Annotated in this window: 105 protein-coding genes and 2 tRNA genes (2 of these 107 only partly in view); 55 read left to right on the top strand and 52 right to left on the bottom strand. The window is 71.6% G+C overall.

Annotated elements, in window-relative coordinates; translation table 11 throughout:
• Positions 1-536 carry the 5' portion of a bacterial proteasome activator family protein gene (locus tag ACN27D_RS13075; RefSeq protein ID WP_120572567.1) on the bottom strand. 52 nt of this gene lie to the left of the window's left edge, so only the first 536 of its 588 coding nucleotides appear in the window; the start codon lies at positions 534-536; the stop codon falls past the left edge of the window.
• Between the two features lie 57 nt (positions 537-593).
• Here ACN27D_RS13075 and ACN27D_RS13080 point away from each other — a divergent pair, with 57 nt between their 5' ends.
• A complete protein-coding gene (locus ACN27D_RS13080; protein WP_421499181.1) occupies positions 594-1,421 on the top strand; it encodes an alpha/beta hydrolase family protein in 828 nt (275 codons plus the stop codon).
• A gap of 48 nt (positions 1,422-1,469) precedes the next feature.
• Positions 1,470-2,690: an ABC transporter substrate-binding protein gene (locus ACN27D_RS13085; protein WP_120572565.1), complete on the top strand. Its 1,221-nt coding sequence runs from the start codon at positions 1,470-1,472 to the stop codon at positions 2,688-2,690.
• 66 nt (positions 2,691-2,756) lie between these two features.
• Here the strand turns inward: ACN27D_RS13085 and ddaH are convergent, their stop codons facing one another.
• Positions 2,757-3,590: a dimethylargininase gene (gene ddaH / locus ACN27D_RS13090; protein WP_421499182.1), complete on the bottom strand. Its 834-nt coding sequence runs from the start codon at positions 3,588-3,590 to the stop codon at positions 2,757-2,759.
• A gap of 59 nt (positions 3,591-3,649) precedes the next feature.
• On the opposite strand from ddaH, the gene ACN27D_RS13095 reads away from it, so the two are divergent.
• Positions 3,650-4,108: an Lrp/AsnC family transcriptional regulator gene (locus ACN27D_RS13095; RefSeq protein WP_013289323.1), complete on the top strand. Its 459-nt coding sequence runs from the start codon at positions 3,650-3,652 to the stop codon at positions 4,106-4,108.
• A gap of 55 nt (positions 4,109-4,163) precedes the next feature.
• Entirely contained in the window at positions 4,164-5,120 is a 957-nt protein-coding gene (locus tag ACN27D_RS13100; protein WP_421499183.1) for a zinc-binding dehydrogenase, read from the top strand.
• 7 nt (positions 5,121-5,127) lie between these two features.
• Here the strand turns inward: ACN27D_RS13100 and ACN27D_RS13105 are convergent, their stop codons facing one another.
• From ACN27D_RS13105 to mobA, 3 genes are all read right to left on the bottom strand, one after another.
• Positions 5,128-6,282 carry a T3SS (YopN, CesT) and YbjN peptide-binding chaperone 1 gene (locus ACN27D_RS13105; protein WP_121683708.1) on the bottom strand — a complete coding sequence of 385 codons (1,155 nt, stop codon included), beginning with the start codon at positions 6,280-6,282 and terminating at the stop codon, positions 5,128-5,130.
• Between the two features lie 65 nt (positions 6,283-6,347).
• On the bottom strand, positions 6,348-6,605 hold the full coding sequence (locus ACN27D_RS13110; protein ID WP_091415945.1) for a DUF6457 domain-containing protein: 258 nt from the start codon (positions 6,603-6,605) through the stop codon (positions 6,348-6,350).
• Complete coding sequence (gene mobA / locus ACN27D_RS13115; RefSeq protein ID WP_421499184.1) at positions 6,602-7,366, bottom strand: molybdenum cofactor guanylyltransferase; 765 nt, start codon at positions 7,364-7,366, stop codon at positions 6,602-6,604. Before mobA ends, ACN27D_RS13110 begins: the two co-directional genes overlap by 4 nt.
• A gap of 266 nt (positions 7,367-7,632) precedes the next feature.
• Here mobA and fdhD point away from each other — a divergent pair, with 266 nt between their 5' ends.
• Positions 7,633-8,487, top strand: coding sequence for a formate dehydrogenase accessory sulfurtransferase FdhD (fdhD, locus tag ACN27D_RS13120; protein WP_358170564.1), 855 nt, complete (start codon positions 7,633-7,635; stop codon positions 8,485-8,487).
• Between the two features lie 77 nt (positions 8,488-8,564).
• Here the strand turns inward: fdhD and ACN27D_RS13125 are convergent, their stop codons facing one another.
• Positions 8,565-9,884: a DUF4192 domain-containing protein gene (locus ACN27D_RS13125; RefSeq protein ID WP_421499185.1), complete on the bottom strand. Its 1,320-nt coding sequence runs from the start codon at positions 9,882-9,884 to the stop codon at positions 8,565-8,567.
• A 152-nt stretch (positions 9,885-10,036) separates the two neighbouring features.
• Here ACN27D_RS13125 and ACN27D_RS13130 point away from each other — a divergent pair, with 152 nt between their 5' ends.
• The 5 genes from ACN27D_RS13130 (at position 10,037) to ACN27D_RS13150 (ending at position 16,772) form a co-directional block, all read left to right on the top strand.
• Positions 10,037-10,951, top strand: a complete 915-nt coding sequence (locus ACN27D_RS13130; protein WP_121683401.1) for a fructosamine kinase family protein — start codon at positions 10,037-10,039, stop codon at positions 10,949-10,951.
• Positions 10,948-11,961 (top strand): GTP 3',8-cyclase MoaA, encoded by a 1,014-nt coding sequence (gene moaA / locus ACN27D_RS13135; protein ID WP_121683402.1) that lies wholly within the window; start codon positions 10,948-10,950, stop codon positions 11,959-11,961. Before ACN27D_RS13130 ends, moaA begins: the two co-directional genes overlap by 4 nt.
• A gap of 2 nt (positions 11,962-11,963) precedes the next feature.
• Entirely contained in the window at positions 11,964-12,209 is a 246-nt protein-coding gene (locus ACN27D_RS13140) for a MoaD/ThiS family protein (RefSeq protein ID WP_013289332.1), read from the top strand.
• A gap of 20 nt (positions 12,210-12,229) precedes the next feature.
• Complete coding sequence (locus ACN27D_RS13145) at positions 12,230-13,492, top strand: metallophosphoesterase (protein ID WP_358170567.1); 1,263 nt, start codon at positions 12,230-12,232, stop codon at positions 13,490-13,492.
• A gap of 94 nt (positions 13,493-13,586) precedes the next feature.
• Positions 13,587-16,772 (top strand): UvrD-helicase domain-containing protein, encoded by a 3,186-nt coding sequence (locus ACN27D_RS13150; RefSeq protein ID WP_421499186.1) that lies wholly within the window; start codon positions 13,587-13,589, stop codon positions 16,770-16,772.
• Between the two features lie 9 nt (positions 16,773-16,781).
• On the opposite strand, the gene ACN27D_RS13155 is transcribed toward ACN27D_RS13150, so the two are convergent.
• Both ACN27D_RS13155 and ACN27D_RS13160 read right to left on the bottom strand, forming a co-directional pair.
• Positions 16,782-17,411, bottom strand: a complete 630-nt coding sequence (locus tag ACN27D_RS13155; RefSeq protein WP_421499187.1) for a prepilin peptidase — start codon at positions 17,409-17,411, stop codon at positions 16,782-16,784.
• Positions 17,412-17,422: 11 nt separating this feature from the next.
• Positions 17,423-18,430, bottom strand: coding sequence for an EamA family transporter (locus ACN27D_RS13160; protein ID WP_421499188.1), 1,008 nt, complete (start codon positions 18,428-18,430; stop codon positions 17,423-17,425).
• A gap of 85 nt (positions 18,431-18,515) precedes the next feature.
• On the opposite strand from ACN27D_RS13160, the gene ACN27D_RS13165 reads away from it, so the two are divergent.
• Both ACN27D_RS13165 and ACN27D_RS13170 read left to right on the top strand, forming a co-directional pair.
• A complete protein-coding gene (locus ACN27D_RS13165) occupies positions 18,516-19,352 on the top strand; it encodes an LppU/SCO3897 family protein (RefSeq protein WP_358170571.1) in 837 nt (278 codons plus the stop codon).
• A 167-nt stretch (positions 19,353-19,519) separates the two neighbouring features.
• Positions 19,520-20,755: an ATP-binding protein gene (locus ACN27D_RS13170; protein WP_120572553.1), complete on the top strand. Its 1,236-nt coding sequence runs from the start codon at positions 19,520-19,522 to the stop codon at positions 20,753-20,755.
• A 20-nt stretch (positions 20,756-20,775) separates the two neighbouring features.
• Here ACN27D_RS13170 and ACN27D_RS13175 read toward each other — a convergent pair whose 3' ends face one another.
• Positions 20,776-21,321: a GNAT family N-acetyltransferase gene (locus ACN27D_RS13175; RefSeq protein WP_357898500.1), complete on the bottom strand. Its 546-nt coding sequence runs from the start codon at positions 21,319-21,321 to the stop codon at positions 20,776-20,778.
• A 135-nt stretch (positions 21,322-21,456) separates the two neighbouring features.
• Between ACN27D_RS13175 and ACN27D_RS13180 the strand changes: the two genes are divergently transcribed.
• The gene (locus ACN27D_RS13180) at positions 21,457-22,002 is read left to right on the top strand and encodes a DoxX family protein (RefSeq protein WP_120572551.1); all 546 of its coding nucleotides are present in this window, start codon (positions 21,457-21,459) and stop codon (positions 22,000-22,002) included.
• Positions 22,003-22,208: 206 nt separating this feature from the next.
• A complete protein-coding gene (locus ACN27D_RS13185; protein ID WP_421499189.1) occupies positions 22,209-23,633 on the top strand; it encodes a glycosyltransferase 87 family protein in 1,425 nt (474 codons plus the stop codon).
• Between the two features lie 4 nt (positions 23,634-23,637).
• Here the strand turns inward: ACN27D_RS13185 and ACN27D_RS13190 are convergent, their stop codons facing one another.
• From ACN27D_RS13190 to ACN27D_RS13215, 6 genes are all read right to left on the bottom strand, one after another.
• Positions 23,638-24,063, bottom strand: a complete 426-nt coding sequence (locus ACN27D_RS13190; protein ID WP_358171351.1) for a molybdenum cofactor biosynthesis protein MoaE — start codon at positions 24,061-24,063, stop codon at positions 23,638-23,640.
• A 35-nt stretch (positions 24,064-24,098) separates the two neighbouring features.
• Positions 24,099-25,358, bottom strand: a complete 1,260-nt coding sequence (locus ACN27D_RS13195) for a molybdopterin molybdotransferase MoeA (RefSeq protein WP_421499190.1) — start codon at positions 25,356-25,358, stop codon at positions 24,099-24,101.
• Between the two features lie 37 nt (positions 25,359-25,395).
• Positions 25,396-25,866 (bottom strand): MogA/MoaB family molybdenum cofactor biosynthesis protein, encoded by a 471-nt coding sequence (locus ACN27D_RS13200; protein ID WP_013477514.1) that lies wholly within the window; start codon positions 25,864-25,866, stop codon positions 25,396-25,398.
• Positions 25,863-26,354 (bottom strand): cyclic pyranopterin monophosphate synthase MoaC, encoded by a 492-nt coding sequence (gene moaC, locus ACN27D_RS13205; RefSeq protein ID WP_252451841.1) that lies wholly within the window; start codon positions 26,352-26,354, stop codon positions 25,863-25,865. Before moaC ends, ACN27D_RS13200 begins: the two co-directional genes overlap by 4 nt.
• 235 nt (positions 26,355-26,589) lie before the next feature.
• Positions 26,590-29,220 (bottom strand): ATP-binding protein, encoded by a 2,631-nt coding sequence (locus tag ACN27D_RS13210; protein ID WP_421499191.1) that lies wholly within the window; start codon positions 29,218-29,220, stop codon positions 26,590-26,592.
• Positions 29,172-29,594: an AfsR/SARP family transcriptional regulator gene (locus ACN27D_RS13215; protein WP_421499192.1), complete on the bottom strand. Its 423-nt coding sequence runs from the start codon at positions 29,592-29,594 to the stop codon at positions 29,172-29,174. Before ACN27D_RS13215 ends, ACN27D_RS13210 begins: the two co-directional genes overlap by 49 nt.
• A 594-nt stretch (positions 29,595-30,188) precedes the next feature.
• Between ACN27D_RS13215 and ACN27D_RS13220 the strand changes: the two genes are divergently transcribed.
• The 5 genes from ACN27D_RS13220 (at position 30,189) to ACN27D_RS13240 (ending at position 35,921) form a co-directional block, all read left to right on the top strand.
• The gene (locus tag ACN27D_RS13220; RefSeq protein WP_421499193.1) at positions 30,189-32,717 is read left to right on the top strand and encodes a putative bifunctional diguanylate cyclase/phosphodiesterase; all 2,529 of its coding nucleotides are present in this window, start codon (positions 30,189-30,191) and stop codon (positions 32,715-32,717) included.
• 40 nt (positions 32,718-32,757) lie between these two features.
• Positions 32,758-34,101, top strand: coding sequence for a glycosyltransferase 87 family protein (locus tag ACN27D_RS13225; protein WP_421499194.1), 1,344 nt, complete (start codon positions 32,758-32,760; stop codon positions 34,099-34,101).
• Complete coding sequence (locus ACN27D_RS13230) at positions 34,098-34,730, top strand: phosphoribosyltransferase (protein WP_364807686.1); 633 nt, start codon at positions 34,098-34,100, stop codon at positions 34,728-34,730. The genes ACN27D_RS13225 and ACN27D_RS13230 overlap by 4 nt, the downstream gene beginning before the upstream one ends.
• Positions 34,731-34,753: 23 nt before the next feature.
• On the top strand, positions 34,754-35,146 hold the full coding sequence (locus ACN27D_RS13235) for a zf-TFIIB domain-containing protein (protein ID WP_120572543.1): 393 nt from the start codon (positions 34,754-34,756) through the stop codon (positions 35,144-35,146).
• Positions 35,147-35,240: 94 nt separating this feature from the next.
• Complete coding sequence (locus ACN27D_RS13240; RefSeq protein WP_421499195.1) at positions 35,241-35,921, top strand: maleylpyruvate isomerase N-terminal domain-containing protein; 681 nt, start codon at positions 35,241-35,243, stop codon at positions 35,919-35,921.
• Here the strand turns inward: ACN27D_RS13240 and ACN27D_RS13245 are convergent.
• Together ACN27D_RS13245 and dnaB are read right to left on the bottom strand one after the other, a co-directional pair.
• Positions 35,860-36,870: a hypothetical protein gene (locus ACN27D_RS13245; RefSeq protein ID WP_421499196.1), complete on the bottom strand. Its 1,011-nt coding sequence runs from the start codon at positions 36,868-36,870 to the stop codon at positions 35,860-35,862. The two genes, ACN27D_RS13240 and ACN27D_RS13245, sit on opposite strands and share 62 nt — an antisense overlap.
• Positions 36,867-39,686, bottom strand: a complete 2,820-nt coding sequence (dnaB, locus tag ACN27D_RS13250) for a replicative DNA helicase (RefSeq protein ID WP_421499197.1) — start codon at positions 39,684-39,686, stop codon at positions 36,867-36,869. The genes ACN27D_RS13245 and dnaB overlap by 4 nt, the downstream gene beginning before the upstream one ends.
• Before the next feature lie 397 nt (positions 39,687-40,083).
• Here dnaB and ACN27D_RS13255 point away from each other — a divergent pair, with 397 nt between their 5' ends.
• The gene (locus ACN27D_RS13255; RefSeq protein WP_421499198.1) at positions 40,084-41,769 is read left to right on the top strand and encodes a hypothetical protein; all 1,686 of its coding nucleotides are present in this window, start codon (positions 40,084-40,086) and stop codon (positions 41,767-41,769) included.
• A gap of 66 nt (positions 41,770-41,835) precedes the next feature.
• On the opposite strand, the gene rplI is transcribed toward ACN27D_RS13255, so the two are convergent.
• From rplI to rpsF, 4 genes are all read right to left on the bottom strand, one after another.
• Positions 41,836-42,282, bottom strand: coding sequence for a 50S ribosomal protein L9 (rplI, locus tag ACN27D_RS13260; protein ID WP_018788496.1), 447 nt, complete (start codon positions 42,280-42,282; stop codon positions 41,836-41,838).
• Positions 42,283-42,296: 14 nt separating this feature from the next.
• A complete protein-coding gene (rpsR, locus tag ACN27D_RS13265) occupies positions 42,297-42,536 on the bottom strand; it encodes a 30S ribosomal protein S18 (protein ID WP_013289355.1) in 240 nt (79 codons plus the stop codon).
• Between the two features lie 41 nt (positions 42,537-42,577).
• The gene (locus ACN27D_RS13270; protein ID WP_018788497.1) at positions 42,578-43,105 is read right to left on the bottom strand and encodes a single-stranded DNA-binding protein; all 528 of its coding nucleotides are present in this window, start codon (positions 43,103-43,105) and stop codon (positions 42,578-42,580) included.
• Between the two features lie 82 nt (positions 43,106-43,187).
• Positions 43,188-43,478: a 30S ribosomal protein S6 gene (rpsF, locus tag ACN27D_RS13275; RefSeq protein ID WP_013289357.1), complete on the bottom strand. Its 291-nt coding sequence runs from the start codon at positions 43,476-43,478 to the stop codon at positions 43,188-43,190.
• A gap of 634 nt (positions 43,479-44,112) precedes the next feature.
• On the opposite strand from rpsF, the gene ACN27D_RS13280 reads away from it, so the two are divergent.
• Together ACN27D_RS13280 and ACN27D_RS13285 are read left to right on the top strand one after the other, a co-directional pair.
• A complete protein-coding gene (locus ACN27D_RS13280) occupies positions 44,113-44,895 on the top strand; it encodes a deoxyribonuclease IV (protein WP_120572540.1) in 783 nt (260 codons plus the stop codon).
• Positions 44,892-47,018, top strand: a complete 2,127-nt coding sequence (locus ACN27D_RS13285) for a hypothetical protein (protein WP_421499199.1) — start codon at positions 44,892-44,894, stop codon at positions 47,016-47,018. The genes ACN27D_RS13280 and ACN27D_RS13285 overlap by 4 nt, the downstream gene beginning before the upstream one ends.
• 21 nt (positions 47,019-47,039) lie before the next feature.
• On the opposite strand, the gene ACN27D_RS13290 is transcribed toward ACN27D_RS13285, so the two are convergent.
• From ACN27D_RS13290 to ACN27D_RS13300, 3 genes are all read right to left on the bottom strand, one after another.
• Positions 47,040-48,596, bottom strand: coding sequence for a glycosyltransferase family 87 protein (locus ACN27D_RS13290; protein ID WP_421499200.1), 1,557 nt, complete (start codon positions 48,594-48,596; stop codon positions 47,040-47,042).
• 120 nt (positions 48,597-48,716) lie between these two features.
• On the bottom strand, positions 48,717-51,539 hold the full coding sequence (locus tag ACN27D_RS13295; protein WP_421499201.1) for a transglycosylase domain-containing protein: 2,823 nt from the start codon (positions 51,537-51,539) through the stop codon (positions 48,717-48,719).
• 194 nt (positions 51,540-51,733) lie between these two features.
• The gene (locus ACN27D_RS13300) at positions 51,734-52,180 is read right to left on the bottom strand and encodes a DUF5318 domain-containing protein (protein WP_013289362.1); all 447 of its coding nucleotides are present in this window, start codon (positions 52,178-52,180) and stop codon (positions 51,734-51,736) included.
• A 174-nt stretch (positions 52,181-52,354) separates the two neighbouring features.
• Here ACN27D_RS13300 and ACN27D_RS13305 point away from each other — a divergent pair, with 174 nt between their 5' ends.
• Together ACN27D_RS13305 and ACN27D_RS13310 are read left to right on the top strand one after the other, a co-directional pair.
• Positions 52,355-52,993: a PadR family transcriptional regulator gene (locus ACN27D_RS13305; protein ID WP_120572535.1), complete on the top strand. Its 639-nt coding sequence runs from the start codon at positions 52,355-52,357 to the stop codon at positions 52,991-52,993.
• Between the two features lie 23 nt (positions 52,994-53,016).
• Positions 53,017-54,096, top strand: coding sequence for an inositol-3-phosphate synthase (locus tag ACN27D_RS13310; protein ID WP_013289364.1), 1,080 nt, complete (start codon positions 53,017-53,019; stop codon positions 54,094-54,096).
• Positions 54,097-54,162: 66 nt separating this feature from the next.
• Here ACN27D_RS13310 and ACN27D_RS13315 read toward each other — a convergent pair whose 3' ends face one another.
• Positions 54,163-54,642, bottom strand: a complete 480-nt coding sequence (locus ACN27D_RS13315) for a methylated-DNA--[protein]-cysteine S-methyltransferase (RefSeq protein WP_047892731.1) — start codon at positions 54,640-54,642, stop codon at positions 54,163-54,165.
• 73 nt (positions 54,643-54,715) lie between these two features.
• Here ACN27D_RS13315 and ACN27D_RS13320 point away from each other — a divergent pair, with 73 nt between their 5' ends.
• Positions 54,716-55,258 carry a hypothetical protein gene (locus tag ACN27D_RS13320; protein ID WP_358170591.1) on the top strand — a complete coding sequence of 181 codons (543 nt, stop codon included), beginning with the start codon at positions 54,716-54,718 and terminating at the stop codon, positions 55,256-55,258.
• A gap of 27 nt (positions 55,259-55,285) precedes the next feature.
• Positions 55,286-56,794, top strand: coding sequence for a flotillin family protein (locus ACN27D_RS13325; RefSeq protein ID WP_121683690.1), 1,509 nt, complete (start codon positions 55,286-55,288; stop codon positions 56,792-56,794).
• Positions 56,795-56,852: 58 nt separating this feature from the next.
• Here the strand turns inward: ACN27D_RS13325 and ACN27D_RS13330 are convergent, their stop codons facing one another.
• Entirely contained in the window at positions 56,853-58,889 is a 2,037-nt protein-coding gene (locus ACN27D_RS13330) for a S8 family serine peptidase (protein WP_421499202.1), read from the bottom strand.
• Positions 58,890-59,065: 176 nt separating this feature from the next.
• Positions 59,066-60,526, bottom strand: coding sequence for a CCA tRNA nucleotidyltransferase (locus ACN27D_RS13335; protein WP_121683692.1), 1,461 nt, complete (start codon positions 60,524-60,526; stop codon positions 59,066-59,068).
• Positions 60,527-60,658: 132 nt separating this feature from the next.
• Here ACN27D_RS13335 and murJ point away from each other — a divergent pair, with 132 nt between their 5' ends.
• From murJ to ACN27D_RS13370, 7 genes are all read left to right on the top strand, one after another.
• Positions 60,659-62,407: a murein biosynthesis integral membrane protein MurJ gene (gene murJ, locus ACN27D_RS13340; protein ID WP_421499203.1), complete on the top strand. Its 1,749-nt coding sequence runs from the start codon at positions 60,659-60,661 to the stop codon at positions 62,405-62,407.
• Positions 62,408-62,816: 409 nt separating this feature from the next.
• Positions 62,817-64,427, top strand: coding sequence for a protein kinase family protein (locus ACN27D_RS13345; RefSeq protein WP_162959262.1), 1,611 nt, complete (start codon positions 62,817-62,819; stop codon positions 64,425-64,427).
• Between the two features lie 43 nt (positions 64,428-64,470).
• A complete protein-coding gene (gene sigM, locus ACN27D_RS13350) occupies positions 64,471-65,175 on the top strand; it encodes an RNA polymerase sigma factor SigM (RefSeq protein WP_421499204.1) in 705 nt (234 codons plus the stop codon).
• The gene (locus ACN27D_RS13355; protein WP_393156646.1) at positions 65,172-66,113 is read left to right on the top strand and encodes a hypothetical protein; all 942 of its coding nucleotides are present in this window, start codon (positions 65,172-65,174) and stop codon (positions 66,111-66,113) included. The genes sigM and ACN27D_RS13355 overlap by 4 nt, the downstream gene beginning before the upstream one ends.
• A gap of 177 nt (positions 66,114-66,290) precedes the next feature.
• The gene (gene trxB / locus ACN27D_RS13360) at positions 66,291-67,244 is read left to right on the top strand and encodes a thioredoxin-disulfide reductase (RefSeq protein ID WP_120572527.1); all 954 of its coding nucleotides are present in this window, start codon (positions 66,291-66,293) and stop codon (positions 67,242-67,244) included.
• A 38-nt stretch (positions 67,245-67,282) separates the two neighbouring features.
• A complete protein-coding gene (gene trxA / locus ACN27D_RS13365; protein ID WP_013289375.1) occupies positions 67,283-67,606 on the top strand; it encodes a thioredoxin in 324 nt (107 codons plus the stop codon).
• Between the two features lie 162 nt (positions 67,607-67,768).
• On the top strand, positions 67,769-68,929 hold the full coding sequence (locus ACN27D_RS13370) for an N-acetylmuramoyl-L-alanine amidase (protein ID WP_364774156.1): 1,161 nt from the start codon (positions 67,769-67,771) through the stop codon (positions 68,927-68,929).
• A gap of 8 nt (positions 68,930-68,937) precedes the next feature.
• Here ACN27D_RS13370 and ACN27D_RS13375 read toward each other — a convergent pair whose 3' ends face one another.
• Positions 68,938-69,603 (bottom strand): GNAT family N-acetyltransferase, encoded by a 666-nt coding sequence (locus ACN27D_RS13375; protein ID WP_120572526.1) that lies wholly within the window; start codon positions 69,601-69,603, stop codon positions 68,938-68,940.
• A gap of 282 nt (positions 69,604-69,885) precedes the next feature.
• Here ACN27D_RS13375 and ACN27D_RS13380 point away from each other — a divergent pair, with 282 nt between their 5' ends.
• Positions 69,886-71,199 (top strand): PLP-dependent aminotransferase family protein, encoded by a 1,314-nt coding sequence (locus ACN27D_RS13380; RefSeq protein ID WP_120572525.1) that lies wholly within the window; start codon positions 69,886-69,888, stop codon positions 71,197-71,199.
• 7 nt (positions 71,200-71,206) lie between these two features.
• Complete coding sequence (locus ACN27D_RS13385) at positions 71,207-72,199, top strand: D-alanine--D-alanine ligase family protein (RefSeq protein ID WP_120572524.1); 993 nt, start codon at positions 71,207-71,209, stop codon at positions 72,197-72,199.
• A gap of 2 nt (positions 72,200-72,201) precedes the next feature.
• Here the strand turns inward: ACN27D_RS13385 and ACN27D_RS13390 are convergent, their stop codons facing one another.
• From ACN27D_RS13390 to rpmH, 9 genes are all read right to left on the bottom strand, one after another.
• Positions 72,202-73,113, bottom strand: a complete 912-nt coding sequence (locus ACN27D_RS13390; RefSeq protein WP_421499205.1) for a hypothetical protein — start codon at positions 73,111-73,113, stop codon at positions 72,202-72,204.
• A gap of 2,143 nt (positions 73,114-75,256) precedes the next feature.
• Positions 75,257-76,297 carry a ParB/RepB/Spo0J family partition protein gene (locus ACN27D_RS13395; RefSeq protein ID WP_252451874.1) on the bottom strand — a complete coding sequence of 347 codons (1,041 nt, stop codon included), beginning with the start codon at positions 76,295-76,297 and terminating at the stop codon, positions 75,257-75,259.
• A 27-nt stretch (positions 76,298-76,324) separates the two neighbouring features.
• Positions 76,325-77,662, bottom strand: coding sequence for an AAA family ATPase (locus ACN27D_RS13400; RefSeq protein ID WP_421499206.1), 1,338 nt, complete (start codon positions 77,660-77,662; stop codon positions 76,325-76,327).
• Positions 77,663-77,907: 245 nt separating this feature from the next.
• Entirely contained in the window at positions 77,908-78,660 is a 753-nt protein-coding gene (rsmG, locus tag ACN27D_RS13405) for a 16S rRNA (guanine(527)-N(7))-methyltransferase RsmG (RefSeq protein WP_421501141.1), read from the bottom strand.
• Positions 78,661-79,001: 341 nt separating this feature from the next.
• The gene (locus ACN27D_RS13410; protein ID WP_120572519.1) at positions 79,002-79,592 is read right to left on the bottom strand and encodes a protein jag; all 591 of its coding nucleotides are present in this window, start codon (positions 79,590-79,592) and stop codon (positions 79,002-79,004) included.
• A gap of 210 nt (positions 79,593-79,802) precedes the next feature.
• A complete protein-coding gene (gene yidC, locus ACN27D_RS13415; protein WP_120572518.1) occupies positions 79,803-80,804 on the bottom strand; it encodes a membrane protein insertase YidC in 1,002 nt (333 codons plus the stop codon).
• The gene (gene yidD, locus ACN27D_RS13420) at positions 80,805-81,044 is read right to left on the bottom strand and encodes a membrane protein insertion efficiency factor YidD (RefSeq protein WP_421499207.1); all 240 of its coding nucleotides are present in this window, start codon (positions 81,042-81,044) and stop codon (positions 80,805-80,807) included.
• 44 nt (positions 81,045-81,088) lie between these two features.
• Positions 81,089-81,502, bottom strand: coding sequence for a ribonuclease P protein component (gene rnpA / locus ACN27D_RS13425; RefSeq protein ID WP_120572516.1), 414 nt, complete (start codon positions 81,500-81,502; stop codon positions 81,089-81,091).
• Positions 81,503-81,536: 34 nt separating this feature from the next.
• Positions 81,537-81,674 carry a 50S ribosomal protein L34 gene (rpmH, locus tag ACN27D_RS13430; RefSeq protein ID WP_013289388.1) on the bottom strand — a complete coding sequence of 46 codons (138 nt, stop codon included), beginning with the start codon at positions 81,672-81,674 and terminating at the stop codon, positions 81,537-81,539.
• A gap of 576 nt (positions 81,675-82,250) precedes the next feature.
• Here rpmH and dnaA point away from each other — a divergent pair.
• From dnaA to ACN27D_RS13455, 5 genes are all read left to right on the top strand, one after another.
• Positions 82,251-84,176 (top strand): chromosomal replication initiator protein DnaA, encoded by a 1,926-nt coding sequence (gene dnaA / locus ACN27D_RS13435; protein WP_121683700.1) that lies wholly within the window; start codon positions 82,251-82,253, stop codon positions 84,174-84,176.
• Positions 84,177-85,158: 982 nt separating this feature from the next.
• Positions 85,159-86,292, top strand: a complete 1,134-nt coding sequence (dnaN, locus tag ACN27D_RS13440) for a DNA polymerase III subunit beta (RefSeq protein WP_120572514.1) — start codon at positions 85,159-85,161, stop codon at positions 86,290-86,292.
• Between the two features lie 40 nt (positions 86,293-86,332).
• On the top strand, positions 86,333-87,205 hold the full coding sequence (gnd, locus tag ACN27D_RS13445; protein ID WP_421499208.1) for a phosphogluconate dehydrogenase (NAD(+)-dependent, decarboxylating): 873 nt from the start codon (positions 86,333-86,335) through the stop codon (positions 87,203-87,205).
• Positions 87,206-87,221: 16 nt separating this feature from the next.
• The gene (gene recF / locus ACN27D_RS13450) at positions 87,222-88,355 is read left to right on the top strand and encodes a DNA replication/repair protein RecF (RefSeq protein ID WP_121685450.1); all 1,134 of its coding nucleotides are present in this window, start codon (positions 87,222-87,224) and stop codon (positions 88,353-88,355) included.
• Positions 88,345-88,950, top strand: coding sequence for a DUF721 domain-containing protein (locus tag ACN27D_RS13455; RefSeq protein ID WP_421499209.1), 606 nt, complete (start codon positions 88,345-88,347; stop codon positions 88,948-88,950). Before recF ends, ACN27D_RS13455 begins: the two co-directional genes overlap by 11 nt.
• Here the strand turns inward: ACN27D_RS13455 and ACN27D_RS13460 are convergent.
• The gene (locus ACN27D_RS13460; RefSeq protein ID WP_013283216.1) at positions 88,941-89,180 is read right to left on the bottom strand and encodes a hypothetical protein; all 240 of its coding nucleotides are present in this window, start codon (positions 89,178-89,180) and stop codon (positions 88,941-88,943) included. The genes ACN27D_RS13455 and ACN27D_RS13460 overlap by 10 nt on opposite strands.
• An 84-nt stretch (positions 89,181-89,264) precedes the next feature.
• Between ACN27D_RS13460 and ACN27D_RS13465 the strand changes: the two genes are divergently transcribed.
• The gene (locus ACN27D_RS13465; RefSeq protein ID WP_120572510.1) at positions 89,265-89,753 is read left to right on the top strand and encodes a MarR family winged helix-turn-helix transcriptional regulator; all 489 of its coding nucleotides are present in this window, start codon (positions 89,265-89,267) and stop codon (positions 89,751-89,753) included.
• Here the strand turns inward: ACN27D_RS13465 and ACN27D_RS13470 are convergent.
• Positions 89,738-90,292, bottom strand: coding sequence for a hypothetical protein (locus tag ACN27D_RS13470; protein ID WP_120572509.1), 555 nt, complete (start codon positions 90,290-90,292; stop codon positions 89,738-89,740). The two genes, ACN27D_RS13465 and ACN27D_RS13470, sit on opposite strands and share 16 nt — an antisense overlap.
• A gap of 546 nt (positions 90,293-90,838) precedes the next feature.
• Here ACN27D_RS13470 and gyrB point away from each other — a divergent pair.
• The 6 genes from gyrB (at position 90,839) to ACN27D_RS13500 (ending at position 98,095) form a co-directional block, all read left to right on the top strand.
• The gene (gene gyrB, locus ACN27D_RS13475; RefSeq protein WP_151013228.1) at positions 90,839-92,785 is read left to right on the top strand and encodes a DNA topoisomerase (ATP-hydrolyzing) subunit B; all 1,947 of its coding nucleotides are present in this window, start codon (positions 90,839-90,841) and stop codon (positions 92,783-92,785) included.
• 131 nt (positions 92,786-92,916) lie between these two features.
• Positions 92,917-96,696: an intein-containing DNA gyrase subunit A gene (gene gyrA / locus ACN27D_RS13480; protein WP_421499210.1), complete on the top strand. Its 3,780-nt coding sequence runs from the start codon at positions 92,917-92,919 to the stop codon at positions 96,694-96,696.
• Positions 96,697-96,699: 3 nt separating this feature from the next.
• Positions 96,700-97,623 carry a DUF3566 domain-containing protein gene (locus ACN27D_RS13485; protein WP_121685447.1) on the top strand — a complete coding sequence of 308 codons (924 nt, stop codon included), beginning with the start codon at positions 96,700-96,702 and terminating at the stop codon, positions 97,621-97,623.
• Between the two features lie 143 nt (positions 97,624-97,766).
• Positions 97,767-97,840, top strand: a tRNA-Ile gene (locus ACN27D_RS13490).
• 43 nt (positions 97,841-97,883) lie between these two features.
• On the top strand, positions 97,884-98,012 hold the full coding sequence (locus tag ACN27D_RS13495; protein ID WP_013283222.1) for a DLW-39 family protein: 129 nt from the start codon (positions 97,884-97,886) through the stop codon (positions 98,010-98,012).
• Between the two features lie 10 nt (positions 98,013-98,022).
• A tRNA-Ala gene (locus ACN27D_RS13500) sits at positions 98,023-98,095 on the top strand.
• 32 nt (positions 98,096-98,127) lie between these two features.
• On the opposite strand, the gene ACN27D_RS13505 is transcribed toward ACN27D_RS13500, so the two are convergent.
• From ACN27D_RS13505 to ACN27D_RS13520, 4 genes are all read right to left on the bottom strand, one after another.
• Entirely contained in the window at positions 98,128-99,396 is a 1,269-nt protein-coding gene (locus tag ACN27D_RS13505) for a tyrosine-type recombinase/integrase (RefSeq protein ID WP_421499211.1), read from the bottom strand.
• Between the two features lie 289 nt (positions 99,397-99,685).
• Positions 99,686-100,027, bottom strand: coding sequence for a helix-turn-helix domain-containing protein (locus ACN27D_RS13510; RefSeq protein ID WP_421499212.1), 342 nt, complete (start codon positions 100,025-100,027; stop codon positions 99,686-99,688).
• 499 nt (positions 100,028-100,526) lie between these two features.
• The gene (locus ACN27D_RS13515; protein WP_421499213.1) at positions 100,527-101,759 is read right to left on the bottom strand and encodes an AAA family ATPase; all 1,233 of its coding nucleotides are present in this window, start codon (positions 101,757-101,759) and stop codon (positions 100,527-100,529) included.
• Positions 101,760-102,079: 320 nt separating this feature from the next.
• A complete protein-coding gene (locus tag ACN27D_RS13520; RefSeq protein WP_421499214.1) occupies positions 102,080-103,243 on the bottom strand; it encodes an RNA polymerase sigma factor in 1,164 nt (387 codons plus the stop codon).
• A gap of 152 nt (positions 103,244-103,395) precedes the next feature.
• On the opposite strand from ACN27D_RS13520, the gene ACN27D_RS13525 reads away from it, so the two are divergent.
• Together ACN27D_RS13525 and ACN27D_RS13530 are read left to right on the top strand one after the other, a co-directional pair.
• The gene (locus ACN27D_RS13525) at positions 103,396-103,593 is read left to right on the top strand and encodes a hypothetical protein (RefSeq protein WP_203149933.1); all 198 of its coding nucleotides are present in this window, start codon (positions 103,396-103,398) and stop codon (positions 103,591-103,593) included.
• A gap of 148 nt (positions 103,594-103,741) precedes the next feature.
• Positions 103,742-105,103: a hypothetical protein gene (locus ACN27D_RS13530; RefSeq protein ID WP_421499215.1), complete on the top strand. Its 1,362-nt coding sequence runs from the start codon at positions 103,742-103,744 to the stop codon at positions 105,101-105,103.
• Between the two features lie 272 nt (positions 105,104-105,375).
• Here ACN27D_RS13530 and ACN27D_RS13535 read toward each other — a convergent pair whose 3' ends face one another.
• The 4 genes from ACN27D_RS13535 to ACN27D_RS13550 all read right to left on the bottom strand — a co-directional run bounded on the left by ACN27D_RS13535 (position 105,376) and on the right by ACN27D_RS13550 (position 107,597).
• Positions 105,376-105,987, bottom strand: a complete 612-nt coding sequence (locus ACN27D_RS13535; RefSeq protein WP_421499216.1) for a mobilome CxxCx(11)CxxC protein — start codon at positions 105,985-105,987, stop codon at positions 105,376-105,378.
• 509 nt (positions 105,988-106,496) lie between these two features.
• Positions 106,497-106,694, bottom strand: coding sequence for a tyrosine-type recombinase/integrase (locus tag ACN27D_RS13540; RefSeq protein ID WP_421501142.1), 198 nt, complete (start codon positions 106,692-106,694; stop codon positions 106,497-106,499).
• Positions 106,695-106,851: 157 nt separating this feature from the next.
• On the bottom strand, positions 106,852-107,151 hold the full coding sequence (locus ACN27D_RS13545) for a hypothetical protein (protein ID WP_120572504.1): 300 nt from the start codon (positions 107,149-107,151) through the stop codon (positions 106,852-106,854).
• A 152-nt stretch (positions 107,152-107,303) separates the two neighbouring features.
• The gene (locus tag ACN27D_RS13550; protein ID WP_421499217.1) at positions 107,304-107,597 is read right to left on the bottom strand and encodes an ImmA/IrrE family metallo-endopeptidase; all 294 of its coding nucleotides are present in this window, start codon (positions 107,595-107,597) and stop codon (positions 107,304-107,306) included.
• Between the two features lie 501 nt (positions 107,598-108,098).
• On the opposite strand from ACN27D_RS13550, the gene ACN27D_RS13555 reads away from it, so the two are divergent.
• Positions 108,099-108,518, top strand: coding sequence for an ester cyclase (locus tag ACN27D_RS13555; protein ID WP_421499218.1), 420 nt, complete (start codon positions 108,099-108,101; stop codon positions 108,516-108,518).
• 65 nt (positions 108,519-108,583) lie between these two features.
• Here ACN27D_RS13555 and ACN27D_RS13560 read toward each other — a convergent pair whose 3' ends face one another.
• Positions 108,584-109,327: an LPXTG cell wall anchor domain-containing protein gene (locus ACN27D_RS13560; protein ID WP_357898451.1), complete on the bottom strand. Its 744-nt coding sequence runs from the start codon at positions 109,325-109,327 to the stop codon at positions 108,584-108,586.
• A 98-nt stretch (positions 109,328-109,425) separates the two neighbouring features.
• A complete protein-coding gene (locus tag ACN27D_RS13565; protein ID WP_421499219.1) occupies positions 109,426-109,962 on the bottom strand; it encodes an AAA family ATPase in 537 nt (178 codons plus the stop codon).
• A 51-nt stretch (positions 109,963-110,013) separates the two neighbouring features.
• Here ACN27D_RS13565 and ACN27D_RS13570 point away from each other — a divergent pair, with 51 nt between their 5' ends.
• Genes ACN27D_RS13570 through ACN27D_RS13580 form a run of 3 tightly spaced genes read left to right on the top strand, consistent with a single transcriptional unit; the run spans position 110,014 to position 111,445 of the window.
• Entirely contained in the window at positions 110,014-110,319 is a 306-nt protein-coding gene (locus tag ACN27D_RS13570) for an ArsR/SmtB family transcription factor (protein WP_091413576.1), read from the top strand.
• Positions 110,316-110,702, top strand: coding sequence for a VOC family protein (locus ACN27D_RS13575; RefSeq protein ID WP_421499220.1), 387 nt, complete (start codon positions 110,316-110,318; stop codon positions 110,700-110,702). The genes ACN27D_RS13570 and ACN27D_RS13575 overlap by 4 nt, the downstream gene beginning before the upstream one ends.
• Positions 110,703-110,755: 53 nt before the next feature.
• Positions 110,756-111,445: a PH domain-containing protein gene (locus ACN27D_RS13580; protein WP_421499221.1), complete on the top strand. Its 690-nt coding sequence runs from the start codon at positions 110,756-110,758 to the stop codon at positions 111,443-111,445.
• A gap of 3 nt (positions 111,446-111,448) precedes the next feature.
• On the opposite strand, the gene ACN27D_RS13585 is transcribed toward ACN27D_RS13580, so the two are convergent.
• Positions 111,449-112,039, bottom strand: coding sequence for a dienelactone hydrolase family protein (locus tag ACN27D_RS13585; protein ID WP_350814442.1), 591 nt, complete (start codon positions 112,037-112,039; stop codon positions 111,449-111,451).
• A gap of 65 nt (positions 112,040-112,104) precedes the next feature.
• On the opposite strand from ACN27D_RS13585, the gene ACN27D_RS13590 reads away from it, so the two are divergent.
• Together ACN27D_RS13590 and ACN27D_RS13595 are read left to right on the top strand one after the other, a co-directional pair.
• Entirely contained in the window at positions 112,105-112,695 is a 591-nt protein-coding gene (locus ACN27D_RS13590; RefSeq protein ID WP_120572495.1) for a winged helix-turn-helix domain-containing protein, read from the top strand.
• Between the two features lie 89 nt (positions 112,696-112,784).
• The gene (locus ACN27D_RS13595; RefSeq protein WP_421501143.1) at positions 112,785-113,732 is read left to right on the top strand and encodes an L-threonylcarbamoyladenylate synthase; all 948 of its coding nucleotides are present in this window, start codon (positions 112,785-112,787) and stop codon (positions 113,730-113,732) included.
• Between the two features lie 9 nt (positions 113,733-113,741).
• On the opposite strand, the gene ACN27D_RS13600 is transcribed toward ACN27D_RS13595, so the two are convergent.
• Together ACN27D_RS13600 and ACN27D_RS13605 are read right to left on the bottom strand one after the other, a co-directional pair.
• Entirely contained in the window at positions 113,742-114,530 is a 789-nt protein-coding gene (locus ACN27D_RS13600; RefSeq protein ID WP_421499222.1) for an MBL fold metallo-hydrolase, read from the bottom strand.
• Positions 114,520-114,835: the 3' portion of an HAD-IC family P-type ATPase gene (locus tag ACN27D_RS13605; protein WP_421499223.1), read on the bottom strand. Its footprint extends 4,199 nt past the window's final position; the window shows 316 of its 4,515 coding nt (coding positions 4,200-4,515); the start codon falls outside the window, past its right edge; its stop codon occupies positions 114,520-114,522. The genes ACN27D_RS13600 and ACN27D_RS13605 overlap by 11 nt, the downstream gene beginning before the upstream one ends.

Raw genomic sequence — 114,835 nt, forward strand, 5'->3', positions numbered from 1 at the left:
CCCGGAATCACGCCGCCCGGGCCGCTCGGCAGCGCCTGGCGGCCGGAGCGCATCTGCTCCAGCTGAACGCGGGCGGCCATCTGCTGGGCCACCAGCGCGGCCTGGATGCCGTGGAACAGCCCCTCCAGCCAGCCCACCAGCTGGGCGTGCGCGATGCGCAGCTCACCCTCGCTCGGCGCCTGCTGCTCGGTGAACGGCAGCGAGATCCGCTCCAGTTCCTCGCGCAGCTCGGGGGCGAGGCCCTCCTTCAGCTCGACGATCGAGCGCTCGTGGATCTCCCGCATCCGGTGCCGGCTCGCGTCGTCGAGCGGCGCCGCCTTCACCTCCTCCAGCAGCTGCTTGATCATGCTGCCGATCCGCATCACCTTGGCCGGCTGCTCGACCAGACGGGTCGGGTCCTCGCCCTTGCCCTCGTCGGTCTGCACCGTGCCGACCGGGCGGCCGTCCGGCCCGACCACCACCACGGTGCCGGGGATGCCATCGTTGCCCTGTTCGTCGTCGTGTCCGGCGGAATGCGCTTCGGTCATGGCACCCATCTTTACCCACGCCGACCGTGTGCACGCGGCCGGACCGGTGGACGCTACCGTCGCCGCATGCTCTCCGACCCGCGCGAGGTGCTGACCCGCCCGTCCCCGCCCCCGGATGCCACGGTCTCCTACGGCGACCACCCGGACCAGTGTGCCGACCTGCGCCTCCCGGCTGGCGACGGGCCGCCCCGGCCGCTCGTGGTCGTGGTGCACGGCGGCTTCTGGCGGGCGGAGTACGACCGGACCCACACCGGCCCGATGGCGGTGGCGCTCGCGGCGCTCGGCCACCCGGTCGCGCAGATCGAGTACCGGCGGACCGGCCGGCCGGGCGGAGGGTGGCCGCACACGCTCACCGACGTCCGCGCCGGGATCGCCGCGCTGCCGCAACTCGCCGCCGCCGCGCTGCCCGGCCGGGTGGCGCCCGTGCCGCCGATCCTGGTCGGTCATTCCGCGGGCGGGCACCTGGCCCTGTACGTGGCCGCGCACGCCCCGGAGACGGTCGGTGGGGTGCTCGCGCTGGCACCGGTGGCCGACCTCGCGCAGGCGTACCGGCTGGACCTGGACGAGGGGGCGGTGGCCGCGCTGCTCGGCGGCGGCCCGGAGGAAGTGCCGGACCGGTACGCGGCGGCCGATCCATCGGTATTGGTACCCGTCCGAGCACGTACAGTAGTCATTCACGGTGATCAAGATATGCAGGTTCCGATCGCGATCAGCCGGTCCTGGATTGCCGCAGATCAGGCCGCCGGAGGCTCGGCCACGCTCGTTGAGCTGCCCGAATGTGAGCATTTCGGGCTGATCGCACCAGGCTCCACCGCATGGCCCCGGGTCGTCGAGGCGTTGCGGTCGCTTCACGATGATCTTCAGGGCATTGACGCAGCGTCGTCGACCAGGTAGAACGCCGAAGGGGTGTGCACCATGGCCGCCCCGTCGGGAAGGAAGTCGGTGGCACAGATGAACCGCAGGCGGGCCCTGCAACTGCTGGCCGCGCTGGGCACCACCGGACTGGCGGCGGGGTGCGGCTCCGGAGACGACTCCGGGGAACAGGCCGGATCCGGCAGCCCGATCAAAGTCGGACTGATCGTGCCCGGGAGCGGGGCGAACAAGGCCATCGGCGACGAGATCACCAACGGCTTCCAGCTCTTCCTCAGCATGCGCGGTCAGCAGATCGCCGGCCACCCGGTCACGCTCGTGACCGCCGAGGAGGGCGACACCGCCGCCACCGGCAAGGCCGCCGTCGACCGGCTGCTCAAGGAGGGCGTGCTCGCGCTCACCGGCGTGGTCAGCCCGACCGTGATGACCGGCATCAAGGACGCGGTCGAGGAGGCCCGGGTGCCCCTGCTGGGCTCCAACGCCTCCCCGTCGACGCTCCAGGGCGTCGTCTACATCTGGCGCACGTCGTACGTGCTGACCGAGCCCGGCGAGGCGCTCGGCGAGTACCTGCGCCAGAAGCTGGACGCCTCCAGCCGGATCGCCATCTTCGGCACCCGCGGCCCCGGCAGCCAGGACGTCATCGAAGGGCTGCGGCGCGCGTACGAGCGGGGCCGCCGGCTCACCGAGGACCCGATCTTCACCGAGGACGACCCCAACCCCTCCCGGTCGCTCTACTCCGGGCCGATCCGCAAGGCGCTCGGGCGCAAGCCGGACGCGGTGTTCTGCCACTACTCCGGCGCCCAGGCGGTGCAGTTCGTCAAGCAGCTCTACGCCCAGGGCTACCGGGGGCCGATCTACGCCCCCGGCTTCCTCACCGAGGGCACCGCGCTCGACCAGCTCGACGACGGGGAGAAGGGCCGCGAGCGCAAGCTCATCGAGTCGTACGGCATCGAGACCGCGCTGAACTACTCGGCCGACCTCAACAACACCGCGAACCGGATCTTCGCCTCGGCCTACCGGAAGACGTTCAACTCGGCGCCCACCACGTACGCGATGGCCTCCTACGACGCCGCGCTGGTGCTGGACAAGGCGATCCGGCTGGCCGGCGGGAACCCCTCGCCGCAGCAGGTCAACCTGGCGCTCGGCAAGGTCGGCCAGGTGGACAGCCCGCGCGGCACCTGGCAGTTCAACCAGACCCGTACGCCCCAGCAGAAGTGGTACCTCCGCCGGGTGCAGACCGACGGCCGGCTGCTCTCCAACGTCGTGATCAACGAGCTGGCGACGCTGGGCTGACCGGCCCCCGTACACGCGCAAGGGCGGTCTCCCACCGGGAGGCCGCCCTTCGCGTCGAGGCGTGGCTCAGTGCCGCAGCTCGGCGATGCAGCACTTCACGCTGCCACCGCCCTTCTTCAGCTCGGCCAGCTCCACCGGGACCGGGTGGTAGCCGGCGGCCTTCAGCTTGCCGGCGAGCCGGGTCGCCTCGTTGTTCAGCACCACGTTGAGCCCGTCGCTGACCAGGTTCAGGCCGAACGCCAGCGCGTCCTCGTCGTCCGCGACGATCCCGTCCGGGAACAGCTGGGCCAGCACCTTCTGACTGGCGGCGGAGAAGGCCCCCGGGTAGTAGACGATGTTCTCGTCGTCGATCGAGGCCAGCGCGACGTCCAGGTGGTAGAAGCGCGGGTCGACCAGGTGCAGCGAGACCACCGGCCGCCCGAGCGCCTCCTGCGCCTCGGCGTGCGCGGCCGGCTCGGTCCGGAAGCCGTACCCGGCGAGGATCAGGCCGCCGTGCGCCTCCGGCAGGTACGCGAAGTCGCCCTCACCCTCGTTGGTCTCGCTCGGCGCGATGAACCGCCAGCCGTGCTGCTCGTAGAACGCCCGGTGCGCGGCGGCCTCGGCGGACCGCTGCTCGTGCTTGAACCGGGCGCCGTAGACGGTGCCGTCGACCACGAACGCGCCGTTGGCCGCGTAGACCATGTCCGGCAGGCCCGCCTCGGGAGTCAGCAGGTGCACCTCGTGGCCCAGCCCGACGAGCGTCTCGCGCAGCCGGTCCCACTGCTTGACCGCCAGGTCGGCGTCGACCGGCGTGGTCACGTCCATCCACGGGTTGATCGCGTACTCGACCGTGAAGTGCTCGGGCGAGCACATGAGATATGTCCGCTTTCGCGAGACTCGCTGCTGGTTCACGGTCACCAAGAGTAGGTACGGTACAACTTTGGTAACAGCCACAAGCATTGCTTCCCAGGAGCAGAACGTTGCAGATAGACGCGGTCGACCAGCGAATCATTGCGTTACTCGTCGCGGATGCCCGCGCCTCGTACGCGGACATCGGCAGCCGGGTGTCACTCTCCGCCCCCGCCGTCAAACGACGGGTCGACCGACTCCGATCCGCCGGGGTGATCCGCGGGTTCACCGCCGTCGTCGACCCGGCCGCCGTCGGCTGGACCACCGAGGCGTTCGTCGAGCTGTTCTGCGCCGGCCGGACCACCCCGGCACAGATCGGCGCCGCCGCCCGCCGGCACCCCGAGGTGGTCGGCGCGTACACCGTCTCCGGCGAGGCGGACGCGCTCGTGCACCTGCGCGCCGCGGACATCTCCCACCTGGAGGAGGCGCTGGAACGGCTACGCGCCGAATCGTTCGTCACCTCGTCCCGCAGCACCATCGTGCTCTCCCGGCTGGTCGAGTCCCCCGGCGTCGGACCGTCGACGCCTTGACCTCAACCTCGCTTCATGTCGTGCACTGGTGACCGGCTCGAAGCGAGGGGGCGGTATGCGTGCGGTGTGGCTGCGGGAGTTCGGCGGACCGGAGATGCTCGTGCCCGGGACGGCACCCGACCCGGCACCCGGACCGGGCCAGGTGCTCGTCGACGTGGCATACGCGAACATCACGTTCGTCGAGACCATGTTCCGGGCCAGCGGCTTCGGGCCGTTCGGCGCCGAACTCCCGGTGATCCCCGGTAACGGGGTCGGCGGCACGATCACCGCACTGGGACCGGACGTCGACCCGGCGCTCGCCGGCCGCGTCGTGGTCACCGCCACCGGCGGCACCGGCGCGTACGCCGAGCGCGTCGTGGTCGGCCAGGGCGCGCCTGTCCCCGTACCCCCGGGTTTGGCGCTCGACGCGGCGGTGGCGCTGATGGCCGACGGCCGGACCGCCCTGATGCTGGCCCGCGCGGCCGGGCTGCGGCCGGGCGACCGGGTCCTGGTCGAGGCGGCGGCCGGTGGCGTCGGATCGCTGCTCACACAGCTGGCAGCGGCGGCCGGTGCCACTGTGGTGGGCGCCGCCGGCGGCGACCGCAAGGTGGACGTGCTGCGCGCCGCCGGCCTCGACGTGGTCGTCGACTACCGGCGGGCCGGCTGGACCGGCCGGGTCCGGGACGCCGTCGGCGCCGTCGACCTGGTGTTCGACGGTGTGGGCGGGCCGCTCGCCCGGGAGGCGTTCGACCTGCTGGACCCCGGCGGACGGATGCTCAGCTTCGGGCTGGCCGGCGGCGCCTGGGCGGACATCCCGGCCGAGTCCGCCGCCGCACGCGGAGTGACGCTGCTGAGCCCCCGGCCCGGCCCGGACGAACTGCGCGCCCTCACCGAGGCGGCACTCGGCGAGGGCGCGGCCGGGCGGCTACGTCCGCTGATCGGGCAGCGCTTCCCGCTGGAACGGGCCGCCGCCGCGCACGCCGCGATCGAGGCCCGTCGGACGGTGGGCAAGACGCTGCTCGATGTACGGTGAGCCGCGTTCAGAGGTACATGCCGGTGCGGTGCTCCTCGGCCCGGGCCGGCTTGTCGCCCTCACCGAAGAAGCGCTTGCCGCCGAACTCGCCGTGCAGGCGGTCGTCCAGCTCGTCCGCGAGACCGGTCATCACCTGCACCGCGAGCATCAGGTGGGTGGGCTGGAAGTTGCGGCCGAACACCGGGATCGACGCCCACACCGTGTCGTCCGCGCAGTACAGCCGCCCGATCGGCATCCGGTTGGTCAGCTCGGAGAGCTTCACGTACAGGCGCTCGGTCGGCTCGACCTCGGTCAGCACCGGCGAGAACACGTCCACCAGCGGCGGGTTGTCGCGTACCCGGACGAAGACCATGGCCGAGCCGGCCCGGATGTTGATGTCGCCGTCGGAGTCGACCTGGAGCTGGTCGGACGCCGACTTCAGCATGGTCGACACGACGGTGCGGACCCGCTCCTCCAGCGCCAGCACGTCGTTCTCACCGGACTGCGCGGCGGCCGCCGCGGCCAGCGCCTCGTCCAGGTCGGCCTCGACGTCGCGGTCCGGGCCGAACTCGCTGCGGGCGGTACCGAGCGGCTCCACCGGCAGCGCCTCGCCCTCGGCGTCGTGCACCAGGTAGACGAGGAAGGCCGGATGCGGGGCGCCGTAGACGTCCCGCAGCGTCCGGGACAGCACGGCGGCCAGCCGGGTCGCCTCGTCGACGCCGCAGTCCAGCCCGAACTGCTCCCCGGAGCCCGGCACCACACCCGGCGGCGACCAGCCGAGCGCCACCATGTCGGCCACCGCGGCGCGGTCCAGCCGGTAGCCCTGCGGCAGCGTGGCGTTGCCCACCGCGCGGGCCGACAGACGCCCCTCCTCGCCCGCGTCCACGCTCACCGAGTAGACGGCGTCGCCGGTGCCCGAGGCGGTCGGGTCGAGCGTGACCTCCAGGTGCCCACCGGCGGGCAGCCCGCGCAGCCGGTCGGCGAGCGCCCGGGCGAACTCCCGCCAGGCCTCGGTGACCTTGGCCCGCAGATCAGCAGTGGTCGGCTCGTCGAGCAGGATCGACTCGTGGTGCTCCGGCGCGCCGCCGGTGGCGTGGTGCTCCGGCGTGCCGCCGGTGGGGTGGTGCTCCGGCGTGCCGCCGGCAGGCTCGTCGACCGGCGCCGAGGGGTGGTCTGCCGTCATGATCGCCTCCGTCCGTTCCCGCCACCCTACCCACGCGCGAAGGGGACCGAATCCCGCGCGAGGCGCTAATCCCCAGGTGTGGAACCGCCCAGGTCCACCGGCCAGGAACCGGCCAGGGCGCTGAGCCGCTCGGCCGCCGCGGCCGGGTCCGCGCCGCGCCCCACCGCCAGCCCCAGCAGGTACGCGGTGACCGGCGCGCCCGGCCGGACCACCTGGTGGGCCACGTCCCGGGCCACGTCGAGCACCGTCGGCACGGGCACCCCCGCCGGGTCCAGGTCCAGTTCGGCGCAGACCGCCGTGACCCAGTCGTCCAGCACCGTCATCTCGTCCACTCCTCCGCCCGGCGTACGTCCTCGTCAGTGTCGCAGTCGAACCAGGGCGGCGGCCCCGAGCCGGACCAGGACACCTCCCGTACGGCGACACCGGCCAGCAGCCCGCGTACCGGCGCCCCGTCGAGCGAGCCGCCCCGCGTCGCGGCGAGCCGGTCGAGGGCGGCCCGCAGGGCCGGCAACCGCCAGACCGCGCAGAGGTACTGGCGGCGGCCGTCCCCGTCCACGTAACAGGCGAGCGCGGCGTATCGACCGTCCAGGGTCTCCCGCCGGGCGGCGGCAGGTGCGTCTTCCGGCCCGGCGGCTGCGGCGTCGAGCGCAGGCGGGTCGTCGCGGGACTGACAGGCGGCGAGCGCGGGCGGGTCGTCGCGGGAGTGACAGGCGGCGAGCGCGGGCGGGTCGTCACGGGACTGACAGGCGGCGAGCGCGCGTCGCAGCTCGGCCACCGCTGCCGTGGTGAGTAGCGGCAGGTCGGCGGCGAGCACGGCGACTGTCGTCGTACCGGGGTCGAGCCACGCCAGCCCGGCTGCCGTAGCGGCCACCGGACCGCCCCCGGGCGGCTCTTCCCGGGCCGTCCGGACTCCCCTGGGCAGCGGGCCGGACGAGCCGACCACGATCCGCTGGTCCGCGTCGGCCACCGCGTCCAGCACCCGGTGCAGCATCGGCCGGCCGCCGACCGCCCGGGCCGGCTTGTCCACCCCGCCCATCCGCCGGGCCGCGCCACCGGCGAGCAGGACCGCCGCGTACCCCGTCACCGCCTCACAGTAGCCACAGCCACGACCGCCGCCTCCCGGCTCGTGTCGGCGCCCGGCGTTGTTCGGCGGTTTTCCGACGTTGATCCACTGCTTTTCGCCGGGGTGGTGGCATCCATGGGCCTCCGGCACCGCCACTTCGCCGAACTCGTGTCGATCATCGGGATTGGGGCGGCCGAGGCCGGCCGGGCGGGGTGGCCGGGGGCCGGGGTGGGTGGGAAGACCTGGGGCGAGGTGCGGGCGGCGGGGTGGCCGGGGAGGATGGCGGCATGGGACGGGCGACGGATCGGCGTGGTGTGCTGCGGATCGACCTCGACGCGGCCGGGGACGGCCGGGGGCGGATCCGGCGGCAGGACACCCTGGCCGTGGAGGAGCCGCTGGAGATCCGCGTCGGCGCGGCCGGCCCCGGCCGACGCCGGCCGCTGGCGGTGACTATGCGTACGCCCGGCGACGACCTGGACCTGGCCATCGGCTTCCTGCTCACCGAAGGGCTGATCCGGTCGGCGGAGGACGTGCACACCGCGCAGCTCTGCGCCGGGGCGGAGACCCCGAACACCTACAACGTGGTCGACGTGGTGCTCTCGCCCGGCGTGCCGGAACCCGTCACCGACCCTTCGCGCAACTTCTACACCACCAGCTCGTGCGGCGTGTGCGGCAAGGCGAGCATCGAGTCGGTGCGGACCCGCTCGCAGTTCGCGGTGCAGGACGACCCGTTGGTGGTCACCGCCGATCTGCTCGCGGGGCTGCCGGACCGGCTGCGCGCCGCGCAGCGTGCCTTCGACCGCACCGGCGGCCTGCACGCCGCCGGCCTCTTCACCGCCGACGGGGAACTGGTCGTGCTGCGCGAGGACGTCGGGCGGCACAACGCGGTGGACAAGGTGCTCGGCTGGGCCACCCGGGAAGGGCGGCTGCCGCTGGCCGGGCACGTGCTGCTGGTCTCCGGACGGGCCAGCTTCGAACTCACCCAGAAGGCGTGGATGGCGGGGGTGCCGCTGCTCGCGGCGGTGTCCGCACCGAGCACGCTCGCGGTCGAGCTGGCCGAGGAGGCGGGGATGACGCTGGTCGGCTTCCTGCGCGGGCCGACCATGAACGTCTACACCGGGGCGGCGCGCGTCGGCGGCTGACGGCCGGGCAGCACCGGACATCGGCGTGACGGGCGTCGGCGGCCCGGTGGGCGGCTGACCACCGGGCGGCTGACGGCTCACCGGCGTGGCCGGCGTCGGCGGCGCCGCAGCACCGCGCCGTCGTCGGGACCGGGCCACCCGTCCAGCGCGGACGGGGCGACTCCGCGCCGGAGCGCCTCGTCGAGCAGCACCGCGAGCGAGTAGCCGGGGTGGGCGGACAGCACCCGTTCCAGGGCGACAGCGGCCAGTGCCCCGTGCCCCGAGCGCCAGGCGGCGAACGCGAGCAGGCAGCCCGGCGCGGCGATCAGGTCCGGCTCGGCGCGTCGCAGCACGTCGGTCCAGAGGCTGATGTCCTCGTCCCGGCCGTCGGTGCGGGACCAGGCGTGGTCGCGTACCGCGACGTGGGTGAGGAGCACCGTCAGCCAGGCCACCTCGTCGTCGTCCAGCCGCTCGCCGCGCCGCTGCCGCCGGAAGGCGGCTCGCACGGCCGCCGTGCCCGCCGTCCGCACGGCCCGCGGCTCCCCACCCGATCCGGCACCGCCGTCCGCGACCGGCGACCGCCCATCCGACCCGGGACCGTCGGCCAGGACCAGCGGCTCCCCGCCCGACCCGGGACCGTCTGCCGAGACAAGCGGCTCCCCGCCCAGCCCGGGACCGTCCGCCGGGACCAGCGGCTCCCCGCTCAGCCTGGGACCGTCGGCCGAAACCGGGACGGCCTCGCCCAGCCCGGAGCCGTCGCCCGGAACCGGGGACTTCACGTGCGGCCCGGAGCCGTCGGCCGGTGGTCCGCTGACCGGGCTTTCCACCGACGATGAGGACGGCCGTCCGGTGAGCGCGGCCAGGCGGAGGCGTGCCTGCCCGGTGGCCCGGCGCATGGCGAGCCGGACCGGCCCGTCGAGCGGGGACACCTGCGCCGCGAGCGCGGCCCGGTCGGGCAGGGCCACCTGACCGGCGAACACCGCCGCCGCGCTGACCTGGCTGGCGGCCGGGTCGTACGGGGTGCCCTCGGACGGGCAGCAGGACGGCTCGGCGCACAGGTACGAGAACCAGCGGCCCTCGGTGACCCGCAGCGCGTCGAGCACCACCACCCCGGTGGCGGTCAGCGCGTCGCCGATCGCGTCCACGACGCCTGTCACCCGGGCGGCCGGACCGTAGCCGACGACAGTGGCGGCGTCGGCGTCCTGCCGGGCCACCACGTGCGCCAGGTGCCGGGCTGCCGGGCCGGGGTCGGCGCCCGGCGCGGGCAGGTCGCCGCGGGCGGCGAAGACGACGCGCCGGCCGCGTACGGCGACCACCACGACGCTGTCGGCGGGATGGAAGCCGAGCAGGTAGGGCACGGCCGCGACCATGTCGGCCGGCGAGCGGACGGAGAGGCGCGCTGGCTCGGTGGAGTTCATGCCGGGAGCGTGGGCGGTCGCGGGTCACCGCGTCCGCCCCTGTGGACGACACGCGGTCCGTCCACAGATACGGAGCGTATCGGTCCAGGTCAGCGGTGATCGACGGCGCTTCTCGGCACACGGATGTCCGGGGTAACCGCTACCTTGCGCTCATGGACCTGGCATACCTGCGGGCACACCCGGAGCACCTGCCGACCTTCCTGACCCACCAGCGGATCCGGGAGACCCCGGTCTCCGGCGGTGACATCTGCGCGGCCTCCCGGCTGACGCTCGACGACGGGCACTCGGTGTTCGCCAAGACCTGGCCGGAACGGGCGGCGCGTGCGCTGCCGGAGGGCTTCTTCGCCGCCGAGGCGGCCGGGCTGCGCTGGCTGCGCGAGGCCGGCTCGGTGCCCGTACCGGATGTGCTCGTCGCCCTGCCCGACCTGCTGGCGCTCGACTGGGTGGAGCCCGGCGAACCGACGCCGGAGGCCGCGGAGGCGTTCGGCCGCGACCTGGCCGGGCTGCACCGGGCCGGGGCACCCGCGTTCGGCGCGGACTGGCCCGGGTTCATCGGCGCGCTGCCGCAGGACAACACGCCCGGCCCCGGTCCCTGGCCGGACTGGTTCGCCCGGCACCGGCTCCTGCCCTACCTGCGCATGTCGGTCGACGGCGGCGCGCTCGACGACGCCGGGGCGGCGCTCGTCGAGCAGGTCGTCGACCGGATCGGCGAGTTCGGCGGTGACGAGCCGCCGGCCCGGCTGCACGGTGATCTCTGGCCCGGCAACCTGCTCTGGGGCGCCGACGGCCGGGTCTGGCTGGTCGACCCGGCCGCGCACGGCGGCCACCGCGAGACCGACCTGGCGCAGCTCGCCCTGTTCGGCGGCCCGCCGCACCTGGACCGGATCACGGCCGCCTACCGGGAGGCGTGGCCGCCGGCCGACGGATGGCGGGAACGGGTGCCGCTGCACCAGTTGCATCTGCTGCTCGTGCACACCGCGATCTTCGGCGCGGCGTACGCGGACGCGGTGCGCTCGACCGCCCGTGCCGCCCTCCGTGGGCCCGACCGCGCTACGGTCGACAGATGAGCGCCCCCGGGACGAGCGACGGCGTCCTCGCCGACCGGTACGGCCGTGTCGCGCGGGACCTGCGGGTCTCGCTGACCGACAAGTGCAACCTGCGCTGCACCTACTGCATGCCGGCCGAGGGTCTGCCCTGGCTGGCCGGTCCGCAACTGCTCACCGACGACGAGATCATCCGGCTGGTGGGTGTCGCGGTGTCGCGGCTCGGCATCACCGAGGTGCGCTTCACCGGCGGCGAGCCGCTCATCCGCCCGGGCCTGCCCGGCATCGTTGCGGCGGTCGCCGCGCTCACGCCCCGGCCGCGCATCTCGCTGACCACCAACGGCATCGGCCTGGCCCGGATGGCGCCGGCGCTGCGCGCGGCCGGGCTGGACCGCGTCAACGTCTCGCTGGACACGCTGGACCGCGACCGGTTCACCGCGCTGACCCGCCGTGACCGGCTCGCCGACGTGCTCGCCGGGCTGGCCGGCGCGGCGGAGGCCGGGCTGACCCCGGTGAAGATCAACTCGGTGCTCATGCGCGGCACGAACGACGACGAGGCGCCGGAGCTGCTGCGGTTCGCGCTCGCGCACGGCTACGAGCTGCGGTTCATCGAGCAGATGCCGCTCGACGCCCAGCACGGCTGGGACCGCTCGACCATGGTCACCGCCGACGAGATCCTGGCCTCGCTGCACGCCGCGTTCGCGCTGACGCCGGACCCGTCCGAGCGGGGCGCGGCACCGGCCGAGACGTGGCTGGTGGACGGCGGGCCGGCCCGCGTCGGGGTGATCGCCAGCGTGACCCGGCCGTTCTGCGGCGACTGCGACCGCACCCGGCTCACCGCCGACGGCCAGGTACGCAACTGCCTGTTCGCCACCGAGGAGTCGGACCTGCGCGGCGCGTTGCGCGACGGCGCCGACGACGAGGAACTGGCCCGCCGCTGGCGTGCCGCGATGTGGGCCAAGCGGGCCGGGCACGGCATCGACGACCCGGCGTTCCTCCAGCCCGCGCGCTCGATGTCGGCGATCGGAGGCTGAGGATGGAACTGACGGTCCGCTACTTCGCCGGCGCCCGCGCGGCCGCCGGACGATCCGAGGAGACCGCATCCGCCGGCCGGTCCCTGGACGAACTCCTCGATGACCTGGCCGCCCGGCACGGCGAACGCCTCGCGGTGGTGCTGAAGGCGGCGAGTTTCCTGGTCGACGGCGTGGCCTGTCATGATCGACGGGCACTGTTGCCGGCCGGGGTGACGGTGGACGTGCTGCCGCCCTTCGCAGGCGGCTGAGGGGGACACACGTGCTGGCCATGGCGACATTCCTGGGCTTCGTCGTGCTCGTGATCGGCCTGATCCACTTCTACCTGTGGAAGCGGCTGGTCCGGGACACCACACGCCCCGGGCGGTGGCGCCGGGCCGGTGGCGTGGCGATCGCGGCGCTGGCGGTGCTCGTACCGGTGACCATGGCCGGCACCCGCAACGGCTGGTACTGGCTGGCCTGGCCCGGCTACCTCTGGGTCGCGCTGATGTTCTACCTGCTGGTGCTGCTGCTGGTGCTGGAGGTGCCGACCGCGGTGGTCCGGCTGGTGCTGCGCCGCCGGGCCCGCTCGGCGGTCGCCGCCGGCCCGGAGCCCGAGCCCGCACTCGTGGGCGCGGCGACGGCGGAGGGCGCGACGCCGCCGCCGGTCGACCCCGCCGACGCGCCGCCGGCCGGTACCCACGCGCCGGACCACGACCCCTCCCGGCGACTGCTGCTCGCCCGTGGGGCGGCGATCTTCGCCGGGCTCACCGCCGCCGGAGTCACCGGGTACGGCGTCCGCACCGCGATGGGTCCGCCGCAGCTCGACCGGGTGCAGATCCCGCTGGCGAAGCTGCCCCGGAGCATGGACGGCCTGCGTATCGCCACCGTCTCCGACATCCACCTCGGGCCGTTGCGCGGCCGGGCGCACACCGAGCGGATCGTCGCGATGATCAACCGGATGGACGCCGACCTGGTCGCTGTGGTCGGTGACCTGGTCGACGGCACGGTGGCCGAGCTGGGCGAGGCCGCCGAGCCGCTGCGTGACCTGCAGTCCCGGTACGGCAGCTTCTTCGTCACCGGCAACCACGAGTACTACTCCGGCGTGGAGGAGTGGGTCCGCGAGGTGGACCGGCTCGGCCTGCGCGTGCTCCAGAACGAGCGGCAGGAGATCCAGGCCCGGGGCGGCGTGCTGGACCTCGCCGGGGTGAACGACGTGAGCGCCGCCGGCACCGGGGTGGCCGCACCCGCCGACTACGCCGCCGCCCTCGGCGACCGTGACCCGAGCCGGCCGGTGGTGCTGCTGGCGCACCAGCCGGTGGCCGCGCAGGAGGCCGCGAAGTTCGGCGTCGACCTCCAGCTCTCCGGGCACACGCACGGCGGCCAGATGGTGCCGTTCAACCTGGCGGTGAAGCTCGAACAGCCGGTGGTCTCCGGTCTCGGCGAGGTCGACGGCACGAAGGTCTACGTCACGAACGGCGCCGGTTTCTGGGGCCCGCCGGTGCGGGTGGGCGCGCCTCCCCAGGTGACGCTCGTCGAGCTGCGCGCTCAATAGCGTGCATGGGCCGCCGAGTCCAGCACCGCATTGCTCAGGTCACCCGTACGCGTGGCGACGGGCGGGCGGGGGACCGGACGTGACAGGATGCGGCGTGCCTCCGTTCAGCGCCGCACCCCCCGGTGGCCTCCCGCCGTACGTCGCGGATCTGCACATCCACTCGAAGTACTCCCGCGCGTGCAGCCGCGACCTGACCCTGCCGAACCTGGCCTGGTGGGCCCGGCGTAAGGGCATCGGCGTGCTCGGCACCGGCGACTTCACCCATCCCGCCTGGTACGACCACCTGCGCGAAACACTGCACCCGGCTGAGCCGGGCCTGTACCGGCTCTCGCCCGAGGCGGAGCGGGACGTCGCCCGGCGACTGCCGCCCCGGCTCGCCAGTGCGGCGGAGGCGGACCCGGTCCGGTACATGCTGAGCGTGGAGATCTCCACGATCTACAAGCGCGACGACCGTACGCGCAAGGTGCACCACCTGATCTACCTGCCGGACCTGGACGCGGTGGCCCGGTTCAACACCGCGCTGGGCCGGATCGGCAACCTCGGCTCGGACGGCCGGCCGATCCTCGGGCTGGACTCCCGCGACCTGCTGGAGATCACGCTGGAGGCGAGCCCGGACGGCTTCCTGGTGCCCGCGCACATCTGGACGCCCTGGTTCTCCGCGCTCGGCTCGAAGTCCGGCTTCGACGCGATCGCCGACTGTTACGCCGACCTGGCCGAGCACATCTTCGCGGTGGAGACGGGCCTGTCGTCCGACCCGGAGATGAACTGGCGGGTCGGCAGTCTGGACCGCTACCAGCTGGTGTCGAACTCGGACGCGCACTCGCCGCCCGCGCTGGCCCGGGAGGCAACCGTCCTCACCGCGGCCCGCGACTACTTCGCCATCCGCGAGGCGCTGCGTACCGGCGACGGGCTGGCGGGCACCGTGGAGTTCTTCCCGGAGGAGGGCAAGTACCACGCCGACGGGCACCGCCTGTGCGGCGTGAACTGGTCGCCGGAACGGACCCGCGAGGCCGGCGGACGCTGCCCGGAGTGCGGCAAGCCGCTGACTGTGGGCGTACTCAGCCGGATCGAGGAGCTGGCGGACCGGCCGGCCGGGCACCGTCCGGCGCACGCCCGCGAGGTGACCCATCTGGTGCCCCTGGCCGAGATCCTGGGCGAGCTGAACCGGGTCGGCGCGCGGTCGAAGAAGGTCGAGGGCAAGCTCAACGAGCTGATCGCCGCGCTCGGCCCGGAGCTGGAGATCCTGACGCGTACGCCGATCGAGGAGATCGGCCGCGTCGGCGGCGAGCTGCTCGCGGAGGGCATCGGCCGGCTGCGCCGCGGCGAGGTGCGCCGGGTGCCGGGCTACGACGGCGAGTACGGCGTGATCACGCTGTTCGACCCGGCGGAACTGGGCGCCTCGGGCGCCCGGGCCGGGCAGGAGACGCTGTTCGACGTACCGGTGCCCGCGCAGCGGCGGCCCGCGGAGCCGGCGCCCAAGCCGAAGGCCAAGCGCCCGGCGGCGGCCCGGCCCGAGCCGAAGCGGACGCCGCAGCCCGCGCCCCCGATCGCGCCGCCGCCGTCCCCGCACGAGCCGTTCGAGCCAATGCTCGCCGGCATGGAGGAGGTCGGCACCGGCCTGCTGGACCGGCTGGACGCGATGCAGCGGGTGGCCGCGTCGGCGCCGGGTGGCCCGCTGCTGATCGTGGCCGGTCCGGGCACCGGCAAGACCCGGACGCTCACCCACCGGATCGCGTACCTGTGTGCGGAGCTGAACGTCTTCCCGGACCAGTGCCTGGCGATCACGTTCACCCGGCGGGCGGCCGAGGAGCTGCGGCACCGGCTGGACGGGCTGCTCGGCCCGGTCGCCGAGGACGTCACTGTGGGCACGTTCCACTCGCTCGGCCTGACCGTGCTGCGGGAGAACGCGGCGGCGGCCGGGCTGCCGGCAGACTTCCGGATCGCCGACGACGCGGACCGGGCGGCGGCGCGCGCCGAGGCCGGTGACGACGACGAGCGGTACACGGCGCTGCTGCGCAAGCGGGACCTGGTCGACCTGGACGAGCTGCTGACGCTGCCGGTGGCGCTGCTGAAGGGCGACCGGAAGCTGGTCCGGGAGTACCGCGAGCGGTGGAAGTGGATCTTCGTCGACGAGTACCAGGACGTCGACGCGGTGCAGTACGACCTGCTGCGGCTGCTCAGCCCGCCGGACGGCAACCTGTGCGCGATCGGTGACCCGGACCAGGCGATCTACTCGTTCCGGGGCGCGGACGTGGGTTACTTCCTGCGCTTCTCGCAGGACTTCACCGACGCGCGGCTGGTCCGGCTGAACCGCAACTACCGCTCCTCCGCGCCGATCCTGGCCGCCGCCGTGCAGGCCATCGCGCCGTCGTCGCTGGTGCGCGGCCGGCGTCTCGACCCGGCCCGGCTCGACCCGGAGGCGCCGCTGGTCGGCCGGTACGCGGCGAGTTCCGCCCATGACGAGGCCGACTTCGTGGTCCGTACCGTGGACGAGCTGGTCGGCGGCCTGTCCCACCGCTCGCTCGACTCGGGGCGGATCGACGGGCGGGCCACCTCGCTGTCCTTCTCCGACATCGCGGTGCTCTACCGGACCGACGCGCAGGCCGCGCCGATCGTCGACGCGCTGGCCCGGGCGAACATCCCGGTGCAGAAGCGCTCGCACGACCGGCTGCGCGACCGTCCCGGCGTGCCGGCCATCGCCCGCGAGCTGCGCCACGCCGGTCTCGACGGCTCGCTCGCCGCCCGGGTACGCCAGGCCGGGCAGATCCTGGCTGAGCGCTTCGCGGTGCCCACGCTGGACGGCTCCGGCGCGGTACGTCCCGAGGACGTCCGCACGGCGGTGGACCTGCTCACCCCGCTGGCCCGGCGCTGCGGCGACGATCTGGAGCTGTTCCTCAACCAGCTCGCCACCGGCGCGGAGGTGGACGCGCTCGACCCTCGTGCCGAGGCCGTCACGCTGCTCACGCTGCACGCCGCGAAGGGCCTGGAGTTCCCGGTGGTGTTCCTGGTCGGCGCCGAGGACGGTCTGCTGCCGCTGCGCTGGCCCGGCTCCGAGCCGGACGACGACGCGGTGGCCGAGGAGCGGCGGCTGTTCTTCGTCGGGCTGACCCGGGCGCAGGACCGGCTCTACGTCAGCCACGCGGGCCGGCGCGCCCGGCACGGCGCGGAACGCGACTCCCGCCCGTCGCCGTTCCTCGACGTGATCGACCCGGCGCTGTTCGAGCGCCTGGACGCGACCGAACCCCGCCGCCCGAAGGACCACCAGCTCCGGCTGATCTGACGGCACCTCTCAGGTGAGGACGGCGGCGAGCCACGCGCCGCCGAGCAGCGCCGGGCCGAACGGCACCGGCGTGTCCCGGCGTACCCGGCCGGCGGCGAGCAGGACGAGCACCGCGAGGCCGGCGAGCACGTGCGGCAGGAGCAGCCCGAGTCGCAGCGCCGGCCAGCCGAGCCAGCCCAGCGGCAACCCGAGCGCGGCGGCGAGCTTCACGTCGCCGAAGCCGAGCCGGGCGCGGGGCAGCAGCGCCAGCAGCGCGTACCCGGTGAAGGAGAGCGCGGCCCCGGCCACCGCGACGGCCAGGCGGCGCGGTTCACCGGCGGTCGCCGTGGCAGCGGTCAGGCCGAGCCCGCCGCCGAGCGCGACCACGCCGACGAGCGGGTCGGGCAGCCGCAGCGCGGACACGTCGGTGACCGCGAGGACCAGCCCGGCGGCGGCGACCAGCAGCAACGCGGGTAGCGCCGGCTCGCCGCCCCGGGCGGCGGCGAGCCCGCCGAACACCACGGCGCCGGCCACGGCGAACGCGCCCCGGCGCCCAGCGCCGCCGGCGGGCACTGGGACGAACGACCGGCCGACCGGCACCGCCGCCCACCCGGCCGTCGCGCCGAGCAGCGCGACCCCCGTCACCAGCAGCGCCGACACGGACCGGGACGCTACCGCCGGGCAGGTTCTCCGGCTGCCCCGTCGACGGCTGGTGGCGGGGACCGGCGGGGTCGCTCGGTGCTCACCACCACCGCCACGCCGACCACGATGACCGCGCCGCCCATCAGCACCTGCGAGGTGATCGGTTCCGCGACGAACAACGCGCCGAGCGCCACCGCGACCACGGGGTTCACGTACGCGTACGTGGAGACCAGGGAGATCGGCGCGTGGGCGAGCAGCCAGACGTACGCGGTGAACGCGATGAGCGATCCGGCCACCATCAGGTAGGCCATCGCCGCCCAGGACCGTCCGGTCACGTCGGCGAAGGAGAAGCCGCGCAGCTCGCCCCGGGCCACGCCGACGAGCGCGAGCACCGCCGCGCCGGCCACCATCTCGTAGACGGTGGCCACGAACGGGTCGGCGGGCATCAGGATCTTCCCGGACAGGTACGAGCCGACCGACCAGCTCGCCGCCGCTGCCACCACTGTCAGCGCTCCGGCCACCGGCACGCCGTCCACCCCGTCGCGGGGCAGCACGAGCAGGACCAGGCCGGCGAAGCCGAGCGCCACCCCGAGGAACGTCCACGGTCGCGGCCGGTCCCCGCCTGCCGTGCGCAGCAGCACCACGAGCAGCGGCACCGTGGCGACGAGCAGCGCGGCGACACCGGAGGGTACGGCGGTCCCCGGCGGCCCGGACTCGGCGAGCACCACCAGACCGTTGCCGCCGGCCAGCAGCAGCACGCCGACGAGCGCGGCGGAGCCGACGCGGCGCGCGGGCACCCGCAGGGCGCCCGGTCCGCGCCGCAGGCGCAGCACCACGGCGAGCACCACCGCGGCGGCGGCGAACCGCATCGCCGCGGAGATGAGTGGCGGCAGGGACTCGACCGCGACCCGGATGCCCAGGTAGGTCGAGCCCCAGAGCAGGTAGACCAGCACGAGGGCGGTCCAGATCAGCGCGGTGCGGGCCGGCGGCGTCGCGGAATCGACGACGTTCGTCGCACTCGTGGGGCGTGAGCTCATCGTGGGACCACGCTACGGTGACCACGGCGTCGGCGTCCCCAGTTGGTGGCCGGCCTCTCAGCACTGGCGTACGCAGGAGGCGTTCATGTCGAACTTCGGTCCACCGGGCGGCGGCTCTCCCGAGCCCTGGGGGCGGCCCGACGACGGCTACGCCCCGCAGCCCGATCCCCGCTACGCGCCGCAGGGCGACCCGCGTTACGCCCCGCAGCCCGACCCGCAGTACGGCCCGCCGCCGGGCGCGCGGCCGTACGGTCCGCCGGCCGATCAGTACGGCCCGCCCGCCGACCAGTACGGGCCGCCCACGCAGCAGTACGGGCCCGCCGACCGGTACGGGCCGCCGGCGCAGCGTTACGAGCCCGGTCCGGCCTGGTCCCCCGGGCCGCCGCAGCAGGGCCATCCGGGCGACCCCTACGCCGGGCCGCAGTACGGCGGTGGCCAGCCGCCGTACGCCGAGCCGACGCCGCCGAAGCGCGGGAAGGGTCCGCTGCTGGTGGTCGTGATCGTGCTGGCCGTGCTGCTGCTGGGCGGCGCCGGGGCGTACTGGATGGTGGGCCGGGACGAGCAGACCCCGACCGGCGGTACGACCGCTGCCACCCCGCCGGCTGCGGATTCGAGCGAGGCGCCGCCGAGCGATCCGGCCGACACGACGCCCACGACGGCGGCCCCGGCCTCCTCCACCGATCCGCGCTTCGTCAAGGCGGGCCAGTGCGTCGCCAACGAGGGTGGCGGCGGCCAGCCGAAGCTGGTGATCGCCGACTGCGCCCCGAAGACGTACGAGGTGCTGCGCCGCATCGACGGCGCGACGAGCGGCAAGAAGGACGCGGAGGCGAAGTGCGGGAAGGTGGCCGGCTACACCGACTGGTACTTCTTCGACAGTGAGCTGGACACGCTCGACTTCGTGCTCTGCCTGAAGCGCCGCTGAGCGTCGGCAGCCCCGCCGGGCACGCCGCGGATCAGGGCCGGTAGCCAAAACTAGGGCTGTCTAGCATCCACGCTAGACAGCCCTAGTTTCATGTCGAGGCCGACACGCGGTAGCCGCCTCTACGCGCATCTAGCCTGGTCGCTAGAGAACCCGATACTGTGCGATTCGTGGATCCGGTCCGCAACCCGTACGCACCGGGCGCCGGCCAGCGCCCGCCCGAACTCGCCGGGCGGGGGCGGGAACTGGACGTCTTCGACGTGGTGCTGGAACGGATCGCCCGCGGTCGCCCCGAACGCAGCCTGATGCTCACCGGCCTGCGGGGAGTGGGCAAGACGGTCCTGCTCAACACGCTGCGCTCCGAGGCGATCAACCACCTCTGGGGCACCGGCAAGATCGAGGCCCGGCCGGACCAGTCGCTGCGCCGGCCGATCGCCGCCGCGCTGCACATGGCGGTCCGCGAACTGGCGCCCCGGCACCGCGCCCCGGACCGGATCGACGCGTTCCTCGGCGTACTCAAGGCGTTCGCGCAACGCTCCGCTCCCACCGGGCGCGGTGGCGCGGCGCCCAAGCTGCGCGACCGCTGGCAGCCCGGCATCGACGTGCCGGCCAGCAGCGGACGCGCCGACTCGGGCGACATCGAGATCGACCTGGTCGAGCTGCTCAGCGACGCGGCGGCGGTCGCCACCGACGTCGGCACCGGCATCGCCGTCTTCATCGACGAGATGCAGGACGTCGGCGCCGAGGACGTCTCCGCGCTCTGCGCCGCCTGCCACGAGCTGTCCCAGCTCGGCGCGCCGCTCATCGTCGTGGGCGCGGGACTGCCGCACCTGCCCGCAGTCCTCAGCGCCGCCAAGTCCTACTCCGAGCGGCTCTACCGCTACCAGCGCATCGACCGGCTCGACCGGATCGCCGCCGACCAGGCGCTCTGCGCGCCGGCCGAGCGGGAGGAGGTCGAGTACGAGCAGAAGGCCCTCGACCTGCTCTACGAGAAGTCCGGCGGCTATCCCTACTTCGTCCAGGCGTACGGCAAGGCCACCTGGGACCACGCGCCCCGCTCACCGATCACGGCGGCGGACGTCCGGGTCGCCGCGCCCGAGGCGGAGGCCGAGCTGGCGGTGGGATTCTTCGGCTCCCGGTTCGAACGGGCCACCCCCGCCGAACGCGAGTACATGCGTGCGATGGCCACGCTGGCGCTGGTGGACGGTGAGGAGGGCGGCCGGGACGACATGGACGCGGCGGTGCCGACCGCCGAGATCGCCCGCGCGCTCGGCCGCAAGCCGGCCAGCCTCTCCCCGGCCCGGGACGCGCTGATCAAGAAGGGGCTGATCTACTCCGGCGAGCGGGGAACCGTGGCGTTCACAGTGCCGCACTTCGGCCGCTACCTGCGCACCCAGCCCGCCTGACCGCTGCTTTCGAAACGGCCTCAGACCCGCGACCACGGCGGCGGGAAGACCACCTCGCCGGCCGGCGGTCGCGGCTCTCCGCTCGCCGACGGCGGCAGCACCAGCGCCTGCCACGGCTCCCCCAGCCCCGACCAGGGACTGGTCAGGCCCAGCCGGTCGGCCGGGCCGAACCCGAACCGCCGGTAGTAGGCCGGATCGCCCAGCACCACCACCAGCCGTTCGCCCAGCTCGGTCGCGGCGTCCAGCGCCGCCTGCACCGCCGCCGTGCCGTGCCCCAGCCGCTGCCGGTGCCGGGCCACCGCCACCGGACCCAGGGCCAGCGCCGGCCAGGTGCCACGTTCGGTGCGTACGCCGACGCGCGTGAGCAGCGCGTACGCCACCACCTCGCCGCCGTACTCGGCGACCATGGCCAGCTCCGGAATCCACGCCGGGCTGTGCCGCAACTCCTCGACCAGGCCGACCTCCGGTGGGGTGGCCACGTCGGGGCGGGCGAAGGCGGCGGCCAGCACCCGGGCCACCGGCGCCTCGTCGGCGGGGCCCTCCGGGCGCAGTCGCAGCGTCGTCACCCGCGCGACCTTACCGAACGCGACCGGTCCATCCGCGACGGTCGCTGAAATCGATACCGATCGGACGTCCACGTCGGCCGATACCTTTCGTGTGTTGCGGGGATGACGACGCCCCCGACGGGGTAAGACTGAGCCATGAAGCCCGTGCGCTCCCTCGCCCGAGTCATGTTGAGCGGCATCTTCGTGGTCAGCGGCGCCCGCAACCTGCGCAACCCGGAACGCCTGGTGCAGGCCGCGGAACCGGTCACCGGGAAGGTCGCCCCGCTGATCCAGAACGTGCACCCCCGCATCCCCACCGACACGGTCTCGCTGATCCGGGCCAACGCCGCCACCCAGCTCGTCGGCGGCCTGATGTTCGCCACCGGCCGGTTCACCCGTCCGGCCGCGCTGGTGCTCGCGGCCACGCTGATCCCGACCACCGCCGCCGGTCACGCCTTCTGGAACAACGACGACCCGGCCGCCCGCAACAACAACCAGATCCACTTCCTGAAGAACCTCGGCCTGCTCGGTGGCCTCCTCCTCGCCGCCGCCGACACCGAGGGCAAGCCGGGCCTGCGCTGGCGCGCCGGCCACCGGATCGACCACTCGCGCCGGTCGGTCAAGCGTGCGGTCCGCACCGCGCGACGCGAGGCGAAGATCGCCGTACGCTCCGCGTCGACCGCCCGCCGCATGCCCGGCTGACAAGCGTTTTCGTACGGCCGCCACCCCCCGCAAGGCCACCAATCACCTGAACCGTCCGAGACCCGTTAACGCGGTGGAAATGTCAAAAACACGTGTGGGATCGGACACGGTCGCGTAACGCGGGAGGCAGCAACGTGAGGCGCCGTTCTAGGCTCCGTTCTGGACCTGGACGGGTACGACGACCTTGGTACGGGGGTGGCCACGCCATGCCGACGACAGTCGGTAGACGGACCAACCGCCTCGCCCCGACCTCCCGCGTCGACCGCCGGATCGTCATGCGTCTCGGCGTCGTCGCCGCCGTGTCGTACGCCGCGTGGCTCGCCATCGGCGCCTTCGGACGGCCGTACAACTTCTTCGACATGAAGATCTACCACGGCGCCGTGCTGTGGTGGGCCGGCGGCAACGAGCTGTACGACTTCGTCGCGCCCTCGACCACGCTGGGTTTCACCTACCCGCCGTTCGCCGCCCTGGTCATGCTGCCGATGTCCTGGTTGCCGGTCGACGGCGCCGGTTTCGTCAACGCGCTCGCCAGCATCGGCGCGCTCGCTGTCGTCCTCGCCGCGCTGCTGCGCCCCATCGTGGACCGGCTCGGCTGGCCGCTCTGGTTCACCGTCGGCATCGTCACCCCGCTCGCGGTCGCCATCGAGCCGTCCCGGGAGACGCTCGGCTACGGGCAGGTCAACCTGCTGCTCTTCGTGCTGATCATGGCGGACATGGTGGGCCTGCGCTGGCGGGCCAAGCGGGGCACCCACTACGAGACGGCCGACTCGCCGCTGGCCCGGTTCGTCTACAGCGGCGCCTGGGCCGGTGTGGGCATCGGGCTCGCCACAGCGGTCAAGCTCACCCCGGCGTTGTTCGTGGCCTACCTGATGCTCAGCCGGCAGTGGCGGGCCGCGCTCACCGCCGTCGGCACCGCTGTCGGCGTGACCATCGCGACGTTCGGCGTACTCGGCGAGGAGTCCCGCGCGTACTTCACCGGCGTGCTGTGGCAGACCGAGCGGGTCGGCGCGGCGGACATGACCGCCAACCAGTCCCTCGCCGGTCTGCTGGCGCGGCTCTACGACTCGATCGAGACGCCCGGCCTGCTCTGGCTGGCGTTCTCGGTGCTGATCCTCGCGCTGGGCCTGTCCCGGGCGATGAGCGCCCGCGCCGACGGCGACGAGCTGACCGCGTTCACGCTGGTCGGGCTCACCGCCAACGTGATCAGTCCGATCTCCTGGTCGCACCACCTGATCTGGGTCATCCCGGCGATCATCGTGCTGGCCGACGCCGCGGTACGCCGCCGCGAAGCCAGCCGCGGCCTGCCGCCGCGCGGCACCGGCGGACCGTCGGCCAACGGCGTGCCGGCACTGCGCCCGCCGATCTGGTACCCGACGCTCACCGGGCTCCGCCACGGCGTCGGCGCGCTCGGGCTCTACCTGCTGTTCCTGATCTCACCGATCTGGCCGTACGAGCACCAGCTCCCCGAGGTGTCCCACTACCAGGACGGCCTGTTCGGCGCGTTGATGGAGAACTCCCTGGCCATCGCGCTGATCGTGCTCGTCGCGGCGCTGCCGTGGCGCCCCGGCGCCGAACCGGCGTTCTACCACGAGCGGCTGGGCCGCACCGCCGCGCTCGCCGCCCGGCGCTGAGCGTTCAGGGGCAGTTCACCCACTCCTCGGTGCCGTCGTCGAAGACCTGGCGCTTCCAGATCGGCAGCCGCGCCTTCACCTCGTCGACCAGGCGTGCGCAGGCGGCGAACGCGGCCGCCCGGTGGGCCGTGCTGACGGCCGCCACCAGTGCCACGTCCCCGATCTCCAGCGGGCCGATCCGGTGCGACACCGCAACCGCGTACACCTGCGGGTCGGCCGCGACCTCGGCCGCCACCTCGCGCAGCACCGCCTCGGCGGTGGGGTGGCCCTCGTACTCCAGCCGGGTGACCACCCGCCCGTGGTCGTGGTCGCGGACCACGCCCTGGAAGGACACCACCGCGCCGGCCCGGCGGTCGGCGACCGCCGCCTCGTGCGCGGCCAGGTCGAGCGGCCGGTCGGTCACCGCGCCGAGCACCACGCCTGCTTCCACTGTCACGACGTCTCCCGTCGGCTCGTTCGTCGCGCTCACCCGAATCGCTCCCCGGGGGTCAGTGGCAGCGGCACGAGCGGCACCCGGTCGCCGGCCGCGCCGCTGGTGCCGGGCCGGATGACCGCGAACCCGTCCGCGCCGGCCAGCCCTCGCAGCATCGCCGAGCCGACGTGCCGCACCGGGTACGCGGTGCCGGCGACGCGGTCCCAGCGGGCCAGCGCCAGATGGGTGTAGTCGCCACGCCCGGGAATCGGCTCGGCGAGCGTCACGTGCGGCAGCACCGGCATCGGCCGGCCGGTGAGACCGGCGAGCAGGGGCGCGACGAGCGACACGAGCGCCACCACCGCTGACTGCGGGTTGCCGGGCAGGCCGGCCACGAACCGCACCCGCCCGTCGCCGTCCACCAGCCGGGCGAGCAGCATCGGGAAACCGGGACGCACCGCCACGGTGTTCACCACGTAGTCGGCGCCGAGCGCCTCCAGCGTCGGGTGCAGGTGGTCGACCGGACCGTGCATGGTGCCGCCGGTGGTGCAGACCAGGTCGGCGTTGGCGAGCGCACCCCGCAGCGCCGCCACGTGCGCGGGCAGCGTGTCGGCGACCGGGCCGACCACGTCGGCCGCACGCACCTGGCAGCCGTAGCGGCGCAGCCAGGCCGGCACCGACGGACCGAGCGCGTCACGGACCCGGCCCGCACCGGGCGGACCGGAGGTGAGCAGTTCGTCGCCGAAGACCAGCAGCGCGGCCCGGGGTGGGCGGCGGACCCGCAGCGTGTCGAGCCCGCAGGAGGCGGCCAGGCCCATCACCGCCGGGTCCACGGGGGTGCCGGCGGGCAGCAGTTCCTCCCCGAGGCACGCCTCCTCGCCCGGCTCCCGCCACTCCGGCGCCGTGCGGGGTGTGCCGGACACCAGGCCGTCCGCCGTACGCGTCGACTCCTCGATCCGCAGGATCGCCGTCGTGCCCTCGGGAACCATCGCGCCGGTGGCGATCTCCACCGTGCTGCCGTCGGCCTCCAACGGAGGCGCGGTGTGCCCGGCGAGCACCCGCCCGACAACCCGCCACGGCCCCGGGCCGCGCACCGCCCAGCCGTCCACGCTGGAGGTCGGGAACGCGGGCAGGTCGGTACGTGTGGTCAGCGGCTCGGCCAGGGTGTGCCCGTCGGCCTCGGCCAGCGGACGGGCGACCGCGGGAAGCGCGGCGGACAGGCCCACCGCGTACACCCGGGAGCGGGCCTCCTCCCACCCGGCCGGGGGTGGCGTGCCCGCCTCGGCCGTGGCGGCTTCGGTTTCCGTGCTCATCCGGCGAGCCTAGCGCCGGGGCACGTGTCTCGCGGGTTCAGTGGTCGCCGCCGCGAAGCTGGTCGACGGCGTGCCGCAGGATCGGCCCGAGCACGGCCAGGCCGTCCCGGGCACCACCCCGCGAGCCGGGCAGGTTGACCACGAGCGTCCGGCCGGTCACCCCGGCCAGCCCTCGGGACAACGCCGCCGTCGGCACGGTGTCGCGGCTGTGCGCGCGGATCGCCTCGGCGATGCCGGGGATCTCGTAGTCGAGCAGCGCGCGCGTCACGTCGGGCGTGCGATCGGTCGGGGTGATGCCGGTGCCACCGCTGGTCAGCACCACGTCGACGCCGTCGGCGCGGGCCGCGCGCAGGGCGTCACCGACCGGTTCGCCGTCCGGCACGACCACCGGCGCGTCGACCTCGCACCCCAGCTCGCGCAGCCCGGTCACGAGCAGCGGGCCGCTGGTGTCCTCGTACACCCCGGCGGCGGCCCGGTTGGACGCCACGATCACCCGGGCCCGGATCACGGCCGGTCCTCCGGCCGGACCCACTCGCCGGTCTTGCCGCCCTCCTTGCGGAGCACCCGCACGGCGTCCACCGACGCGGCCGGGTCGACCGCCTTCACCATGTCGACCAGGGCGAGGCCGGCGACCGCCACCGCGGTCAGCGCCTCCATCTCGACGCCCGTGCGGTCGGCGGTCTTCGCCGTAGCCGTGATCTCCACCGTGTCGGCGGTGAGCTCCAGGTCGACGGTGACGCCGTGCAGCGCGATCGGGTGGCACAGCGGGATCAGGTCGGGCGTGCGCTTGGCCCCCATGATGCCGGCGAGCCGGCCGACGGCCAGCGCGTCGCCCTTGGGCAGGCCGTCGCGGCGCAGCAGGTCCACCACCTCGGCGGTGGTGCGGAGGCGGCCGGCGGCGACCGCGAGCCGGCCCGAGACCGGCTTGGCGGAGACGTCGACCATCCGGGCCGCACCGGCCGGGTCGACGTGGGTGAGCTGCGCGGGTTCGGTCACGGCCCGACCCTATCCGCCGGGTACGACGCCGCGGGTGCCCCGGCCTGCGGCGGGGAGGAGCGTCGTGTCGGGTGCCGGTGCACGACGCTCCTCCCTCACCTGCCCACCGCCGATTCGCTGGGGGGAACTGACGGTGGGGGCCTCGTTCGGCCGGGTCCGCTCGGACGGTGGACCCACCCCGTGGCCGATGCCAGGGACGCTAACGAACGCCGCGATAAGAAATCGATAAGCCGGTTCAGGCCGGCGTCTCGCCGAGCTGTCGGCGCAGATCGTGGCGCTCGGGCGCACCCATCCGCTCGAAGATCGCCAACGCGCGCTGCCGGTAGCGTCGCGCTTCGGTCGGTCTCTTCTCCACCAGATGTCCGGCTAGGCCGTCGAGGGCGCGGGCCTGCTCGTACGGGTGGCCGATCCGGGTGGCGATGGCGAGCGCTTCTTCGAAGACGAGAACGGCCTCGTCGGCCCTCCCCGTGACGCCCAGGGTGACGGCCAGCTCGTTACGTGCCTGCGCCTGGACATGCCGCTCCCCGGAGGCGGCGGCGGCCTCGATGGCCGCCTCGTGGTGCCGCAGCGCGTCCTCGTAGCGGCCGAGTTGCCGGTAGGTGCCGGCGAGGTCGCTGAGCGTCTCGGCGCGGGCGAAGCCGTTGCCGGTGCGGTCCCGGAGCGCGAGCGAGGCTCGGAGCAGGCGCTCCGCCGCCGCGTTCTGCCCCAGGCGGTATCTGACGCCACCGAGATGCCCCAGTGCGTTCGACATGTGGAACGGGTCGTGCTTGATACGGGCGACGAAGAGATGGAGCCGGTGAACCGCCATCGACTCCTCATGACGGCCGAGGTGGCGAAGCGTGAGGCCCAGGTTGGGCAGAACCGGAAGGGTTTCCCGCACACTGCTGCGCAGCGTCTCGCGGCTGGCTTCGAGCGACTGGTGGAGTCGCCCGGTCAGCCAGTGCACGGCACCGAGGTTGAACCGCGCCCGCTGTGCGCCCGGTTCGTCGCCGAGCCCGGTGAGGATCGACACGACCTCGTGCAGGTGCGCGGAGGCGTCCTGGTAGGCGCCGGTGCGTACGCACGCCGAGGCGAGGTAGTTGTGCATGAGGGCCACGGCGTGCCGGTCCCCGCACCGCTGCGCCGCGACGAGACCCACCCCGTTCGTGGCCGATATGTCGTCGAAGTAGCCGCGGATGTAGAAGAACCGCCAACTGGCGCGAGCCAGCCGCCACGCCATCGGTTCATGACCCTCGTCAGCCGCCTGACGGATGAACGCGTCCAGGTTCGGCCGCTGCTCCTCCAGCCAGTCCAGGTCGCGGTTGACGCGTCCCGCGAGCAGATCCGGTCGACGCGGTTCCGCGAGCCGTAGGTGCTGTGCGAGTACGCGGCCGTCCTCGATCGACGCCGACGCCCGCACCACCGAGTGCAGCACATGATCCAGCAGGTTCTCGACGGCTGATCGCCTGGCCGTCGACTCGCCCTCCTGGCGGGCCAGCTCGGCGGCGTAACGCCTCATCAGGTCGTGCAGGCGATAGCGGCCGGCCGAGGTCTCCTGCACGAGGTGGCGGTCCACCAGTTCGTCGAGAACGTCGGCCGCGTCCCGCAGAGGGAGATCGGTGAGGGCTGCCACCATCGCGGTGTCGAGGTGGTTTCCGGCCGCCAGGCCGAATGATCGGAAACCTTTCCGGCACGCCTCGTCGAGTGGCTCGTACGACTCGGCGAACGCCTCCATCAGGCTGCGCGCCTCGGCACGAAGACCAGGGAGGAACATCGACCTGTGGCTCAATCTGTCGACGAGGTCGGAGATCCGCCAGTCGGGGCGGTGCGCCAGCCGGGTGCCGGCCAGTCCGACAGCGAGAGGCAGGCAGCCGCAGATGCCGACCAGTCGGCGTGCGGCCTCCGGATCGGCCTCCACCCGCCCGCCCCCGATGAGGGTGTCGAGCAGTTCGAGCGCCTCGGCCTCGGAGAGGACGGTGAGAGACACCGGCGGTCGTTCGGTGAGCGCCAGTAGACGTCGCCGGCTGGTGACGAGCACCGCGGCCGATCCGGAGACGGGCAGCAGCGGTTCGACCTGCCGGCTGTCGGCGGCGTTGTCGAGCACCACAAGCACGGAACGCGTGGCCAGCTGGCGTCGCCACATCTCCTGCCGATCGGGCAGTTCCATGGGTATCCGGCCGGCCGGCACGCCCAGTTGGCGAAGCAACGTTTCCAGTGCCATCGCCGGACGCATCCGTGTTCGCGCGCTGTGTCCCCGCAGGTCGACGAAGAGCTGCCCGTCGGGGAAGCGCTCGGCCGACCGGGAGGCCACGTGCAGGGCGAGAGTCGTCTTGCCGCAGCCCGCCATGCCGTCGATCACGCGGATCGTCGGACCCTGCCCGGACGCCTCGCGCACTTCGCACAACAATCGATCGACCATTTCCTCCCGGCCGACGAAATTCATCACCGTTCGCGGCAACCAATTGCGCTTACGAGCACCACTCCCGATCGTCTCCACCTCGCGCGCCGATTCCGGAATCCGGCGTCGCGCACGGGTGGCCGCGTTTCGAAGTCGCTCCATCTCCTCGCTGGGTGGCATCCCCAGTTGATCGGTCAGTGCCTCGCGCGCGGCACGGTAGACGGCCAGCGCGCCCCCCGCGTCACCGGCCGCGAGGAGGGCACGCATCAGGAGGCACTGCGCTCGTTCCCACAGCGGCTCGTGCGAGACCTCGTCTCGCAGCAACGACACGGCCGATTCCGGGCGTCCCAGGCTGAGATGTGCCTCCGCCAGCAATTCCAGCGCTGCTCGGCGCTCCTGGCTCACGGACTCTCGCCGCGCGGTCAGCGCCGGCCCCAGCGTCAGTCCCGCGAGCAGCGGCGCCGCGTCGCGGACGACGTCCTCGAGCAACGGGATCGCCCGCGTGGTTCTCCCGCTCGCATCAGCCCTCGGGCGTGGCGCCAGCGCCCGGTGACCCGGTGCAGGTCGATCAGGCTCTCGTCGGTGAGAAGCCGGTAGCCACCTGGTTCACGGACGATCCTGAGCCTGTCGTCCGCGCACGAGTCGAGGCTCCGGCGCAGATTGGCGGCGTACGTCCGGACGTTGGCGATCGCGGAGCGGGGTGGACCGTCGGGCCACAGCTCGTCCACCAGGTCGTGCAGCGGGACCAGCTGGTTGGCCCGCACGACCAGGAGCGCCAGCACCAACTGCTGCTTGGGTGTTCCAAGCGACAGGTCGGCCGCGCCCAGCCGCACCGCCAGACCACCGACAACTTGGATTTGCATGCTGCTGTTCCAGCCTCAGTCGGCTCCTGTCCACGCCAGGCCGCAGCGTAATCGATTTGTCACAGAGCCGTTGCCCCGCCGTCAAGAGGCATTGCCGACCCTCGTCCGACTCGACTGGAGAAGCCGCCAGAAAGCACGGTTGTAATGTTCCGCCGCCGCGACGACGCTACAGGCGACGTAAGAATCCCAGCCCATTCCCATGGCGCTGAGCGACCACGCGGGTACATGAGGGAGATGATCGGCTCCGCTCCGCACACCGCTCGTGGACAGAACGTCATTTAACCGGCAATAGTTACTTATATTGCGCATACCGACATTAATGCTTTCTTATCTCCCTTCCAGCACTCTAACCTGCTCTTCCATGACAGGGGGCGCCACAAAGCGCCGAGAGAGATGTGCGAGGAGGGTCGTGACAATGCGCAGCACCGAATGGAACTGACGAACCCTTTGGTCATCGGCAACCACGACCCGCTCGATATCCGAGGAGGGACAACAAATGCGCAGCACCGAATGGAACTGAGAGTTCTCATATTCCCGGCGAAGGGGTAGGCTGCCGCTCATCGCATTCCGACGGTGAGCGGCGGGTGATGCCGGTTGAGCCGAACAGCGGACGGCCGACAAGCCGTCGAACCTCCGCTGCGCGCACTCGTGTACGCCTTGAGCGTCTGCGCGGCGTTCGTCGCGCTCGCCGCGCTGATCGCCGTCTGGAGGCAGCCACCGGACTCCGTTCGTGACCTCGTAACCGTCACGACCCTGGTAGTGACGGTCGCCCTGGCCACGATCATCAAGACCCCGGTGCGGATCCGGTCGACCACAGTGGCCTTCGCCTGGGTCGAGACGGTGATCGTCATCGGTCTCGCCGTCGCGCCGGCCTCCTGGCTGATTCTGGCAACCGGCATCGGCGTGGCCTGCGGATCAGTCACGCGACTCGCTCCCATCAAGACCGCATTCGGCGTCGCGAAGCACACGTTGGTCGCCGGGGGCAGCACTCTCGTCATCCTGCTGCTCGGCGAGGCGTGGCCGCCCCGCGAGCCGCTCCACATCGTGCTGCTGCTGGGAGTCGTCTACCTGGTGGCGGCGGTGCTCGACGACGTACTCGCGATTCCGGTCATCGCGCTGGCATCCGGAACACCCGTCATCCGCCAGTTCCACACCGACCTCGACCTGCGGGTCGCCGGCTTCGCGGTCCGATTCCTCGTCGCCGCGTGCACAGTGCTCATCCTCCGAGCCGACCCCCGATTGCTGCTCGCCGTGCCACCGCTCGTCCTCAGCCTGCACCTGGCCTACTCCGCCCGGATCCGTACCCGCACCGAACAGCAGGCATGGCAACGCCTGGCCCGCGCCACCGACGCCCTCAACGTCGTCGACCTCGACCAGGTGCTCACCACCGCGGTCACCGAGGCCAGCGAACTCTTCTCCGCCGACGAGGTCGAGATCGAGCTGCGCGACGGCGATCGCACCGTCCGGGGCAACGGCACCGACATCGCGTACGACGGAACAACCCCGCAGCCCAGCGCCGTCGACGGTCAGGTCATGCCGGTCCCGCTGGAGGGCCACAACCGCACCGACGACGTCGGCGTGCTGCGGCTCCGGTTCGCCGGCCCGGTCGAACTCTCCGAACGCGAGCAGTACACCCTGCGTACCTTCGCCTCCGCCCTCTGCACGGCGGTCCGCAACGCCCAGGCGTACGCCGAACTCGCCCGCATCGCCGAGGACCACGCCTACGCCGCCACCCACGACGCCCTCACCGGCCTGTCCAACCGACGGCACCTGCTCGACGAGGGCAGCGCCCAGCTCACCACCCGGCACGCCGACGGCGTCACCGCCCTGGTTCTGATCGACCTCAACCACTTCAAGGAGGTCAACGACACCCTCGGGCACGGCGCCGGTGACCGGGTGCTGATCCAGGTCGCCGAACGGCTGCGCGACGCGGCCCGCCCCGACGACCTGGTCGCCCGGCTCGGCGGCGACGAGTTCGCCGTACTCCTGCGCGGCCTGCCCGCCCCGGCCGTCGCCGCCCACCGCGCCGAGGCCCTGCTCGCCGCGCTGCACGACCCGCTGGACCTCGACGGCATGCGGATCAGCGTGGAGGCCAGCGGCGGCATCGCCGTCGCCCCCGCCACCGGCGGCATGGCGGAACTGCTGCGCCGCGCCGACGTGGCCATGTACCAGGCCAAACGCGCCGGCCAACGCGTCGCCACGTACGCGCCGGCCCGCGACACCGCCGACCTGAGCCGGCTCACCCTCGGCGGCGAACTGCCCCGCGCCGTCGCCGACCACGAGTTCACGGTCAACTTCCAGCCCATCGTCGACCTGGCCGGCGGCGAGGTGATCGGCGCCGAAGCCCTGGCCCGCTGGCACCACCCCACCCACGGGCTCATCGACCCACTGCGCTTCCTCGAAGCGGTGGAACGCTCCGGGCTGCTCCCCGCGTTCGCCGAGGCGATCCTCGACCAGGCGCTCATCGCCGCCGGCTCCTGGCGCGACGCCGGCTTCGACCTGCCCGTCTCGGTCAACGTGTCCCCACGCAGCCTGCTCGACGCTCGCTTCCCCGGCGCGGTGCTGGCCCGGCTGCGCGCCCACGACCTCCCGCCGGACCGGCTCGTGCTGGAACTGACCGAGACGCTCACGCTCAGCCAGCTCGACGTGGTCGACCGCGTACTCAGCCGCCTCCGTGACTCCGGCGTCCGGCTGGCACTCGACGACTTCGGCACCGGCTACTCGTCGCTCTCCCTGCTCTCCCGCATCCCCGTACACGAACTGAAGATCGACCGCAGCTTCGTCGGCGCCATGGAGACCGCACCCGAAGCCGCCGCCGTGATCCGCTCCACCCTCGACCTCGGCCGCAGCCTCGACCTCACGGTGGTCGCCGAGGGCGTGGAGAGCGAACCGCAACGCCGCGCGCTCTGGGAACTCGGCTGCGCCGCCGGGCAGGGCCACCTGTTCGCCCGCCCGCTGCCCGCCGCCGCGCTGCTCGCCGCCCTCCAGCGCGGCCACGGCGGCCGGACCGGCGCGCTCGCACCCGCGCTGCACGACGCCGGCGCCGTCATCCGCCTCCCCGGCCGCCGCACCGGACGCACCCGCCCGTCGCCCCCCGCCGCCACCGACGCCCGGCAACCCTGACCCGGCCGGGCCACCCCGCCGGTCTGCCACACTGGCCCGCGTGACCGCCCACGCCGACCCGGCAACCCCCGTCTCCCGCCGCTGGTCGGCACTCGACACCGCCGCCGGCGGCCTCGCCCTCGACCTGGGCCTCTACGCCGCCGCCACCGTCTTCGCCGCGATCACCGCCGCCACCTCCACACTCCCGCCGCACCGCGCCTGGGGCACAGTCGCCACCATCGGGTACGCGCTCGCCACACTCGCCGCGACCACCCAACTGCTCGCCCGCCGCCGCCACCCCGGCACACCCCTGGCCGGCCTGCCCGCACGGTGGACCGTCGCCGGTCTCACCTGGGCCGCCACCGCGCTGCTGCCGATCGTCACGCAGAGCGTCGAACGCGCCGGCGGACGCACCGACCGCGCCCAGGAGGAGGTGATCGTGGTCGAACACGCCGGCGCCCGCCTCGCCGAGCACGGCACCCCCTACCTCGGACCCGACGCCATCGCCGCCCTGCCCCCCGGCGAACAACTCCTCGGCTACACCCCCTACCAGCCCGGCATGGCGCTGTTCGGGCTGCCCCGAGCCGCCGTCGACGCCTGGTGGACCGACTCCCGCGTCTGGTTCGCCCTGGTCACCGCGCTCACCCTCGTCGCCCTCGTCGCCACCCTGCGCACAAGCGGCAGCCCGTCCGCGCCCCGCCGCGACGCCGCCGTACTGCGCGCCGTCCAGGCCGCCACCGTCCTGCCCGTCTGCGCGCTCACCCTCGCCACCGGCGGCGACGACCTGCCCGTACTCGCGCTCTGCCTGCTCGCCCTCGCGCTCGCCGCCGCCGGACGACCCGGCCGGGCCGGCCTCGCGGTCGGCGCCGCCGGCGCCCTCAAACTCTTCGCCTGGCCGGTCGCCGTCGTCCTGATCTTCTGGGCCGCCACCCGCCGGGCCGCACTCTGCACCGCCCTCGGCGCCATCGGCCTGCCCGTCCTCGCGCTGATCCCGGTGCTGCTCGTCGACCGCGACGCCCTCGTCGAGAACGTCCTGCGCTTCCCGCTCGGCCACGGCCTCGTCACCAGCCCCGCCCAGTCACCGTTCCCCGGGCATCTGATCGCCGAGACACTCCCGGCCGGCCGCGCCGTCGCCGCCGCGCTGCTCGTCGCCGCCGGAGGAGCCATCGCCGTCCGGCTGCTGCGCCGCCCGCCCCGCACCGCCGCCGCCACGGCCCTCATCTGCGGGTACGGGCTGCTCGCCGCGATCCTGCTGATGCCCTCCACCCGCTTCGGGTACCTGCTCTACCCGGCCGCCCTGCTCGTCCTCGCCCCCGCACTGGCGCTCACCCGACCGGACGACCCGGCGACATTCCCGGCAACCGCCCCGCGCGATCCCGCCGGAAGGCGTACACCTGAGGGATGACCACCTACCGCGACCGGGCCGAGGCGGGACGCGAACTCGCCGAACGACTCACCGACCTCGCCGGCCGGCCCGACGTCATCGTGCTCGGCCTGGTCCGCGGCGGCGTACCCGTCGCCCGGGTGGTCGCCGACCGGCTCGGCGCACCACTGGACGTGCTCGTCGTCCGCAAACTCGGCGTGCCCTGGGCACCCGAGGTCGCGTACGGCGCACTCGGCCCCGGCGGCGTCCAGGTCCTCAACGAGATGGTCGCCGGCCGGATCAGCGAGAACGACCGCGCCCAGGTCCGCCGCCGCGAACAGGCTGAACTGGAACGCCGCGAACAGCGCTACCGCGGCGGCCGCCCACCGCTGGACCTCACCGGCCGCACCGCCGTCATCGTGGACGACGGACTCGCCACCGGCGCCACCGCCCGCGCCGCCGTCCAGGTCGCCCGCCACCTCGGCGCCGCCCGCGTCCTGGTCGCCGTCCCGGTCGGCTCCGAGCAGGCGTACGACATGCTCGCCGCCGACGCCGACACGGTCGTGAGCTGCCAACTCCCGCACGACTTCGCCGCCGTCGGCGCGTACTACGAGGACTTCCACGAGGTCTCCGACGACGAGGTGACGCAGGCGCTGACCGCCGTCGCGTGAAAACACCCGGTACCGTCGTTGTCATGCAGATGACCTGTCCTAAATGCCGCGGAGAGATGCGCCAGTACGAGCGCAGCGGAGTAGTCATCGACCAGTGCGGCGAATGCCGGGGCATCTTCCTCGACCGCGGTGAGCTCGAGAAGCTGTTCGAGGCCGAGGCCAACTGGAACCGGCAGCACGGCGGCGCCCCGCAGCAGGCCGCGCCGGCCGGTGCCGGCTACCCGCCACCCCCGCCGCCCCCGCCCGCCGCGCCGCACCAGCCCGGCTACGGCGCCGTCCCCCCGCCCCCTCCGCCGCCGCCCGGCCACGGCTACGCGCAGCCCGCGTACGGCCACAGCCAGCAGCAGCACTACGGCTACCACGGCCACTACCGCCGGAAGAAGAAGCACGGCTTCCTCGGCGAACTGTTCGACTGACCGCCGACAACACGCACGCCGGGCCGGTGCACCGCATCGACCCGGCGCGCTCGTCGGCGTGCCGCACCTGCCACACCGTGGCAGGCTGCTCGGCATGAGCCCGATCCGGCAGCACGAGGCGCTGGCCCAGGCGTACGACGGCATCACCGCCGTGGTCACCCCGCTCGACGACGCCGGTCTGCAACGGCCCACCCGGTGCCGCGGCTGGCTGGTCGCCGACCTGCTCTTCCACGTGCTCTGCGACGCCCAGCGCGCGCTCGTCGCCCTGGCCAGCCCCGCACCCGGACCGGCGGACGTGGACGACGTCAGCTACTGGCGCGCGTTCACGCCCGGCGACGACGACGCGGTCGCCGGGCACGCCTGGTGGGCCCGCCGCTCCGCCGCCGCCTTCGACCGGCCCACCGGAGTGGTCCGCCTCTGGACCGACACCGCGCCCGCCGCCGTCCGCGCGGCCACCGCAGCCGACCCCGACGGGTACGTGACCACGCAGGGTCACGTGCTGCGCGTACTCCATCTGCTCGCCACCCTGACCACCGAGGCGGTCATCCACCACCTGGACCTGGTGGTGGACCTGCCGGACGCGCCGCGACCGGCGGCGGACCCGACGCGGGTCGCGGTGACCACGATGGACGGCCTGCTCAGCGACGACGCGGTACGGCCGGCCGGCTGGGACGACCACGACTACCTGCTGAAGGCCGCCGGGCGCGTGCCGCTCACCGACCGGGACCGGCTGGAGCTGGGCGAGGCAGCCGGATGGTTCCCGCTGCTCGGCTGACGCCGCTCAAGGCAGGCTGCTCCGCGCTGCGCGCGATCATGCGCGTGGCGATCTCCGCCTTACGGGCCAGAGCCGGTACGGCAGTCTCGTAGAGCAGCCGGGCTATCCGCTCGGCCGGCCCGCATGTGGTCCCCACGGTGAAGATGCTGCGGTGCGGTCGCACCGACAGTCCGTGGATGCCGTTGCGCTTCAGGAAAGCCACGAATGCTTCGAGCACGTGCTGGCGTCCCACCAACCTGAACTGGGTGAGCGAACGAGTGCTCGGGGCGGGGCGCTTGTAGATGCCGAGGGAGCCGTCACCGTCGACGACGCCCCGCCAGAAGTCGCGTGACCCGACGAGCCGCTCGTCGACGACCTGCTGATACCGGCCCAACTCGATGAGCCGGTCGGCCAGTCGCTGGGACCGCACGGAGAACTGACAGGAGCCGTGGGTCGGGCTGGTCGCCGAGATGCTGTTGTCACATCCCAGGAAGCTGCGGAGCGCGACCAGGTGTTCACGATCCCGCGCGGCGAGACCGACAGAAATCTGCGGGATGTGACGCGCCCGGTAGCTGACGCACCCGTCAGCGAACAGAAAGCCGATCCAGTAGCAGGTTTCCGGATCGAAGTTGTCGAAGGCGTCGTGTCGAAGACCGTGCGACACCGACCGGATCTCGATCCCTCTGCGGGCGAGCAGGCCACGTACCGCCGGTGCGGTGACACCGAACTCAGCGGCGATCTGACTGAGCGACGCTCCGCCGAGAAACCTGTGCAGAACCTGGTTGCGCTGGGCGTCCGTCAACGTGCCGGTACGGCGCGGAGGCACTCCGTTGCGGCGGAGCAGTGCCCGGATCGCCTGCCTCGTGACGCCGTAGCGCGCGCCGATTGCAGTGAGACTCTCGTCGGTGGCCGCACAGCTGATGATTTCCTCTTGCTCGGAGGGAGTCAGTCGGCGGCCACCAGTGATCATACGATCGCCATGTCCACGAAGCGCGACAGGTGCAACTGGGCCGCCACCGTCACCGTGTCAGTCGGGCCATTCCGGTGCTTGGCGATTATGAAGTCCGCCTCGCCCGCTCGCGGGGACTCCTTGTCGTAGTAGTCGTCGCGGTGCAGAAGGATGACAACGTCCGCATCTTGCTCAATCGACCCAGATTCACGCAGGTCGGACAATTGCGGCCGCTTGTCGGTACGCTGCTCGGGGCCACGGTTCAGCTGGCTCACCGCGATCACCGGGCACTCGACTTCCTTCGCCAACAGCTTCAGGCCACGGGACAGGTCCGCGACCTCCTGCTGCCGACTCTCGGTGCGTTTCGGTGAGGTCATCAGCTGGAGATAGTCGACGACGATCAGCTTCAGGTCGTGCTTCTGCTTGAGCCGCCGCGCCTTCGCCCGGATCTCCATCAGGTTCATGCTCGGCGTGTCGTCGACGAAGAGCGGCGCCTCGCTGATCTCGCCCATGCAGCGGGCCAGCTTGGTCCAGTCGTCGTCGGAGAGCTGCCCGCTGCGCAACACGTGCAGCGGCACGCGCGCCTCGGCCGAGAGGAGTCGCATGACGATCTCGACCTTGCTCATTTCCAGCGAGAAGATCGCCGACGCCTGGTTGGCGCGGATCGCTGCATTTCGGGCGAAGTCCATGCTCGCCGTGCTGTTGTGCGTCGGGATCATCGAACGGCCCGCCAGATACAGATGGTCGGGATTGTCGACAGTCACACAACGCACCGGAACGCTCGGCACCGGACGGACGTCCACGATGAACCGCGAGTGGGAGCGGACGTCCGAGGACGTCCGGCGTCGGGCCGCATGAGCGGTGCGCTTCCGGTCCAGCCGGAAGACCGTGTCCGGGGTGGAGAAGTTCAGCGTGTATGCGATCGACGATGCCTCGGTCCGGCCGCACACCTTGCGCTCGGTCATGGTGCACCGATGTCCCAGGCTGACGACGAGTTCCCGAACGCCGTCGATCAGGCGCCTCGAGGTGGATGTGTACTGCAGGTTCCCGGTCGGCGCCACCGTGCCGTCGGTGTCCATGAGACCGGCGAGCAACGCCCGGCGCTGTGTTTCGGAGGCGCGGAGGTAGTCCCGCGGAATGTGCTTGTCGTAGGCCACCCCGACTCGCCGGAGCAGGGCCAGGAAGGAGCCGTTCCGCTCGTGGCACTCGGCGCAGCGGCGGGTTCCGGGGTTCTCCCGCAGGGCACGGGTGGAGCCGCCGCAGTCGACGCAGGTGCGGTCCGGCGTCCTGGCCGGTGTGGGCAGATGCACGCTGTAGACCATGGGGCCGCTCGGGCGTACCAGGAAGCCGTCCTGGGCCACGAGGTCGAGCATCTCCGCGTCCGCGGTGGTGAAGCGGCTGGCCCCGGTGTGCCCGTCGCCGAGCCACACCCCAAGGGTGTACGGGGGGACGACCAGATCGCGTTCCGGAAGCCGGAGCGGCGCGCAGTTCCGCACGGCGTGGTTGAGACGGCGGTCGGCCGTCTCGGTACGCAGCGTGGCCGCGATCTGCGCCGTCGTGACGATCCCGTCGTGCTCGGCACGGCTGCCGGCGTTCACCGGTCGTTCCGCGCGTGCACGGAGGCCGGAGATCAACGCGCCCACCGGGTAGCCCGGAGCCGTCCAGTTGCGTGTCTTGCCGGCCCGGGTCACCGGTCGGGCGACCCGGCCGTTGGAACCCACCGTCTGCGCCACCGCGTGGAGCGCGTTGCGGAATTCCGGGCCGACCTGATCCAGGGTCTCCGCGAGAGTGACCAGCCGGTGCGGTTCGGTGGATGCGGCCGCCTCGGCTGCCCGTACCTTCGCCAGCGCCGGCTCGGCCCAGTGGTGCCGCCGGCGTGCCTCCGGCTGGCGCCGGCTGGCCCGTGTGGTGGTCTTCCACAGGTGCTCGGCGTCCGCCACGATGACGCTTCCGTCGGAGAACTCGACCTCGTAGCAGGGGCGGTCGTACATCACGTCGAAGACGTTGGTGATCGTCGTCGGAGTGCCGTCCGCGGCGAGGAGCTGCTCGCCGATGCGCACCTCACCCATGGTGGTCCAGCCCTGCGGGGTGGGCAGCGGCGTGTCGAGTGCGAGCGCCTTACCGAGACCGGGCCGGCCGGCCACGATAATAAGTTGGCCGGCGTGCAGGCCGTTGAGCAGGCGGTCGAGGTCGGTGAAGCCGGTCGGCACACCCGTCATCACCCCGCCCTGGGCGCCGACCGCCTCGATCTCGTCGAGCGTCGGCTGGAGCATGTCGGCCAGGACGGCGAAGTCCTCGCTGACGCGCTTCTCGGTGATCTCGTAGACGGCCTGCTGGGCGAGGTCGACGATGTCGTCGACGTCGCGGCTGCCGCTCGGGCCGGTGCCGTAGCCGAGCTGCACGATCCGGGTGCCGGCCTCGACCAGCCGGCGGAGCACCGCTCGTTCGCCGACGATGCGGGCGTAGTAGGCGGCGTTCGCGGCGGTGGGCACGCTGGCGATGAGCGTGTGCAGGTAGGGGGCGCCGCCGATGCGGGCGAGGTCGCCGGAGTCGGCGAGCGCTGCCGCCACGGTGATCGGGTCGGCGGGTTCGCCGCGCCCGTAGATGTCCAGGATCGCGTCGAAGATGGTGGCGTGGACCGGGCGGTAGAAGTCGTTGGTCTTCAGGATCTCCACGACGTCCGCGATGGCGTCCTTGGAGAGCAGCATGCCGCCGAGTACGCACTGCTCGGCGGCGACGTCCTGGGGTGGTGTCTTCTCGAACGCCGCATCGCGCGGTGGCGGCTCGGGCGGTTGCCCCCCGGTCCGTTCCGCACGCGTCTCGTCGGTGACCGACACGGGTTCCCCCCTCGCTGCGTCGGATCGAGTCCAGCTGTATCGCCGGGGTATGACAACTCTCCGCCGACCCTCCGGTCGATCGGGGGTCATCGCCCGGCGGTCGGTGGACCACGATACGGAACCCGAGGTCAACCGCTCAACAAGGCCGGTGGATGAGCCTCGGGACAACCTGTGGACGCCTGGGGACAGGCATGTGCGCAGGGTGTGCACAGGGGTGTGGAAAAGTGATGGGGAATTCCGGGCTTATCGCCTCTGACCTGGGCTTTTCCTATCCCCACCCTGTGGACGGAAGATTTCCGGCCGAGCTTTGTCGTCGTTCGTCCCGTACTATCGCTGCGAACGGCGACACCTGGGACAGCGGGTTTACTTTCGGGTTGAGAGAGGTCACGCTCCGGCCGTGAGACACCGGGACTGGGGACGCGGGGAGGACAGCCCGCGCGAGCGACGGCCGAGCGGTTCCTGGGATGAGCCCGCCGGGCCGCGCCGGGTCGACTCGTACGCGCCGGAGGGCTACCGCACGGCGAGCCGGCGGCGCGCGATCGAGCGTGGCCAGGACGAGCCGGTCGAGACGTACCTTCCCCGTTGGGCTCTGGAGTCCGGGGTGAGTCGCGCGGACGGTGGCGGGCGGCATGCCGCGCCGGACGACGAGGTGGAGACGCCGTCCTCCGGCGGTGGTCGGCGGGTGGACGCCGGGCCGCGTCGCGATCTGCGCGCGATCGGTGCGGGTCCGTTGTCGGATCACACCGCCGAGTGGACGATGGACGCCCCGCAGGAGCGGGGGTACGTGGGCAACCGGCGGGCGGACGAGGGCGACGAGCCGGTGTCGGGGGCGGCGCCCCGGAGTCGTCCGCGTCGGGCGGCGACGCGTCGGCCGCAGGTGACCTGGTCCGGGCTGCCGGAGTCGGCGGGTTCGAGCGAGGGGCCGGCGGGATCGGAGGGTGAACGGCCGGCGGGCCGGCGTCGCCGGTCGGCGTCGGGTTCCTCCTGGCCGCCGCCGGCGGGGTCGGATTCCGGCTGGGCGCGGCCGGCGGCCCCGGACGGCGCGTGGTCCCGCTCGGGGACGGATGCCGACTGGCCGACGCCGGATGCGGGCCGGTCGGCGGCGATGGCCGCGGAGCCGGAGCCGAGCTGGGGACAGACGGCGGCGAGGGCGGCGGAGTCGGAGTCGGCCTGGTCGCGGGCGGAGCCGGAGTCGGCGCGGCCGCAACCGGCGGCGGATCCGTGGCAGCGCCGCCGGAGCGTCGAGCGTGAGCCGGTGCAGCCGCCCGCTGTCGATCCGTGGGACGCGTCCGGGGTGCACGCCTGGGACCGGCCGGTGCCCGCGAGCCGCTGGGAGCGGGCGGAGAACCGGTGGGACCGTACGGAGCACACGGGTGAGTGGGACCGGTTCACCGACACCGGTTTCCTGGAGCCGGTGCGGGACGCGGGCAACCGGTACGCGCCGGCCGATCCGTGGGACCGGTCGGCGCCGCCGGTGCGGGAGGGCTGGGCGTCGCCGGAGCGGGCCGAGGCGTTCTGGTCGGGTACCCGGCTCTCCGGTGACGATCCCCGGTGGATGGAGACGCCGTCGACGGCGCCCCGCTCGCCTGCGGTGGCGTACTCGGCGCCGCGCCCGCGTACCGTGCCTCGCCGTGGCCCGGTGGAGCCGGCGCCTTCGACGTTGCGGCGCCGGGTGGAGACGATCGGCGGCGGTTCGTGGGGCCGGCGGCTGGAGGACGACCTGCTGGATCCGGACCCGGGTGGTCCGTTGCGGCCGTTGGTCTACACGGCGGCCTGCTATCTGGTTCCGGCGGTGCTGCTGGTGATCGGTCTGCTGTTCCTGAGCGGTCAGCCTCCGGCGGGGTGCGTCACGGACATCACCGGCGGTGGGTGTGACTCGCCGCGTGCGCATGCGCTGGAGTCGCTGGTGTCGGCGGCGCCGCGGTTCGGGTTGGCGATGGTGAGCAGCCTGGTGGTGGCGGTGCTGCTGCGACAGGTCGGGACGACGTGGCGGTCGGCGACAGTGGCGCTGGCGGCCGCGGTGGTGGGTGGCGGCCTGTCCACGGTGGTGATCAGCGCGGTGACGGGCAAGCCGCTCGGTTGAGCGGTGAGGATAGGGAAAGGCCCGCACCGGCGACCGGTGCGGGCCTTTCGCGTCGTGCTTCGGGTGTCAGCCCTTGACCACGTTCAGGTCGAACTTGGCGGTCACCTCGGGGTGCAGCCGGATGCTGACCGGGTAGGAGCCGAGCGCCTTGATGTGGCCGGGCAGCTCCAGCCGGCGGCGGTCCAGGGTCGGGCCGCCGGCGGCCTTGACGGCGTCGACGATCTCGGCCGGGGTGACCGAGCCGAAGAGCCGCCCGCCGTCGCCGGCGCGGGCCTTCAGGTTGACCTTCAGGCCCTCGACCTGGGTCTTGACCTCGGTGGCGTGGCCCAGGTCGCGGATCTCGCGGGCCGAGCGGGCCCGCTTGATGACCGTGACCTGCTTCTCCGCGCCCTTGGTCCAGGCGATCGCGAAGCCCTGCGGCAGCAGGTAGTTACGGCCGAAGCCGTCCTTCACCTCGACGATGTCGCCCGGAGAGCCGAGGCCGGACACCTCCTGAGTCAGGATGATCTTCATGTCCGTGCCTCCTCTCAGCGGGTCGTGGCCGTGTACGGCAGGAGCGCCATCTCGCGGGCGTTCTTGACCGCACGGGCGATCTGCCGCTGCTGCTGCGAGGTCACGCCGGTCACCCGTCGAGCGCGGATCTTGCCGCGGTCGGAGATGAACTTGCGCAGCAGCGCGGTGTCCTTGTAATCGATGTAGGTGATCCCGTCCTTGTCGAGCGGGTTCACCTTCTTCTTCGGCTTGCGAAGTGCCGCAGCCTTAGCCATTGCTCGTGCTCCTGGTTTGCGATCGCGGGCGCTCGGCGCCATTAGAACGGAGGCTCCTCGTCGAAGTTTCCGCCCGAACCACCGCGGGAGGGGGCGGGGGCAGCAGATGCCCAGGGGTCGTCGAAGTTGCCTCCGCCGCCGCCCTGGCCGCCACCACCACCGAAGCCGCCGCCACCGCCACCGGAGCGGGACATCTTCTGCACCTTCGCCGTGGCGTAGCGCAGCGACGGGCCGATCTCGTCGACCTCCAGCTCGATGACGGTGCGCTTCTCACCCTCACGGGTCTCGTACGACCGCTGGCGCAGTCGGCCGGACACGATCACGCGAGCGCCGCGCTGCAGCGACTCGGCGACGTTCTCGGCGGCCTGGCGCCAGACCGTGCACGAGAGGAACAGCGGCTCGCCGTCCTTCCACTCGCCGGAGGCCTTGTCCATGAAGCGGGGCGTCGAAGCGACCCGGAACTTGGCGACCGCCGCGCCGGAGGGGGTGAATCGCAACTCGGGATCATCGGTCAGGTTGCCGATGACCGTGATGGTGGTGTCTCCTGCCATGACCATCTCCTCGCGCACTCATCTTTGTGCCGTTCAGGCTCTCAGAGCCGTACGACAGCGTGGATGAGGCTTGTGATCCGGACGTGCCGGGTCTGGATGCTCAGCGCATCTCCGGTCGGATGACCTTGGTGCGCAGCACCGACTCGTTGAGTCGGAGCTGACGGTCCAGCTCGCCAACGGCCTCCGGCGTCGCCTGGAGGTCGATGACGGCGTAGATGCCCTCGGCCTTCTTGTTGATCTCGTACGCGAGGCGCCGGCGGCCCCACACGTCGGTCTTCTCCACCGAGCCACCCGCGGTCCGGATCACGTTCAGGTACGTGTCGAGCGACGGGGCGACGGTGCGCTCCTCGAGGCTGGGGTCGAGGATCACCATGACTTCGTAGTGACGCAAGACGTGCTCACCTCCTGTGGGCTAAGCGGCCACGGTCCTTCCGTGGCAGGAGGTCGTGCGTCGCTGCCCGCGCCGGTGCCGGGGGAACCCGGTCGGACACGCGGACAACCGGACCAGGATAGCCGGTCCGGACGATCATGGCCGGGCCGGTGGCCCCGGTGTCCCGGGTGCGGCGACAGGGGCCCACCTCCGGCGAGCCGGCAGGTGGACCCCTGTCCACGGGACCGCGGGGCGTCCCGTCCGCATTCCTTGGGTGGGACCTGGGGAGGAACGACCACACCGATGAGGTTGGATCGAAGACGCCCCGCGGAGCTTTATCGTGTTGTCACCTGGTCTGACCATACAATGGCTCTCGTCACCACTTGGGGTAAATGGAGGAATTGGTCCTACTGCTGGCCTCCCGTACCGGGATGACGAGCGGATCCCGCCCCGTCGTGCCGGGCCGCACGGCGGGGCGTCCCGTTTCCGGGGGTCCACCCTCGCCCGTCCGTGCTGTGGACCACGTTCGGGCGGAGCGTCGACCATCGATCCCACCCCGGACAACGACCGCCGGGCCGGGTGGTGACGCGTTCGACCCGCCGGGTGCCTCCCGCGAGCGCGCCGACCGTCGCAGGCGCGACGTAGGCTGCCCTGCATGCGAATCGGAGCCCACGTCGATCCGACCGACCCGCTGGCCGAGGCGGCCGCCCGGCAGGCCGAGGCGGTCCAGTTCTTCCTGGCCGACCCGCAGGGCTGGAAGGCCCCGAAGCCGCGCGAGGACGCCGAGCGCCTGCGTTCCGCCGACGTCGACCTCTACGTGCACGCGCCGTACGTGATCAACGTGGCCACGCTCAACAACCGGATCCGCATTCCCAGCCGTAAGCTGCTGCTCGCCCACGCCACCGCCGCGGCGGACGTCGGAGCCAAGGGGCTGATCGTGCACGGCGGCCACGTCAACGCCGGCCACGACGTCGCCGTCGGCTTCGACAACTGGCGCAAGACCTTCGCGTACGCGGCGGACTCGGGCGGCTTCCCACTGCCGGTGCTGATCGAGAACACCGCCGGCGGCGACAACGCCTGCGCCCGGCACCTCGACTCACTGGCCCGGCTCTGGGACGCGCTCGGCGACCACGAGGTCGGCTTCTGCCTGGACACCTGCCACGCGTACGCGGGTGGCGAGGAACTGCTGGGCCTGGTCGACCGGGTGAAGGCGATCACCGGCCGGATCGACCTGATCCACGCCAACAACTCCAAGGGCGCGTTCAACTCCGGCCAGGACCGGCACGACAACCTGACCGGCGGCACCATCGACCCGGAGCTGCTGGTGGCGGTGATCCGCGCGGCGGGCGCGCCGGTGATCGTGGAGACCCCCGGTGGCGTCGAGGGCCAGGCCGCCGACATCGCGTTCCTGCGCGGGCAGCTGGGCGCGGCGGCGTGACGACCGAGCAGTCCGGCACGACCGGCCGCCGGTCCGGCGCCGAGCCCCGGCCGGACGGGACGGGCGCGCGGAACCGGCCGGACGAGACGGCCGAGGCGATCCCGACCGGCGAGGGCGGGACCGCCGAGGGTGGATCCGGCGTGGACGCCACTGCCGGCAAGGCGGGCACCGGGCCCGGTGCCGGCACCGCGGACGAGGCCGCCGCCGAGGAGAAGGCCGAGGCCCGGGACGATGCCGCCGCCGACAAGGGCGGCGCCCACGACGGGCCGGCGAACGGCGGCGACGCCGGAGACGCCGCCGGCACGAAGGCCGAGGGCGGGGACAGGAGCGCAACGGGTACGGCCGACGAGAAGCCCGCCGACCCCTGGTCCGCGTTCGGGCCCGCGCCGGAGCCGGTGCTCGGCCGGGCCCGCCGGGCCGTCCGCGCGGTCGGCCGGTTCCTGGTGCACGAGTGGACGCTCGCCGCCGTCGCCGCGCTGGCGCTGGCCGCGGCGATGACCTGGCCCACGTTGCGCTATCCGCGGCACACGCTGCCGCAGGACTACTGGGATCCGAGCCTGCAGGCGTGGCAGATGGCGTGGTCCGGGCACATCCTGCGGACCGACCCGGCGATGCTGTGGCACGCGAACACGTTCTATCCGGAGAACTGGAGCTTCGCGTTCTCCGACACGCTCCTCGGGTACGCCCCGGCCGGCCTGATCGGGGTCGGCCCGGAGCACGCCGTCCTGCGCTACAACATCATGTTCGTGCTGGCGCACGCGCTCGCCGCGTTCGGCGCGTACGTGCTGGCCCGGCAGCTCGGCGCGGGCCGCATCGGCGGCGCGGTGGCCGGGGCGAGCTTCGCCTACGCGCCGTGGCTGCTGGCCCAGGCGGGGCACCTGCACATCCTCTCCAACGGCGGCATCCCGCTGGCGCTGGCCATGCTGGCCCGGGGGCACGGCTGGTCGCTGCGGTACGGCTACCGGCCGCGCCGCCGGCACGCGGGCTGGGCGTTCGCCGGGTGGCTGGTGGCCGCATGGCAGCTCAGCCTGGGGTTCGGCATCGGGCTGCCGTTCGCGTACATGCTGGCCGGGACCGGCGTGGTCTCGGTGGTGCTGTGGTTCGTGCGGCGGCGCCGGGTGAAGCGTCCGTTCGGGCGGCGGCTGTTCCTTGCCGACCTGTTCGGCGGGCTCGCGTTCGCCGCGGTGGGCGCGGCGCTGGCGGTGCCGTACTTCAAGGTCGCCGAGCTGCACCCGAACGCGGAGCGGACGCTCGGTGACATCGGGCTCTACTCGCCGCCGGCGAGCGGGTTCTTCACCGCGCCGGCCGAGTCCCGGGTCTGGGGCGGGCTGCACGAGGGCGCCCGCGCCGTGCTGCCCTGGCATCCGGAGATGACGCTGCTGCCGGGCTTCGCGCTCTACGCGCTCGCCGCCGGTGGCCTGTTCTTCTCGGTCTGGCGGGTCCGGCACCGGATCTTCCTGCTGGCCGGGGTGCTCGTGACGATGGCGCTGGCGATGGGCACCCGGTTCTTCGGCGGCCGGTTCACCTACGTGCCGTTGTTCGACTACCTGCCGGGCTGGAGCGGGCTGCGCACGCCGGGCCGGATGATGCTCTGGACCACGCTGCTGCTGGGCCTGCTCGCGGCCGGCGCGGTCACCGCGCTCTGCATGCGCGTACGCGAGCTGGCCGCCGAACGGGTGCCGCCGTGGCCGGGCCCGTGGCTGCGCCTGGCCACGCTGCTGCCGTTGGCGCTGGTGCTCGTGGAAGGGCTGAATGCCACGCCGCAGCCGGTGGTGCCGCGGCAGCCGGCGGCGATGCGGACCGTCGACGGCCCGATGCTGGTGCTGCCGAGCAGCCAGAACCTGGACCAGCCGGTGATGCTCTGGTCCACCGACCGGTTCCAGCCGATGGTCAACGGCGGCAGCGGTTTCACGCCGCGTTCGCAGGCTCAGATCCGCGAGGCGACAGTGAGTTTCCCGGACTACGCGAGCGTCGACTACCTGCGGCAGATCGGCGTGAAGAACGTGGTCGTGTTGCGCGACGAACTGGAGGGCACCCCGTGGGAGGGGATGCTCGACCGGCCGGTCGACACGCCGGGAGTGACCCGGGAGCAGGTCGGCGAGGCGGTCGTGTTCCGGCTGTAGACCGGAACACGACCGTCTCGGTCACACCGGAACGGGTTCGGCGGGCCGTTCGGCGGCGCGCGCCCGCCAGCGTTGATGCCAGGGCGCGTCGGGCGCGCCGTCGAGCACTCCGCCGTCCGGGTCGTCGGCGTAGGTGTGCCGGACGACGTCCAGTTCGGGCCGCACGATGTCCCGGATGACGAACCCGCAGAGGACCGCCACGGTGATCAGGCGCAGGCTCGACGCCAGCACGAAGACGCCCTCGGGGAAGACCGGCCGGGACATGGCCGTGCCGAGCAGTTCGCCGTAGAACGCGGCGAAGTAGCAGACCTCGGCGACCTGCCAGGCCAGGAACGCGCCCCAGCGCGGCCGGGCGAGCACCGCGAGCGGCAGCAGCCAGAGCACGAACTGCTGGGACCACACCTTGCTGAAGATGAGGAACGCGGCGACCACCAGGAAGGCGAGCTGGGCCAGCCGGGGGCGGCGTGGCGCGAGCAGCGCCAGCCCGGCCACGCCGAGGCACGCCAGGCCGAAGAGGAGGTACGACAGCCAGTTGAGGGTGGGAATGTTCGCGTTGAGCCACTCGAACGGCCCGAGTTCGCCGGGCGAGGACGGGCTGATCCGGCCGTCCAGGTAGCGGCCGATGTACCAGAGCGTCCCCCAGTCGATGGGGCGTGTGGTGTTCAGGTCGAAGAAGCGTTCCCAGTTCTCCCGGTAGGGGATCGCGACAGGCAGGTTCACGGCCACGAGCGTCACCACCGCGGTCGCCGTGGCGACGAGCCCGGCCAGCAGTTTGCCGGCGCGCAGCGCGAGGACCAGGATCGGGCCGAGGAGGAACAGCGGCCACATCTTGGCCGCCCCGCCGAGTCCGATGAGGACGCCGGCGAGTCCGGGCAGCAGCAGCGCGTACCGGTCGGGGCGGGCGCGCGCCCAGGCCAGCAGGCCGAACGCGGCCAGGCCGATGGCGAGCAGGTCCCAGTTGACGGTGGCGGTGAGCACGAGCGCCGGGGAGAGCGCGAACAACGCGGCGTCCCAGGGTCGTCGTCGGCGCAGGCTGAGGATCACCGCGACGGTGGCGACCGCGAGCGCGCCGAGTACCAGCGCGTTCAGGTTGTAGAACCACTGGCCCTGGTTGATGGCGGGGTTGTCGGTGCCGAGGGCGTGCACCGGCAGGCCGAGCGCCCCCATGAAGTAGCCGGTCAGCACCGGGTATTCCACGGGGTGGTCGGCGTAGGGCACCTTGCCCTCGTTGAGCCCTTCGGCGTAGTAGAGCGCGAGCACGTCGGTGTAGCACATCCGGGTGTACTGGATGTTGTTCTGCCAGGCGCCGTCCTGGCAGGGCGATTTCTGCACCCAGTGCAGGGCCAGCGTGAGGCACACCAGCGCCAAGACGATCCGGCCGGCGGTCCAGAAGCGGCTCTCCCGCTCGGCGGGCCGGTCCAGTGCGGCGGCGTGGTCGCCGAGCGGCCCGCCGATCAGACCGGAGGCGCCCCGGACGAACCAGTCGGAGCGGGACGGGTGGTCCACCGTCTCTGCGGATCGTGGCGCCGCCTCGGACGCGCCGGGCTCATCGATGCCTGCGGGCGACTGGGTGCTCATGGAGAGGCATCCTGCCGTACACCGGGGGTCGCCGTCCCGTCGCGCGCGGAGAAATTCCGGTACGCGAAACGCGGCGGCGGCCGGACCCGAGGTCCGGCCGCCGCCGTCAGGTGGTACGCGTCAGTTCTGTCGTGTCGGTGGTGTGCTCGGTAGCAGCCCACCGCCGCCACCGCCCCCACCGGGGCGTCCGCCGCCTCCGGGGAGCCCGCCCCCGCCGGGCGTTCCACCCTGGTCACCGCCGCCGGGGGTGCCGCCGCCGGGCGTGCCGCCGGGGCAGAACAGACCCAGCGGGTCGCAGTTCGGGCCGCCCGGCTGGCCGGGCTCGTTCGTCGGCGGCGGGGCCTCGCCGTTGCCGGTGTCGTCCTCGCCGACGTTTGCCGCGGGCGGGAACTCTTCCTTGTCCTTGCCCTTGAGCGCGTCGTTCATGAAGCGCTGAAAGATGTCACCCGGCATCCGGGCACCGCTGATGTCCCGGCCGTCCTTGTACTTGATCGCCTTGCGGTCCTTGACGTTGCCGACCCAGACCGCGGTGGCGAGCTGTGGCGTGTAGCCGATCATCCAGGCGTCGCCGTTACGGGTGGTCTTGTCACCGAGTTCCCAGGTGCCGGTCTTCTCGGCGACCTGCCGGCCCTCCTCCAGGCGCTTGTTGATCTGGCCCGGGTACTGCTTCAGCACGGACGTCACGTCGGCGACGATGTCCTTGTCGATCCGCTGCTGCCCCTTGAGCTTCTCCCCGCCGACCGTGTCCCACTTGCCGGTGTCCGGGTTCTGCTTCTGCACCAGCTTCACGAAGTGCGCCTTGTGGTAGACGCCCTGGTTGGCGAACGTGGCGACGCCGTTGGCGTGGTCGAGCACCGTGATCGGGTACTGGCCGTAGCCGAGGACGTGGAAGAACGGCGACGGAGCCAGGTCCTTCGGGTCGGCCTTGGTCAGGTCGTGCGCCTTGGCCGGGTTGGTGTCGGTCTGCCACATGGTGGTGACGCCGGCCTGCTTGGCCATGTCGAGCACCTTGTCCGGGCCGATCTTCTCGGTGATGTAGTAGAACGGCACGTTCAGCGACTTCAGCGTCGACAGTTCGAGCGTGCAGGAGTCGCCGCAGGAGACCTTGTCCGCGCCGGCGTTGCTGACCTTGAACTTGGTGCCCTTCGGTGTGAACGCCGTGCCCTTCCACCGGGACTTGAGCGAGATGCCTTCCTTGAGCGCCGCGGCGAGCGTGTAGATCTTGAAGCTCGAACCCGGCGAGTGACCGCCGCTCACCACGCCGTTGTCGACGTTCTTCCCGGCGTAGTCGGTGCCGGTGCCGTTGTCGCCGCCGTAGTAGGCGAGCACCCGGCCGGTTTTCGGGTCGATGGCCACCACCGCGGCCATCAGGTTCGGCGGCTGTCCGGCGAGTTCGGAGCCCTTCTTGGCCCGCTGGGCCGCGTCGAGCGCCGCCTCCTGCATCTTCTGGTTGATGGTGGTGGTGATCTTGTAGCCACCCCGGCTCAGCGCCTTCGAGCACAGCGGCTTCTTCTCGGTCGCCTCGGCCTCGTTGTCGGTGCAGAGCTTCATCTCGCGCAGTTCCTGCGAGACGTAGTTGACGATGTTGCCGTACGGGGTGTCGATGCCGAAGCCGCCGCCGCTGTTCTTCGACGGCTTCGCGATGTTCTTCGGGTACTCGGTGGGATGCTGCGGCGTGTTCGGCGCGTCCAGCCACTTCTCCGTGATCATGCCGTTGATCACGTAGTTCCACCGGTCCAGCGCGGCCGTCGGGTTGATCGCCGGGTCGTAACCCTGGTGGGTGCCGCTCGGCTCCGGCTGCTTGATCAGCGCGGCGAGCACCGCGGCCTCGGCCACTGTGAGGCTCTTGACGTCCTTACCGAAGTAGGTCCGCGCCGCCGCCTGGATGCCGTACGCGCCGCGGCCGAAGTAGATGACGTTCAGGTAGTGCTGCATGATCGCGCGCTTGTCGTACTTGTCGTTCAGCTTGGAGGCGAGGATCGCCTCCTTCACCTTGCGGCCGTACGTGTCCTGGTTCAGGTTCTCGAACGCGTTGCGCGCGTACTGCTGGGTGATGGTCGAGGCGCCCTGCTTGTCGCCGCCGGTGAGGTTGTTCCACGCGGCCCGGGCGATGCCCTTGTAGTCCACACCGGAGTGCTTGTAGAAGTTCCGGTCCTCCGCCGCGGCGACCGCGTGCTGGACGTGCTCCGGGATCTGGTCGATGGTGACCAGCTGGCGGTTCTGGTCGCCGATCCGGGCGATGGCGGTCTTGCCGGTCGAGTCGTAGATGGTGGTGGACAGCGGCGGGATGGTGTCCTCCGGGAGCACCACCTTGGTGGAGTACCAGGTGAAACTCACCACGCCGATGCCGGCGAGCATGATGAACACGGCGAAGCCGGCGATCAGCATGTTGATCCGGCGGCGCTTCTTCGCCCGCGCCGGGTCCTCGCCGCGGCCACGCCGGCCGGGTCCGGCCGGACCGCCGGGACCACCGGGACCACCGCCGGAGGCGCCGGGCACCCGGGCGCGGCCACCGACCGCCGCCGCGCCGACGCTCGCGCGTGCGCCCACGCTCGCACGCCCACCGACGCCGGCCGCGCCGACGCTCGCCGCGCCCACCGAGGCGCGCCCGGCCGGAGCGGCCGGGGAGACCGGCACCGACGCCCGCCCGGCGCCCGCGCGTCCGGAGACGCCGGGCGCCGGCGACACCGGCACCGAGGCGCGGCCCGCGCCGGCCCGGCCGACCGAGGCCGAGCCTGCCGCCCCGCGCGGCACCGGTGCGGCGCCGCCGACCGAGGCCCGGCCGCCCGCGCCGTACGGTGTCGCGGAGGCGCGCGCCGAGGCGCCGCCCTCAGCCGCGCCGGACCAACCGTTCCCGCCCCGGCTCCCTTCGGAACCGGGGTCGCCGTTCGGGCCCGGGATCTGGGCCCGCCCACGCGAAGAACTGGGATCGCCGTAGTTCATTCCTCACACCCTGCCGGTCGCGGTGGGGCGCGGGGGCGCCGCCACCGGGTTGCCGTGAGCTGGAACACGGGACGTTACCCGCCGGCCGTGCCAGCGATCGCCCGTCAAATCCGATCTATTCGGACCAATTACGCGTAAGGGCTGTCGATCCTGCCGCCCGGGGAATGGGCCGGCAGCGATCGGGACAGCCGCGTTCACCGTTGCGCCTCTCGCCTTCGCCGAGGGGTGGAGCCGTTGGCCGCGACCGACTCGTCCGCGTCCTCCGCCTCGCCCGCGAGGCCGTCCCGGCCGAGCAGGAACTGCTCGACGAGATGGTTCCAGTCGCAGCCGGGGCAGACCTCCACCACGAACACCTGGAACTCACGCAGCGTCATGGCCAGGACGGGCAACTCGGCCCGGGTACGCGCCTGGCCGGCCGACTGCTTGAGTTCGTCACCGTAAATGTAGTGGACGTGGATCAGGTTCTCGCTGCGGCAGATCGGGCAGCGGTGGTCGGTCGGCTCGCCGTGGAAACGAGCAGCGTTCTTCAGGTACGGCGAGGCGTCGCAGACGTCGTACGTGCCGATCCGCCCGGCGAGCAGTTCACGCAGCACAGCCCGCTTCTGAAGCGAGTAGTCGACGACCTGGCGCTGCGTACGCATGCGGCAAAGGGTACGCGCTCCGGCGAACCCAGGCGACCATGGTCACGATGCGTGAGGAACGCGTCGCGTAAGCAGGGGTTTGCCCCACCCTCACCTCTCCGCTAACGTGCGATGTATCGGTCCGATACATCGCGGTGGTTAGTGCTCCGCGCAGGGGGAAAGAGGGGATGGCCCGTGCTCGAGCTTGCCATCCTCGGCCTCCTGCAGGAGGCACCGATGCACGGCTACGAGCTGCGCAAGGAGCTGACCGCCAAGCTCGGTGCCATCCGGGCGGCGATCAGCTACGGCTCGCTCTACCCGACGCTGCGTCGGCTGCAGGCGGCGGGATGGATCGCCGAAGCCGCCGAGACACCCGCGACCGCCGAGGAGGTACCCGCGCTGACCAGCCGACGCGGTCGGGTGGTCTACACCATTACCGCGGAGGGCAAGGAACGCTTCGCCCAGCTCATAGCGCAGGCTGGACCCGAGACGTACGACGACACGGGCTTCGGCGTGCACTTCGCGTTCTTCGCCCGGACCGACCAGGCCACCCGGCTCCGGATCCTGGAAGGTCGTCGCCGCAAGATCGAGGAACGTCGCGAAGGTCTTCGTGACGTGCTCGGCCGGGCAGCCGAGCGCCTCGACGCGTACACCCTGGAACTGCAACGCCACGGGCTCGACGCCTGTGAGCGCGAGGTCCGCTGGCTGGAGGAGCTCATCGCCAACGAGCGCTCCGGCCGGGCCCCGGCCGACCCGCGACCCGGGACGGCCGGTGGCCGAGGAGACAACGACAGCCCGCCCACGCCTGGAACGTCCAGGACAGAGCGGCCGTGATGAAGAAGAAGGAGGCAGACGCTATGGGCTCCGTCCGCGTCGCCATCGTCGGTGTGGGTAACTGCGCCTCGTCCCTCGTACAGGGCGTGGAGTACTACCGGAACGCCGACCCGAACGACCGCGTCCCGGGTCTCATGCACGTCACCTTCGGCGACTACCACGTCTCGGACGTGAAGTTCGTCGCGGCGTTCGACGTGGACGCCAAGAAGGTGGGCATGGACCTCGCGGAGGCGATCGTCGCCAGCGAGAACAACACGATCAAGCTGTGCGACGTGCCGCCGACCGGCGTCACCGTGCAGCGCGGCCCGACCTTCGACGGTCTCGGCCAGTACTACCGCGAGATCGTCGAGGAGTCGGACGCCAAGCCGGTCGACGTGGCGCAGGCGCTGCGCGACGCGCAGGTCGACGTGGTCGTCTCCTACCTCCCGGTGGGCTCCGAGGAGGCCGACAAGTTCTACGCCCAGGCCGCGATCGACGCCGGCTGCGCGTTCGTGAACGCCCTGCCGGTCTTCATCGCCTCCGACCCGGAGTGGGCGAAGAAGTTCACCGACGCCGGCCTGCCGATCGTCGGCGACGACATCAAGAGCCAGGTCGGTGCCACCATCGTGCACCGCGCCCTGGCGAAGCTCTTCGAGGACCGCGGGGTCGAGCTGCTGCGCACGTACCAGCTCAACTTCGGCGGCAACATGGACTTCATGAACATGCTGGAGCGCAACCGCCTGGTCTCGAAGAAGATCTCGAAGACCCAGTCGGTGACCTCCCAGATCCCGCACGAGATGAGCAAGAGCGACGTGCACATCGGCCCGTCCGACCACGTGCCGTGGCTGGACGACCGCAAGTGGGCGTACATCCGCCTGGAGGGCCGCTCCTTCGGTGACACCCCGCTCAACGCGGAGCTGAAGCTCGAGGTGTGGGACTCGCCGAACTCGGCCGGTGTCATCATCGACGCCGTCCGCGCCGCGAAGATCGCGCTGGACCGGAAGATCGGTGGCCCGATCCTCTCCGCCTCCTCGTACTTCATGAAGTCCCCGCCGGAGCAGTACGCCGACCACGACGCGCACGCCGCCGTCGAGGCGTTCATCGCCGGCGAGATCGAGCGCTGACACGCAGCACGAGCACGAGGAAGAAGGCCGGGTCCGCGCGGACCCGGCCTTCTTTCTTCGCGTACGTCAGGACCAGGCTCGCCGCAGCGCCACCGACGCCTCCAGTTCCAGCAGTGTCACCTTGCGCGGCAGCCCGCCACCGAAGCCGACCAGCTTGCCGCCCGCACCGACGATCCGGTGACAGGGCACGATCACCGGCACCGGATTGCGGTTGCAGGCCACCCCGACCGCCCGGGCACCGCCGGGATCTCCGACCGCCTTCGCCACCTCGCCGTAGGTCTTCGTCTCCCCGTACGGGATGCGGGTCATCTCCCGCCACACCGCGCGCTCGAACTCCGAGCCCCGGGGCGCCGACACCGGCACTGTGAACTCGGTCAGCTCACCGGCGAAGTACGCCCGCAGCTCCGCCACCGCCAGCCGGGCCACCGCGTCACCGGGTTCGTCGGCCGCCCCGTCCACCCGGCCGAAGTGCGCGCCGCGCACCGCGTCGTCGTCGGTGCCGACGGAGAACTCCCCGATCGGCGAGTCGAGCACGGTCCAGCGCATGCCACCCATTGTCGCGCGCGCCCACGGACATTGCCTCGCTGAGGGCGGGCTGGACGACCGCTGAGCGAAGTCGATGTTGCACGGCGTCGATACCGTGCAGGTCATGGCCACCGGGACGCTCATCTTCCTGATCATCGGCGGGGTCGGTGTCGGCGTGCTGACGCTCGCCCTGCTCGGCTCGGGAGTGCTCCACCTCGGCCAGCCGGACGTCGACGGGCCGGTGTCGCTGGAGGCGGCCGCCGGGTTCACCGGGGCGTTCGGTTTCGGCGGCGCGATCGTCAACGAACTGCTCGGGGGCCGTACCCCCGGAATGATCGCGGCGGCGGTGGCCGGCGGCGTGCTCGCGGCCGTGCCCACCGGCTGGCTGGCGGCGCGGCTGAGCCGCGCGGCCCGCAACATGCGCACCGACGCCACACCCACCCGCGACCACCTGGCCGGCGCGATCGGCCTGGTGGTGACGCCGATCCCCAGCGGCGGCTACGGCGAGGTGCGGGTCCGCCTCGCCGGCCAGCCGGTGAAGCTCAACGCCCGCGCCGACGGGCCGATGCCGGTCGGCACCCGGATCTTCGTGGTCGAAGCACTGAGCGAGACCAGCGTGCACGTCGAGACCTACTGACACACCACCACACAGACGGGAACGCCCATGCCCCTGCTCGTCGCCATCGGCGGCGCGGTCCTCCTCGCCGTCGTCCTCGTCCTCTTCGTGTTGTCCCGGATCAAGGTGGCCGGGCCGAACCAGGCGTTCATCGTCACCGGCCGCAAGGGCCGCACCACGCAGTCCGCCGACGGAGCCCGCTCCACCGACATGTCCGGGCAGAAGGTCGTGCTCGGCGCCTCGGTCTTCGTGCTGCCGGTGGTGCAGAAGCTCCAGTCGCTCGACCTGTCCAGCCGCCGGATCGACGTCAGCATCCGCGGCGCGGTGAGCAAGCAGGGCATCCGCACCGAGCTGCACGGCGTGGCGATCGTGAAGGTCGGCGGCACCGAGGACGCGATCCGCGCCGCCGCCCAGCGCTTCCTGAACCAGCAGGAGGAGATCGACAACTTCACCCGCGAGGTGCTCGCCGGCGCGCTGCGCTCGATCGTCGGGCGGCTCACCGTCGAGGAGATCATCCGGGACCGGGCAGCGTTCGCCAGCGCGGTCGCCGAGGAGGCCGAGCACTCGATGACCAACCAGGGCCTGGTGCTGGACACGTTCCAGCTCCAGGACATCTCGGCCGAGGGCTCCTACCTGCAGGACCTGGGGCGGCCCGAGGCGGCCCGGGTGCTCAAGGACGCGGCCATCGCCGAGGCGCGGGCCCGGCAGCAGGCCGAGCAGGAGCGGCTGCTCGCCGAGGAGGCGATCGCCGAGGCGAACCGGAACCTGGCCCTCAAGCAGGCCGGCATCCAGGCCGAGATCGACGCGGCGAAGGCGAAGTCGGCCGCGGCCGGTCCGCTCGCCCAGGCCGAGCGGGACCAGGCGATCCTCTCCGAGCAGCAGAAGGTGGCCGAGCGCAACGCCGAGCTGAAGCAGCGCCAGCTCGACACCGAAGTGCGCAAGCCGGCCGACGCGGCCCGGTACAAGGTCGAGCAGGAGGCCGAGGCGAACCGCAACGCGGCGGTGCTCAACGCCGACGCGCAGCGGCAGGCCACCATCGCCGCCGCCCAGGCGTCCGCCGAGCAGGCCCGCCTCACCGGTGAGGGCGAGCGGGCCCGCCGGGCCGCGCTGGCCGAGGCGAACGCGATCGAGGGCGCCAAGGAGGGCGAGGCCGAGCAGCGCCGTCGTTCCGCGATCGCCGAGGCGGTCGAGCGCGAGGGCCAGGCCGAGGCCGCGGCCATCCTCGCCAAGGGTCAGGCCGAGGCCGACGCGATGGCCCGCAAGGCCGAGGCGTTCGCCGCGTACGGCGAAGCGGCCGTGCTGGACCTGCTGGTCAAGGTGCTGCCCGAGGTGGTCGGCGCGGCCAGCGCCCCGATCGGCGCGATCGACAAGATGACTGTGATCTCCACCGACGGCGCGTCGTCGCTGACCAAGTCGGTGGCCGGAAACGTCGCCCAGGGTCTGCAGCTCGGCAGCGACCTGACCGGCATCGACCTGGCCGGCCTGCTGGCCCGGCTGGGCAGCAGCGCGCAGAACAACGGCAAGAACACCGTGGACGGCACCACCGTCACCCAGTGACGACGGACGCCCGCCGGTTCCCCTCGGGGAGCCGGCGGGCGTCGTGCGGTGGTACGGATCAGAGCACGGCGATGACGAACTTCTCGCCCTCGCCCAGATCGAAGGGCGGGCCGCCCCAGTCGATGGTCCGGCTGGCGATGAGCTGGCTGGTACCGGCGCCGCCGGCGGTGACCGCCTTCTCGTTGACGTTCGCGTACAGGTAGACCGAGCCGTCGGCGTTGTAGTGCAGGAGCGACAGCCCTTCCCACGCGCCGATCGAGGCACCCCGGGCGATCAGCGGCTTCGCCCCGGCGCTCTCCGCCGTCACGAACTTGCCGTTGATCTGGGCCTTCAGGCCGAAGGTGCCGAAGCCGTCACCGACGCTCACCAGCTCGTACTTCTCCCAGGCGCCGACGGTCGCGGAGCGGGCGATCAGCGGCTTCGCCCCGGCACTCTCCGCCGTCACGAACTTGCCGCTGACCACCGACTTGATGCTCACGAGCGGCGCCGGGGCGTCGAAGTCGAACTTCTCGGCGGTGCCGATCGCGGTCTTGCTCGCGATCAGCGGCGAGGTGGCGCTGGGCGCGGTGACGTACCTGCCGTTGATCGCCGCCTTCAGGCTGATCGTGCCGTCGGTGTTGTCGACGATCTGGAACTTCTCCCAGGCGCCGATGGTGGCCGAGCGGGCGATCAGCGGCTTCGCCCCGGCGCTCTCCGCCGTGACGAACTTGTTCGTGACCCGCGCCCGCAGGCCGAACAGGCCCCCGCCGGCGTCGACCACGTCGTACTTCTCCCAGGCCCCGATGGCGGTGCCGCGGGCGATCAGCGGCTTCGCCCCGGCGCTCTCCGCGGTGACGTACCGGCCGTTGACCCGGGCCTTGAGCCCGTACGAGCCGCGGGCCGTCGCCGCCGCGCCGATGTGCAGCAGCCGGTCGGTGGAGCCCATGATGTCGTGCACCGCCCCGCCGATGCCGGTGGTCACGATCGAGTCCCGCACCTGCTGCGGCGACCAGTCCGGGTGCTCCTCCAGCAGCAGCGCGGCGGCGCCCGCCACGTGCGGGGAGGCCATCGAGGTGCCGCTCATCGACTCCGAGCCGGCGCTGGTGCCGGCCTTGGCCGAGACGATGCCGGTGCCCGGGGCGAACAGGTCCAGGCAGCGGCCGTAGTTGGAGAACCAGGCACGCATGTCCACCCGGTCGGTGGCGCCGACGGTGATGGCGGCGGGCACGCTCGCCGGCGAGGACTCGCAGGCGTTCGCCATGATGTTGCCGGCGGCGACCGTGTACGTGATGCCGGAAGCGATCGAGCGGGCGACCGCGTCGTTCACGGCCTGGTCGACGCGGCCGACGCCGAGGCTCATGTTCGCGACGGAGGGCCCCGTGGCGTTGGTGGTGACCCATTCGATGCCGGCGATCACCTGCTCGCTGTCGCCCTCGCCGTCGCAGTTGAGGACCCGGACGGCGACCAGCTCGACGGCCTTCGCGACGCCGTACGTCGTACCGCCGATCGTGCCCGCCACGTGGGTGCCGTGCCCGTGGCAGTCCTGGGCGACGTTGTCCTGCTCGACCGCGTCGTAGCCGTTGCCGGCCCGCCCGTCGAAGTCCTGGTGGTCGATGTCGATACCGGTGTCGATCACATAGGCGGTCACCCCGGCGCCGGTCGCCGGATAGGTGTACTTCCCGTCGGTCCGGGTCTTGAGCTGGTCGATGCGGTCCAGGCCCCACGGCGGGGTGGTCTGGGTGCCGGCGGTGCTCCAGCGCTGGACCTGCTGGACGTACTCGACGTCCGGGTCGGCGGCGAGCCGCGCGGCCTGCCGGACGTCCATCGTGGCGGAGTAGCCGTTCAGCGCCTTGCCGAAGACCCGGCGGACGGTGCCGCCGTGCTCGCCGGCCAGCGCGGACGCGGCGGACTTCACCTTGGCCGGGGTGGTCTTGCCCTTCTTGAGGACCACGATGTAGCGGCCGGGCACCGCCTCGGCCGTGCCGGCGCCGCGGACCGACTGTCGCTTCGGGTCGGCCAGGGCGGGGCCGGCGACTGTGGCGCAGAGTATGGAGGTGGCGCTGGTGAGGGCGATCCCCACGAGCGCGGAGCGGCGCAGGCCGCCGTGACGTGTCATGAATTGACTCCCCGTGTCCAGCGACCGTCCGGAGCGGACGGGCGGATGAGATCGGACAGCCACATCTGTCGATTCGGCGGCTGCCGATGACTCATCATGCGGGAGACATCGACCGGAACGGGTCAACCGATCGGTCGACACGCCGCCGTATCGTCGTCAGATCACGGACGCCGGTCTCAGCCGGTGATGCCCTCGTCGCGCGCCCAGCGCAGCAGCTCAGCCTCGGCCTCGTCGCGGTCCAGCGGGCCCCGCTCCAGGCGCAGCTCCTTGAGGTACTGCCAGGCGCGACCGACCACCGGCCCCGGCGGTACGCCGAGCAGCTCCATGATCGCGTTGCCGTCCAGGTCGGGCCGGACCCGGGCCAGGTCCTCCTCGGCGGCGATCCGGGAGATCCGCTCCTCCAGCGCGTCGTAGTCGGCCGCGAGCTGGGCCGCCTTGCGCCGGTTGCGGGTGGTGCAGTCGGAGCGGGTCAGCTTGTGCAGGCGGGACAGCAGGTCACCGGCGTCGGTGACGTACCGGCGCACCGCCGAGTCGGTCCACTCGCCGCGGCCGTACCCGTAGAAGCGCAGGTGCAGCCCGACCAGCTTGACCACCTGGGAGGTGATCTCCTTGGAGTAGCGCAGCGCCTTCATCCGGTTCTTGGTCAGCCGGGCGCCGACCACCTCGTGGTGGTGGAAGCTGACCCGGCCGTCCGCGCCGACCGCCTTGGTGGCGGGCTTGCCGACGTCGTGCATCAGCGCGGCCATGCGCAGCACGAAGTCGCAGCCGTCGGACTCCATCGACATGGCGTTGCTGACCACTGTGAGCGTGTGCTCGTAGACGTCCTTGTGCTGGGCGTGCTCGTCGATGGTGAGCTTGAGGCCGGTCAGCTCGGGCAGGAAGCGCTCGGCCAGCCCGGTGTCGACCAGCAGGCGCAGCCCGGTGATCGGGTCGGCGCCGCAGAGCAGCTTGGTGAACTCGTCCCGGATCCGCTCGGCGGTGATCCGGTCCAGGTCCGCGGCCATCTCGGTCATCGCCGCACGGACGTCCGGGTGGACGGCGAAGCGGAGCTGGGCGGCGAACCGGGCCGCGCGCAGCATCCGCAGGGGGTCGTCGCGGAACGACTCCTGCGGCGTCCCGGGGGTACGAATGATCTTGGCGGCGAGGTCGGCCAGCCCGCCGTACGGGTCGGTGAACCGGTGGTCGGGCAGGCTGACCGCCATCGCGTTGACTGTGAAGTCGCGGCGCTTGAGGTCTTCGGTCAGGCTGGTGCCGTACTGCACCACCGGGTTGCGGCTGACCTGGTCGTAGACCTCCGCGCGGAACGTCGTGATCTCCAGGTTGAGGCCGTCGCGCTGGCAGGCGATGGTGCCGAACTCGCGTCCGGTCTCCCAGATCGACTCGGCCCACCCGCGGATGACCTTGATGGTCTCGTCCGGGTGGGCGTCGGTGCAGAAGTCGAGGTCGTTGCCGAGCCGGCCGAGCAGCGCGTCGCGGACGGATCCGCCCACCAGGTGCAGTTCGTGACCGGCCTGGGCGAAGCGCCGGCCCAGCTCGTCGGCGACCGGTGAGACTCGGAGCAGTTCGGCGACGGCGTTGCGCTGCGCGGCGGTCAGTTCGCGGCGGTCGGCGGCGTGGGAGGCGGAGGCTTCGGACATGGGATCGCCAGCCTATCGGGCCGGAGGTGGATCGACCGCGCCGGGCGCGGGTAACGGGCCCGGGTTGACTAAGGTTCCGGTTGGGCGGGGCCGGCCGGGCCCGGTCGCCACGTACCCCTTGGAGGCTGGCAGATGAGCGGCGGGCTCTACCGCAGCGCGAACGCGCACGGCGGCGGCCTGCCGCCGGACGACGGCGCCACCTTCATCTCCGCCGAGCCGCTGAACCAGCCCGGCGTCGAGGCCGTCGCGCCGCCGCAGGAGGTGGTCGCCGAGACCAGCGCCGCGGCGAACAGCGCGGTGATGGCCATCGGCAGCCTGGTGAGCCGGGGTACGGGCTTCATCCGCAACCTGATGATCGGTGCCGCGCTCGGCACCATGGTCGGCGACGCGTTCACCACCGCCCAGTTCCTGCCCAACCAGGTGTACGAGTTCCTGCTCGGCGGCGTGCTGACGAGCGTCCTGGTTCCGGTGCTGGTCCGCCGCCGCAAGATCGACGCGGACCGGGGCGAGGCGTACGCACAGCGCCTGCTGACCCTCGCGGTGCTGGCGCTCGCCGCGACCGCGCTGATCGCGGTGCTGCTGGCCCCGGTGCTGACCGCCGTGTACGCGGCCGGTGGCGACGACCCGGCGTACACCACGCTCGTCACCCGGCTGTCGTACCTGATGCTGCCGATGCTGTTCTTCACCGGCATCAGCGCGTTGATCGCCGCGGTGCTGAACACGCGCGGGCACTTCGCCGCCCCGATGTGGGCGCCGATCCTCAACAACCTCGTCTCGATCGGCACGTTCGGCCTGTACATCGTCGTCTTCGGCGCGACCGGCCTCCGGCCCGACGAGGTGGGCTGGGACCGGGTCCTGCTGGTCGGCGGCGGCACGCTGCTCGGCGTGGCGGTGCAGGCGATCGGACTGCTGCCCGCGCTGCGCAAGGTCGGCTTCCGGTGGAAGGCGCGGTTCGACTTCCGGGAGCTGGGGCTGCGCGAGCTGGCCCGGCTCGGCGCCTGGATGTTCTGCTACGTCGCGGTCAACCAGCTCGGCCTCTTCGTGGTGGTCAACCTGCTCAACCGGGCCACCGGCGGGGACGGCGAGAACGCCGGCCTGCTGATCTACAACAACGTGTTCCTGCTGCTGATGATGGCGCACGGCATCATCGCCGTCTCGATCATCACCGCGCTGATGCCCCGGATGAGCGCGGCCGCGGCCGAGAACCGGTTCCACGACGTCACCGCCGACCTGTCCCGGGGCACCCGGATGGTCACCGCGGTGCTCGCACCCATCGCGGTCTGCTACGCGGTGCTGGCCGCCCCGATCTCGGTGGTGGTGTTCCGGTACGGCGCGTTCACCGGCGACAACGCGGTGGCCACCTCGACCGTGCTGCTGGTGGCGGCGCTCGGCCTGGTGCCGTTCGCGGTGAGCCAGCTCTTCACGTTCGCGTTCTACGCGCTGCCGGACACCCGCACCCCGGCTCTGATCAACATTCCGGTGGTGGCGCTGCGCGTCCTGCTCCAGGTGGGCCTGTTCCTGCTCTTCTCGAACACGTTCGCGGCGGCCGGGATGATGCTCGGCAACGCGGTGTCGTACCTGGCGGCAGCGATCATCTCGGCGATGCTGCTGCGGCCCCGGGTGGGCCGGATCGGGCTGGGCGGGATCATGCGGACGCTCGGGCGGGTGGTCGTGGCGGCGCTCGGCGCCGCGCTCGTCGGCGTACTCGTGGTCGCGGTGCTCCCCGGCGACCCGGCGAGCCTGAGCTGGCTCGCCGCGGCGGTCCAGTTGGTGATCGGCGGCGCGGCGATCGGCGCGACCTACCTCGGGCTCGCCATGGTGCTGCGGATCGGCGAGATCACCGAGGTGGTCGGGATGGTCCGGCGGCGCCTCGGGCGTTGACCCCCTCGGTGACCGACGGTGAACGAGGATCACCAGGCTGGGGATACGGCTGTGGATAACTTGGAATTCCGCCGTCCAATGGGCCTCTCGGCCTGTGGACAACCAACCGTACGGATGAGGGAGCGCAGGCCGGGGCGGGGAAAACCTTCCCGCCGCCGCACCGGTACGCCCCTGTGCCGCTTCCTTGCCGTCAACCTTTAGATTGGCGGTGCGTGTCCGGCTCGCCCGCCGGGTGGGCGGGCGACCCGGCCGGGGCCCGTGGCGACTGGCCTTCCGGCCGGTCACAGCGGGAAGATGACATGTCGGAGAACCGGGCATCCCGGGTAAGGTCGCTCTCGACGGGTACGACCGGGATCGACGCGGGTGTCGACACCGCGGCCGTTCCACCGAAGGTAGAGCGGGAAGCCACATGCCCAGCAGCACGGGTCCATCGATCGACGCGATCACCGAGGGAGGACGGGTGACCCAGGTCGGCGAGGGTCAGGAAGCGGAGGAGACCTCTCCTGCGGTCGTGACCTTCGGTGCTCCCACGGTCGGTGAGCTGCTCGCGGAGCGGTACGAACTGGTCGAGCACATCAACAACGACAGCGCGGGCCGGCTGGTCTGGCGCGGTGTCGACGTGGTGCTCCGCCGTCCCGTCGCCGTGGTCCTCCGCTACCCGGGTGGCGACTCCGCCACCGAGATGCTTCAGGCCGCGGTCGCCGCGAGCCGCGTCATCCACCCCAATCTCGTCGGCGTCTACGACGCGATCGACGAGGACGACCGGGCCTACGTGGTCCGCGAGTGGGTCGACGGGCAGTCGCTGCGCGAAATGGTCGCCGCCGACGGGCCGCTGGACCCGGCCCGGGCCACCGCTATCGGCAACGCCGTCGCCAGTGCCCTCGCCGCCGTGCACGCCACCGGCATGGTGCACGGCAACCTCCACCCCGGCACCGTCATGATCAGCGACGACGGCCGGGTGGTGCTCGCCGACGCGCGTACCGACGGTGCGGACAGCCAGGAGAACGACCTGCGCGCGGTCGGCGGGGTGCTCTACTTCGCCCTGACCGGGCACTGGCCGCACGGCGAGGCCCCGCTGCACGGCGCCACCGCCGGGCACGGCCGCGCCGCCCTGCCGGACGCCGTCCGCGACGCCGGCGGCGCGATCGCCGCGCCCCGGCAGATGCGCGCCGGTGTGCCCGCCTACCTCGACGACCTCACCATGGACCTGCTCGACCCGGAGATCGCGCCGCCGTCGTCGGACGTGCTGGCCGCCGAGCTGAGCCGGCTCGACATCCCGGCCGACGAGCAGTTCCTGGAGCAAGCCGGCCCGCTGCGTTTCACCGCCGAGCCCGGCGAGGAGCCCTCCCCGCTGGCCGCGGCCGGCGGTCGCAAGGTCGCCATCGGCATCGCCGGTCTGCTGGCTGTGGCCCTGGTCGGGCTGCTCATCGGCATCAACGCGCTCGGTGGTGGCGACGACGGCGGCAAGGAGCCGGTCGCCCAGCCGTCGAACAGCGCGCCGGCCACCGGGGGCGGGGACGAGCCCGCCGCGCAGGTCCGCAAGCTCACCATCGAGGCCGTTCGGATCATCGACCCGGACGGCGACCGCGCCGAGGTGCGCAACGCCGAGAAGGTGATCGACGGGAACGACGACGAGGGCTGGGAGACCAACAGCTACCGCAACAACGGCAAGTTCGGCGGGATCAAGAAGGGCATGGGCGTCTGGATCGACCTGGGCGCCCCGCACTCGGTCAAGCAGCTGGAGGCCACGCTGTCGGCCACCGGCGCCACCGTCGAGCTGCGCACCGGCGCTCGCGGCGACTTCCCGTCCACCTCCGCCGGCGACAAGCAGCTGGTCAACGCCTACTCGACGTTGATCGGGCCGCCGAACGAGGACGGCGGCACCAAGATGATCTTCAACGCCTTCGAGCCGGACCAGAAGTACCAGTACCTGCTGTTCTGGATCACCAAGCTGCCGGCGAAGGACAGCGGCAGCGGCTGGAAGCTCGGCGTCCAGGAGATCGTGGTCCAGGGCTCGTGACCCGGCCGCCGTCCCCGCCGCGCCACCTCCTCCGGATGTGGTGATGGCGGAACGCGACGGCGCGCAGCCCGGCCGCTCCGACCTGGAGCTGCTCCGGGCGCACGCGGCGGGTGACCGGGACGCCTTCACCGAGCTGTTCCAGCGGCACCGGGACCGCCTCTGGGCGGTCGCGCTGCGGACGATCGGCGACCGCGAGGAGGCCGCCGACTCCCTCCAGGACGCCATGCTGTCGGCGCACCGCGCGGCGGCCCGGTTCCGGGGCGACTCGGCGGTCACCACCTGGCTGCACCGCATCGTGGTGAACGCCTGCCTGGACCGGATCCGGCGGCGCCAGACCCACGCCACCGTGCCGCTGCCCGACGGCGTGCACACCGACGGCGAACCTGGTCGGCACACCGGCGGCCCGGAACCGGCCGCGCCGGCCCACGACCACGACACCGCGCTCGTGGTCCGGCAGGCGCTCGCGGCACTGCCCGCCGAACAGCGGGCCGCGCTGGTGCTGGTCGACGTGCAGGGCTACCCGGTGGCCGAGGTCGCCGCCATGCTCGGCGTCGCCGAGGGCACCGTGAAGAGCCGGTGCGCCCGCGGCCGGGCCCGCCTCGCCGTGCTGCTCGGCCACCTGCGTACCGGCACCGACGCACCGGCCGCCGACGTGCCGCGGCTCACCTCCGGGAACCGCAGGCGCCCCGAGGGCGTCGGATCCTCGTCGGGAGCGTCCCGTCAGGCCGTCAGCCAGGAGGAGCCGTGACTTCCCGGGAGTTCAGCGAGGTCGACCACGACCTGCTCGCCGACTACCTCGGCGGGGCGCTGGACGGCACCCCCGAGCAGGCGACAGTGGCCCGGCTGGTCGAGCAGGACCCGGCGTGGCGTGCCGCGTACGAGAATCTCGCCGACGCGGTCGACCTGGTCGGCGCCGACCTGGCCGGCTGGGCCGCGGCCCCCGCGCCGGAGATGCCCCAGGTGGTGGCCGACCGGATCACCGCGGCGCTCGCCGGGGCCGGACCCGCGCTGCGCGACGGCACGCCGGTCGTCCCGGCGCAGTCCGGCGGCGCGAGCCGACCACCCGGCACGGCCCCCCGTACCGACCGGCACAGCGGCCCCGGCCGTCGTCCCCGGCGCTGGGCCCGCATCGCCGGGCCGGTGGCCCTGGCCGCCGCCTCGGTCGCCGCGGTGGGGCTCGGTGTCGGCCGGCTGGCCGACCCGGGCGACAGCGGTACGGCCGACCAGGCGGCCCGGGAGGCGGCGCCGATGGTCGGCGCGCCGTACCGGACGACCGGACCGGCAGTGCGCAGCGGCACCGACTGGACACCGGAACGCCTCGCCGCAAGCGGGGCGTTCGCCGGGACGAAGTCGAATCCGGGGGACATGGCCGCGGCGTCCGGCGCGGCGAAGGACGGCGCGGAGACGCCCCTGCCCGGCGCGCCTGAGCGCCTCAGCGCCCTCGGCGGGCTGGACCGGCTGACCCGGCCGGAGACGCTCGCCGCTTGCCTCACCGCGATCGGGGTCGAGCACGCCGCCGGGCCGCTCACCGTGAACATGGTCGACTACGCCCGGTTCCAGGGCGCCCCGGCGCTCGTGGTGACGTTCACGGACGCGGGCGGCGCCCGCTGGGGCTGGGTGAGCGGGCCGGAGTGCGGGGTACCCGGGTCCGGCGCGGACACGCGGTTCCGGACGCGGGTAGGGTGAAAACGCGGTCACGACGCTTGTCCCGCCACGTGACCTGACCCACCGGATGACCGGCTCGGGAATCCCCGCTTCGTACGATGACGTTCTGCAAGTCAGGCGCCGGCGCCCCTAGAGCCGTCGGCACTCGGGATCGACATCGGTGCGGCCGGTGACGAACACACACATCGGGAGACGGCAGTGGACGAGGTCCGCAACCTGATCATCATCGGCTCCGGTCCGGCCGGCTACACGGCGGCGGTCTACGCCGCCCGCGCCAACCTGAAGCCGCTGGTGATCGAGGGCGTGCAGTCGGGTGGCGCGCTGATGACCACCACCGAGGTGGAGAACTTCCCCGGCTTCGCCGACGGCATCCTCGGCCCCGAGCTGATGGACAACATGCGCAAGCAGGCCGAGCGCTTCGGCGCCGAGTTCCTCACCGACGACGTGACGCGGGTCGAACTGAAGGACACCGGCGAGATCGGCTCCGACGCGGTGAGCACCGTGTGGGTGGGCGAGACCGCGTACCGCGCCCGCGCCGTCATCCTCTCCACCGGTTCGGCCTGGCGTCCGCTGGGTGTGCCGGGCGAGCAGGAATACCTGGGCCACGGTGTGTCGTCCTGCGCCACCTGTGACGGCTTCTTCTTCCGCAACCAGCACATCGTGGTGGTCGGCGGCGGCGACTCGGCGATGGAGGAGGCCAGCTTCCTCACCCGTTTCGCCGAGTCGGTGACCATCCTCCACCGCCGCGACTCGTTCCGCGCCAGCAAGATCATGGCCGATCGCGCGCTGGGCAACGAGAAGATCAAGGTCGAGTGGAACACCGTCGTCGAGGAGATCCTCGGCGACGACGGCAAGGTCAACGGCGTACGGGTGCGCAACGTGCACACCGGCGAAAGCAAGGTGCTCGACGTCACGGGCGTGTTCGTGGCGATCGGTCACGACCCGCGCAGCGAGCTGTTCCGCGGTCAGGTGGAACTGGACGACGAGGGCTACGTGAAGGTGCAGGCCCCCAGCACCCGTACCAGCGTGCCCGGTGTGTTCGCGGCGGGTGACCTCGTCGACCACACCTACCGGCAGGCCATCACGGCGGCCGGCACCGGCTGCGCCGCCGCGCTGGACGCCGAGCGGTTCATCGCCACCATCCAGGGCTGAGAGTTCCACGAGCAAGGTTCGGAGGAGGAGAGTTCATAGTGGGAGCAACCAAGGCGGTCACGGACGCAAGCTTCGTCAGCGACGTGCTGCAGTCCGACAAGCCGGTTCTGGTCGACTTCTGGGCGGAGTGGTGCGGCCCCTGCCGCAAGGTCTCGCCGCTGCTGGAGGAGATCGCGGGCGAGATGAAGGACCAGGTCACCATCGTCAAGCTCAACATCGACGAGAACCCGGAGACGGCGCGCGCCTACCGGGTGATGTCGGTGCCGACGCTGACCATCTTCAAGAACGGCCAGCCGGTGCAGTCGATCGCCGGCGCCAAGCCGAAGGGTGAGCTGGTGAAGCTCATCGAGTCGGCGCTCTGAGCCGTACCGACACCTCCGCAACCCCCGTCACCACGCCCGGTGGCGGGGGTTCCGGCTTGCCTGACCTGCATGAACGCGAACCCGTCGGGTATCGGCCACGGTACGCTCCGTAAGCATCCGTCGGAGTTCCGGTCCGCCAACGTCCGTGCAGAGGGGGTCGTCGTGCGTCCGATCCGACCCGGTGACCAGGGACCGGCGGTGGCCGAGATCCGTACCGTCCTCGCCGGCCTGGAACTTCTTCCCGCCGAGGCCGGAGGCGACGACTACGACGCCCAGACGGAACGCGCGGTCCGGGCCTTCCAGCAGTCCCGCGGCCTCAGCGTCGACGGGCGCGTCGGCGCCGAGACCTGGCGGGCGCTCGACGCAGCCCGCTGGCGGTTCGGCGCCCGCGCGCTGTACCACGCCGTACCCGAGCCGCTGACCGGCGAGGACGTCCGCTCGCTCCAGGAACGCCTGCTGGAGATGGGGTACGACGTGGGCCGCGCCGACGCCATCTACGGCATCCGCACCTCCCGCGCGGTGGCGCAGTTCCAGCGGGAGATGGGCCTGAAACCGGACGGGTCGTGCGGACCACACACCGTCAACGCCCTGCGCCGCCTCGGCCGCAAGGTGGTGGGCGGGCGCCCGCAGTGGCTGCGCGAGTCCGACGCCATCCGGCAGGCCGGGCCGACGCTCGTCGGGCGGACCGTGGTGATCGACCCGGGTCACGGGGGCACCGACCCGGGTGTGGTGGTGCCCGACGGCACGCTGCGCTGGAGCGAGGCGGACCTCGTGCACGACCTCGCCAGCCGGCTGGAGGGGCGGCTCGCCGCCGCCGGCGTACGGGTGCAGCTCACCCGGGGCCCGTCACCCGGCGACTGCCTGCCGGACGCGGACCGGGCCCAGCTCGCCAACTCCCTCGGCGCCGACGTGTTCATCTCCCTGCACACCGACGGGCACGCCAACCCGGAGGCCGAGGGCGTGGCCACCTACCACTACGGCACCGACAACGGCGTCACGTCGGCGACCGGCGAACGCCTGGCCGGGCTCGTGCAGCGGGAGATCGTGGCCCGCACCGGGCTGCGCGACTGCCGTACCCACGCCAAGGCATGGGAGCTGCTCCGGCTCACCCGGATGCCCGCGGTACGCGTCGAGGTCGGCTACCTCACCTCACCGGACGACCGGGCGCGGCTCGTCGACCCGCGCTTCCGGGACCGGGTGGTCGAGGCCATCGTGGCCGGCGTGCAGCGGATGTACCTGCCGATCGAGCGGGACGTGCCGACCGGCTCGATCGACGTGAGCGAACTGCGGGCGACCGTGGCCGCCGGCACCGTCGTCGACTGACCCGCGGCTCAGCTCGTCGAGCGGGTGGCGGGTGCCGGGCGGACCGGCCGCAGCAGCGTCTCCGGGCTCATCGAGCCGAGCAGCTTCTCCAGCGCGTACTCGACGTCCGACTTCCAGCTCAGCGCCGTCCGCAACTCCAGCCGCAGGCGGGGGTAGCGCGGGTGCGGCCGGACCGTCTTGAAGCCCACCGAGAGGAAGAAGTCGGCGGGTGCCACGCACGCGCGGGCCGGGTCGTCCGCGTCGTCGCCGAACTTGGCGTCGCCGAACGCCTCGATCGCCTTGATGCCGCGCTTGGTCAGGTCGCGGGCCACGCCCTGCACCAGCATCCGGCCCAGGCCGCCGTCGGCGAAGGCGGGCACCACGTGCGCCGTCATCAGCAGAGCCGCGTCCGCCGAGACAGGTGAGGTGGGAAACGCCATCGAGCGCGGCACGTACGCCGGTGGGGCGTACATGACGAAACCGGCCGGCATGCCGTCGACGTAGACGAGCTTGCCGCAGGAACCCCACTCCAGCAGCGTCTGGGAGACCCACGCCTCCTTCTCCAGGCCCGGGTCGCCTGCCGCGCAGGCCCGCTCGGCGGAGACCGGATCCAGCTCCCAGTAGACGCATTGCCGGCAGGATCGAGGCAGGTCCTCCAGCGTGTCCAAGGTCAGGCTGACCAGACGTCGCGACATGAGCGCACCCCACCAATAGGCTCGGAGCGCCGGTGAGTCCCGCGCCCTCCTGCTCCCGACGAGCGATCGTACGCCCCTGTCCGGCGGTACGGGAGGGAACGCGCGAACCCCCGCCCGGACGGCCGACGGCGGGTCCGGGATGTGGACGTGTCCACACGGCCGGTGCCGCGACCGTCACCGGGGACTACGATCGACCAACCGGCCCCCGCCGCCAATGGATGTCGGCATCGCGGGTACCACACCGGGCGGCAGCCCCGCCGACACCCGATCGAGGTGATGTCCATGACCGGCACGACGCTCGACGACTACACCGACCGGTACGCCCGGCGCGTCCGCGGGATGACCGCCTCGGAGATCCGGGCACTCTTCGCGGTGGCCAGCCGGCCGGAGGTCGTCTCGCTCGCCGGTGGGGCTCCCTACATCGCGGCGCTGCCGCTGGACGCGGTCGGCGAGATGCTCGGCCGGCTCGGCTCCGAGCACGGCGCCACCACTCTCCAGTACGGCATCGGCCAGGGCACCCCGGAGCTGCGCGAGCGGATCTGCGAGGTGATGTCCCTGTCCGGGATCGACGCCTCCTGCGGCGCCTCCCCCGAGGACGTGGTGGTGACCGTCGGCGGCCAGCAGGCCCTCGACCTGGTGGCCCGCCTGTTCCTGGACCCGGGTGACGTGGTGCTCGCCGAGGGCCCGACGTACGTCGGCGCGCTCGGGGTGTTCCAGGCCGCCCAGGCCCAGGTCGCCCACGTGCCGATGGACGACGAGGGGCTCATCCCGGAGGCGCTGGAGGTGGCCATCGCCGACCTGGCACGCGCCGGCCGGCGGGTGAAGTTCCTCTACACCATCCCCACCTACCAGAACCCGGCCGGCGTGACGCTGAGCGAGGAGCGGCGCGAACGGGTGCTCGACATCTGTGAGCGCGCCGGGCTGCTCGTGGTGGAGGACGACCCGTACGGTCAGCTCGGTTTCGAAGGTGAGGCGCCCCGGCCGTTGCGGGCCCGGCGGCGCGACGGGGTCTTCTACCTGAGCACGTTCTCCAAGACGTTCGCGCCGGGCCTGCGGGTGGGCTGGATCCTGGCCCCGCACGCGGTCCGCGACAAGCTGGTCATCGCCAGCGAGGCGCAGATCCTCTGCCCCAGCGCCTACGCGCAGTCGGCCGTCTCGACGTACCTCGGCACCATGCCGTGGCGGCAGCAGCTCAAGGTCTACCGCGAGGTCTACCGGGAGCGCCGGGACGCGCTGCTCGACGCGATGACCGACCTGATGCCGGAGGGCACCACCTGGACCACGCCCGCCGGCGGCCTGTTCGTCTGGGCGACGCTGCCCGATGGGCTCGACTCCAAGGCGATGATGCCGCGCGCCGTGGCCGCCCGCGTCGCGTACGTGCCGGGGACCGGCTTCTACGCCGACGGCACCGGCACCGGCAACATGCGGCTGAACTTCTCCTTCCCGACGCCGGAGCGGATCCGCGAGGGCGTGCGCCGGCTGGCCGGGGTGATGGAGCAGGAGATCGCCATGCGCAAGGTCTTCGGCGCGGTCGGCGGTGCCGGACCCCGACGTCGCCAGGGCGGCTCGGACGCGCCCGGTCCCGACTTGGCATGATGCCCGCATGTCCGACAGCCCCGCCGCACCGCTTCCCGTGACCGGATCCGCCACCGACGAGCTGCACGTGCTCGTACTCGCGGGCGGCCTCTCCTACGAGCGGGACGTCTCACTGCGGTCGGGTCGCCGGGTGCTCGACGCGCTGCGCGCCGTCGGTGTCGACGCGGAACTGCGCGACGCCGACGTGGCGTTGCTGCCCGCGCTGACCGCCGACCCGCCGGACGCCGTGGTGATCGCCCTGCACGGCGCCACCGGCGAGGACGGCTCGCTGCGCGGCGTACTCGACCTCTGGGACGTGCCCTACGTCGGCTGCGACGCCCGGTCGTCCCGCCTCGCCTGGGACAAGCCGTCCGCCAAGGCGGTGCTGCGCGAGGCGGGCATCCCGACGCCCGACTGGGTGGCGCTGCCGCACGACCGCTTCTCCGAGCTGGGCGCGGTGGCCGTACTGGACCGGATCGTCGACCGCCTCGGGCTGCCGCTGATGGTCAAGCCCGCGCAGGGCGGTTCCGGACTGGGCGCCGCCGTGGTCCGGGAGGCGGCGTCGCTGCCGGCCGCGATGGTGGGTTGTTTCGCGTACGACCAGACCGCGCTCGTGGAGCGCTACGTCCCCGGGATGGACGTGGCGGTCTCCGTGCTCGACCTCGGCAAGGGGCCGCAGGCCCTGCCCCCGGTCGAGATCGTGCCGCGCAACGGCGTCTACGACTACGCGGCCCGCTACACCGCCGGGCGTACCACCTGGCACGCGCCCGCCCGGCTCGACGCCGCGACCACGGCCCGGGTCACCGAGGTGGCGCTCGCCGCGCACACCGCGCTCGGACTGCGCGACGTGTCCCGGGTCGACCTGATCGTCGACGGCGGAGGCGACCCGCACGTGCTGGAGGTCAACGTCTCCCCGGGCATGACCGAGACGTCGCTGCTGCCGCTGGCGATCCAGGCGGCCGGGCTGGACTTCGGCCGGGTCCTCGGCACGCTCGTGACCCGGGCCGCCGCCCGCCGCTGACCTCAGCTCTGCGGGGTACGCGTCGCACCCTGCTGATCGTCCGGGGCCTTCCGCGGCTCGACCTCGTCCGCTTCTTCGCTCTCTCCGGCGCTGTTCTGGACGCTGCTCGGCGAGCTGTCGGGTGCGTTGTCCGGTGCGTTGCCCGGTGCGCTGCCCGGTGCCGGGCCGGCCTGCGGTGCCGGGTCGGGCTCCGACGGGTCCGCCGAGGGGTCTGAGAGGTCCGCTGCCGCGTCGGACTCCGGGATCTCGTCCGCAGCCTCGATCACGGACGCGGACTCCTCCTCGGGCTCCTCAACGGCGTTCGCGGGGGAGGTCGGGGAGAGACTCGACGGCGCCTGCCACTGGATGCGCGGCGGCTCGGCCAACGGGCGGCCACCGAACTCGGCGAGCCACGCGGCCACCATGGCGAGGTTCTCCCGCCACTGGTCCTCGGAGATCGGCGGCAGGATCGAGTCCCACAGCGACAGGAACGTGCCCCGCAGTTGCAGCCGCCCGTACGGCCGGGCCAGGAACCACAGGTGCAGGTGCGCCGAGCCGTCGCCCCACCGGTTCACGTGAACCCGGGCCACCCCGTCGAGCGAACGCACGGCCCGCTCCAGGCGGACGGTCATCACGCCCAGTTCGGCGGCGAGCAGGTTGGGCAGGTCGCCCAGATCCAGGTGGGAGCGGGACTCCAGGATCAGGACCATCGGCAGGCCGGTGGGCCGGTCCATGGCGCGGACGCGCCACCGCTCACCGACCCAGATGTACGCCTCGTCGGGCGCGTTGCAGGCGGTGCACTCCCGGTCCGCCTCGCCGCGGCGGGGAGGTTCGAACGGTACGGGCTCGTCGAGCTGCTTGACGCGGAGATCGCCCTCGAAGGGGAAGGACGGCCACTGGGTGAAGTCGGGAACTGAGGGAGGGGTGTCCGGCACGACGCTGACCCTAACCGAGTTGGCGACGCCTGTCCCTACCCGTTCCACTGGCCGTCCACCGGTTGTCCACCGCGTTGTCCACAGGCTGCCGAGATCACCAGCACAGCGCGTCATGCACTGCTCAGCAAGGGTTTCATCGCTTTGTTTCACGTGAAACGGGGCGCGCCTGTGGACAACTGCTGTGGATAACTTTGGGGGTGGTTCCGGGTCCGTTCTTCCAACGATCCGGCGGCCGATCCGCACCGGGTGCCGTCGGCTTCTTCTCGTGCGTGTTTCACGTGAAACCGCGGGCGCGCGCTGCTCCCTAGCCGGCGCGGGACGTGGACCAGATCGGGGAAACGGCTACATCACGGCCACCCTCACCACACCACTTCCCCGAAGTGGCGGGACGTCCGGCTCGCCACGCCGGTCGGGTGGGTTCCGAGGGCTGGCTGCTTCTTCGAGCCTGGCGCCGGACGAACGAATGATCGGGAGGGCACCGGCTGGGGTGCCGCGAAGCGGCCACCGATCCGAAGGCGGTGGCGTTGTTCGGGGCTTGGCCGCGATGAGCCGGGCGACGCTGCCGCTCTGCCTCATGCCGTTCGAGCGGCATCATCGCTTGCACTCGGCGCTGTCCTACCCGGGGGGGCGCGGTGGCTCGCTGCGCGATCCGTTTCACGTGAAACGGGTCGTCGTCCAACCAGGGCTCGCCTGCGCTATGAGGCTGCGGGCGAGGCGCTGTCACCGCGTGGGGTGGAACCACTCGCGGGAGTCGAGAGTTCGGGCTTGCCATGCGCCGAAGCCCGATGGGATGGGGGCTCATCGTTGCACGGACCCTCTGCGGCTCGGGCTTGTCATGCACTGCACGATGGAGGGGAATCGTCGTGCGGCCCGATGCTGGAGGTTCGCCGGCAGGCGCCCGCTCCTCCGGCTCACCACGCCCGGGAAGGGCGGACCCGCACCGCGATGCGGGCCGAGTGATTGATCCCGGCACCCACGCCCGATAGTCCGGCCTCGCCCCGGCAGGACCGGCCGGGTCAATCCGAGGGCGGGCGGGCTGATCGACTGCCCGGTCGCACTGGTCCGCCCGCACTGCTCGACCCACCGTGCGGGTCAGGGCTCGACGCACCGTGTGAGTAGGGCTCCCCACACCCGGCTTGGACGCTCGCCGCTCTCCGGTTCATCCAACGAGCTGAGATCCCCCGTCTCCTTCCGGCCGGACAGAACGGAGCGAGGTCGGGAGGGCAGCTCTGGGCGCAGCCGATCCCGGCCCGCACTGGCGATTCGGCCAGGCGCCGAAGTTCGTCCTGACAGGCAAGCGGCGTCATCCGACCTTGAGCCGTCGAGCCTGGACGTGCAGCACTCCAACCCGAGTCAGTGCGCCGAGCCTGAGCCGTCGGACCCCGACGCTCACCCCAGTGACTGACCCGAGCCGGCGTGGCAGGTGCGGCTCCGAGGAATGAGCCCGGCGTGCTGAGCGAAGGAGCGATTCGACGCCTGGGCCGTCCGCGGCCCACGCTCGGTTCGCGCCGGATCGGTAGGGCGGTCCCAGGCCGGCAACCAAGCGGTGGATCCGGCAGGCGAGCCAGCCCGTCAAAGGGACGGATTCCTCAACCGTCGAAGCCTGCCCGGGCTCCCATCGCTGCCGGCGCCCATCGCCCCCCGCCCGCCGATGCCGACCTCCATCGCCTACCCGCTCGGCGACACCGACTCCCACCCGCCCTATCAACCGGGCGGTACCGACTCCCATCACGGACGACCCGGAACCGCCCTCCCGTCGCTACGGGCCGACCGGCGCCGGCTCGCCCCTTATCGAGGAAAGCCCTCAGAGTGCTCGGCCGCTCGACCTGTCGTCAGCCCGTCTGCGAGGGCACAGCGAGCGCCGCACGCCCCGTCTGCGAGGGCACGGCAAGCGCCGCACGCCTCGGCCGCTCTACCCGTTTCACGTGAAACGGGGGGGGTGACATTCGGCAGCCGACCAACCGACGCGATCTAGGAAGCGAGCCGCCCGCCCCGATCAGCCAGGTGCGACGCGGACCATCCGACGACCCTCGGTGGAGCCACCAGCACGACGAAGTCCGAAGCCGACAGCGGCCCGCAAACACAGATCCGGCCGCACCGCCCGACGAGGGGGTGCGGCCGGATCGACAACCGGAGGTGGCGGCTACTCCTGGGGCTGTCCGTCCTCGCCGACACCGATGATGCCGACGATCCGCTCCAGGTCGTCGACGGTGGCGAACTCGATCGTGATCTTGCCCTTGCTGCGGCCGATGTCGACCTTCACCCGAGTGTCGAACCGGTCGGAGAGCCGGTCCGCGAGATCGGTGAGGGCCGGGGCGTGCGGCTTCGGCCGGCGCTTGGCGGCGGCCGATTTCGCCGGCTCCTCGGCGAGGGCCAGGTGCACCAGTTCCTCGGCGCCACGAACCGTGATGCCCTCGCGGACGATCCGCTCCGCGAGCGCCTCCTGCGCCTCGGCGTTGTCCAGACTGAGCAGAGCCCGGGCGTGGCCGGCGGACAGGACGCCGGCGGCGACCCGGCGCTGCACGGCGGGCGGCAGGTTCATCAGCCGGATGGTGTTGGAGATCTGCGGCCGGCTGCGGCCGATCCGCCGGGCCAGCTCCTCGTGCGTGGCGCCGAACTCCTCCAGCAGTTGCTGGTACGCCGCCGCCTCTTCCAGCGGGTTGAGGTTGGCGCGGTGGATGTTCTCCAGGAGCGCGTCCCGGAGCATCGCGTCGTCCTTCGTGTCCCGGACGATGGCGGGGATGGTCTCCCGGCCGACCGCCTGGGCGGCACGCCAGCGCCGCTCGCCCATCACGAGTTCGAACTTCTCGGGGTCGAGCTGGCGGACCACGATCGGCTGGAGGAAGCCGACCTCCTGGATCGAGGTCTTCAGCTCCTCCAGCGCCTCCTCGTCGAAGACGTGCCGGGGCTGCTTCGGGTTCGGGACGATCGCGTCGACCGGGATCTCCGCGAAGCGAGCGCCGGGCACCGGGCTCAGCTGAGGCTCGGGCTCGACGGCCGGAGACGGGGTGCTTCCGACGCCGCCGGTGATGGCGGCGGTCGCACCGGCGACCGGGGCCGACGGCGACGCGGCAGCGGTCGACGACTCCGGCTCGACGGCAGCCGGTTCGGCGCCCGGTACCGGTCCGGTGGGGATGAGGGCACCGAGCCCTCGGCCCAGTCCGCCGCGGGGACGGTTCTTCATGCGACGCCTCCCAGCGACATCTCCGCACTACGCATTCCGGCTCACCGGCTCCTTGACGCCTCGCTCCGCGATCTCCTGGGCGGCCTCGAAGTAACTCGTGGCTCCCCGCGAACCGGGATCGTAGGTCATCACCGACTGGCCGTAGCTCGGTGCCTCGGAGACACGCACGTTGCGGGGGATGACGGCCTGGAGCACCTTGTCGCCGAAGTGGTTCCGGACGTCCTGCTCCACCGCGTCGGCCAGCCGGGTACGCCGGTCGTACATGGTGAGCAGGATCGTGGAGACTTCGAGCTTCGGGTTGAGGTGCTGACGTACCAGGTTGATGTTGTTGATCAACTGGTTGAGGCCCTCCAGCGCGTAGTACTCGCACTGGATCGGGATCAGCACCTCCTGCGCGGCCACGAGCGCGTTGACGGTGAGCAGGCCGAGCGACGGCGGGCAGTCTATGAAGACGTAGTCGAAGTGCCCCGGGTACGCGGCGATGGCCCGCGCCAGGCGCGACTCCCGGGCCACCACGGAGACCAGCTCGATCTCGGCGCCGGCCAGGTCGATCGTGGCCGGCACGCACCACAGGTTGGGGATGCCCTCGACGGCCTGGGCCACCTCCTCCAGCGGCACGCTGTCGATCAGGCAGTCGTACACGTCGGGCACGCCCGTGTGGTGCGGCACGTTCAGACCGGTGGAGGCGTTGCCCTGGGGGTCAAGGTCGACCACGAGCACCCGGTTGCCGTGCAGCGCGAGCGCCACGGCCAGGTTCACGGTGGTGGTCGTCTTACCCACGCCGCCCTTCTGGTTGGCGACGCACATCACCCGGGTCCGGTCGGGGCGCGGCATGGTGACCTCGCCACTGGGATTCAGGATCTGCACGGCGCGCATCGCCTCCATAGCCAACGGTGGATCATCCTCTTCGCGCGTCGGGGTTTCACGTGAAACGTACGTGCTGGCGTCTACCTCGTCCCCGTACCCGTCTGCCTGTGGCGTGTCGGACGGCGCCGCGGTGACCTCGGGGGCGGCCTGATGCGGAACGGCCGAGACGGGCGGCTGGGGTTCGTAGCGGGTGGGCACCGCGGCGTTCGCCCGCACCGCGGGCGGGCGCGGGGTCGGTGCGTTCACCGGGCCGTCGGCCGGGTCGAGCGGGTCGCGGGCCGGCGGTACGTTCGCCGGCACCGACGAGACAGGACGTACGGGCCCGCCGGCCGACGGCTCCCGTCGCCTGGACGGCTGCGCCGGGTACGGGGAGGACGGTTCGCCGGACTCGTTCACCGTCCACTCCTGGTCGTTGGTTTCACGTGAAACGGGGTCGGTGGAGGGCTGGCCTCCTGGTCCGGTCAACCGTGGATCGTCGTACCTGCCGTCGTCATGCACCTGTCATCCCTACCCGCTCCGGATGGTCGGTCCGCACCCGTCGAATCGCGTCCGCGCCTCGCACGGCGCCGTCGGATCGGCGGGAACCATCGGGTTCGGGTGCCGCCCGGCACCGCCGTTCCACACTATCGACGCGCGGTCAGCCTACGGCCGACGGGCGCGGTGGGTCCATGTCGGGTTGTGATCGATCACGTCACGCCCACCGGTCCAACGACCGGATCGGGCGTGCGGAATGGCGTACCCGCTCAGCGGTCGCCGCGACGGCGACCGCCACGCGACCGCTTCGGCTTCTTCGGACGGCGCGGGTTGACCACGCGCTCCCGGACCACCTCGACCACCGTCGCCGGCGGGTCGATCACCCCTTCGCCGCAGCGACGCAGTTCCGGCGTCCCACCGCCGAGGCGGGTCACGGCCTCGGTGTGTTCGGTGATCTCGTCGGCCGCCGATGCGCCCTTGAGCGCGACGAGCCGGCCGCCGGGGGCCACGAGTGGCAGGCACCAGGAGGCGAGCCGGTCCAGCGGCGCCACCGCGCGGGCCGTCACGATGTCGGCGCTCAGCGGTTCCCGGTCACGCGAGCCGGCCGCCGCCTCCTCGGCCCGTCCACGGAACACACGGACGTCCCGGGTCAGGCCGAGCCGCTGTACCGCCTCGATCAGGAAGGCGGTCCGTCGAGCCAGCGGCTCGACGAGCGTCACGGTGAGGTCGGGACGCGCGATCGCCAGCACCAGGCCCGGCAGCCCGGCGCCGGAGCCGACGTCGATCACGCTGGCACCCTCCGGGATCCGTTCCGCCACCACCGCACAGTTGAGGAGGTGCCGCTCCCAGAGCCGCGGCGTCTCACGGGGGCCGATGAGGCCGCGGACCACGCCGTCGGTGGCGAGTAGTTCGGCGTACGCGGCGGCCAGGTCGAGCCGGTCGCCGAACAACGCGCGGGCGGCCTCCGCCAGTTCGGGTGGCAGCGTCGCCGACGCCGGATCGGGTGCGGCATCACTGTCCACGAGGGACGGTCCGTCCTCCGACGGCTCAGCGAAGACCGGGTCGGCCACGGCGGCCGGGTCGGCCGGCGTCACGTCCGCCGCCTGCTCACCGGAGAAGGCGGGTGTCACGTCCACCGCCGGGTCGGCGGGCTCGATCCCGGTCACCACCGCCGGCTCCGCGGAGAAGGCGGGCTCGCCGGGGTCGGTCACCGCCCTTCCCGGGTACGCCGGGTCGGCCGGCCCGTCGTCGTCGGAGAAGACCGGGTCGACAGTGTTGTCGGGGCGCACAGCCGACGGCCCGGGCGGCGTACCGCCCGGGCCGGTCACGGCTCCTGCCGTCGTCTCCTCGGAGATCACGGACCTCAGTCCGTCACCGGGCGGACGACGATGCGGCGGTTGGGCTCGACGCCCTCGGACTCGCTCTCCACCCCGCTCATGGCGTTCACCACGTCGTGCACGCACTTGCGCTCGAACGCGGACATCGGCTCCAGGCGCACCGGCTCACCGTGCTCCTTGACCTTCTCGACCGCGTTCTTCGCCACGGCGGCCAGCTCCTTGCGCCGGGTGGCCCGGTAGCCGCCGACGTCGAGCAGCAGCCGGCTCGGGGTGCCGGTCTGGCGGAACACGGCCAGCCGGGTCAGTTCCTGGAGCGCCTCCAGGGTCGCGCCGCGCTGGCCGACCAGGTTCTGGAGCCGTCCGCCGACCACCTCGACGACCGGGCGGCCACCGGACACCAGCTCGTCGATGTCGCCGTCGTAGTCGAGGATGTCCAGCAGACCCTCGACGTAGTCGGCGGCGATCTCGCTCTGCCGGAACAGGTCGCTCTCGGCCGGGGCCTTCTTCTCCCGGGCCTCGCCCGCGGCGTCCTCGGTCTCGGTGGCGGCGGTAACGGGGGTCTCCTCGTCCAGGGACTGGTCGGCGCTGGGGATGCTGGTCTCGGTCACGGGTCTCATCTCCGTACTCGCTCGGCCGGACCGTCGGGGGTCCGCTGGTCTCCCGGGGCCGGCGGGAGGTTCGCCGGGTGCCCTCGGGCACGTCTGTACGGGCCAGTTTCGCCCGTGTCCGCGCTCCGCGCGGCGATTCCGGCCCGGCGCCGACTCCTCGGAGGGCAGCACGCGGCCGGAACGGGCCACCGCCGGCGTCGCGGCGGTGGCCCTGTGGGCTCAGCCCTGTCGCTTGGCGGGCTTGTTGCCGCCCTTCTTCGGGTTGACCGGCTTGGCGCCCGGCTTCGGACCGGCCACCTTCGGCGCCGCGGCCGGAGCCTTCGCCGCCGGCGGGGTCGTCTTGCGGCCGAACAGGCCACCGGCCTTGGCCGGCTGCACCGGGCCCTTGCCGGAAGTGCTCTTGCCGGCGGTGGCGCTCTTCGCGGTCGGCGGCGGCGGGAACTTCCGCAGCACCCACTGCTGCTGGCCGAGCGTGAAGAGGTTGTTGGTGACCCAGTAGATGATCACACCGATCGGGAAGATCGCACCCGAGATCAGCAGCGACAGCGGGATGCCGTAGAGCATCAGCCGCTGCACCATGCGCTGCTGCGGGTCCTCGGCCCAGCCGGTCTTGAGGATCATCTGACGGCTGGTCAGGTAGGTGGTGGCGATCATGATGAGCACCAGGATGCCGGCGACCACCTTGACCGTGCCGGTGCTCGCGCCGAGCCGGCTCAGTTCGTCGGCGGTGGAGCCGAACTTGCCGGAGATCGGCGCGGTGAACAGCTTCGCGTTGGAGGCGCTGTTGAACTGGTCGACGGTCCAGCCGTACAGGGTCTTGCCCTGGTTGTCGGGGTTGAGCCGCCGCAGCGTGTGGAACAGGCCCAGGAAGACCGGGATCTGGAGGAACATCGGAAGGCAGCCCATGAGCGGGTTGGCCTTTTCCTTCCGATAGAGCTCCATCATCTCCTTCTGGAGCGTCTCCCGGTCACCCTTGTGCTTCTCCTGGAGCTCCTTCACCTTGGGCTGGAGCGCCTGCATGGCACGCTGCGACTTGATCTGCTTGACGAAGACCGGGAACAGGATCACCCGGACCGTCACCACCAGGAAGATGATGGCGAGGATCCAGGCCCAGTTCGTACCGATCACGGCCCCGACCGGCACTCCGATGGCGTCCCAGGCCGAGTGCCAGGCCAGCAGGATCCACGAGATCGCGTAGTAGATCCAGTCGAGACTAAACACTCAGGCTCCAGTCACGTCGGAACGGCGGCGGTCGCCCGGCTCCGGAACCGGGTCGTGTCCACCAGGGTGGAAGGGGTGGCAGCGCGACAGCCGACGGACCGTCAGCCAGGCTCCCCGCAGCGCACCGTGCCGGGACACCGCCTCGACGGCGTAGGCACTGCACGACGGGTAGAACCGGCAGCGGGCCGGCAGTGCCGGACTCATCCACCGACGGTACGCGATGATGGGCGCCAGCAGCATGCGGGCACCGGTTGTGGGCGACGGAGTCGCCGTCGGCGGGCCGGTCACCGCGACCGCCGTCCCCTGGGGGTCCGCGCGGCGGCGAGAGCGGCGTCCAGGTCGGCCCCGAGCCGGGTGTACGTCGCGTCGGCTGCCGCGGGCAGCGCGCGTACCACGAGGGTGGTGCCGGCGGGCAGCTCGGCCAGCCGCTCGCGGACCAGGTGCCGGAGCCGGCGGCGGACCTTGTTGCGGACCACCGCGCCGCCGACGGCCTTGGACACGACGAAGCCGGCGCGGCTCGGTGCGGAGGTCTCCGCACCGCTGCGTCGCGCCGGCTCCGGCGAGAGTGTCGCGGTGGTGCCGATCGGCTCGGGGAGGGTCAGGTGGACCACGACGGCGCCACGGCCGACGCGTCGGCCACCGCGAACCGCTGCGGCGAAGTCGTTACTGCGCCGCAGTCGTTGCGCGGCGGCCAGCACGACTGCCCACGTCCCCGGACCGGACCTGTCGGCGTCAGGCCGACAGGCGGGCGCGGCCCTTGGAGCGACGGGTCGAGATGATGGCGCGGCCGGCACGGGTGCGCATGCGCAGCCGGAAGCCGTGGGTCTTCGCGCGCCGGCGGTTGTTCGGCTGGTAGGTGCGCTTGCTCACGTCAGGCTCTCCGTTGTCGTACGCCCCGCGCGGCGGATCGCCCGGGGTCGTGTGCTGGTCCAGATCACCTGTCGGTGACCTCCGATCGGCGCTGCCGTGACACGCTCCCCGGCGATGCGGGGTGACAGCCACGGACAGCAAGCATCAATCACCCTAGCAGAGGGCGAGAGAGCAGCCGCTCCAGCCTACGCAGGGGCGCAATGACCGTCAAACGTCACACTCGGGCGTCCGACCTGCGGGCAAGCGCGACCGAAGGGGCGGTTTTCACTGATGTTGCCAAGGTCGTCAGGGTGTCGCCGGTTGATGCTGTGGGGTCCGCGCTGTTAGCGTGCGCGATTGCGGTCGGCGTCGGGGGTCCGGGGTTTGTCGCCGATCGGCAAGACCGGACACGCTGTTGAATCGTTCGGCACGGTGAACCCGCTTCAACGCCTCCGTGGATCGAGGGGGGCAGGTCCGACCCGCGTCCGGTGGGCGGCCACAATCGGTCGGTACACAGGCTGTGGATAACTTGTGGATGACGACCGGTCAGCCGTCCGGGCGGGCGTGAGAAGGAGCAGGCGAGGGGGTGGCACGACGGTGACCGGAGCGACCGACCTTGCCGCGGTGTGGACGGCGACCACCGACGAACTCGCCGACGAGATCATCTCCGCGCAGCAACGGGCGTACCTCCGGCTCACCCGGCTGCGGGCGATCGTCGAGGACACCGCGCTGCTCTCGGTGCCGGACGCCTTCACCCGGGACGTGATCGAGTCCCGGCTCCGCCCGGCCATCACCGAGGCGTTGAGCCGCCGGCTCGGCCGGCCGATCCAGGTGGCGGTCACCGTACGGGTCGCCGACGACCCGAATGCCCGTCCGGCCGGCACCGTCTACCGCAGCAGTCCGGAGCCGCTGCCCGAGCACGACGGCGCCGCCCCGCTGCCCGGCTTCGACCAGCCCGGCCCGCACGCGTCCGCCCCGGCTTTCCCGTCGCCGCGCCCGGAATCCGGGTACGCCGACTCCCGCTCGGAGTCCGGTTACGCCGGCGCCCGCTCCGAGCCCGGATACACCGACTCCCGCCCGGAGTCCGGTTACGCCGACTCCCGTCCGGAGCCCGGATACGCCGAACCGCGCCCGGAGCAGCCGCTCGACGAGCCGGCGCCGCGCCAGCGGAGCGCCGACGGCGGCCGCCCGCACCTGATCCCGGCCGGCCGCGACGCGCAGGACACGCTCTTCAGCGCCGCGTTCGCCGAGCCGGTGCGCACCGCGCCCGAACGCCGCGGCTTCGACGAGCGCACCCGTGTCGAACCGCCGATGCCCGACGCCGGCGGCTACGAGCCCCGCTACCGGGAGAGCCCGGCCGCCGGCCCCGCGCCGATGCGCGGCCTGCCCCGCGACGGCGCCACCGACAACGGCCCCGGCCGTGGTGGCGCCGACCACCACCGCCCCGGCGGCGGCCAGGCCGACCGCAGGCTTCCCGGCGGTACGGAGAGCGGCGGCAACCGGCTCAACCCGAAGTACATGTTCGAGACGTTCGTCATCGGCTCGTCGAACCGGTTCGCGCACGCCGCGAGCGTGGCGGTGGCCGAGTCGCCGGCCAAGGCGTACAACCCGCTGTTCATCTACGGCAGCTCCGGGCTGGGCAAGACCCACCTGCTGCACGCCATCGGGCACTACGCCACGACGCTCGGCAACGCGCGCTCGGTCCGGTACGTCTCGACCGAGGAATTCACGAACGACTTCATCAACTCACTGCGTGACGACAAGACGAGCGCGTTCCAGCGCCGCTACCGGGACGTGGACATCCTCCTGATCGACGACATCCAGTTCCTGGAGAACCGGGAGCGGACGCAGGAGGAGTTCTTCCACACGTTCAACACGCTCCACAACGCCAACAAGCAGATCGTGATCACGTCCGACCGCTCGCCGAAGCAGCTGGCGACGCTGGAGGACCGGCTGCGTACGCGCTTCGAGTGGGGCCTGCTGGCCGACATCCAGCCGCCGGACCTGGAGACGCGGATCGCGATCCTCCAGAAGAAGGCCGCGCAGGAGCGTCTGTTCGCACCGCCGGACGTCCTGGAGTTCATCGCGTCCCGGGTGTCGAACTCGATCCGCGAACTGGAGGGGGCGCTGATCCGCGTCACCGCCTTCGCCAGCCTCACCCGGTCCTCGGTCGAGCTGTCGCTGGCCGAGGAGGTGCTGCGGGACTTCATCCCGGACGGCGCCGGCCCGGAGATCACCGCGGACCAGATCATGGTGTCGACCGCCGACTACTTCGGCGTGAGCCTGGAGGACCTGCGCGGCCACTCCCGCTCCCGGGTGCTGGTGAACGCGCGTCAGGTGGCCATGTATCTGTGCCGCGAGCTGACCGACCTGTCGCTGCCCCGGATCGGGCAGGCGTTCGGCGGCCGGGACCACACCACTGTGATGCACGCGGACCGCAAGATCCGTCAGCAGATGGCGGAGCGGCGCTCGCTCTACAACCAGATCGCCGAGCTGACGAACCGCATCAAGCAGAACACCTGACTCTCCCTCCGCCCCGCCTCCCCGCCCTCCGCCCCCGGGGGCAGCTCCGGCGGTGATCAAGGAGTTCGTGTCCGGGAGAGACGTCCTTCCCGCCCCAAACTCCTTGGTCAACAAGGCGCTGCAAGCGCGCGGACGCCGCCGAGCGCCCCTCATCCGCCGGCCCTCCCCGTCGATCATGAGGTTGGCGGTGACAAATCGGGCGCCCGGTGCCGTCAACTTCATGATCGACGCGAGCAGGGGCGGGCGGCGGGTGGGTGCGGCGGGGTGGGAAGTTGCCGACAGGAGGGCGGGGTTGACCCTCGACCCGGTGGAGGGCCCAGGATCGGGTGTGTGTTCGTCCACAGCTCGCACCCGTTGTCCACAGCCCCTGTGTCACAGGCGGTGGACAACCACGCTTCGCACCCGGCCGGTTACCCACAGACTGTGGACAACTCCTGGGGACGACGCTGTGGATGCCTGGGGACGACGATCACGTTGTCCCCAGACAGCGGTGCGCCTGTGGGCGGGCTGTTGAAGGTTCTGGGGATGACGGCTGTGGAGCCGGCCGGCGTTGTCCACAGCGCTGGGGAGAAAACCGGTGGATTACCGGTGGACAACCGGTGGACAGCCGTGGAAAACCCGGCGGCCGGCGAGGGCTGTGGACCGGGACACGAGTTTTACCCCTGGTTCTCCACAGCCAAACCACCGGTGGATAACGTGTCTGACCTGCGCGGACGCCGGTTCTCCACAGTTTGCACAGGTGCGATGAAGACGATGAGTTATCTCTTCTAAACAACAAAAACCAATCATCACCGTTGGACTTCCTGTGGATCGGGCCGAAGCACCGCCGTCGGCAGTCGCCCCGGCACCTGGATCCACGGGGTCGGGCGCACAGCCGATGCCCCAGCGCCTTAAGGTGCGATGGGTACCCGCACGGTCGGGCGGGACGGGTGGCAGCGGTCGGCATGAGAGAGTTGTCGCTGACGTCGACGCGGAGGCATTGATGAAGTTCCGAGTGGAGCGCGACGCGCTCGCCGAGGCGGTCGCGTGGACCGCCAAGAGCCTGCCCAACCGACCCTCCGTACCGGTGCTGGCCGGGGTGATGCTCCGGGTCACCGACGGCAACCTCCAGGTCTCCGGCTTCGACTACGAGGTCTCCAGCCAGGTGACCGTCGAGGTACAGGGTGACGCGGACGGCGCCGCCCTGGTCTCCGGCCGCCTGCTCGCCGAGATCACCAAGGCCCTGCCGGCCAAGCCGGTGGACATCGCCGCCGTCGGCGCCCACCTCGAACTGGTCTGCGGCAGCGCCCGGTTCACGCTGCCCACCATGCCGGTGGAGGACTACCCGACGCTGCCGGAGATGCCGGAGAGCGCCGGCACCGTCGACGCCGCCGCGTTCGCCTCCGCCGTGGCCCAGGTGGCAGTCGCCGCCGGCCGCGACGAGACGCTGCCGATGATGACCGGCGTCCGGATCGAGCTGAGCGGCAGCACCATCGCCATGCTGGCGACCGACCGCTACCGTCTCGCGCTGCGTGAGATGGAGTGGAACCCGGACGACCCGGAGATCAGCCTCAACGCGCTGGTGCCGGCCCGTACGCTGCACGACACCGCGAAGGCGCTGGGCCCCCTCGGCGGCCACGTCACCATGGCCCTGTCGTCCAGCAAGGCCGGCGAGGGCATGATCGGCTTCTCCGGCGGCACCCGCCGGACCACCAGCCGGCTGCTCGACGGCGCCAACTACCCGCCGGTGCGCTCGCTGTTCCCGGCCGACCACAACGCCGAGGCCCGCGTCGCCGTCGCCGCGCTCATCGAGGTGGTCAAGCGCGTCGCGCTGGTCGCCGAGCGCACCACCCCGGTCCTGCTCAGCTTCAGCGCCGACGGTCTCGTGGTCGAGGCGGGCGGCACCGAGGAGGCCCGGGCCAGCGAGGCCATGGAGGCCACCTTCAGCGGCGAGCCGCTGACCATCGGGTTCAACCCGCAGTACCTCATCGACGGTCTGGCCAACCTGGGCGCGCAGCACGCCCTGCTCCGGTTCGTCGACGCGTTCAAGCCCGCGGTCATCTCCCCGGCCGGCGAGGATGGCGAGGTCATCCCGGGGTACCGGTACCTCATCATGCCGATCCGCGTGTCCCGCTGATCGCAGGCAGCACGACCCCGACGTACGGAGGTAGGAGCAGATGCAGCTCGGCCTGGTAGGACTCGGCCGCATGGGCGGCAACATGCGGGAGCGGTTGCGCGCCGCCGGGCACGAGGTGGTCGGCTACGACCGCAACCCGGAGATCAGCGACGCCGCGAGCCTGGCCGAGCTTGCCGAGAAGCTCCAGTCGCCCCGCGCGGTCTGGGTCATGGTTCCGGCCGGCGTCACCGACGCCACCATCGACGAGCTCGCCGGTGTGCTCGGCGAGGGCGACATCATCATCGACGGCGGCAACTCCCGGTTCAGCGACGACGCCCCGCGCGCCGAGCGGCTCAACGAGCAGGGCGTCGGCTACATCGACGTCGGCGTCTCCGGCGGCGTCTGGGGCCGGCAGAACGGGTACGCGCTGATGGTCGGCGGTGCGCAGGAGCACGTCGAGCGCCTGATGCCGATCTTCGAGGCGCTCAAGCCCGAGGGTGAGTTCGGCTTCGTGCACGCCGGCCCGGTCGGCGCCGGCCACTACGCCAAGATGGTGCACAACGGCATCGAGTACGGCCTGATGCACGCCTACGCCGAGGGCTACGAGCTGCTGGCCGCCTCCGAGCTGGTGACGAACGTCCCCGGCGTGTTCAAGTCGTGGCGCGAGGGCACCGTGGTCCGGTCCTGGCTGCTCGACCTGCTGGACCGGGCGCTCGACGAGGACCCGGAACTGGCCGAGCTGAGCGGCTACACCGAGGACACCGGCGAGGGCCGCTGGACCGTGGACGAGGCGGTCCGGCTCGCCGTGCCGCTCAACGTCATCACCGCGTCGCTGTTCGCCCGGTTCGCCTCCCGGCAGGACGACTCGCCCGCGATGAAGGCCGTCGCCGCGCTGCGCCAGCAGTTCGGCGGCCACGCCGTCCACAAGCGCTGACCGGTATCCACAGGCTGTGTACGTCCGCCGGCTCGAACTGGTCGACTTCCGCTCCTACGAGCGGGTCGGCGTCGACCTGGAGCCGGGTCCGAACGTGCTCGTCGGTGCCAACGGCGTCGGCAAGACCAACCTGGTCGAGGCGCTCGGCTACGTGGCGACCCTGGACTCGCACCGGGTCGCCACGGATGCCCCGCTGGTGCGGATGGGCGCCACCTCGGCGGTGATCCGCTGCGCGGTGGTGCACGAGGGCCGGGAGCTGCTGGTCGAGCTGGAGATCGTCCCGGGCAAGGCCAACCGGGCCCGGCTCGGCCGGTCCCCGGCCCGGCGCGCCCGGGACGTCCTCGGCGCGCTGCGCCTGGTGCTGTTCGCGCCGGAGGACCTGGAACTGGTCCGCGGCGACCCGGCCGAACGCCGCCGCTACCTGGATGACCTGCTGGTCACCCGCCAGCCCCGCTACGCGGGTGTCCGCGCCGACTACGAGCGCGTGGTCAAGCAACGCAACGCGCTGCTGCGTACCTCGTACCTCGCTCGCAAGACCGGTGGCACACGCGGCGGTGACCTGTCGACGCTGGCCGTGTGGGACGCGCACCTGGCGCAGCACGGCGCGGACCTGCTCGCGGGCCGCCTGGAGCTGGTCGCCGCGCTCACCCCGCACGTCGCGAAGGCGTACGACGCGGTGGCCGCCGGCCGCGGCGCGGCGGGCATCGCGTACCGGCCCTCGGTGGAGCTGCCCGAACCCGGCGCCGACCGCGCGGCGCTGGCGGAGGCACTCGCCGCCGCGCTGACCGCGAACCGGGCCGCCGAGATCGAGCGCGGCACCACGCTCGTCGGCCCGCACCGCGACGACCTGGCGCTGACGCTCGGCCCGCTCCCCGCCAAGGGGTACGCGAGCCACGGCGAGTCCTGGTCGTACGCGCTGGCGTTGCGGCTTGCCGGGTACGACCTGCTGCGCGCCGACGGGATCGAGCCGGTGCTGGTGCTCGACGACGTCTTCGCCGAGCTGGACACCGGCCGGCGGGAACGGCTGGCCGAACTGGTCGGCGGCGCGAGCCAGCTCCTGGTCACCTGTGCCGTGGACGACGACGTGCCGGCGACGCTGCGTGGCACCCGGTACGCGGTCGGCGAGGGGACGGTGCGACGTGCCGGATGACGAGGTGCAGCTCCCGCCCGCACGGCTCGGGCCGGGACGCGACGCGCGTACCCCCGAAAAGCCCGCGGAGGGTGAGCCGGGCGCGAACCTGCCGGAGGGCTCGACCGGGCCGGAACTGGCCCGGGCGGTGCTCGACGCGGCGAAGGCCCGGCGGCAGGCGGCGGCGCCGCGACGGCGCGGCGCGGTCCGCGGCGACGGGGAGAAGCGGCTGCGTGGCTACTCCGGTCCGGGGCCGGACCCGCGCGACCCGCAGCCGCTCGGTGCGGTGCTGGACAAGCTGATGAAGGCGCGGGGCTGGCAGCAACCGGCGGCCGAGGCGACGGTGTTCGGCGCGTGGGAGAAGGTGGTCGGCCAGGAGGTCGCGCAGCACAGCCGCCCGGTCAAGCTGGAGGACGGCGAGCTGACAGTGGAGGCCCGGTCGACGGCCTGGGCGACGCAGTTGCGCCTGCTGGCGGGCTCGCTGTTGCAGCAGATCGCCCGCGAGGTGGGCCACAACGTGGTGCGCAAGCTGCACATCCACGGGCCGGCGGCGCCGTCGTGGTCGCGCGGCCCTCGTCGGGTACGCGGGCGCGGCCCGCGCGACACCTACGGCTGACCGACACCGCCGGAACGCCGCGCCTCACGCCGGGCGCGCTTGAGTTCGCGCTGCTCACGGCTCCACTGCTTGCGGCGCTCCAGGTCTTCCTTCCACGCGTCGCGGGCCAGCTTCGAGCCGCCCTGCACCGCGCCCTGCACCTGGGACGGGCCGGCGAGGTTGCGGAACACCCAGCCCAACAGGCGGCCACCCTTGCCGGAGGCGTCGCCCACCTGCTCGTCGTCGCTCATCCCGCCGCCCTCTCGCTGTTTTGTGTGCAAACCATTGGTACACCAATCGTTGCTAGGATCGCAACGACGACGAGGAGGACGAGGGTGACCGACGGCATCGAGGAGGACCCCCTGGCGCTGGAGCAGCAGGTCTGCTTCGCGCTCTCAGTCGCCGCCCGGAGCGTCGTCGCGGTCTACCGCCCGCTGCTGGAACCGATGGGGCTCACCCATCCGCAATATCTGGTCATGCTGGCGCTCTGGCAGCACGCGCCGCTGTCCGGGCGGGATCTGAGCCGGCTGCTCCAGCTCGACCCGGGCACGCTGTCGCCGCTGCTCAAGCGCTTGGAGGCGGCCGGATACATCCGGCGGGAACGCGACGCCGCCGACGAGCGCAGCCTGGCCGTCTCGCTCACCCCCGAGGGGCAGGCGCTGCGGGCGCAGGCCGAGCGGATTCCGCCGGCCATCGTGCAGCGCCTCGGCCTGCCGCTGGCCGACCTGCGGCACCTGCACTCGGCGCTGACCGAGGTGATCGCGGCCGCCAACCGGGCAACGTCTTCTCCCGGCGCTGCGGCGCCCGGTCAGGCGTCGGCGTAGACCGCGAAGCCCCGCTCCGCGCAGCGCCGGTAGAAGGCCGCCAGCACGCTCAGCTCGGCGCAGGTGAAGTTCCACTGCGGCGGGTCGCCGTTCTCGTCCCGCAGCCGGTCCAGCCGGCTGTCCAGCCAGCGGAGCTGCTGCTCGGCCAGCCGCCCGTCACCGAGCAGCGCGCGCAGCACCTCGCTCACCGACTCGAACGTGACCGGCTCGCCGTACGGCCGGTGCCGCGCGACGAACTTCTCCACGCCCTCGGCGATCCAGGAGCAGCCGTCCGGGTCGATCACCGGGTCCTCGTCCTCGACCGCGTTCTCCGTGGCGTAGAGCACATTTTCCAGCCCGAGGATCAGGTCGACCAACTCGGTGTACGCGGTCGCGCGTACCGTGCCGGTCTTCGCGATCAGCTCGGCGAGCGCCGCGGTCGGCGCGGAGATCCGGGGCATGTCCACGATCTCGCCGAAGTCCACGAACTCAGCCGGCGCGACCGGGTCGTAGAAGCGGCCGGTCCGCGGCCAGTGCACCGCGACGTTGTCCAGCCCCATCTGGCGTCACCTCTCACCAAGCGTTTTCGGACCGTCTCCGACGATCGTCCCGGTTCCGGGCGCAAAAGATCAAGACCGCAACGGCGGCGCCGCAAAAGCTACGGCACGCCGGGCCCGGCCGCGACCCCCGGTCGGGACAGCCGCCGATCACCGGTCGGATGACCGTCACGGCTCACGGTGGCCGGTGGCGCGGCGCCGCCCCAATGGCGTGTAGGGGGAGTCGTGGGCGACGCGGTTCGTCCGGCTACGGCATTCTCAGCCGCCTCGGAGAGGGTGCCGAGTGGCGGTTTGGTCGGCTCCGCACAGTAAGATTGGGGGCGAGACGAAAGACCCGAGACGGAGCGACGGACTGGGGCCCGGTGGGCCCTCGATCATAGTCCCGCATCGGGTCCGAGCCGATCGCGATCCGCGGGCAACCGCGGCGCCCGGCGCACATGATCCGACCTGGCGATCCCAGGGGCGGACCATGCGCGCCGACGTCGCGTCCTGTCCGCCGAACCCGCGCCCCCGCGCCCACGCGCGGCCGGTGCGAGAAAGTGGCCGAGGGTGGCAGCGGAGGACAACAAGAAGTACGGTGCCGAGTCCATCACCGTTCTCGAGGGCCTGGAAGCGGTCCGGAAGCGGCCCGGTATGTACATCGGGTCCACCGGCGAGCGCGGTCTGCACCACCTGGTGTGGGAGGTCGTCGACAACGCGGTGGACGAGGCGCTGGCCGGGCACTGCGACACCATCGACGTGGTGCTGCTGGCCGACGGCGGTGTCCGGGTGACCGACAACGGCCGTGGCTTCCCGGTCGACCTGCACCCGAAGCTGAAGAAGCCGGGTGTCGAGGTGGCCCTGACCGTGCTGCACGCGGGCGGCAAGTTCGACGGCAAGGCGTACGCCGTCTCCGGCGGCCTGCACGGCGTCGGCGTCTCCGTGGTGAACGCGCTGTCCACCCGGATGGCCGTGGAGATCCACAAGGACGGCTTCGTCTGGCGCCAGCAGTACAACCACTCCAAGCCGACGCCGCTGGAGAAGGGCGAGGAGACCGACCGCACCGGTTCGGCCGTCTCCTTCTGGCCCGACCCGGACGTCTTCGAGACCGTCGACTTCGACTTCCACACCATCTACCGGCGCCTCCAGGAGATGGCCTTCCTCACCCGGGGTCTCACCATCCACCTGCTCGACGAGCGGGTCCCGGAGGACGAGGACGGCAAGACCCGCGAGGTCACCTTCCACTACGAGGGCGGCATCGCCGACTTCGTCCGGCACCTCAACGCCTCCAAGAGCCCGATCCACAAGACGGTGGTCGAGTTCGGGGCCGAGGAGACGGGCATGTCGGTCGAGATCGCCATGCAGTGGAACGAGTCGTACGGCGAGTCGGTCTACACCTTCGCCAACAACATCAACACCCATGAGGGCGGCACCCACGAGGAGGGCTTCCGGGCCGCACTGACGAGCGTCGTCAACCGCTACGGCGCCGAGAAGAAGCTGCTCAAGGGCGACGAGCGCCTCTCGGGTGAGGACATCCGCGAGGGCCTGGCCGCGATCATCTCGGTCAAGCTCACCGACCCGCAGTTCGAGGGTCAGACCAAGACCAAGCTGGGCAACACCCCGGTGAAGGGCTTCGTGCAGCGGGTCTGCAACGAGTCGCTCGTCGACTGGTTCGACCGCAACCCGGCCGAGGCGAAGATCATCATCCAGAAGGCGTCCCAGGCGGCGCGCGCCCGGATCGCCGCGCAGCAGGCGCGCAAGCTCGCCCGGCGCAAGTCGCTGCTGGAGTCCGGCTCGATGCCCGGCAAGCTGGCCGACTGCCAGTCCACCGACCCGCGCGAGTCCGAGGTCTTCATCGTCGAGGGCGACTCGGCCGGCGGCTCGGCCAAGCAGGGCCGCGACCCGCGCGTCCAGGCGATCCTGCCGATCCGCGGCAAGATCCTCAACGTCGAGAAGGCCCGGATCGACCGGGTGCTGAAGAACAACGAGGTGCAGGCGCTGATCACCGCGCTCGGCACCGGCATCCACGACGACTTCGACATCGAGAAGCTGCGCTACCACAAGATCGTGCTGATGGCCGACGCCGACGTGGACGGCCAGCACATCCAGACGCTGCTGCTCACCCTGCTGTTCCGCTTCATGCGGCCGCTGGTCGAGCTGGGCCACGTCTACCTGGCCGCCCCGCCGCTCTACAAGATCAAGTGGAACAAGAAGGGCGACGACGCCCAGTACGCGTACTCGGACCGCGAGCGCGACGGGCTGATCGCCCTGCGCCAGCAGAAGAAGCCCAACGCCCGCCCGGACGACATCCAGCGGTTCAAGGGTCTCGGCGAGATGAACTACCCCGAGCTGTGGGAGACCACGATGAACCCGGCCACGCGTACGCTGCGCCAGGTCACGCTCGACGACGCCGCCACCGCGGACGAGTTGTTCAGCGTTCTGATGGGCGAGGACGTCGAGGCTCGCCGGTCGTTCATCCAGCGCAACGCCAAGGACGTGCGGTTCCTGGACATCTGACGGACGCGCCCGGGCCGGCCGGACATCCACCGGCCGGCCCGGCAGTCCACAGAGTTATCCACAGTCTGAACGCTTTCCACAGCCGTTATCCACAGCGAGACCACGACTGAAGAGTCTGATAAGGGTTAACAGTGACCGATACTCCCGAGTCCACCCCGAACGAGCCGGAGACCCCGGAGGCACTGGCGGCGGTCGTCCAGCACGACCGGATCGAGCCGGTCGGCCTCGAGGTCGAGATGCAGCGCTCGTACCTCGACTACGCGATGAGCGTCATCGTCGGGCGGGCCCTGCCGGACGTCCGGGACGGGCTCAAGCCGGTCCACCGCAAGATCCTCTACGCCATGTTCGACTCCGGCTACCGGCCGGACCGCGGGTACGTGAAGTGCTCCCGCGTCGTCGGTGACGTGATGGGCCAGTTCCACCCGCACGGCGACTCGGCCATCTACGACGCGCTGGTCCGGATGGCGCAGCCGTGGTCGCTGCGCTACCCGCTGGTCGACGGCAACGGCAACTTCGGCTCGCCCGGAAACGACCCGGCCGCCGCCATGCGTTACTGCCTCGTCGGCGACGCCCGGATTCGTACCGCTGAGGGGTCCGTGAGGATCGCCGACGTCGTGCCGGACGCCGCACCGAGCAGCGAGACCGATGTCGACCTCAAGGTCCGTGACCGCAACGGCGACCTGGTCCGCGCCTCCAAGTTCTTCCACTCCGGCGAGCACCCCACGCTGCGGCTGCGCACCCGCGAGGGGTACGAGCTGACCGGCACCCACAACCACCCGGTGCTCTGCCTGGTGAACGTGGCCGGTGTACCGACCCTGCTGTGGAAGCTGCTCGCCGAGATCGCCCCGGGTGACCGGGTGGTCCTCCAACGCACCGTGCCGGACGAGATCGGCTACCCGATGCTGGAGCACGTCGAGGCCGCCGTGCTGGCGGGCGCGTTCGTGTCCGAGGGGTGGGTGTCCGAGCAGCGGGCCGGCTTCAACAACGTGGACCGGGAGTTCTTCGTCCGGGTCCTTACCGCCTACGACCTCGCGGTCGGCGGTCCCCGGTACGTCGCCGAGCGGGTCATCGCCTCCGGCAGCACGCTGCACGAGCTCGACGTACAGGATCTCTCCGCACTCCGGGCCAGCGTGCTGGGCGAGATGGTGGGAGCGCGGAGCGCCGACAAGTTCGTGCCGGAGTTCGTCTGGCGCGGGCCGGCAGCGGTCAAGCGGGCCTTCCTCCAGGCGCTGTTCGAGGGTGACGGTTCGTCGTCGCTGCTGCCCCGCCACACGATCCAGGTCTCCTACTCGACCCGCAGCGCGCGGCTGGCCCGCGAGGTCCAGCAGCTGCTGCTGGAGTTCGGCGTGGTCAGCCGGCAGTGCCGGTACGACAGCGGTGAGATCAAGATCGTCGTCACCAACCGGCGGAACGCCCGGATCTTCGCCGCCCACATCGGCTTCCTCGGCCGCAAGCAGGCGAAGCTGGAATCCGAGCTGTCCCAGGTGCCGGGGAGCAGCACCGCGCTCTCCGGTGACCACGTGCCGTTCGTCGGCGACTTCGTCCGTGAGCACGGCGCGAGCCGCTGGACCGAGCGCGACTGGCTGCGCCGGCACAACGTGGACCGGATCGAGCGCTGGGAGCGGGACCGCGACGAGATCGCGGCCCGGATCACCGAGCCGGGCATCCTCGACGTGGTCGAGCCGCTCGTCGACGGGCGCTTCTACTACGCCGAGGTGACCGAGATCACCGACGCCGGTGTGCGGCCGGTCTACAGCATCCGGGTGGACACCGAGGACCACTCGTTCGTCTCCGACGGATTCGTCAGCCACAACACCGAATGCAAGCTCGACCCGCTGGCGATGGAGATGCTGCGGGACATCGACGAGGACACCGTCGACCTGCAGGACAACTACGACGGCCGGGCCAAGGAGCCCACCATCCTGCCGTCGCGGATCCCGAACCTGCTGATCAACGGCTCCGAGGGCATCGCGGTCGGCATGGCCACCAAGATCCCGCCGCACAACCTGCGCGAGATCGGCGCGGCCGTGCAGTGGTGCCTGGAGCACCCGGAGGCCGACGAGGCCACCACGCTGGAAGCCCTGCTGGAGATCGTCAAGGGCCCGGACTTCCCGACCTACGGCCTGATCGTCGGCCAGGCGGCCATCCAGGACGCGTACCGGACCGGGCGCGGCTCGATCCGGATGCGCGCCGTGGTCGAGGTGGAGGAGGACAAGCGGGGCCGGCCGGCGCTCGTGGTCAGCGAGCTGCCCTACCAGGTCAACCCGGACAACCTCGCCGAGCGCATCGCCGAGCTGATCAAGGAGGGCAAGCTCGCCGGCATCGCCGACATCCGCGACGAGTCCTCCGGCCGTACCGGCATGCGGATCGTGCTCGTGCTCAAGCGCGACGCGGTCGCCAAGGTGGTGCTGAACAACCTCTACAAGCACACCCAGCTCCAGGAGACGTTCGGCGCCAACATGCTGGCGCTGGTCGACGGTGTGCCGCGCACGCTCAACCTGGCCCAGTTCATCCGCTACTACGTCGAGCACCAGATCGAGGTGATCCGGCGGCGGACCGCGTTCCGGCTGCGCAAGGCCGAGGAGCGGGCGCACATCCTGCGCGGTCTGTCCAAGGCGCTGGACGCGCTGGACGAGGTGATCGCGCTGATCCGTCGCTCGCCCACGGTGGAGGACGCCCGGCAGGGCCTGATCCGGCTGCTGGACATCGACGAGGTCCAGGCGACCGCGATCCTGGACATGCAGCTGCGCCGGCTCGCCGCCCTGGAGCGGCAGCGGATCCTGGACGACCTGGCGAAGCTCGAACTGGAGATCGCCGACCTCAAGGACATCCTGGCCAAGCCGGAGCGGCAGCGGCAGATCGTCTCGGAGGAGCTGGGCGAGATCGTCGCGAAGTGGGGCGACGAGCGGCGCACGAAGATCGTCCCGTTCGACGGCGAGGTCTCGATGGAGGACCTCATCGCCCGCGAGGACGTGGTGGTGACGATCACCCGCACCGGGTACGCGAAGCGGACCAAGGTCGACCTCTACCGGTCGCAGCGGCGCGGCGGGAAGGGCGTCAGCGGGGCGACGCTCCGCCAGGACGACATCGTCAGCCACTTCTTCGTATGCTCTACCCACGACTGGATCCTGTTCTTCACGAACAAGGGTCGGGTCTACCGGGCGAAGGCGTACGAGCTTCCCGAGGCCAGTAGGGTGGCCAAGGGCCAGCACGTGGCCAACCTGCTCGCGTTCCAGCCCGACGAGCAGATCGCGCAGATCATTGAAATCCCGAACTACCAGGTGGCCCCCTACCTGGTACTGGCCACGAAGAACGGCCTGGTGAAGAAGACGCGGCTCGAGGAGTTCGACTCCAACCGTTCCGGCGGCATCATCGCGGTCAACCTGCGCGATGAGGACGAACTGGTCGGTGCGGTCCTGGTCGCTCCGGAGGACGACCTGCTGCTCGTGTCGAAGAACGCCCAGGCGATCCGCTTCAACGCCACCGACGAGGCGCTGCGCCCGATGGGCCGGGCCACTTCCGGGGTGATCGGCATGCGCTTCAGCGGCGAGGACGAGTTGCTCGCCGTCGAGGTGGTGCGAGAGGGTCTGGACGTTCTGGTCGCGACGAACGGGGGTTACGCGAAACGTACCCCGATCGAGGAATACCCGGTCCAGGGCCGGGGAGGTAAGGGCGTGCTGACCGCGAAGATCACCGAGCGACGCGGTGGCCTGGTCGGCGCGGTCGTGATCGATCCGGAGGACGAGCTGTTCGCCATCACGAGCAACGGCGGCGTCATCCGGACTCCGGTGAAGCCTGTACGCCGTACGCGTGACCGGAACACAATGGGGGTCAAGCTGATGGACCTCCCGGACGGCGTGACTATCGTGGCGATTGCTCGCAATGCCGACGAGCCTGACGAACAGGACTAGTTGATGACGGAGACACAGGCGAAGTCGGGGAACAAGGGGACCTCGGCCACTCCGGTCGAGGAGGAGGCCGCGCAGGGCGGCACACCAGCGACCGGCCGCGCGGCTGTGGGCCGGGCCACGGTTCCCGCCGACGCGCCTGCCCCGAAGTTCACCCGGGCTCCCGGCATGGCCCCGCCTCCGGACAAGCCGGGAGAGGACTCCGGTTCCCGGGACTCGGCCGAGACCAAGGTCGACGCTCCGACGTCGGCCGACGGTCTGGCCGCTCCGGCAGCCAAGCCCGCGAACGCCACGAACACCCAGCCGATCACCCCGTCGGCCACCGGTCGGGCCTCCACCGGGACGACCGGCACGCAGCCGCGGATCGGCGCCGGCCTGGGCACCGCCCCGAAGGCGTCGCCCGACGGCTCGCGCCCGAGCGGCGCCGCGAGCGCCCAGGCGCGGCCCGCCAACGGTGGCGGCCTGCCGCCGGGCATCAGCGGCGCGGCGGCCGTCGGCGCCGCGCGCGTGGGTGAGGCGGTACGCGCCGCGCGTACCTCGGTCAGCTCGGCCGCGTCGCGCGGACCGCGACGGGCCCGGCTGAACCTGAAGCGGATCGACCCGTGGTCGGTGATGAAGTTCGCCTTCGCGGTGTCCGTGGTGCTCTTCATCGTGGTCGTCGTGGCGACGTCGGTGCTCTACCTGGCGCTGGACGCCATGGGTGTGTTCAAGAGCGTCAACGACAGCCTCACCGACCTGGTGAACGCCGGCGGCGGCCAGGGTGGCGGCGGCTTCCGGATCACCGCCAAGGGCGTGATCCTGACGTCGGCGCTGATCGGCCTGGTGAACGTCGTGCTGTTCACCGCGCTGGCCACGCTCAGCGCGTTCGTCTACAACGTCTGCGCCGACCTGGTCGGCGGGATCGAACTGACGCTCGCCGAGCGGGACTGATCGACCGACGCCGGGGCACCGCGTAAAGCGGTCGCCCCGGCGTCGTGCGTCCGGGTAGGTTCGAGATGGCGCGGGCGCTTCCACCACAGACCCCCGATTTGGGCGCGGTGGAGGCGATGGGTTAACCTAGCTCGTCGCTACGCGGGGCTATAGCTCAGTCGGTTAGAGCGCAGAGCTGATAACTCTGAGGTCGCTGGTTCGATTCCAGCTAGCCCCACCGCACATCGTCCGACGACAGTCGAGCGCGAGGGGTCAAGCACATGTTCAAGAAGCTCCTGATCCTGGCCGGCATCGTCGGTGTGGCCGCCGTCGTGGCCAAGAAGGTCAAGGCGTCGAACGACGAGCGCGCCCTGTGGCACGAGGCGACCACGGCGCCCGACCTGCGCTGAACGCCGACACGGGGCCCTAGCTCAACTGGCAGAGCACTGCCTTTGCAAGGCAGGGGTTAGGGGTTCGAGTCCCCTGGGCTCCACTCAGCTCCCGTGCAGGTCACGGCGCTTCTTCTCACGCTTCGTTCGGATCGGTGGATCGAAGGTCGTCATCCTTCGTCAGCGAATCGTCAGCGGCAGGGCCGAATGTGCCTCGGATGAGTCGGTGGAAGTCGGCCGGGGTGTGCGTGTAGCGATTGAGCGTTGTTGATGCCTGTTCGTGCCCCATGACGGCCTGTACGACATTGACCGGCACGCCGCTTGAGATCAACCACGTGGCGTATCCGTGCCGGAGATCATGAAAGCGCAGTCCTCCGGCCGCCTTGACCGCCACGTGTGACAGCGCCTCGCGATGCGTGGTGAACTCCGCCGACCACTCGACGCCTTCCCGGTCACGCCAGGCGGCCCGGAACCGGTGCGGCCCGGTCTCCGTTACCTCGCCGAGCAAGCCGGCGCGCACCAGAGATGGCCGCCAGACCTGGCGCCGGAAGTTGCTCCGCAGCATCGGATCACCGGCCTGGTTGGTGAACACACGGTCAGCCTCGCTGGGGTCCGTCTGCTCACGGTGCCGAACCAGTTCAGTCCGCAGGAACGGCGGCACCGGCACGACACGTCGGCTCTGCGCGGTCTTCGGGTACGGCTTGTCCGTTGCGTGCCCGTTGACCTCGATCACCACGCGCCGCACGGCCAACGTCGCCTCCTGATCTTCGGTGTCCGGCAGGTCGATGTCAGCCCACCGCAGCCCGAGGCACTCACCCCATCGCAGTCCAGCGCCGGCCGCCGCCGCCACTACCGGGCGGTGCCACTGCGGGACGCTCGGCAAGAGAAGTTCCTCCACCTGGTCGAGGGTGAGCGGGAGCTGCCCGCCCGCGCGCTTGCGCTGTGCCGGCAGCCGCACGCCTTCGCAGGGGTTGAAGGCGATCAGTCGGCCGCGTACCGCTGAGGCGAGGATGGACGACAGCAACGAGTGGCACGACGCGACCGTGGCCGGCGAGAGTTCACGGCCCATGCGCGTCACCCACTCCTGCACGGCCAGGTGATCGATCCGTCCGACCGGCCAGGTGCCCCACTGAGGCAGCAGTCGCGCCCGCAGACGCGATGTCCAGCCGGCCAGGGTGGTCGCCTCGACGGACCGGGAGGCCAGCCAGCGCTCGGCATACGTGCCGAACCGCACCTTGCCGGCAGAGGGGTCGACGTAGGTGCCCTGACTGACGGTCGTCTCTGTGGCAGCGAGGTGCGCAGCAGCCTCCTTGCGTGTACGGAAGGTCTTGGCCTTTTGCCGGCCGGATGGGTCGCGCCAGTTGGCGCGGAAGGTGCCGGCGGGTGTTTTGACGATGTGTCCCACGGTGTTTGATCTCCTCTGGGCAGTGACGCTGCGTGACTTCGGATCATGGGTTGTGGTCGGTTAGCTAGCAGGGGGTCGGGGGGTGTGGATTCGCGTTCTGGCGGGGTTTCGGGGTGTTTTCGCTGGTGGGGTGCTAGCCGCTAGCGTCCTGGTGGGGTTGGGGATTTGCCGCTAGCGGAGGTGCTAGCGCTAGCAGGGGGAGCCGCTAGCGCTAGCGGCTTGCGCGGTACCTGTCCGACCTGGGGGGCCGGTTACGGAGCGTTCATCTAGCGGTGTGGGAGTCGCCTGTTCATGCGCCGTCGCGTCGGCGGTGCTGCTGGCGTTGCTCGCGGCGCTCGGTGGCGGTCAGTTCGCGTTCGATGTCGTCGGTGCTTGCCTCGGGCAGGTCGTCGAGCCAGCGGTGGAGCCGGCCGCGTGGGATGACCCATCGGCCGCCGAGCTTGAGTGCGGGGATCTCGCCGGAGCGCACGAGGGCGTAGGTGGAGCCGAGGGAGAGCCGCAGGATTTCGGCGGTTTCGGCGACGGTGTAGACGGCGCTGACGATCGGGGCCGGTCGGTCGGTGGAGGTGCCCCCCGCCTCGGTGGCGGTGGTCGGGTTGGGGCGGGCTGGGAAGGGGATGACGGTGCTCACGGTGTTGTCCTCCGGGGTAGCGGTAGCGGCTGCTCGGGGTCGGTGAAGTGCTCGGCGGCGGGTTTTCGGGGTGTTGGCGGTGGGTGCCGCTGCCCGCTACTTCGGGCCGTTGCCGCTGCTCGGGTCGGTAGCGGCCGGGGGTAGCGACGCCGCTACCTGGTAGCGGCCCGGCGGCCCGGTGTCGGCCGTTTCTCGTCCGTCCGTCTCTGGTGGAGGGTCGGTGGAGCGGTGCGGCGGATTGGCGTAGGGCGGGCCGCTGAGAGGGCCGTGGGCGCATGATCCGCGCGGGGCGGGGGTTAGGCGATGCGTCGATGTGTCTGTGTGGCTTTGAGCGGGCCGGTCGGTCGCCGAGCGGGCCGGCGTGCCGGGGGCGGGTGGTGGTGGCGCTGACACGTTGACACTTCCTCGTGATCGGCGGGTTTGTGCTGGTCGGGGCGGGTGTCGCGCTGTCAACGCCGACCGTTGACAGGCGTTGACAGCGCTGACACCTGGCCGGTAGCTAGTGGGGTGACGGAAAGTGAGGAAGTTCGGTCTGTCCGGCCAGTGGGGCCGCAGTGCGGCCAGTGCGGCCAGCTTCCGGAACGTGGCCGGACTGGCCGGACTGTGGCCGGACTGGCCGCGCTGGCGGGTTGTCGTCACGGACGGTGAGTTGCCAGAGGGTGCGGGCGGGGAAGCCCTCGCGGGTGGTGGTGACCCCGGCGCGGGTCTTGGCGCGGCGTAGCGTCCGTTCGGCGATGCCTTCGGCGCGGGCGGCTTTGAGCACGTCCGTGCGGGTTGCTTCGCCGCCCTGCTCGGTCAGCCAGTCGCGCAGCCACGCTGCGGCGTCGTCGCGTTCGCTGCGGTCGTCGCCTTCCGCGCCGGCACCCTCGCCGAGGATGTCGTTCACGGACCGGTCGGACTCGCCGGTGATGGTCAGCTTCCCGACGAACGCCGGGCCTTCGTCGGTGGAGATCTCCACGGACTCCACGACGTAGCGCAGCGACGGCAGATCCAGCGGGCCGAGGTTGTTCTTCGCCTGGGACATGACGCAGGAGCCGTCTCCGGCTTCGTCGTCGCGGGCGATAGCGATCACGGCGCGGGCGACGGCGGAGAACGCCCGCGACCCGGTGATGAGGTTGAGCGCATCCGCGCTGGACGACTTGTTGAAGTGCGCCAGGCCGACCACCGCGCAGCCGGTCCGGTCGGCCATGTTCACCAGCGGTTCCAGCGCGGTCCGGAGGTCGCGGTCGCGGTGGGTGTCGATCCCGGAGTGGATCAGCGACAGCAGCGGGTCGGCGGCGAGCAGCGCCACGCCGAGACGGGTGATCTCCCGACCGAGCGCCGTGCAGTCGCGGGGAAGGGTGAGCTGGTCGAAGCCGCCGTCGTGCTGCACGTCGACCCGGTACACCATGTCGAGATCCGCGCCAGCGGCGAACAGGCGCGGGCCGATGGTCTGCGACCACGAATCCTCGGTAGCGGCGTAGATGACCGGGCGGGGTGTGCCGTGGTGCCGTCCGGGCAGGACGCCTCGGGTGATCTGCGCGGTGAGCCACGCCAGGGTCAGGGACTTGCCGATGCCCTCACGGCCGGGGATCACGGTGAGCGCGCCGGACGGGATGCGGTCGGTCCACGTCCACGCGACCGGGCGCATCCGGATCTGAGAGGCCGGGGTCAGTAGGAGCCGCCGGGCCGGTTCGCTGGCCGGGGCGTGGTCGGCGGTGATGCCGTCCAGACCTGCCGGGGCGGGGGGCATCTCAGTGCCAGACCGGCTGAAACACTGCGGTACGGGATCGGGTCCGCCTGTCGCTGCGCTGAGGGGTGTTTCAGCCGCTTGTGGTGGTCGGACACCCGGGGCCGAAGATCGGCCTGCCGTTGGTGGTGGGTCTTCTGGTGGTGGTGAGTCCGGCGTCAGCCGGGCCGTTCTGCCGTTGGTCGTGGTGCTCACTGGTGACTCCCGTTCCGTGTCGGTCGAAGGGTGGGTTCGTGCTGGCTGGACCCGGGTTGGTGGCGGCAGATCCGTAGACGGCGGCGTGCCGGTTGGATCTTGTGACGCTTGCCGCCTGGCGGGTTCCGTCACGCCGCCACCGCCAGGCCGTGCCGGGCGAAGGTCTTACGCGCCCGGTCCCACGCGTTGGCGACCGCCGACGTGCTGCGACCGGTGGCGCGGACGATGTCGCACGAGCGCATCCCGTCGAGCCGCATCAGCGCCACGTCGCGCTGCGCGGCCGGCAGGGTGGCCGCCGCCTCGCGCAGCGCGGCCAGGTCGCCCGGCGTCGTTTCCCGCGTGGTGGTGGTGAAGCCGGCCATCTGGTCGCGCATGGTCCGCTTGGCCCGCTCCCACGCGCCGCTGACCGCCTTCTTGCTGCGACCGGTGGCCCGCACGATGTCGCACTCGCGCATGCCGTCGAGCCGCATCAGCACCACCTCGCGCTGCGCGGCCGGAAGCGTGGCCGCAGCGGCGCGCACCGCGTCCCGGTCGGCGAACAGGTCGTCATCCCCGCCGGTCAGGCGAGCGCGCAGGGCGTGCTGCGCGGCTTCCCACACCCGCGTCACCCGCCGGTAGTTCCACCCGGTCAGGCGGGCCACGTCGCACAACGCGGCACCTTCCAGCCGCAGCCGGATCACCGTCTGCTGGTCGGCCGGCAGGTCGCTCACCCCGTCGCGCAGGCACGCCAGCATGCGCAGCTTCTCGGCCGTCTCCGGCACCTCGCCACCGTCGTCTGTGACGGCGTGCCCCACCGCCGGCCGGTGATCCCACAGCGCCGTCTCGGTGTCGTCGCTGACCGGCGTTTCGACCCTGAGCCGGTCCATCATTCGGGCGCACTCGTACCGGGCGATGGTCAACAGCCACGCCTTGAACGGGTCACCGTCGACCCGGGGCTGATAGCGGCCGATCGCGTTCAGGGCCTTCATCCACGTCAGCGACGCCACGTCATCCGCGTAGGCCGTGCGGCCCACGATCCGCAGCCGGCTCTCCGCGTAGGTACGCACCGCTCGGGAGTAGCGCCGGTACAGCGGGTCGAATGCGTCTCGGTGACCGGCCTGTGCCAGCGCCACCAGCGCCGCCGTGGGCAGCTCCTGCCACCGCCGCACCGTCGCCGCTTCCGGCGGGACCTTCTCCCCGAACGCCGCTACCGCCGCCGCCAGGTCGTCAAGCTCCGCAACCTCGGAACTCAGCCGGTCCCAGTCGATCCCTGCACCGTTTCCGGGCAGCATCGAGCTACGCTTGACCTGCATCTTCGCCTCCCTCACCCGGAGCTCCGTTGATGTACTGGCCTCGGCGGGGGTGCCACCCCGCCGGGGCCTCCTGCGTAGGACATACGCTAACCGGCTAGCGGCTAGCTGTCTAGCCGTTTCTTCGGTATCCGTCTAGCCGCTACACTGCCCACATGACGGCTCTTGAGGACCTTCAGAAGCTCGCTGACCGCGTTCGCAAAGCCACTCAGGCGCTCGACGCCTTGCGGCAAGAGCGAGACCAGCTCATCCGCGATGTGCGCCGCTCGACCGATCACACCGTTCCGGAGATCGCCGACGCGGCGGGGGTGTCGCAAGCGACCGTGAAGACGGTTATCCGTGGTGTTCGTTGATCGTCCTGCCATGGAACGAGGAAACCTCGCATCGGCAGTGGTCAGCACCATGTGAAGACCCATGTGAAGTGCGCTGACCCGTGTGGGCGTATCCCGGCGCACTGCTCGGCCGGTACCGTCCGAGGCAGGCCCATGGGGAGGCGGACACGTGAACGAACCGAATGACGCGCTAGCGGCGCTCGTTGTTGAGGCAGGCTTCTCTTGGGCCGGGCTGGCGCGACGAGTCAACGACCTCGGCGCGAATGAGGGGCTGGCTCTGCGGTACGACTACACCGCCGTCAACCGCTGGGTAAAGCGCGGAGAGACACCACGATCGCCGGTTCCATCCCTGCTCGCTAGGGCACTGACAGAGCGCGTAGGCAGGCGAGTTAGCCCGTCTGACTTCGGCATGACTGAGGAAGAAACCCTCGCCGCGCGGGGGTTGCAGTACGGAGACGATCCCCACGTGACTGTGGACACGATCATCGATCTCGGGAGGGCTGACGTGAAACGCCGCGACATCGTAAAAGCGCCGTTCGTGCTGGCCGCGTTGGGCGCACTTAGCCGAGACTGGCTCCTAGCGACGCTTGACGAGACCACGACCGAGCGCGGGCCGCGCCAGGTAGGCATGCGCCAGGTGGCCGGCATCCAGGAGATGTTCGCGCTCTTTCAAGACATGGACGTGATGCGCGGTGGTGGACACGCCCGGACGGCGCTCGTGGAGTACATGCAGAGTTACGTTCTGCCCTTGCTCAAGCGGGAGCATGAACCGGCCGTGCAGCGAGCACTCTACGAAGCCGCAGCGGAGCAGTCGTACCTGGTGGGCTGGATGGCGTACGACGATGGCGAGCACGGGCTGGCGCAGCGGTACCTGATTCAGGCGCTACGCCTGGCGCAAGCGGCCGGCAGCGCAGCTCTTGGGGCGCACGTACTTGCCGGCATGTCTGATCAGGCGAACCTACTCGGACACCCGCGTGAGGCGCTGATGCTGGCCCGCGCCGGCCGCCACGGTCTAGCCGAAGGTGACTCACCCGCCTGCCTCGCTGATCTTCACATCCTTGAGGGGCGTGCGCTCGCAGCTCTCGGCGAGTCGTCGGCCGCCGCCGCGTCGGTCGTCAGGGCCGAGCAGGTGTTTGGACGGGTGGTTCACGACGACGAACCGGCCTGGGCAAAGTTCATCGATGCGCCGTACATCTTTGGCGAGGCTGCGCACTGCTTCCGCGACCTTGGCCAGCCCTCGGAGCTTGAGCGCTTCGCCAACGAATCCGCTGCTGGCGCTCGGCGGCAGGGCCGAGCCCGGCGGGGGGCACTCAGCGAGGCGGCGCTTTCGATTGCTGACCTTGACCGCGCCAACGTTGAAGCCGCTGCATCGCGTGCGGTGCATGTCGTTGAACTCGCCGCTTCAGTCAACTCATCGCGGGCCATTGAGACGGTGCGAGACTTGCAGCGACGCATGAAGCCCTTTGTGGCTATTGATGAGGTTCAACTATTCAATGCGCGTGCTGGTGAAAAACTCGGCCTTGTTGCTTGACCTTCTAGGTAGCAGTAATGTGTGCTAGGTGGACGTTCGACTCTCCACCTAGCACAATGAAGCTATTTGCCGCAGTAGCTACAAACGCCGAGCACTGGGCCAGTGTTGACCCTGAGGGCGTAGTCGGACTCATTCAAGACGCTTGCGTACGTCTTGCGTCCCTGGATGAAAGCATTGATCTCCTCAACAAACTCGTTTCGCTGAGCGTCGTTCAGTAGGAGAAAACCCTTGACCAGCCTTGCTGTGGGCGCATCCATCTGTATCCTCTATCCCTAGACTTTGCTTAGCTTGAAATTGCCGCACACGGCGCACTCTGTGGGTTCCATGCTTGTGGGCACGATTCGGCAACTAGAGCACGCGAGCTGGCGGTCACGCAGCGCAGCTCGCATACCCATTCGCTTTTCTTGCTCCTTGATGTCCTGGCTGTAGTCCTGAGCTTGCCGCGAGCTGTCTAGCGCCACGAGAACTTCGTAGCGATGGCGGGCAAGCTCGATGCTGATACTGCGATTCGAAGCTAGCTCCTTAAATTCTTGAGTTAAGCGCTGATTGTCGACGACCGAAGTAATTGCATACCCGTAGGACTCGACCCATCCCGAGACAATTGCCCATGTCGAGAATGTCAACTGAACCAGCCCGACAGTGCCGCCAATGGCGACAGCAAGTCCAAGAAGCGGGAAACCTGCGCCGTAGCCAAGAGCCAACCCGCCGACAATCACGGGAACCACTAATGCAACGAAATTCAACCACTTCAGCCGTCTCCTTAGGAGACGTGCGCGGACCTCGAAGATGTAGGCGGTCCCGAAGGTGTGAAGTGCTCGGTTCCACGCCTCTTTCGCGAGCGCATCCCACTCACTCGCCGTGCCTTCGCTGCTTGGTTGGCTCATGTAGGGTCCGTCCCCCTGTCGTCGGTCGAAGGACAATACCTATCGAGCGGCCATGGGTAAAGTTGACCTTGATTTGGCCTGCTGAGCAGACAGTTGGTGGCGCTTGCCTGGCCGCAAGGGGGGAAAAGCGATTATTTCTCACTATGGGGCCGTGAGCTACCGCTTCTCGGACGTCCCCGCCCCGCACAGGGCTGTCGTCTCCCCGAATCGGTCCCTACGTGGTCGAGACGGAGGGAGTCCACGAGGGATGATCGGGGGCGAGACGCATCAGCGCCTGAAGGGCTGTCCCTTCCCATCGTCAGCAGAAAGTCATCAAACCCGTTGGCGGCCATCGTTAACCGTTGCCAACAGATGGGAGACGTCCGGCTGTGGATGGCAAGAAGCGTGCCTTGCCGACAGGGCCGGACGTCCCCCATCCGCCTTTGCAAGGCAGGGGTTAGGGGTTCGAGTCCCCTGGGCTCCACCAGCATTTCCCTTCGCTGATCTCGGGTCCGAGTACAGCCAAGCAGTCACGCTGTCCCCTCCTCGCCCAGCACCCGATCGATGGCCGAGGCAGACTGACGAGCCCGCGCCGGCAGGACGTGCCCGTAAGTGTCGGCCGTCATCCGGATCGTGGAGTGCCCGAGCAGCTCCATTACCGTGCGCAGTTCCTCGCCCTGGTCGAGCAGGAACGTGGCGGACGCGTGGCGCAGGTCGTGCAGGTGCAGCCGTCCAGACCGCGGCCGCCGCGGTCAGCGGCGGCGAGGTCGTCGGAGAGGGCACCAGCAGCGTTGTCGAGCTGCGAGACCCGACCGCCCACGCCGAGGGTCATGGCCCTGGGGCACGCAGGCCGGGATCGCCCATCTTGATCTCGTAATGCGCCGGTTAGACGACCTGTAGATCGAGCCCGCTCTCGGGCCGTAGGAACGTTGCAGTGGACGCCATCGAACGTTCCGCTATGGCCGCTTCCAAAGCAATCGTCTCCGTGCCGGCGAGATACACCTCAACCGGCGCGCTGCTCTGCCAGTCCAGATGAGCCCGTACCTTATGCCGGCCTGGCGCTACGTCGACGCTCTGGACGGCTCCGCGCTTCAGACGTGCCACGACCTGCCCGTCAATCTCGACCTTGATGCGGCGCAGGAGGCCACCAGCGTCCAAGGCGCGACGAACGGTGATCGTCGGCATGGGAGCTCCACTCCTTCCCTGCGGCGCGGTGATACACCGAAGTACCTCAACGCCGTAAACGCAAAACAAAACGAGGAAGTACAGCCATCCATACAGCCGAGCCAGCCGACGATCGACGGGGCAGGGCGACACCGGCCGACGCGACGTGCAGCTCAGCGACCGTGAGCGATGTCGAGTACAGCCTGGACAGTGGGCTTCCATCGGTCGGCGAAAGCTTCGGCGAACCGTTCATGATCTGATCGCCGTTGCACGCGGCCGACCTTTCGGCTGCGGTGTTGGAGCACGTGGTGTCCGAGTTCGTGCAGCAGCACGTCGAACCGCATGAAGTCCCGCAACGATGCGGCTTCCGATAACGGTTGCTCGTGCAGGAAGATCTCGCCTGGAACCCGGAGCCTGCCGTAGACGACGAATCCGGGCCGGAAGTCCTCGGTCTGCCGCAGATCCACGGCGCGTAACCCGTACCACGCCCAGGGCCCGATGGCTCCCAGCACGTCGCGAACGTCTCGTCCGCTTGCCGGATGCGCGAATCCGCGTCGCGGTGCGTGCACGTGGATCCGCACCCGATCGAGCCGGGGCGCGCGCCGAAGTGCCTGGCGGGATCGGGGGTCCGTTCGGAGGCTTCGGCTCACAGCGGCCATGGTCGGCGTACGGCACGACCGACGACAACGGATTTCTCCCGTGGAGCCACTCGGTAAGACCAGCGGGTGGAGCGGCGGCCTGCCGGCGCCGTCGCGTATCTCGCCGACGGCGTCCCGCTCGTAGAGGGACTGCTCGGTCGTCGGGTCCAGGAGGAAATACCGATCGGTACAGAACGTGACCCGGATCATGGACCGATCGGTACAGAATCCTGTTACGGTCGAGGCAGAACCGAGCGGTACAAAATATCGCTCGCGCCGACGGCCGGCCCGGTGATGCGGGTCGGCGCATACAGATGAGGGAAAACGATCATGAGATCCGTCGCAACCCAGCCAGCCATGTCCACCCAGGAACTGCGGGACTTCTACCTGCGGTACGTCGAGCTGGCGAACAAGCGGGAGTTCGCCCGCATGGCCGACTTCGCCCACGAGGAGGTCGTCATGAACGGCACCCCGGTCAAGATGGCGGACATGGTGGCGGAGTTCTACAAGCACGTGGAGGCGGTGCCAGACCTTCACTGGGAGATCCAGGACCTCGTCGTCGAGGGCGACACGATCGCCGCCCGGCTCGTCGACACGGGCACCCCGGTCAAGGAGTGGAACGGCCTGGCCCCCACCGGCAAGTCGGTGTCGTTCACCGAGACCGCCTTCTATCGGGTGCAGGACGGCAAGTTCAAGTACATGTCGTACCTGATGGACACCGACTCGGTGCGGCGGCAGCTCGCCGGCTGACGGAAAATCCGGAAAACGCGGCGCGCCCAGCCCGATGAGGCATCGAGCTGGGCGCGCCCAGGGAATTACGCGACGAAGCGGGAACGACGCCGGCGTCCGATGACGTAGCTGGCGCCGCCGATGAGCAGGAGTGCCCCACCGATGCCGGCCACGGTCGCGGTGTCGGCGCCGGTCACGGGCAGCCCGCCGCCCTCGCCACCACCGTCGCCGCCGGGCGCGCCCACGCTGGCGGAGGGGGTGACGGGCGGAACGACTGTCGACGTGGCGCTGGGCGTCGCGGTCGGCGTGGTCGTGGGCTGAGACGGCGTCGGAGTCGGCGTCGGCGTCTGGGACGCGCAGTCGAGCGCACGAGCCTCGTACAGGCCGTTGTTCAGGTAGGCGAGGTAGGCCTCGACGGACGGGTCGTCGAGCACCTTCTGCGCGGCGGCCCGCACGTTGGGGCCGGCTCCCGTCATCGTCTGGCCGATCCTGACGCGCAGAGCGATCGCCCAGCGATCCTGCACGTTCTTGAGGTATGCGCGAAGGTCGTCCGAGGTGCCCTTGAGTCGCTCCTCGATCTCGCCCGGCAGAACCGGCAACGATTCGGCCTGCGCCTCGGCCAGCAGCCGGTACGCCAGCAGCCGAAGCTCGGAAACGGTGGCGGTGTCCAGGTCGATGGTGACAAGTTCGCGGAAGTCCTTGTACACCTTGCGTTCGACCGTCTGGCAGGACTCGTTCAGCCCGGGCGATGCGGCTTGCGCCGCCGCAGGCGCCGCCGGAATCAAAAAGGCCAGCGCCACCAGGGCACCGGCCGGAACCTTCCATTGCATGTGGACTTTCCTCCCCGTGGAAATCAAAACATGGAGATGTTAGCGGTATCGGTGCCCAAAGCAAGGGCATTGATGTGGCCGACGCTGCACAGAGTGCGCTAAGGGCACAGTCGATCAACTGCCTCTTTGATCGCCGCCACCCGGGTCGCGAGCGGTCCCGCCGGCACGTCGACGAGGTCGAATCCCGCCTCGCGGTACGTCAGTTCGTGGACCCGCTCGAAGACGAGCGACTCCTCGAAGCTGATCCGCCGGGCCGCGGTCGCCTCGACGAAGCCCTGATTCCGGACGAAGAAGACGGTCCGTTCCGTCGTCATGCCCTCGATCTCGTCGAGCAGGGCGGACGGCGGCGTCATGCCGAGGTGGCGGCACAACGCGAGCGTGCACACGGGTGAGCGGTCGTGGAACGCCACGTCGTCGCCGAACATCTCGGCTCGGCGCCGACGCCTCCGCTGGAGATCCAGCACCCGCTCGGCGAAGTCCGGCTCACGCCACGGCTCGGGTCGGCCGAGCGCCTGGCGAAGCGCGATCACGTCGGTTGCGGCCTCCTCCACGACGGGATGGCCGTCGAGTTCCAGGTGGCGCAGGATCGCTGTCTTACCGGAGCCGGGAGCGCCGGTGAGGATGTATCCGGGCATGACGTCCTCCGATGGCGGGCAGCCTCTTGATAGGCAAGCCATTACTTGCATATGGTGGGTGACGTGGGCGATCTGTACCAGGCGCTGGCCGATCCCACCCGCCGCCTGATCCTCGACGAGCTGACCGAGCGCGACGGTCAGACCCTGTTCGAGATCTGCGGCCGGCTGGCCACGAAGCACCAGGTCGGCTCGTCCCGGCAGGCGATCTCCCAGCACCTCGACGTCCTGGAGGCCGCCGGCCTGATCGTCACGCGGCGGCAGGGGCGCTACAAGTTCCATCACCTCGACACCCGGCCGCTGCGGTCCATCACCGAGCGATGGCTCAGGTCCGCCGAACCCACCCAGGAGAACCCATGAGAATCAACCTCACCAGCGTGTACGTCGACGACCAGGCCAAGGCGCTGCGCTTCTACACCGAGGTGCTCGGCTTTGTGAAGAAGACCGACGTGCCGACCGGGGAGTTCCGCTGGCTGACGGTGGTCTCGCCGGACGCCCCGGACGGCGTGGAACTGCTGCTGGAGCCCGACGCGCACCCGGCCGCCAAGGCGTTCAAGGAGGCGCTCGCGGGCGACGGCATCCCGCTGACGCAGTTCGCGGTGGACGACGTGGCCGCCGAGCACGACCGGCTGCGGAGCCTCGGCGTGCTGTTCACCCAGGAGCCGGTCGACATGGGCCCGGTGACCACAGCGGTGTTCGACGACACCTGCGGCAACCTGATCCAGATCGCACAGTACCGGTAGCCGGGCGCTGACTCCGCGCGGAACCGCTGGACACGATCCGTCACGCTGGCGGCATGACGGTGTGGCGGCGCCCGTACTCGCTGGACCTGACCACCGCCGACTTCATGGTCGTGGCGGTGCTGGCGGTCGGCTTCTTCGTGCTCCTCGTGTTCGAGGTCCGCGGTGGCAGGATGCTGGGACCGGAGGTGCTGTTCCTCGGAGTGTGGAACGCCGTCGGCCTCGCCGTCGCGGTTCGCCGCGCGATGCTCGGCGTCTGGGTGAGCCCCGTCGGCGTGCGCTCGCGCTTGCTGCTCCGCACGACCACGGTGCCGTGGGCGTCGGTCGTGGAGATCCGCAGCGGTGCGGGTTCGATAGCGGGCCTGGACATGGGACGCGACGCGATCGTCATCGAGCGGACCGACGGCGAGCCGGTGCAGACGCCGATCCAGTCAGGCGCCATCGTCCGGCCGTTCCGCCTGGAGCTGACCCGCCTGGTCACCTGGCCGGAGCACTACGACGAGATCCTCGCGAACCTGCGGGAGTGCCACCGCAACGCCCGTCCCCCGGGGCAGCGCGCGCCGGCGAGCCCGGCACCGGATCCGGCCCGCGCCGACCGGCCGGACCCGCCGGAGCAGGTCCGGCGGCCGGCTCCGAGCACCGCCCGGCGGCGCGACATCCACGCGCTGGCCAGGCAGTACGAGCGTGGGGTGCTGACCGACGCCGAGTACGCGGCGGCGTTGGCGCGGCTGCGCGGTGACGGGTAGGCGTCAGCCGAGCCGGTCGAGCAGTTCGCGGCTGCGGCTCACCACCAGCGCGGTCGCCTCCGCGTCGTACGAGGGCAGCGAACTGTCGGTGAACAGGTGCCGGTCACCGGGGTAGACGTACAGCTCGCCGCGCTCGGGACCGACGATCGACACCAGCTCGCGGGCGGCGTCCACGTCCCCTTCCAGCCCGAAGAACGGATCGTGCTCCATGCCGTGCACCTGCACCGCTACGCCGTCGGGCCAGGGACCGATCGCCCACTCGCCGGTCACCGGCAGGCAGGCCTCGTAGAGGAGGGCGGCCCGGGCGCCGGCCCGGGTCTGGGCGAGCCGCTGGGCGATGGCGGCCCCCCAGGAGACGCCCGCGTAGACCAGGTCGGCGGGCAGGTCGGCGACGAGCGCGTCGGCGCGCTGGTCGAGGACGTCGCCGCCGATCCGCTTGGTCAGCGCGGCGCCGTCCTCGATGGTGGCGGGCAGTTCGCCGTCGAAGAGGTCGGGGGCGTGCACGGTGTGCCCGCCGGAGCGCAGGGAGTCGGCGAGCGCGCGAACCCCGTCCGTGAGCCCTTGAATGTGGTGGAAGAGCACGATCTCGGCCATCACTACACTCCTGAGTTGTCAGACCAGAGTTATCGAACGAACCAGAATCTTAGAACGGTCGAGAAATGTCGGTCAATCAGCGGATCCCGGACTACGACCTCGACGACCTGCTCGTGGTCACCGCCCCGGAGCAGCTGCGTGCGCTCGCCGACCCGTTGCGGAGCACGCTGCTCGAACTGCTCCTGGAGCGCGCCGCCACTGTCAACGAGATGGCCCGCGCCGTCGACCGGCCCAAGAGCAGCGTGGCGTACCACGTGAACCAGCTGGTGGACGCCGGTCTGCTGCGCGTGGTGCGGACCCGGCGGGTACGCGCCATCGAGGAGCGGTTCTACGGGCGGGTGGCTCGCACCTACTACGTCGGGGCGCTCAGCCGGGCGGAGGACAAGCAGGTGGTGTCCCGGATGAACGGGCTCGCCGAGGCAGCCGCCGAAGCGGCGGCCGCGCACGCCGCCGACGAGTTGCGGTGCACGCTCGTGCACGCGCGCATCCCGATCGAGGACGTCCGCGAGTTCTGGGCGGAGGTGCAGGCGCTGGCCCGGCGGTTCGCGCAGATCCCCCGGGCCGGCGACCAGGTGTACGGCTTCGCCGCCGGCCTCTACCCGACCGACGCGCCCACGCTCCCCGACACGGACCCCGCCACCGACCCACGCGGCTGACCGCCCCACCACGCGACGGCGGGGTCTTGCCGGGGCGGCGATCCGGGCAGGCTAGCGTCGGAAGCGTGAGCACCGGATCCCCGCGCGTCCTGCCGGCCGAGAGCGGCATCGACGAGGCAGCCGCCGTCCTGCGCGCCGGCGGGCTGGTCGCCTTCCCCACCGAGACGGTCTATGGGCTGGGCGCGAACGCGCTGGACGCCCGCGCTGCCGCGCGGATCTTCGAGGCGAAGGCCCGGCCCAGCTTCGACCCGCTGATCAGCCACCTCGCCGATGCTGCCGACCTGGCCGCACTGGTCGGCGAGGTGCCCGCGGCGGTGGCCGAGCTGGCGAAGCGGTTCTGGCCCGGCCCGCTCACCCTGATCGTGGACCGGCCGGAGAGCATCCCGCCGATCGTCACCTCCGGCTTGGACACCATGGCGGTACGCGTACCGGACGAGCCGTCCGCGCGGGCACTGATCGCGGCGGCCGGTGTGCCGGTGGCCGCGCCGAGCGCGAACCGGTTCGGCCAGCTCAGCCCCACCCGGGCCGAACACGTGGTGGCCGGGCTGGGCGGCGCGGTGGACGTGGTGCTCGACGGTGGGCCCACCCGGTGCGGGATCGAGTCGACGATCGTGGACGCCCGGGGCGACCGGCCGGTGGTGCTGCGGCTGGGCGCGCTGCCGATCGAGGCGCTGGTCGAGGCGGTCGGCCCGGTCGAGGTACGCCAGGGCAGCTCCGGTCAGCCGGTCGCGCCCGGGACGCTGGCCGCGCACTACGCCCCACGTACCCCGTTGCGGTTGGGCGCGGCGGCCGAGCCCGGCGGCGGCCGGCGTGGGTTTCTGGCCTTCCGGGAACCACCGGCGGACGGCGACTGGGCCGCGGTGGAGGTGCTGTCGCCCGACGGCGACGTGACGGCGGCGGCGGCGCGCCTGTTCGACGCGCTGCACCGGCTCGACGCGGCCGGGGTGACCGAGATCGTCGCCGAGCCGGTACCGGACACCGGCGTGGGCCGGGCGATCAACGACCGGCTGCGCCGCGCCGCCGCCACCTGGCACTAGGGACAACGGTCAGGGCGTCAGCGGGACCGTCTCGCCGCGACTGACGGTACGAATCTGGCTGGCGAAGCCGCGCCGCCTCGCCTCCTCGACGAAGTGCCGCAACGGCGACCGGAACACCGGGTAGTCGTCGTAGTGGATCGGCACGGTGAGCCGCGGCCGGATCAGCTCCACCACGTCGGCGCCCTGCCGGGCGTCCATAGTGAGAAGGATGCCGGCGACGCGGGTGCCGCCGAGGTGGATCAGCATGGCGTCGATGTCCGGGAAGCGGGCGGGGATCTCGGCGAGCTGCGGTCGGCGCAGTGTGTCCCCGGTGACGTAGAGGCGGAAGCGCCGCTCGCCGCCCTGTTCCAGGTCGATCAGGCTGCCCATCACGTCGGGGAGCGCGCGGTCGAGCAGGCCCGGCCCGTGCTGGCCGGGCAGCGCGGTCAGGCGCAGCGTCTCGTCGCCCCGGTGCAGCTCGTACGCCCGCCAGGTGGGCAGCCCTTCCGCCGCGCCGAAGCCCCAGCGGCGCAGCTTCCGTTCCGCCTGCGGCGTGGTGAGGATCGGCAGCGACCGGTCCAGGCCACGCCGGGCGACCCGGTCGAAGTGGTCGCCGTGCAGGTGGGACAGGACCACCGCGTCCAGCGGGGGCAGCTCGGGGATGGTCAGCGCCGGGTCGGTGCTCCGCTTCGACCACAGGCCCCGGCCCAGGTACGCCCGTTGTCCCCGGTGCAGGAAGTTCGGGTCGGTGAGCAGCGTGAAGCCGCCGATCCGCAGCACAGTGGTGGCCGTACCGACGAACGTCACCTCAGGCGTCATGTCCTTCGCCGTACCCCTGATCGGGACGCCCATGCGAGCCGGGCTGCGGCAGGCGGTCGACCAGCTTGGTCAGCGTGCCGTTGGCGAACGTCGCGCCGAGCGCCGAGCCGGTCGCGATGGTCCAGCCCACCGGGCCGAGCGGCGTGCAGCCGAAGAACTGGCTGACACCGGGCGTCTGGACCACCGCCACGAGCACACCCACCGACGCGGCGGTGGCGGCGAGCACGCTGGGGCTGGTGCCGCCGGCCAGCACCGTCTGCCCGAGCTGTGTGCCGATCAGCGAGGCCAGTGCGACGGTGCTGGCC

The sequence above is a fragment of the Micromonospora sp. WMMD1274 genome (assembly GCF_049179035.1).
Taxonomy (GTDB): Bacteria; Actinomycetota; Actinomycetes; order Mycobacteriales; family Micromonosporaceae; genus Micromonospora; species Micromonospora tulbaghiae.

Bases quoted from the DNA above. Each gene is read 5' to 3' on its own strand.
- ACN27D_RS13080 (WP_421499181.1), top strand. From the start codon at position 594: ATGCTCTCCGACCCGCGCGAGGTGCTGACCCGCCCGTCCCCGCCCCCG.
- ACN27D_RS13100 (WP_421499183.1), top strand. From the start codon at position 4,164: ATGCGTGCGGTGTGGCTGCGGGAGTTCGGCGGACCGGAGATGCTCGTG.
- ACN27D_RS13105 (WP_121683708.1), bottom strand. From the start codon at position 6,282: ATGACGGCAGACCACCCCTCGGCGCCGGTCGACGAGCCTGCCGGCGGC.
- ACN27D_RS13110 (WP_091415945.1), bottom strand. From the start codon at position 6,605: ATGACGGTGCTGGACGACTGGGTCACGGCGGTCTGCGCCGAACTGGAC.
- fdhD (WP_358170564.1), top strand. From the start codon at position 7,633: ATGGGACGGGCGACGGATCGGCGTGGTGTGCTGCGGATCGACCTCGAC.
- ACN27D_RS13125 (WP_421499185.1), bottom strand. From the start codon at position 9,884: ATGAACTCCACCGAGCCAGCGCGCCTCTCCGTCCGCTCGCCGGCCGAC.
- ACN27D_RS13130 (WP_121683401.1), top strand. From the start codon at position 10,037: ATGGACCTGGCATACCTGCGGGCACACCCGGAGCACCTGCCGACCTTC.
- moaA (WP_121683402.1), top strand. From the start codon at position 10,948: ATGAGCGCCCCCGGGACGAGCGACGGCGTCCTCGCCGACCGGTACGGC.
- ACN27D_RS13140 (WP_013289332.1), top strand. From the start codon at position 11,964: ATGGAACTGACGGTCCGCTACTTCGCCGGCGCCCGCGCGGCCGCCGGA.
- ACN27D_RS13145 (WP_358170567.1), top strand. From the start codon at position 12,230: ATGGCGACATTCCTGGGCTTCGTCGTGCTCGTGATCGGCCTGATCCAC.
- ACN27D_RS13160 (WP_421499188.1), bottom strand. From the start codon at position 18,430: ATGAGCTCACGCCCCACGAGTGCGACGAACGTCGTCGATTCCGCGACG.
- ACN27D_RS13165 (WP_358170571.1), top strand. From the start codon at position 18,516: ATGTCGAACTTCGGTCCACCGGGCGGCGGCTCTCCCGAGCCCTGGGGG.
- ACN27D_RS13180 (WP_120572551.1), top strand. From the start codon at position 21,457: ATGAAGCCCGTGCGCTCCCTCGCCCGAGTCATGTTGAGCGGCATCTTC.
- ACN27D_RS13185 (WP_421499189.1), top strand. From the start codon at position 22,209: ATGCCGACGACAGTCGGTAGACGGACCAACCGCCTCGCCCCGACCTCC.
- ACN27D_RS13195 (WP_421499190.1), bottom strand. From the start codon at position 25,358: ATGAGCACGGAAACCGAAGCCGCCACGGCCGAGGCGGGCACGCCACCC.
- ACN27D_RS13215 (WP_421499192.1), bottom strand. From the start codon at position 29,594: ATGCAAATCCAAGTTGTCGGTGGTCTGGCGGTGCGGCTGGGCGCGGCC.
- ACN27D_RS13230 (WP_364807686.1), top strand. From the start codon at position 34,098: ATGACCACCTACCGCGACCGGGCCGAGGCGGGACGCGAACTCGCCGAA.
- ACN27D_RS13235 (WP_120572543.1), top strand. From the start codon at position 34,754: ATGCAGATGACCTGTCCTAAATGCCGCGGAGAGATGCGCCAGTACGAG.
- ACN27D_RS13240 (WP_421499195.1), top strand. From the start codon at position 35,241: ATGAGCCCGATCCGGCAGCACGAGGCGCTGGCCCAGGCGTACGACGGC.
- ACN27D_RS13245 (WP_421499196.1), bottom strand. From the start codon at position 36,870: ATGATCACTGGTGGCCGCCGACTGACTCCCTCCGAGCAAGAGGAAATC.
- rplI (WP_018788496.1), bottom strand. From the start codon at position 42,282: ATGAAGATCATCCTGACTCAGGAGGTGTCCGGCCTCGGCTCTCCGGGC.
- rpsR (WP_013289355.1), bottom strand. From the start codon at position 42,536: ATGGCTAAGGCTGCGGCACTTCGCAAGCCGAAGAAGAAGGTGAACCCG.
- ACN27D_RS13280 (WP_120572540.1), top strand. From the start codon at position 44,113: ATGCGAATCGGAGCCCACGTCGATCCGACCGACCCGCTGGCCGAGGCG.
- ACN27D_RS13290 (WP_421499200.1), bottom strand. From the start codon at position 48,596: ATGAGCACCCAGTCGCCCGCAGGCATCGATGAGCCCGGCGCGTCCGAG.
- ACN27D_RS13295 (WP_421499201.1), bottom strand. From the start codon at position 51,539: ATGAACTACGGCGATCCCAGTTCTTCGCGTGGGCGGGCCCAGATCCCG.
- ACN27D_RS13300 (WP_013289362.1), bottom strand. From the start codon at position 52,180: ATGCGTACGCAGCGCCAGGTCGTCGACTACTCGCTTCAGAAGCGGGCT.
- ACN27D_RS13310 (WP_013289364.1), top strand. From the start codon at position 53,017: ATGGGCTCCGTCCGCGTCGCCATCGTCGGTGTGGGTAACTGCGCCTCG.
- ACN27D_RS13315 (WP_047892731.1), bottom strand. From the start codon at position 54,642: ATGCGCTGGACCGTGCTCGACTCGCCGATCGGGGAGTTCTCCGTCGGC.
- ACN27D_RS13320 (WP_358170591.1), top strand. From the start codon at position 54,716: ATGTTGCACGGCGTCGATACCGTGCAGGTCATGGCCACCGGGACGCTC.
- ACN27D_RS13325 (WP_121683690.1), top strand. From the start codon at position 55,286: ATGCCCCTGCTCGTCGCCATCGGCGGCGCGGTCCTCCTCGCCGTCGTC.
- ACN27D_RS13330 (WP_421499202.1), bottom strand. From the start codon at position 58,889: ATGACACGTCACGGCGGCCTGCGCCGCTCCGCGCTCGTGGGGATCGCC.
- ACN27D_RS13335 (WP_121683692.1), bottom strand. From the start codon at position 60,526: ATGTCCGAAGCCTCCGCCTCCCACGCCGCCGACCGCCGCGAACTGACC.
- murJ (WP_421499203.1), top strand. From the start codon at position 60,659: ATGAGCGGCGGGCTCTACCGCAGCGCGAACGCGCACGGCGGCGGCCTG.
- ACN27D_RS13345 (WP_162959262.1), top strand. From the start codon at position 62,817: ATGCCCAGCAGCACGGGTCCATCGATCGACGCGATCACCGAGGGAGGA.
- sigM (WP_421499204.1), top strand. From the start codon at position 64,471: ATGGCGGAACGCGACGGCGCGCAGCCCGGCCGCTCCGACCTGGAGCTG.
- ACN27D_RS13375 (WP_120572526.1), bottom strand. From the start codon at position 69,603: ATGTCGCGACGTCTGGTCAGCCTGACCTTGGACACGCTGGAGGACCTG.
- ACN27D_RS13380 (WP_120572525.1), top strand. From the start codon at position 69,886: ATGACCGGCACGACGCTCGACGACTACACCGACCGGTACGCCCGGCGC.
- ACN27D_RS13385 (WP_120572524.1), top strand. From the start codon at position 71,207: ATGTCCGACAGCCCCGCCGCACCGCTTCCCGTGACCGGATCCGCCACC.
- ACN27D_RS13395 (WP_252451874.1), bottom strand. From the start codon at position 76,297: ATGAAGAACCGTCCCCGCGGCGGACTGGGCCGAGGGCTCGGTGCCCTC.
- ACN27D_RS13410 (WP_120572519.1), bottom strand. From the start codon at position 79,592: ATGAGACCCGTGACCGAGACCAGCATCCCCAGCGCCGACCAGTCCCTG.
- yidD (WP_421499207.1), bottom strand. From the start codon at position 81,044: ATGCTGCTGGCGCCCATCATCGCGTACCGTCGGTGGATGAGTCCGGCA.
- dnaN (WP_120572514.1), top strand. From the start codon at position 85,159: ATGAAGTTCCGAGTGGAGCGCGACGCGCTCGCCGAGGCGGTCGCGTGG.
- gnd (WP_421499208.1), top strand. From the start codon at position 86,333: ATGCAGCTCGGCCTGGTAGGACTCGGCCGCATGGGCGGCAACATGCGG.
- ACN27D_RS13460 (WP_013283216.1), bottom strand. From the start codon at position 89,180: ATGAGCGACGACGAGCAGGTGGGCGACGCCTCCGGCAAGGGTGGCCGC.
- ACN27D_RS13470 (WP_120572509.1), bottom strand. From the start codon at position 90,292: ATGGGGCTGGACAACGTCGCGGTGCACTGGCCGCGGACCGGCCGCTTC.
- ACN27D_RS13485 (WP_121685447.1), top strand. From the start codon at position 96,700: ATGACGGAGACACAGGCGAAGTCGGGGAACAAGGGGACCTCGGCCACT.
- ACN27D_RS13495 (WP_013283222.1), top strand. From the start codon at position 97,884: ATGTTCAAGAAGCTCCTGATCCTGGCCGGCATCGTCGGTGTGGCCGCC.
- ACN27D_RS13515 (WP_421499213.1), bottom strand. From the start codon at position 101,759: ATGCCCCCCGCCCCGGCAGGTCTGGACGGCATCACCGCCGACCACGCC.
- ACN27D_RS13520 (WP_421499214.1), bottom strand. From the start codon at position 103,243: ATGCAGGTCAAGCGTAGCTCGATGCTGCCCGGAAACGGTGCAGGGATC.
- ACN27D_RS13525 (WP_203149933.1), top strand. From the start codon at position 103,396: ATGACGGCTCTTGAGGACCTTCAGAAGCTCGCTGACCGCGTTCGCAAA.
- ACN27D_RS13535 (WP_421499216.1), bottom strand. From the start codon at position 105,987: ATGAGCCAACCAAGCAGCGAAGGCACGGCGAGTGAGTGGGATGCGCTC.
- ACN27D_RS13545 (WP_120572504.1), bottom strand. From the start codon at position 107,151: ATGCCGACGATCACCGTTCGTCGCGCCTTGGACGCTGGTGGCCTCCTG.
- ACN27D_RS13555 (WP_421499218.1), top strand. From the start codon at position 108,099: ATGAGATCCGTCGCAACCCAGCCAGCCATGTCCACCCAGGAACTGCGG.
- ACN27D_RS13560 (WP_357898451.1), bottom strand. From the start codon at position 109,327: ATGCAATGGAAGGTTCCGGCCGGTGCCCTGGTGGCGCTGGCCTTTTTG.
- ACN27D_RS13565 (WP_421499219.1), bottom strand. From the start codon at position 109,962: ATGCCCGGATACATCCTCACCGGCGCTCCCGGCTCCGGTAAGACAGCG.
- ACN27D_RS13570 (WP_091413576.1), top strand. From the start codon at position 110,014: ATGGTGGGTGACGTGGGCGATCTGTACCAGGCGCTGGCCGATCCCACC.
- ACN27D_RS13575 (WP_421499220.1), top strand. From the start codon at position 110,316: ATGAGAATCAACCTCACCAGCGTGTACGTCGACGACCAGGCCAAGGCG.
- ACN27D_RS13580 (WP_421499221.1), top strand. From the start codon at position 110,756: ATGACGGTGTGGCGGCGCCCGTACTCGCTGGACCTGACCACCGCCGAC.
- ACN27D_RS13585 (WP_350814442.1), bottom strand. From the start codon at position 112,039: ATGGCCGAGATCGTGCTCTTCCACCACATTCAAGGGCTCACGGACGGG.
- ACN27D_RS13590 (WP_120572495.1), top strand. From the start codon at position 112,105: ATGTCGGTCAATCAGCGGATCCCGGACTACGACCTCGACGACCTGCTC.
- ACN27D_RS13600 (WP_421499222.1), bottom strand. From the start codon at position 114,530: ATGACGCCTGAGGTGACGTTCGTCGGTACGGCCACCACTGTGCTGCGG.